We start from the raw sequence: 114,358 nt of genomic DNA, 5'->3' as shown, positions 1-114,358 counted from the left end.
GGTTCTTGTCGGATTTGCGCAAGGCGTCAAGAATGAAAGACATGAGCTGTCAACTCCCGGCCGCGCGCAGGCGCGGTTCGGCACTGCCCAGGGCATTACCGAGCTGAATCAGGGTCTTGCTGCCGACAATGCCGTCGGGTTGCAACCCCCGCGAAAGCTGGAAGCGGCGCACCTCCTGCACCAGTTGCGCATCGTAATCAGCTCTGGTGCGCGGCTCCCCGGGTCGCCCGTCGACCTCGGCGAGACGCTGAGAAAGCCACAGAACGAAGGGGTCGCGCGCTCCCGGGCGCAAATTGCCAGAATACCCCGGCGGTTCGCGGAACAACAGAGTAAATTCGCCAAGCCAGCGCGCCTCGATCTCGCTGCTTCGAACCTGGCGCATCTCGCCGCCCACCAAAATTGCCGCAGTGCTACCCTCCAGAGCGACCAACGCGACGGAATAGGGTCCCTCGCCATCGTGCAAGGTCAGCAGTGCCGGACGGTCGAGCATCTCAAGAGTGCGCAAGCTGCCGCGATCCCGCAGGCATTGCAACCCCAGGCCGTTAACGAAATCGCAGATATCGACTCCGGCGGGCAAAGGCTGAGTGAAATCCCATAATTCCAACAATCCTTGCAGCGCCAGCCCCTCGCCTTCTTCGCGAGACACTGCCGCCGGCCAGGACAGATCGTCGGCGGCCTCAAGATTGCTCTCGGTGCCGTGCGCAGGCTCATCCACGACCGCTGTGGAAGAAATCTGCGAAGCAAGAGCACGCACGCTCTCACTGGCGGGGTCACGAAAGAAATAACCCGCCGCGATACCCATGAGGACCACCAGTGCCAAGGTCGCCGCGACCCCAGCCCAACGCAGGCCAGGGCGCGCAACCGGGGCCTCGCCGAAAACCTCCTGGGCGGCTTGGCGCAGGATGGCGGGTGAAACGCGCCGCTGCTCCCCTGCAAAGACGCCGAGCAGGGCACGATCGCACAACAGATTGACCAGACGCGGCACCCCGCCGCTCAGTCGGTACAGGCGCCGCAGCACGGCGCGCGGAAACAGATCCTCACCGGCGGCGCGGGACAGACCGGCGACCTGAAGCCGATGGTAGACATAGGAATTCATCTCGTCGCGCGCCAGGGGGCGCAGATGATAGCGCGCGGTAATGCGCTGCGAAAATTGGCGCAGTTCCGGGCGCGCCAGCATATCGCGAAATTCGGGCTGGCCGAGGAGGATGATCTGCAGCAGTTTTTCCCGATTGGTTTCCAGATTGGTGAGCAAGCGCAGTTGCTCCAAAACCGAGGCGCCCAGATTCTGCGCCTCATCAATGATCACCACCGTACGCCGGCCGGCGGCATGGGCCTCCAAAAGATAGGCGTTGATGCGGTCGACAAAGACCTTGACGCTCTGATTGCCCTCAGGATAACCGATGCCCAGTTCATCACAGATGGTCGCCAGCAGTTCGCGGCTGGTGACCTTGGGATTGAGCACAAAGGCCACCTCGCAGTCGTCGGGCAGTTGTTCGAGCAAACAGCGACACACCGTGGTCTTGCCCGTGCCGACCTCACCGGTGAGCAGCACGAAACCACCCTCGCCGCGCAAGCCGTAGAGCAGATGCGCCAGCGCTTCGCGGTGATGTTCACTCATGAACAGATAGCGGGGATCGGGCGCGATGGAGAAGGGAGGTTCGTGCAGTCCGAAATAATCGTTGTACATGGGTCTCACTGAAAAAGCGATGGCGACTTGAAAGCTTAGACGAACATGTTAGGGGAGGCGACGAAACAAAGTCAAGAAAGGAACAGCGTCGCCACCCCTCCTCGGCCGGCAATAACCGGAATACGGTTATTTGACAGAGAAGCAACAGTGTTTTGACAAAATTCGAAAAAACACCGGCAAGGTGCTGCGAACTGCATAAAAAAAATTCCACCCGTTTCGGCTTAAATATCAACCAATTTTAAAAATACAAAAAAACTTATTTTAAAGATTTCAAACCATTGGCGCCACCCTTGCTTTGTATACGGAATCGTGTCGGCGCAAACCGGCAGAATCAGAGGGGATGCGAACGGATATCTGTAAACTTTTTTATTCGCCGCTCCGCGTCAAGATTCCATCACTCAGCTGCCAACCCATCATTCATACCCTGTAAACAGGAGGGTCCATTGGCCAAAATCGTTCTCGATCCCCTCACCCGCATTGAAGGACATCTGCGTATCGAAACACGTATTGCCGGCGGTCAGGTGGCCGAGGCCTGGAGTAAGGGCGAAATGTTTCGCGGCTTTGAAGCGCTCCTGCAAGGCCGCGACCCCTTGGATGCGCCGGTCATAACCCAGCGCATTTGCGGGGTGTGCCCCATCAGCCATGCCATTTCCTCCTGCAAAGCCATCGAGTCTGCCTGCGGTCTGAGGGTACCTGCCAACGGCCTTTACCTGCGCAACCTGATTCTCGGCGCCAATTACCTGCAAAGCCACATTCTGCACTTTTACCACCTCAGCGCCCTGGATTTCGTCAAGGTGGAGGCTCTGCTCGGCTACACGGGACGCGATCCGGTGCTTGTGGATCTGAAAAACTGGGCGGAAAGCGAAATCAGGACCAACCGAGTTCTGCCGGTAGCCCCGTTTCTGCCGAAACTTCCCGGCGACTACGCCGCAGACCCGCAGTGGAACCTCGGTGCTCTGGCCAACTATGTCGAAGCGCTGGAGATTCGCCAGGAAGCCCACCGCATGGCCGCGCTGCTCGGCGGGAAAATGCCGCACGCCGCAACTCTGGTGCCGGGAGGCGTCACCTGCGTTGCGGACGCGGCCGTGCTGGAGGATTTCCGCGCGCGCCTGCGCCGTGTGCGACGTTTTATTGAACGCTGCTACATCCCCGACGTTCTACAGGCTGCGCGTCTTTACCCAAGCTACGCCGACATCGGGCGGGGGCCGGCACGCTTTCTCTCCTACGGCGTCTTCGATGAAGGCGCCAGCACCTGGATGCCCGCCGGAACGGTCAACGGCAAGGGGCACGAGCCACTGAACCTCGCGCTTATTCACGAAGACACCACCAGCGGTTTTTATCGCGGCAATCATAAAAGCCATCCCAAGGACGCCGCCGCCCCTATTCCCCAACCCGACAAACCCCGCGCCTATTCCTGGCTCAAAGCGCCGCGCTACAACGGCCTGAGTTACGAAGTCGGCCCCCTGGCGCGCCTGGTGGTTGCCGCCGCTGCCGGCGAGCGCTCCATCAGCCAAAGCCTCTCCGCACTCCTTCGCGAGACGGGGCTGCGCGAAGAGCAGTTGCCCAGCACCCTGGGACGTCACGCGGCCAGGGCCCTGGAAGCCCAGCTCCTCGCCGCGCGCATGGAGCAGTGGCTGGACGCGATGCAACCAGGCGCCCCGGCCATCGTGCCGTACAAAAACCGCGACGCGGGCTCGGGCGTCGGACTGGTCGAGGCACCGCGCGGCGCCCTGGGCCATTGGATCACCCTGAAAGCAGGGCGCATCGGCAGTTACCAGTGCGTAGTCCCCAGCACCTGGAATTTTTCACCCCGCGACGCCGAGCAGAATCCGGGGCCGGTGGAGAGCGCCCTGGTCGGCACCCCGGTGAACGAGGCGTACCAAGGCCTGGAGGTGGCGCGGGTGGTGCGCGCGTTTGATCCCTGCATCGCCTGCGCGGTGCATTAAACCCGGAAGGACTCTTGTCATGAAGATCACGCGCAGAACCTTTCTCAAGGACGCCGGTCTGTTGGTGGCCGCCATGGGTCTGGAACCCACCTTGTTGCCCAAAATGGCCGATGCTCTGGAGGAGATGGCCTACGGGCGCGCGCCCATTCTCTGGTTGCAGGGCCTGTCGTGTTCCGGATGTTCGGTGAGCCTGCTGAATTCGGAAAGTCCGGGCCCGGCGGATCTCCTCACGCGCTACCTTTCCTTGTATTTTCACCAGACTCTTTCGGCAGCCACCGGACCTTCGGCGGTGGCTGCGGTGGAAAAAGCCATCGCCAAGGGCGGCTATATTCTCGTGGTCGAAGGCGCGGTTCCTCTCGGCATCAAAGAGGCCTGCAAATTCGCTGACGAAAATTTCGCCGACCAATTGGTGCGCGCGGCGCGTTCTGCTCAAGCCATCGTCTGCACCGGCACCTGCTCGGCCTACGGTGGCGTGCCCGCCGCTCCGCCCAATCTCACCGGCGCCACCGGGGTAAGTATCGCGCTGAACAAAGCCGGCTTGAGCCGCCCCCTGATCAACCTGCCGGGCTGCCCCGCACATCCTGCCTGGATCGTCGGTACGCTGATGCAGGTGCTCAAGGTCGGCCTGCCGGAATTGGACGCCCTGCAGCGACCTACGCATTTTTACGGCCATCTTCTGCATGAGCAATGTCCGCTCTTCGCCCTGTACCAGAAAAAGCATTTCGCCGAAAACCTGGGCGAGGACGGCTGTCTTTTCAAAATGGGCTGTCAGGGTGTCATCACCCAGGCGGACTGCTCGCTGCGCGGCTGGAACGGCGGGGTGAACTGGTGCATTCGCGGACGCAGCAACTGCATCGGGTGCGCGCGCCCGGAATTCGCCCTCGACCCCCAATTCCCCTTTTTCCGTCTCAACGAGGACAATCTTTTTTGACGCCGGACTGCTTTCGGGAGATTGAACCATGCGCATAAACATTCAGTGGAGGGTGGGCGGACTTCTGGCCCTGGTGCTGGTGATCGCTTTCGGCGCAAGCACATTCGTTGGCGGCGCGCAAATGCGAAACCTGCAGCAAACCATCTCGGATCAGGCCCTTGGCGCCCTGAACAAAGCAGGCCGGGACCGGGCCCGCAACGTCTTCGACAGCTTTGAGACCGGAGCGGCCGGATCCATCGAACGCGGCGAAATGGATATTTTTCGCGAGCTGATTCAGGATCTCGGCGCGATTAGCGGCGTCGAGGAGATCGGCTTGACCGACCCCCAGGGCCTCATTGTTTACACCAACCGCCCTGAAAACCTGCAGAGATCCTTAAGTCCCGAAGACTTTGCCGAAGCCGTCGCTTCCGGATACGAATTGCTGCAGAAAGAACAGGGGGACTCGCTTTTTCTCGCCCGCAGTCACTATCTCAGCGCCGACTGCCTGCGTTGTCACTTTGATGCAAAACTCAATGATTTATCCGGAGTGCTGTACCTGCGCTACAGTATGCAGGACATTCATAAAGCCGCCGCACTGATGGCCGCGACTGCCGATCAGGCGGCCACCGGCAGCATTCGCACGGGGCTGGCCACGGGCATAGGGGGACTGCTTACGGCACTGGTTTGCATTTATGTGCTGCTGGGCCGGTTGGTGAAAATCCCGGTCTTGCGCCTGCGCGAAATGATGCAGGCACTGGCCGAAGGCCGCCTGGTGCAGCGGCTCAACATGAAGCGCCAGGACGAGATCGGCGACACCGCCCGCGCCATGGACGCATTGGCGGACAGTTTGCGCAATGAGGTCGTAGATACTCTCGCGCGCCTTGCCGAAGGCGACCTGACGCGCAGCGTACAGCCACGGGACCAGGACGATATCGTGCGCGGCGCTTTACAGAAACTTTCCGAGGATCTGCGCGGCACGATCTCACAGATTCATCAATCCGCCGACCAGATCGCGTCGGGGGCCGGGCAGGTGGCCGCTTCCAGCCAACATCTCTCCAAGGGGGCGACGGATCAGGCGGCATCGCTGGAGGAAATTTCGGCATCCATGAACGAAATCGCCGGACAGACGCGCCAGGGGGCTGAACATGCTTCCGGGGCCAATGACCTGATTCGCGGAATTCAGGAATCCGCAGGTCAAGGGCAGAGGCGCATGGGGGAAATGAGCCAGGCTATGGTCAATATCAATCAGGCGGGTCACAATATCGAAAGAATCATCAAAACCATCGACGAGATCGCCTTCCAGACCAATCTCCTGGCGCTCAATGCGGCGGTGGAGGCAGCGCGCGCCGGTCAGCACGGACGCGGCTTCGCCGTGGTGGCCGAAGAAGTTCGCACCCTTGCCGGGCGCTGCTCCAAAGCAGCGCAGGAAACATCCAATCTCATCGCCGACGCCGTCGCTAAGGCCGAGGCGGGTGCCGAAATCGCGCGCAGCACCGAGGAATCCTTCTCCGCCATTGTCGGCGGCATCAAAAATATCACCAGCATGGTCAGCGAAATCGCTTCAGGCACGCGCGAACAGGCCGAGGGCATCGCCCAGGTCAACCTCGGGCTGGGTCAGGTCGATCAGGTGACGCAACAGAACACCGCCAATGCCGAACAGAGCGCGGCGGCCGCCGAGCAGTTGGCCGGTCAATCGCACAGACTGCGCGAACTCATGGCGCGATTCAAACTGGGTGCCAAAAGCGATTCAGGCAGATTTTTGCCTTAGCAAAGACAAAAAAAGAGGGTTAATCCAGCGGCACCACCAGCACCGGGCGCTTGGCGCGATGCAGAACTTTTTCCGCGACGCTACCGAGGAAGGTGTAGTGCAGGCGCCCCTTGCCGTGGCTGCCGAGCACGATGAGGTCGGCGTTGATCTCATCGGCTTCGGTAAGAATGCGCGCTACGGGATTGCCGTGACGCACGCGGATCTCGTCGATACGCGCCTTGTCCTCAGGATGATCGCCAAGCTCCTCGCGGGCGAAGGCCTCGATGCGCGCCTCAATCTCGGTGCGCACATCGTCTTTGTGACCTAACTCCAGATCGGCCAGGCGATCCTCACCCATGACCGTCGCCACGTAATTGAGCACCGCCGACTCAACCTCGGGCAACACATGCAGGATGCAGATCCGCGCGTCAAAGCTGCGCGCCAGCGCCGCCGCGTGACGAAACGCATGAGCGGCGTTGGGCGAGAGATCGCTGGCATAGAGGATGGTGCGATAACCAGGCAGCATGACGGATTTCCTCCATCTCAGGCCGCAGCCGGTTGCCTACGGGCACGCCATGTCTGCAGGGCGAAGATGCCCGCATACAGCGCCAGGCCGACCAGGTAGCTGAGGTAGTGATTTTCGACACCGACAAAGCCCGCGAAAAAGCCGGGACGAAACATGATGAGTGCGACTCCCAGCAGCAGAATGATCTCATACCAGCGCGTGCGCACGACAAACCATCTTTGCGTCGCCGAGACAAAGGCGAAGGTGCCCACGCAGGTCATGAAGAAGATGTAAAAGGGCAGAAAATAGCCCTCCACCCCGATCAGCAGCATATCCGTATTGAAAATGAACATAAAGGGCAGCACCGCCGTGCGGATGTCGTAGGAAAAGGCCTGAAAGCCCGTGGCAATAGGCTCGGAGCGAGCGATGGCGCTGGCCGCATAGGCCGCCAGACCCACCGGCGGCGTGTCGTCGGCCAGTATGCCGAAATAGAACACGAACAGGTGGGCGGCGATGAGCGGCACCTCAAAGCCCTGCCAGCCGGCGATGGTCACCAGCGCGGGCGCGGTGAGCGTCGCCATGACGATGTAATTGGCGGTGGTGGGCAGCCCCATGCCCAGAATCAGGCTGGCCATGGCGGTGATAAGCAGCATGAGATAGAGGTTGCCGCGACTCAGGGCGTTGATGACGTCGGTGATCAGCCCGCCCAGCCCCAGGGTCACCACCCCGACAATAATGCCCGCAGCCGCCGTGGCCACTGCCACCGCCACCATGTTGCGCCCCCCGGATATAAGCCCGTTAAGAATATCGAAGGCCCCCTGCTTGATGCCATGCAGCGGACTGCCGCCCCAGATGGCCGCTTTGACCGCATGCTGAAACAGCATGATCACCGCCAACACCAGAATGGCCCGAAAGGCGGCCAGGTCGGGGGAATGCCGGGGAATGATCAGCTCATAAAGCAGCACCAGAATCGGCACCAGAAAATAAAAGCCGCTGCGTAAAATATTGAAGAACACCGGCATTTCGGCCTTGGTCAGGCCGCGCATACCCAATTTCGACGCTTCCAGATGGGTGAGGAAAAACAGGGCGAAGTAGCTGGCGAAGGCGGGAATGGCCGCCGCCTTGACCACTTCGAGATAAGTGATGTTGACGTACTCGGCGATGATGAAGGCCGCCGCGCCCATGATGGGCGGCATGAGCTGGCCGTTGGTGGACACCGCCACCTCGATGGCGGCTGCCTTCTTCGCCGGATAGCCGACTTTTTTCATCAGCGGAATGGTGAAGGTGCCCGTGGTCACCACGTTGGCGATGGAGGAACCCGACACCATGCCCGTCATGCCGCTGGCCAGAACCGCCGCCTTGGCCGGACCGCCCTTGTAGCGCCCGAGCAGGCTCATGGCCAGATCGATGAAGAATTTGCCGGCGCCCGCCTTGTCGAGCAGCGCGCCGAAGAGCACGAAGAGAAATACGATACGCGCCGACACCCCCAGGGGAATGCCGAAAATGCCCTCCGTCGTCAGAGATATCTGACTGACATAGCGTGCCAGGCTCACCCCCTTGAACGCCACGAAATCCGGCATATACGGGCCGAAGAAGGCGTAGATGGTAAAAACTCCGGCAATGAAGGGCAACGCCGGGCCGATCACCCGGCGCGCGGCGTCAAGCAGCACCACCACCAGAAAGATCCCCACCGTCATGTCCAGGGTGCTGGGGCGCCCCACGCGACCGGCGATACCTTCGTAATCCAGCACGATATACAAAGCGGCCAAGGCGGCAAGTAGCGCCAGAATCATGTCGGGAATGGGGATTTTGTGCTTTTCCCCGAGCCAGCTCAGGCCGGGCAGACGCACATTGCCCTTGAGGGTGGGATAGGAGAGAAAAACGATGACCAGGGCAAAGGCCAGGTGAATGGCGCGAATGTAGGTGGTATCGAGGAGCAGCCAGCTGGCGATGGAGAGCTGAAACAAAGACCAACACAGGGCGATGAGCGGCACCAGATAGAGCTGCCAGCCCTGGGGACGTCGCAGACCGAGTTCCTCCTCTTCCTTGATCCGCTGCGCGGCTTTGGCGCCTTCGCCGCTCGGTGTCCCAGCATCCTTGGCCATCAATGACCCTCCGCAAACAGCAGCCCGCAACCGATGAAAAGCCGGGGGCGCCAAGCGACGCCCCCGATTCGGGCTCAAAGCTTAGAGCAGACCTTTTTCCTTAAAGTAACGCTCGGCACCCGGATGCAGGGGCGCGGACAGACCCTCGAGCATATTCTGCGGCGTCAGAACCGCCAGGGCGGGATGCAGATCCTTAAGGGCATCAAGGTTCTCAAACACCACGCGGGTGATGGTGTAGATGACATCCTCGGGCACATCGGCCGAGGTGCAGATGGTTGCCTTGACGCCAAAAGTTGGGACGGGTTCGGTGTTCACGACGCCGGGATAGGGCGCGATGGGGATTTGCGCCGGAGCATAGTAGGGCTGCTCGGCAACCAGCTTTTCGATCAGCTCGGCGTCGACGGGCACGAAGCGTACCTTGCGCGCACCGGCCACCGCCTCCTGCACCGAACCGTTGGGGTGACCGACGGTATAGAAAAATGCATCGATGCGCCCATCCTGCAGCATGCTCGCCGATTCGGCGGGGCGAATGCCCTCGGCGCGCAGATCGCGTGAGGGGTCCAGGCCGGCGGCGGCGAACAGATCCAGGGCGTTGACCCGCTGACCGGTGCCGGGCGCACCGATGTTGACAGTTTTGCCGGCCAGATCGGCGACGCGGTGGATGTTGGACGCCTCGGCAGAGAGAATGGTGACTGCCTCGGGATGCAGAGCGAACATGGAGCGCAGTTTTTCCTGGGGCCGCCCTTCCCACTCACCCTGGCCGCGATAGGCCTGGTGCTGGAGGTCGGACTGCACCACGCCCAGTTCGATATCACCGTTCATCAGGGCGTTGACATTGAACACCGAGCCACCCGTGGACTCCACCGTGGTGCGCAGATTGAACTCGGCACGCCGCTCGTTGATCAGCCGGCTGATGGCCCCGCCTACGGGATAGTAGACGCCGGTCACGCCGCCGGTGCCAATCGTGACAAAGCGCATGGCGCCCGGCCTTGTGGTTTCCGCGGTTTCATCCCCATCCTGCTTCTTCTCGCAGCCGACCAGCAGCGACAGGCAAAGCAGCGCAATCAGAACTTTTTTCATCGTCTCCATCCTCCTTGAGAGTCCACCCTGAGTTCCCACCGACACCGGCCCAAAAACACAGGTTTTCCGAGCGGGAACGGCAAAGACACCGTATACGCGACCGATTGGGTAAAGTTAGCAAAAGAGTAAGGACTGTCAAGCGAGCGGGCAAAAGGGAGAAAGCAAAAAAAGGGGGGGGGCCGCCCCAAGCACGGGGCGGCCGGGTGAATCAGAAACTGTTGATGCGACGGATGAAGGCCATGAGCAGGCCGAAATTGCGCCGGTTGAATTTCAGAATCAGGCGCGGAAGATCCAGCAGATCGGGCTGGTCGCGCTCCACGGGAAAGGCGCCGTCCTGTGTGATGTGCGTACCTTCAACCAGGATTTGGCGAAACTCGTTCTCGAGAATTTCAACCTGCTCGGGCAAAATCGGCCTGTTCAGGCGGATGACCAGAGTTTCCCCGACGAAGCGGCTCGAATGGTAGACCTGATAAAACTCATCGATCAACGCCACCGCCTCCTGGGGATCGCGGGTGATGGTAAACAGACCAAAATCCTCCCCACTGATGAGCCCTTTTTTGAGGAGGGTCTTCTTCATGAAATCAAACCAGATCTCCCAGTAACCCCCTTCGTCGTCATCGATGAGCACCAGGGGGATGGGCGGATTTTTGCCGGTCTGGATCAGCGTCAGCGTCTCCATGGCCTCATCGAGGGTGCCGAAACCGCCGGGAAACAGGGCAACGGCATGGGCCTCTTTGAGAAAGGCCACCTTGCGATTGAAGAAATATTTGTAGGTCAGGACTTTGTCGTCCTGGGACATGACAGGGTTGGTTTCCTGCTCGAAGGGCAGACGGATATTGACCGCGAAAGAATTATTCGCACCGGCGCCTTCGTTGCCGGCCTGCATGATACCGCCGCCGCCGCCGGTGATGGCCATGTAGCCGCGCTCGGCCAGCATTCGAGAGAAAGTCACGCACTTCTGGTAGATGGGGTCGGACGCCTCAGTGCGCGCCGAGCCGAAAATGGTCACTTTGCGCCGCTGGCGATAGGGTGCGAAAATCTTGGTCGTGTAGCGCATCTCCTTCATGGTGGTGCGCATGAGCTTGAGATCCGCGGGGTAATCGATGTCCTGGCCGGCTTTGAGCGCACTCAGAATCATCTCGCGCACCAGCGGGGGGTGATGGACGTCAACCCTGGCCATGAGTTCATCGATCAGATCGTCAATGGGGCCGTTGCTGCGGTTGAATCGCAATTCCATGATCAATTCTCCAAGAAGCTCTACGCATCCGCGCCACATCTGTCATTAAAACCTGGATCCGTGAGATCCAGGTAAAAGGATGGCCGAAGAAGGCCATAAGCCGGGTTCTGTTCCTCGCGGCGGTTACCCCCCGCGGGGTGATGATCATTCCTCTAGGACCGCCGTTGCCGACGGTCTCAAGCAGCCTGACCCGGGAGCCTCGGACGGACCGCCCTCAAACGCTCCTCTATTCGGCCTTGCTCCGGATGGGGTTTACCGAGCTGCCGATGTCGCCATCGGCACTGGTGAGCTCTTACCTCACCCTTTCACCCTTACCCGCCTTCGTCAAAGACTTCGGCGGGCGGTCTACTCTCTGTGGCACTTTCCCTGGGGTTGCCCCCGGTTCCCGTTAGGAACCATCCTGTCCTGCGGAGCCCGGACTTTCCTCCCGCTCGTCCTGATGACGAGCCGGCGACCACCTGTCCTTCTCCGACCATCCTCAAAAAAACTTTTCCTGCCGCAGCGGCGCGTGCTTATTCGCCGGCGAGAAATATCAGGCGATTGCAATGCGGGCAGGTCATGACTTCTTCCTGACGAAACAAGCTGTTGTACACCTGGGGCGGCAGTTGCATGTTGCAACCCTGGCAGGCTCCCTGGCGCGCCTCGACCACGGCCGTGCCGCCGCGCCGCTTCATCAGGAGCTGATAGCGCTTGCGCGTCGTCAAGGGGATTTGCGCGAGAAACTCGCTGCGCTCTTTCTCGCTGGTCGCCAGAGTATTGTCCATCTCGGCCAGGCTCGTCTCGATTTCACGGCGCCGCGCAGCCACTTGTTCTTCCTGTCCGGCGAGGTCTCGATCTTTTTCCTGTTTCTCCTGGTCAAGAGCGCCGATTTCCTCATCCTTGCCCTTGATGCGCTCTTCGATGTCCCGATTCATTTTCTTGGCCGTATCGACCTCTTTGAGAACCGCGACATATTCTTTCTGGGTTTTAATGGAGGGCAGGCGACTTTCCGCCCGCACGACGTTATCGCGCTCCTGACTCAGAGCCTGCTCCAGTTCCCGACGTTCGGCCCGCAGACCTTCCAGATTCTCCTGCAAACCGGAAACCATGGCGCCAATCCGCTCAACCTCCGCGTCAAGAGTGCCAAGCTCCTGCTGCATCTGCTGCCGATCATGGCTGATACTTGCAACCACTGAATCAATGTCCTGAAGCTGCTTGAGCAACCGCATCTGTTCCTGAACGTCCGTAGCTTCCATTCCTGTCCTTCCCGTGGTCTTGGGTTGAGCGATACCGCGGTGCTCCAGATGATCCGCGACATCACCGATAAATTTGGCAGAAAGCAAAGGGGGAAATCACAGCATCCGAAACGGATCGATTTCCCCCTTTGCCTGCATTACCTCAGTTGTCCACCCGCGTTCATCGAGTCGCTCCCGCAAACAATCGGCGAGACGCGGCACCACAATCCGCTCAGTGGGAAAATGCCCTGCATCAATCAGCGCGAGCCCCTGAGTCAGGGCACTTTGCGCCTCGTGATATTTGACGTCCCCGGTGACCAGTACGTCCACCCCCTGGCGCGCCGCCTCGCCGATGAGAGAAGCCCCGCTGCCAGAACAAACGGCCACCTTGCTTACCTGGCGCGCACCGTCGCCCACCACCCGCAAGGCTTGACAGCTAAGCGCCACGCGAACCTGCTCGGCAAACGCATCCAGTGCAAGCGGCTGATCCAGACGACCCAGACGGCCCAGCCCGATGTCGATACGACGATTGTGCAGGGCGATCAGATCGTAGGCGACCTCTTCATAGGGATGGGCTTTAATCATGCGCTGGATGGCGCGTTGCAGATATTCACGGGGCACCACCGTTTCCAGGCGCATTTCACGCACGGTTTCGCGCGCACCCCCAGCACTGCCGATAAACGGGTCACTCTGCGCACCGGGCCGAAAGGTACCGCGGCCGAGGGTGCGGAACGAACACTGGTCGTAGTCGCCGATATGCCCGGCCCCGCCCTCGAACAAAGCCGCGGCCACTGCTTCCTCGTAACCGCGGGGCACAAACACCACAAGTTTGAACAACTCGCCGGCGGAGCCCTGAAGCGCCGTCGTCTGCGAAAGACCGAGGGCTTCAGCCAACCAGTCGTTAAGCCCCGCACGGGCGCGATCGAGATTGGTATGGGCACAAAGAACAGCAATCTCGGTGCGGGCCGCAAGCAGCAGGGCACGTCCCACATCATCCGTCGGGGTAAGATTTTTAAGGGGTCGGAAAATCAGGGGATGATGACTGATGAGCAGTTGCGCGTCGGCGGCCGCGGCCTCCTGCATGACCGCATGGGACGGATCGAGAGCAACCAGAACGCGGCGGACCTCGGCGGCGGGGTCACCCACCTGCAAGCCGACGTTGTCCCATTCTTCCGCCAGTGACGGAGGGGCCAGGGCATGAATGAGACCAACAATGTCTTGAACGCGTGGAAATTTCTTTTTTTGCATCCGCTCAATGGCCATGAAAAAAAAAGAGTGCACCACCGCCTCGCGTGTTGCACTCTTCGCAAGCTCAGGCTTGCCCTATGTTTGGATGAGATATGTACTCATGTTTTTCCGGTGGTGGGCCCACCAGGATTCGAACCTGGGACTAACCGGTTATGAGCCGGTGGCTCTAACCGCTGAGCTATAGGCCCGTGAAAGACTCAAGCCTTTAGGCTAAAGGCTAAGACCTCAGGCTGTCAAGGCATTTCTCCACATCAATACTCTACAAAACTCTTGAGGCGCTTGGAGCGGCTCGGATGGCGCAACTTGCGCAGGGCCTTGGCTTCGATCTGCCGGATACGCTCGCGGGTGACGTTGAAATCCTGCCCAACCTCTTCCAGGGTATGGTCGGATTTTTCACCGATGCCGAAACGCATGCGCAAAACCTTTTCCTCCCGTGGGGTGAGGGTCGACAGCACCCGCGAGGTCTGGTCGGAAAGATTGCCCTTGATTACCGCCTCCACCGGAGAAACCACCGCCTTGTCTTCGATGAAATCGCCCAATGAGGAGTCTTCTTCCTCACCGATGGGTGTTTCAAGAGAAATAGGTTCTTTGGCGATTTTGAGCACCCGCCGCACTTTTTCCAGGGGCAGCTCCATGCGCTCAGCGATTTCTTCAGGAATCGGTTCGCGCCCCATTTCCTGCACCAACTGACGGCTGGTGCGAATGAGTTTGTTGATGGTTTCGATCATGTGCACTGGAATGCGGATGGTGCGTGCCTGATCGGCGATGGCACGGGTAATGGCCTGGCGAATCCACCAGGTGGCATAAGTGGAAAATTTGTAACCGCGCTGGTATTCGAATTTGTCAACCGCCTTCATCAGGCCGATGTTGCCTTCCTGAATCAAGTCGAGAAATTGCAGGCCGCGGTTGGTGTATTTTTTGGCGATGGACACCACCAGGCGCAGGTTGGCCTCGACCAGTTCGGTCTTGGCCAGCTTGGCGCGAAACTCGCCTTTCTGCACATCCTTGAGGGCCTCGAGCAATTCTTCGGGGGCAAAACCCGACTCTTCCTCGACTTTTTTGAATTTGCGTTGGGCGCCCTTAAGCCGCTTTTCCACGGCAAGCAGCGTGTCCATGGGTACGGCGAGTTCGCTGGAAACGGCCAAGGCATCCTCGTCGCTTTTGCGCATGCGGCGCAGCAACTTCTTGATGTCCTTGTGAGGTTTTTTGAGTTCCTGCTCGCAAGCAGCAACTTCGACCATGCCCTTTTTCACTTGCGCGGCCAAACCCTTGAGCCGATCGACAATTTTGGCGACCTGGTGGTCCTTGAGTCGGATCTGCCGCAGAAGTTCAAAGATTTCGTTTTTGACTTTGCGCGCCGCCTGTTCCAGTTCCTTTTTTTCTTCACGCGGCCCTTCGCCGGCGAGTTTTTCGCGGATTTCCATGAACTGCGTGTCCATCTCGCGAATCCGGGCAACAAGCTCGAGCACCCGATGAACCTGCTTTTCTTCCTGCTCGCTGCCCTCTTCCTCCTCATATTCCTTGGTTATTTCGGCCACGTTGATCTGGCCTTTTTCAAGGCGCTCGCCCAGAGTGATCACTTCCTTGAACGCAATCGGCGTACGCAGGATCACCTTGGTCACCAGGGCCTCACCCTCCTCGATGCGCTTGGCGATTTCCACCTCACCTTCCCGGGTCAACAAACTGACCTGGCCCATCTCCCTGAGATACATGCGCACCGGGTCGGAGGTCCGCCCCAGTTCGGCTTCCAGATCAGGCTCCTCCTCTTCGGCGCTTTCGCTGTCATCGTCTTCGAGACCGCGCTCCTTGGGCAAGGCGATTTTCTGATCGGCATCGACAATCTCAATGTCGAGTTCACCGAACATGCTCATCACATCGTCGATCTGATCCGAAGACACCATGTCGGCGGGCAGCAGATCGTTGACCTCGTCATAGGTCAGAAAGCCTTTTTCGCGGCCCAGGTCGATCAACTGCTGAACTTCATCCATTTTGGTCTTTTTGGACATTTGCTGACTGTCTCCCCTTACGTCCGTGGATTGCTTCTATGTTTAATTCTAACAGGCTGCCAGATGTTTTCTTCTTATTCCGTTTTTGCGTCTTGCAGGCGACGCAGGTCCTGCAGCTCGCGGGTAAAGCGCGCGACGTCCTCGCTCTCGCCGGCGGCCTGGGCTGCGTGAATGCGCTGCATAAGTTCTCGCCGGCGGCGGCGAACATCGCGACTCGCCACATCGGCGCGACACTCGGCAAACAAGCCATCGAGATCGTCACCGAAGAGCTCCGCGGCCGGCAGGCGGATGGACGCCAGCAGATCCGCCTCATCAGGGCCGAGAACCTCGGTCAACGCGGCGCGCGACACCGGCCCCTGGTCTGCGGACACGCTGAGAATCTTTTCCGCCAGCTGCCGCAGCAGCGGCTCGACCAGCAAAGCATCCAGGCCCTCGGCGCGGGCCCGCGCGCGCGCATCGGCGCGATCAAGTAGATAGCGGATCAGCGCCTGCGGCGCCGGCGCGGCCTGGCCGCCTTGGGGCGCGCGTTCACGCGAACGCCGCGCGGGCGCGACAATAAATCTGGACCCGGCCTGTGGCGGCGGCTCCGGCGGCGGAACGCGCTGTTCATCCTGGCCCGATGAGCGAGACGGCGGCCGGGTCTGGTCGGCGCGCCGTTTGAGCATGGCCGGGTCAAGCCCGGTTTGTTGCGCCAACGCTTGGCGATACAGGGTCCGTTCGATCTCCCCCGGGATCAGACTGAGCTTGGCGACCACGGCTTCCGCCCCACGGGCCCGCCCCTCCACCGTATCGCCGTGAGCCGCCAGTGTTTCCTCCAGAAACAGTTCAAACACCGGACGCGCGGCCTCCAACCGCTCACGCAGGGCCGCAGCACCACGCCGCGCTACAAAAGAATCCGGATCTTCCCCGGCCTCCAGGGTCGTGGCGGCCACCGGCAACCCTTCGGGCAGCAGCGCCTCCATGGCGCGAAAAGTGGCTTGACGACCGGCCTTGTCCTGGTCGAAAAGCAGCACCACGCGCTCAGCATAACGCTTGAGCAGGCGGGCATGCTCGGTGGTCAGAGCGGTACCGCAGGTTGCCACCGCCTGGGAAAAGCCGGCCCGATGCAAAGCCAGCACGTCGAAATATCCCTCAACAAGGATCGCCTCGCCACTGCGACGCATGCTTTCACGCGCCGGATAAAGGCCGTAGAGGGTCGCACTCTTGTGGTACACCGGCGACTCAGGCGAGTTGATGTATTTGGGCAGCGCCTGATCGAGAACCCGGCCGCCAAAGGCAGCAATTTCGCCGCGGGCTGAAAAAATGGGGAAAATCAGCCGCGCGCGAAACAAGTCGTAATCACCGCGGCCTTCCTTGCCCGGCCGGGTCAGGCCGACCTCGCGCACCAGTTCGGTGTCGAAACCTTTCTTTGCCAGGTGTGACGCCAGGGCTTCCCAGCCATCCGGGGCATAGCCCAGACGGAAACGCTCGGCACTCTCGCGCCCGTAGCCGCGCTCCTTGAGATAGGCGCGCGCGGCGCGACCGCGGTGATCCTCGGCATCCAGCAGGATCTCATGATAAAAATCGGCGGCCACTTCGTTGATGCGCAGCAACTGGGCGCGGCGTTGACGCGCCAACTCCTGCTCGGGGGTACGCTGCTCTTCAGCAATTTCGATGCCGTAACGTTCGGCCAGGCGCCGCACGGCCTCGGGAAAACTCAGGCCCTCTATGCGCTGCACGAAGGAGATGGCATCGCCGCCTACGCCACAGCCGAAGCAATGGTAGATCTGCCGGGGCGGGTTGACGTTAAAAGACGGAGTCTTTTCGGCATGAAACGGACACAGCCCGACATGGTTGGCTCCCGAACGCTTGAGCGCTACATAGGAGGAGACCACATCGAGAATCTCGGCGCGCTCTTGAACCTCGCGAATTTTGTCGTCCGAAATCCGACCGCTCATGCCCCCCGCAACAGCACAATGGTAACGTTGTCACCGCCGCGCGCAAGTTCCGCGGCGTGAAAAGACTCAACCTCAGCCTGGGCCGCGAGAAACTCGCGCACCGCCCGGCGCAGCGCGCCGCTGCCGGCGCCGTGCACCACCTCGACCTCGCGCATGCCCTGCAGCAGTGCATCATCGAGAAAGCGCTGCAAGCGCGCCAGAGCCTCGTCGACCCGCTCGCCCACCAACTTGAGCCGCGGTTGAAAGGAGGTGCGTTCCACCCGGCTGCGAACACTGCCGACCCCGGTCTTGCGCTTGGCGTAGCGCGGCGGCTGATGCTGCTCGACATCGCTCAAGGGCAGCCGCAGTTTTTTTCCCTGCAATGACAGTTCCACCCCCTCGGCCACCACCCGCACCACCTCGGCCTCGGCGCCCAGGGCCGGAATGCGCAACAGCTCGCCTGCGCGCACCTGGCGCGGCACCCGTTCGGGACGCGGCCTGGCTTCCGCGGCGCGGCCCAGATCTTCACGTACCTGACGCACCTCGCGCGTTAAGCGCGCGGCTTCGGCGGTGCTGCCGGATAAGGCCTGTGCTTCTTTCAGCAAACGCTTGACGCGGGTTTCGGCTTGCCGCACCACCTCGTCGCCACGCCGCAGGGCTTTCTCCAGAATCTCCCGCTTGCGCGCCTCGATCTCTTCCAACAGGCGCCTGCGCTTGTCACGCTCAAGTTGCGCCGCTTCACGCAAGCGCCGCGCCTCGCCGAGATCGGCTTCCAGGCTGTGCGAACGACGATTAAGTTCCTCCAGAACCGCCGACCCCTCGCGCTCTTCGCTCCCCAGATACTCTTGCGCACGCTGCAAAACCGCCTCGTCAAGGCCCAGAGTGCGGGCAATTGTAAAGGCGTTGCTTGCTCCCGGCGCCCCGTAATACAAGCGATAAGTGGGGCGCAGGGTCGCGTGGTCGAAAGTCACGGCGGCATTTTCCACTCCGGGGTTGAGCAGGGCATAGCCTTTCACCAGATTGAGATGAGTGGTGACGACCGTTCTGGCGCCGCGCCTACGCAGAGAATCGAGTACCGCCATGGCCAGCGCGCCCCCCTCGGCCGGGTCGGTGCCGGTGCCCAGTTCGTCGAGCAGCACCAGCGAGTCTCCGTCAGCCTGTTCAAGCACCGCACGAATGCGCAGCAAATGGCCGGAAAAGGTTGAAAGGCTCGCCTCAATGCTCTGTTCGTCGCCGATATCGGCAAAAATTTTGCCGAACAGGTGCAGACTGCTGTCGGGATGGCAGGGAATCGGCAAACCGCAGCGCACCATCAGGGTCAGCAGACCCAGGGTTTTGAGCGCCACCGTTTTACCCCCGGTGTTGGGTCCGCTGATGATCAGCGTATCGCCATCGCCGCCGAACAGAAGATCAACCGGCACCGTCTCCATCTCCCGCGGACGTCCGTCTGCACCGAGCAGCAACAGGGGATGCCGCGCCGCGCGCAGAGCGATGACCGGATTGGGCTCAAGGCGCGGTGCCACCGCCGCCGTGGCGATGGCAAAACGCGCCGCAGCGGCGCACAGATCGAACTGGGCCAGCAGGCGCTGATTGGCGCCCAGAACCTCGGCCAGAATCCGCACTTCTTCGGACAGACGGCGCAGAATGCGCTCTTCTTCGCGCTTTTCCTCACGCAGCAAGGCCTGCAACGCATTGTTGTCAGCGAGGGTCTGCGCCGGCTCGACATAGAGTGTCTGACCGCTGGCCGATTCGTCGTGGACAAATCCCTTGATCTGGCCGCGATGATCGGCCCGCACCGGCACCACGTAGCGACCGTTGCGCTCGGTGATGAGTCGCTCCTGAAAAGCACTCGACAGCCGCTCGTCATTGAGCAGGGCTTCAAGAGCGCGACGGATGCGCTCGCGCGTCAGGCGCACGTTGCGACGCACATCCGCCAGAGAGAAAGAGGCGCCATCGAGAATTTCGCCGCGCGGCCCGATGCTTTCGCGCAGTAACCGGCGCAGGGTTTCGGGCACCTCAAGGCGGCGCGATTTTTCAAAGAGCCGTGGAGCAAGTTCAGCAGCCGCTAGATAACGCCGGCAATCAGCCGCCGCGTCAATGCTCGACAACACATCCAACAATGCTTCCGGCGGGAGAAAAACGCCCTCCAGAGAAAGGCGCTTCAGGTAAGTGCCCAGTTCGCGGGTGCCCCCCAGGGGCGGGCGCCCGCGCTGCTCATGCAGAACCTGCATTTCCGCGGCTTCGGCCAGGCTGCGCGCCACCTCTTCGGTCTGGCCCAGAGGGGCCAGGGCCCGAGCCAGGGCGCTTCCAGGAAGCGTCTGGGTAAATCCGGCGATGAGGCTACGGATCTTCTCGAATTCAAGGATCCGCAGAGTTGCTTCATCCATCGTATCGCCACCTGCGCCGAGCCGCCTCAGCGGTCGGCAAGAAAATCACGTCCGCCGTGAAAGAGGCCCTCACCCAACTCGACGAAAGGCGGAGCAAGTTGCGAGCCGGACATCCCGTTTTCGAGAAATTCCGGCAGAGAGCCGAGACTCAGGGCGAACAGCACCACGGCCAGCAACACCACCGCCTGGCCGAAACCGAAAACGGCGCCCAGCAAACGGTTGAACCCGCCAAGAAATATCAGGTGCACAAATTTCGACAGCAAATACCCCAGGGCCGCAAAAAAAATAACCGACAGCAGAAACAGAGCCAGAAAGGCCGCCGCAACCGCCAACTGGGAAGGCAGGCCGGCGCTGTCGAGAAGCCACTGGGCAAAGGGCGCATGAAAACGAAAAGCCACCAGCGCTCCCACCAGAAGGCCGGCCAATGAACAGATTTCCTTGAGCAGCCCCCGCAGCAGCCCCTTGAGGGTGAAACCGGCAAGAATCACCAGAATGGCAATATCGAGATAATTCATAAACGCCCGCTACACCTTCACTCCAACCAAATTCCAGCTTGCTCAGGCGCCGAGCCGCGCCTTGACCAGCTCGCTGACCAGGCGCCCATCGGCGCGCCCCGTAGTCTCGATGGTGACCAGCTTCATCACCTTGCCCATGTCTCGGGGACTTGCAGCGCCGCTTTCGTTCACGGCCTTGTCGATGATCAGGCGAATTTCCTCTTCGCTCAGCTGTCGAGGAAGAAACTCCTGAATCACCGCCATCTCTTTTTCCTCTTTTTCGGCAAGATCCTCGCGCCCGCTCTGGCGGTAAGCCTCGATGGAATCGCGCCGCTGTTTGGCGAGAGTGGAAAGAACGGCAATCGTCGCCTGATCGTCCAGTTCGCGGCGCTCCTCGATCTCGCGGTTCTTGATGGCGGAACGAATCAGGCGGATAGCACTCAGGCGCAAACTGTCCTTGGCCTTCATCGCCTCTTTCATGGCAGTGTTCAGGTTTTCGCTAAGGCTCATGGCGCATATCCTCGAAACGGAAAAAACGGAAAAGGGGGCGGCCACATCGGCGGCGCCCCACGGAAAAACCCTAATTGTTCAGCATGCACCACACTGGGCGCATCGCTCACGATAAACCTATCTATTCTAGTGATGGCCACCGAAATAGCAAGAATCTGTTTGTGGGTCTACGCTGAGCGGCTCGCCTTTTCCTCGATTCCGGAAAGGCCGAAACGCCGCCGCAGTTCATCATAGACACGCTCCGGCGGCAGGTCGTAATAACCCAGCAGCACCAGGGTATGGAAAAGCAGGTCCGCCACCTCATACACCACCTGCTCGGGATCGCCACCCTTGCCCGCCACGGCCGTTTCTGTGGCCTCTTCGCCGATTTTGCCGAGTATCTTGTCCAGGCCCTTGCCGAACAAGGAGGCGACATAGGATTTTTCCGACGGATTCCGGCGGCGTTCCTGAATCACATCGTAGAGAGCATTCAGAATGTCGTGACGTGCATAGGCGGCCAGAGGATCGCTGGTCTTCTCCCCCCGCACCTGCGCACCGGATTCTTCCCAGCTTCGGTAGAAACATGAATGGTGACCGGTGTGACAGGCCGCGCCTTGCTGCTCCACGCTGATCAGCAGACAGTCGGCGTCGCAGTCGAAGCGGATTTCACGCACCAATTGAACATGGCCCGAGGTTTCGCCCTTCATCCATAGTTTGCGCCGCGAGCGGGAATAGTAGTGGACCTTGCCGATTTTCAGGGTTTTTTCCACAGCCTCGGCATTCATGAAGGCCAGCATCAGCACCTCGCCGTTTTCCACATCGCGGGTAATGGCGGGAATCAGGCCGTTGGCGTCGAATTTGAGTTGATCGATCAGGGACATGAAAATCTCCGTGGGGGCGGATTGCATCCGCCCAGGGCGCACATCGGTGCGCCCCTGCAAATTACAAACGCACCGGCACCCCATGCTCGTGCAGATATTGTTTGCATTCGTCGATGCTGTACTCGCGAAAATGAAAGATGCTGGCCGCCAGAGCCGCGCTTGCCCCACCTTCCACGAGCCCCTCGCGGATATGCTCCAGATTGCCGACGCCGCCCGAAGCGATCACCGGAATGCGTACCCGGTCGCTGACCGCGCGGGTCAGGGCGATATCATAACCGTCCTTGGTGCCGTCCTTGTCCATGGAGGTGAGCAGAATCTCTCCCGCGCCGTAGCCTTCCATGCGAGCGGCCCACTCCAGCACGTCGATGCCGGTGGGATTGCGGCCGCCGTGGGTATAGACTTCCCAGGCCAAAGGGTCGCTGCCCGGCACGCGGCGCGCATCGATAGCCACCACGATGCACTGGGAGCCGAAGCGCTCAGCGGCCTCCTTAACAAATTCCGGCCGATGCACCGCGGCCGTGTTGATGGAAACCTTGTCGGCACCGGCATTGAGCAGATTGCGGATGTCGGCGATCTCGCGCACCCCGCCGCCGACAGTGAGGGGCATGAACACGCACTCGGCGGTGCGCGCCACCACGTCAAGAATGATGGAGCGCTTATCGCTCGACGCGGTAATGTCGAGAAAAGTCAATTCGTCGGCACCCTGGGCGTCGTAGGCCTGCGCCGCTTCCACCGGATCGCCGGCATCGCGCAGTTCAAGAAACTGCACGCCCTTAACCACTCGGCCGTCCTTGACGTCAAGACAGGGAATAATGCGTTTCGTCAACATGATCGCCTCAAGTTAGTCACGCCCCAGCCGATGTGCAAGGGGCGCTGAAAATTCTTTTTTTCAGCGCACCTCACCACGCGCCACCGCAATCGCATCACGCAGATCCAGGGCACCCGTGTAGATGGCCTTGCCGGTAATAACACCCGCCACGCCCAGGGATTCAAGGGCCAGCAAGTTACGAATGTCCTGCACGCTCGACACGCCGCCCGAGGCAATGACCGGGATACTGATGGCGCGGGCCAGATCGCCGGTAGTCTGCAGATTGGGCCCCTGCATCATACCGTCACGGGCGATATCCGTGTAGATGATCGCCTCGACCCCGTAGCCTTCGAGCTCCCTGGCCAACTCACTGGCTTTTTTCTTCGTCACCTCGGCCCAGCCGCGCACGGCGACGAAGCCGTCGCGCGCGTCGATGCCGACCACGATGGCGCCGGGGAACAGCCGGCAAGCCTCCTTGACCAGAGCCGGATTCTCTTTGGCCACGGTACCGAGAATCACCCGCTTGATGCCCAATTGCAGATAGCCCTCGATGGTCTGCAGATCGCGGATGCCGCCGCCAATCTGCGCAGGGATCTCAAGAGCGGCAACGATGGCCTGAATCGCCGCGCGGTTTTTCGGCACGCCGGCAAAGGCCCCGTCAAGGTCGACGATGTGCAACAGTTCGGCGCCCTGCTCCTGCCAGATGCGCGCCTGGGCGCCAGGGTCGTCGTTATAAACCGTGTCCTTGTCCATGAGCCCCTGCTCCAAACGGACGCAACGGCCTTCCTTCAGATCAATCGCGGGGATAACGAGCATAAAATAAAATCCTTCCGTAGGGGCGGACGGTGTCCGTCCAGGGCGCATGCCATACGCATTTACATGTTTGCGAAGTTTTGCAGAATCCGCAGGCCCACCTGTTGGCTCTTCTCGGGATGAAACTGGGTGGCCATAACATTGTCGCGCCAGATACTGGAGCAGAAATTGATGCCGTAGTCGGTGGTGGTCGCCACCACGCCGGGATCCTCGGGCACCACGTAATAGGAGTGAACGAAGTAGACAAAAGCACCGTCTTCGACCTCGCGGCAGATCGGTGCCCGCCGCGCCAGGGTGATGCGGTTCCAGCCCATATGCGGCACCTTGAGATCCTCGCCCCCCCCCTGCATATCCGCGGGGAAGCGCACCACCCGCCCGGGAATGATGTCGAGGCCCTGATGACGGCCGAACTCCTCACTTTCACTGAACAGCACCTGCAGTCCCAGACAGATGCCGAGAAAGGGACGAGCGGCCTCCACATGGGCCTTGATGGGTTCAATAAAGCCGCCCTCGCGCAGATGCTCCATGCAATCCTTGAAGGCGCCGACCCCGGGCAGCACCAGATGGTCGGCCTGCGCCGCCACCCGCGGATCGTCCGTCACCCGGGCACTGAAGCCCAAACTCTCGAAGGCGTTGTGCACCGAGCGCAGATTGCCCATGCCGTAATCAATGATGGTAATGCGACTCACTCCAGTTTTCCCTTGCTCGACAGTACGCCCTCGATGCGCGGATCAATTTGGGTTGCTTCATCCAGCGCCCGCGCGAAGGCCTTGAACACAGCCTCGATGATGTGGTGCAAATTGTCGCCGTAGGCCAGATTGACGTGAATGTTGGCGCCGCTGTGATTGCAGAAAGCGGTGAAAAATTCCTCCACCAGCTCCACGTCGAAGTTACCCACCTGAGCCTTGGGCAGATCGACGTTGAACACGAGAAAGGGGCGTCCGGAAAAATCAAGGATCACGGAGACCAGAGCCTCGTGCATGGGCGCGGTACCACGCCCGTAGCGCCGGATTCCGGCTTTGTCGCCGAGGGCCTTCTTGAAGGCTTCGCCCAGGCAGATGCCGATGTCTTCCACGGTGTGATGTGCATCGATCTCGATGTCGCCCTGCGCGGCCACCTCCAGGTCGAAAAATCCGTGGCGGGCGATCTGGGTGAGCATGTGATCGAAAAAGGGCACCGGGCTCTGGATCTCGCTTGCGCCGCGGCCGTCGAGTTCGAGGCTGACGCGGATGTCGGTTTCCCTGGTTTTACGTTCGATGGTTGCCTTGCGTGCCATGACTGTCTCCAATGGACGGGTAGGGCAAGGCATGCCTTGCCCAGGGCGACGCATGCGTCGCCCCTACATGTCGTTTATTTTTCCAGCCGGATCGACACCGAACGCCCATGGGCCTCAAGGCCTTCCAGCTCGGCGATGTGGACAATTTCTTTGCCCAGGCGCTCCAGTCCGTTGCGCGAGAAGGACACAATACTCGACTTCTTGACGAAATCATTGGTCGACAGGGGCGAAAAAAAGCGCGCCGTGCCGCCCGTGGGCAGAGTATGGTTGGGTCCGGCCAGATAATCCCCTGCCGCTTCGGGAGTGTAATGCCCCAGGAAAATCGCCCCGGCATGACGAATGCGCGGCAGAATCTCGAAGGGGTTGTCCACCGCCAGTTCGAGATGCTCAGGCGCGATGCGGTTGGAAAAGGCGATGGCCTCATCGAGATCGCGCGCGATGAAAATCGCGCCGAACGCCTCGATGGCCTTGCGCGCAATGGTTTCGCGAGAGAGTTCCTTGAGCTGCTTCTCCACCTCTTTGGCCACCTTTTTCGCGATTTTATCGTCGGTGGTGATCAAAATCGACGAGGCCAGCTCATCATGCTCGGCCTGGCCGAGCAAATCGGCGGCCAGATGCGCCGGGTCACCGCTGCCGTCGTTGATGATGAGTATTTCGCTGGGTCCGGCGATCATGTCGATATCGACCTGGCCGAACACCTGCTGCTTGGCGGTCGCAACGTAGATGTTGCCCGGCCCGGTGATCTTGTCGACACGCGGCACACTCTGTGTGCCGAAGGCCAGCGCCGCCACGGCCTGGGCGCCACCCACCTTGAAGATGCGATCCACCCCGGCCAGGTGCGCCGCCGCGAGTACGTGGGGATTGACTTCACCACCGGGCATGGGCACCACCATAATGACCTCGGGCACACCCGCGACCTTGGCCGGCACCGCGTTCATCAACACCGAGGAAGGATAGGCAGCCTTGCCGCCGGGCACATAGATCCCCACGCGATCCAGGGGGCGCACCATCTGGCCGAGGAGCACGTCCTCCTCCTCGGTCGAGAGCCAGGTCTGCTCCTTCTGCTTGGCGTGAAAGGCGGCGATGCGTTCCGCCGCCAGGCGCAGGGCTGCCAGAGATTCCTCGCTCACCCCGGCCAGCGCCTGATCGATCTCCTCGGCACTGACCTCCAGAGTCTCCGCGGTCAGGCGCAGGCGGTCGTACTTCTCGGTGTGCTCGAAAAGAGCCGAATCGCCACGGCGACGCACGTCGTCGATGATTTCCTGCACCGTAAAGCAGACATCACCCTGTGCAGCGGCGCCGCGGTTGACGATTTTTTGCAGGGTTGGTTCAAAGGCATCATCATTGAAACGCAGAATCCGCATATTTTTCCTCAACCTGAAATACGTACCGTCTCACCCACCACCTGCTCCAGCCCCTCGATGATTTTGCGGATGCGCTGATGCTTGGTCTTGAGGCTGGCGCGATTGACAATGAGACGCGTTGTGATGTCGGCGATGGTATCCACTTCGACCATGCCGTTTTCGCGCAGCGTGGCGCCGGTGGAGACCAGATCGACGATGCGCTCGGCAAGCCCCACCAGGGGCGCCAGCTCAATGGAGCCGTAGAGCTTGATCAACTCCACCTGCACCCCGCGGGCAGCGAAATAACGCTCGGTGATATTGGGGTATTTGGTGGCGACGCGAATGTTCGACCAGTTGGCGGGATCGTCCATGCGCTGCAACTCTTTGGGTTCGGCCACCACCAGACGACAATAACCGAACTTGAGGTCCAGCGGCTCATAGAGATCCTTGCCCTGTTCGAGCAGGGTATCTTTGCCCACCACGCCGATGTCCGCGCAACCGTACTCCACATAAGTCGGCACGTCGGTAGCGCGCACCGCCATGAAGCGCAGGCGATCTTCGCGGTTTTCGAACACCAGCTTGCGGCTGTCGTCGCTCATTTCAGGACAAGTGATCCCGATGCGCGCGAACAGCTCCATGGAATCTTTCATGATGCGCCCCTTGGGCAGGGCGAAAGTGATGGTGTCGCTCATAAAGGCTGTCCTTTGTCCTTTGTCATTTGTCCCTGGCAAAAAACCTGAAAAAACCAATGACCAGGGACATGCCGCCCATGACAGGTTTATTCCTTGACTCGCTCGATATCCGCGCCCAATCCTTTGAGCTTTTCTTCGATGCGCTCGTAGCCGCGGTCGAGGTGATAGATGCGCGAAACTTCGGTGGTGTTTTCGGCGGCCAGGCCTGCCAGAATCAACGAGGCGCTGGCGCGCAGATCGGTGGCCATGACCGGGGCGCCGAGCAGCTTTTTGACCCCGCGCACCACGGCGGTGTGCCCGTCGATAGCGATGTCGGCGCCCATGCGCTGCAACTCGCATACATGCATAAAGCGATTTTCGAAGACGTTTTCATTGATGACGCTGGCACCGTCGGACAGGGCCATGAGCGCCATGAATTGAGCCTGCATGTCCGTCGGAAAACCCGGATAGGGAGAGGTGCGAATATCGACGGGGGTAATGCGCCGCGGTCCCTTGACCCGCAGCTCGTCTCCAGCGCCGCTGATCTCAACCCCCGCCTCGCGCAACTTGACGATCAGTGCCTCCTGATGGGCGGAACGCAGTCCCCGAACCCGCACGTCGCCGCGCGTCATGGCGCCGGCGACAAGAAAGGTGCCGGCTTCGATGCGATCGGGCATGACCGTGTGTTCAAAGGGCTGAAGTTCACGTACGCCTTCAATGGTCAGGGTGTCACTGCCGGCCCCCTTGATGCGCGCACCCATTTTCACCAGGGCTTCCGCCAGATCGACGATCTCGGGTTCACAGGCGGCGTTTTCGATGACTGTCGTGCCCTTGGCCAGAGTGGCCGCCATCATCAGGTTTTCCGTGCCGCCCACGGTGGGAATATCAAAACGCACCCGCCCACCCTGCAAACTGCGGGCGCGCGCCTCGACATAGCCATGATCGAGAGTTATTTTCGCACCCAGCGCCTCAAAGCCCTTGAGGTGCAGGTTGATGGGCCGCGCGCCGATGGCGCAACCGCCCGGCAGGCTCACCCGCGCATGGCCGCAGCGCGCCAGCAGGGGCCCCAGCACCAGGACCGAGGCGCGCATGGTGCGCACCAGATCATAGGGCGCCTCGACGCTCTCGATAGACGTGGCGTCTACGGCAAAGGTGCCGTTTTCGCGCTCCACCCGGGCGCCCAGAATACTCAGCAATTTTTCGGCGGTATCGATGTCGCGCAAATGCGGCACGTTGCTGACACGATGCACGCCGGGCGCCAACAGCGTGGCAAAGAGCAGGGGCAAGGCCGAATTCTTGGCACCGCTGACCTGAACCTCACCCTTGAGCCGCCTGCCGCCATGAATGATGATTTTATCCAAAAAAAGACTCCGTCATTGGTCCTTTGTCCCTGGTGATTCGTCCCTGGTTAAAATCAAAAGAAACCGTGAGGGACAAAAAACCAGCAACAAGCCTTAGATGCGTCCGCCCACCACGCGGATGATCCCGGCGTAGTCGGCACGGGTATGAATCTCCCCAAGTCCCGCCTGTTGAAAAAGCTCTGTCACCGCCACCTCTTGCCCCTGACCGATTTCGACGAGCAGCCAACCGCCGGGGCTCAGACGCGTCGGCGCCTGGGAAGCCAAAGCGCGGTAGGCAGCCAGCCCGTCGGCGCCGCCGTCCAGGGCCAGGTGCGGCTCGAAGTCCCGCACATCGGCCATGAGGCCGGACAGATCGTCGCTGGGGATATAGGGTGGGTTGGCAATGATCAGATCGAATTCCTCTTCCGGCAGGTGCGCCAGGTCGCCGAGCAGAAAACGTATGCGCTCCCGCACCCCGTGCCGAGCGGCATTGCCTGTGGCCACCTCCAGAGCGAGATTCGACACATCGAGGGCCGTCATCTGCCAGGCGGGCCGTTCCACGACCAGGGCCACGGCGAGAGCACCGCTCCCAGTCCCGACATCGAGAACCCGGGCTTCAGCGGGACCGCAAGCCAGAGCCTCTTCTACCAGCACCTCGGTGTCGGGGCGAGGGATCAACACCCCCGATGAAACCTTAAAGGACAAAGACCAGAACTCCGCCTCGCCAAGAATGTAAGCCAGGGGTTCACGGCGCGCGCGCCGCGCCACCAGAGCGCGAAAGCGACTCAGCTCCTGCGCCTGCAAAGGTTGGTCATAGCGCAAATACAAGCCGACCCGATCGACTTCAAGGGTTGCGGCCAGCAGCAGATCGGCGTCAAGCCGCGCCGATTCGATACCACGTTCGCGAAAATAACCGGCGGTCCACTCCAGAACCTTGAGAACCGTCCAACTTTCATTCACCGGCGCAGCGGACACTAAGCCTCCTGCCCGCTGAGAGCATCACTCTGGGAGTGGGTGGTGAGCGCATCGACGATCTCATCGAGGTCGCCCTGCATAATGGCTTCGAGCCGATACAAGGTCAGGCCGATGCGATGGTCGGTGCAGCGCCCCTGGGGAAAATTGTAGGTGCGGATACGCTCGCTGCGGTCGCCGCTGCCCACCTGACTCTTGCGATCAGCGGCCATTTTCGCATCCTGTTCGGCGCGCAGACTTTCAAGAATGCGTGAGCTGAGGATCTTCATGGCCTTGGCTTTATTCTTGTGCTGGGACTTCTCGTCCTGGCAGGCTACCGCAACGCCGGTGGGGATATGGGTGATGCGCACCGCCGAGTCGGTCTTGTTGACGTGCTGGCCGCCGGCCCCGGAAGAGCGATACACATCGATGCGCAAATCGCCGGGATCGATGTCGAGGTCCACCTCGTCAGCCTCGGGAAGCACCGCCACGGTGCAGGCCGAGGTATGGATGCGCCCCTGGGCTTCCGTGGCCGGAACCCGCTGCACGCGATGGGTACCGCTTTCAAACTTGAGGCGCGAATAAACGCGGTTGCCGCGGATCAGGGCGATGACCTCCTTGATCCCTCCGGCGTCGGCTTCGGAAAGGCTCATGATCTCAACTTTCCAGCCCTTGGCGTCGGCGTAACGCGAGTACATGCGGAAAAGGTCGGCGGCGAACAGGGCGGCTTCCTCGCCGCCGGTGCCGGCGCGGACTTCGAGAAGAATGTTCTTGTCGTCGTTGGGATCGCGGGGCAGAAGCAGGAAATGCAGATCCTTTTCGAGCTGCTCCTTGGCCCCTTCGAGTTCGGGCAATTCGGCCCGCGCCATCTCTTTGACCTCGGGATCCGGATCGCGTAGCAGTTCGCGGTTACCGGCGATGGCCTCGCAGACTTTCTTATAACGCTGAAAGACCTCGACGACCTCCGAGAGAGAGGAATGTTCTTTGGTCAACGCGCGGTATTTCTCCTGGTTGGAGACCACCGTCGGATCCGACAGCAGGCCCTCCACCTCGCGAAAACGATCGACCACTTCTTCAAGCTTGTTGAACATGCATTATCCTAATTGCGAAAATTCTTCACGCACCTGCGCCATTTCACCGCAGGTCATGGCCCCTTCGGGACAACGCCCCGCCAGACACCCCGGCCCGGCATCGGCAAACAGCAGAGAGGCTGCCTTGCGGCACAAACGCAGCATGTCCACCGCCATGGCACGAATTTCCCATTGTGCCCGACGACAGCAGCGCAACTCAAAGAAGTGACGCAGCTCGCGCGCATTCATGGTCATCACGAGCTTGGTGGCAGCGGCATTGGGCAGCACGAAACGCGCGTCCTCGGCAGCAATTCCCGCATTGAGAAAATCACGGTAGGTCTCGTGTATCTGATGCAGCAGCGTTTCGTAGCGTTGCAGCAGTTCGGGCTGAGCAGCAATGCTCGGCGGCGTCACGGCATCAAAGCGCTCGCGATGCGAGACATAACGCTGACTCTGTTGAGAGTAGGAAGCGATGCGGTGGCGCACCAACTGGTGGGAGCAGGCACGGCTGATGCCTTCGATGCCGAAGGTAAAACTGGCGTGTTCGAGCACGGAAAAATGGCCCAACGACAGGATCTTGCGCAGAAACGCAGCACGGTCGGACCCCGACCTGTCCATCAGTTCGCCGATGGAAGAATCCGAATAGCACAGTCGTGCCGCGGCGGCCACCGTCCGTTCCGGATCGGGAGTATGGGTGAGCAATGAAACGCGCATGGAAAACCACGGGCGAAATCCGGGCCGAACCCGGGGAGGAAAGAATAGCCCTGAAAAAACTGCACGCCTGTCTCCCGCAGGGAGACAGGCGCAGGGCTTCAGAAAGGCAAGAACATTTCGAAAACGAGCAGGCTACTTCTTCTCACCCTGACCATATTTGCGACGGAAGCGCTCTACGCGCCCGGCGGTATCGATCAGTTTTTGCTTGCCGGTATAAAAGGGATGACAGGCAGAGCAGATTTCCGTCATGAAATCGCTTTTGAGAGTCGAGCGGGTTTCGACAACATTGCCGCAACCACACTTGATCTGAACGTCCTGATACGCGGGATGGATATCTTTTTTCATTGTGTTTCTCCTTGGGGCCTGGCGGGTACAGGCTGTATTGTTCGTGCCACAAAGCACAAGAGGTGCCTTTTATCACTTTTCCCACAAAAAAGCAAGGCCCGCATCGCCTGCATCGGCAGACCGGGCGGGGATTACTGATTCATGGATTCCAGAAATTCCCGGTTACTCTTGGTTTCTCCGAGCTTTTCCAGAAGAAACTCCAGACTGTCCACCACATTCATGGTGGAGAGAACCTTACGCAGCAACCAGATGCGCTGCAAGGAGGTCTTGTCGACCAGCAATTCCTCGCGCCGGGTACCCGACTTGTTGATATCGACGGCCGGGAAGGTGCGCTTGTCCACCAGACGCCGGTCGAGGAGCAGTTCCATGTTGCCGGTGCCCTTGAATTCCTCAAAGATGACCTCATCCATCTTGCTGCCCGTATCGACCAGAGCGGTGGCGATGATAGTCAGACTGCCACCCTCCTCGATGTTGCGCGCCGCGCCGAAAAACCGTTTGGGCTTGTGCAGCGCGTTGGAATCGACACCGCCGGAGAGAATTTTCCCCGAAGGTGGCACCACCGTATTGTAAGCACGCGCCAGGCGGGTGATGGAATCAAGCAAAATCACCACATCGCGCTTGTGCTCAACCAGCCGCTTGGCTTTTTCAATGACCATTTCCGCCACCTGCACGTGACGCGTGGCGGGCTCGTCAAAGGTCGAAGAAATGACCTCGCCGTTGACGTTGCGCTGCATGTCGGTGACCTCTTCGGGACGTTCGTCGATGAGCAGCACGATCAGGTAGGCTTCGGGGTGGTTTGCGGTGATGGAATTGGCGATATTTTGCAGCAGCATGGTCTTGCCGGTACGCGGTGGGGCGACGATGAGGGCGCGCTGCCCCTTGCCCACCGGAGTCGCCAGATCGATAACGCGCATCGGCAGATTGTCCGGCGCCGTTTCCAGGACCAGACGCTCCTCGGGATAGAGCGGGGTAAGGTTGTCGAACAGAACTTTTTCCCTGGCCACCGAGGGATTCTCGAAATTGACCTCGGCCACTTTGAGCAGAGCAAAATAACGCTCACCCTCCTTGGGCGGACGGATCTGCCCGGCAACCGTATCGCCGGTGCGCAGATTGAAGCGGCGGATCTGCGAAGGCGACACATAGATATCGTCGGGACCGGGCAGATAGTTGGCGTCGGGGGCACGCAGAAAACCGAACCCGTCCGGCAGGATTTCCAGGACGCCTTCGCCGAAAATCGCGCCGTTTTTTTCCGAGGCGGCGTTGAGGATGGAGAAAATCAGGTCCTGCTTGCGCATCCCCGCGGCGCCCTCCACACCGAGATCCTTGCCGATTGCAGTCAGTTCCTGGATTTTTTTCTCTTTCAGCTCTTTCAGGTTCATGGGCCTCCTAAACGCTCCTCTTCAAAGCTTCTCCACCGGTCCATGCCGGCGCTCCGGACAACTCCACGCGCGAACATGGGCCGCGCACCGCAGCAGATGCGGTTACTGGAGAGTCGACAATACAAATTAATATCTGTGAAAAACAGGGATATGTTGGCGGGTCTTCCTCATGCACGGCTGCGCGACTCCATAATCCGGGAGCTAGCGAACAGCGCTGCGCAAAAGACTCTTCGGTAAAAACGAGATGCCTGTCTCGTCGAGTCGTTTTAATAAAGAGCTCTATTTATCGATATTCGGCAACCAAGATTTTCGGATTTTATTTATCGAGTCGATTGGAAAGGAATGTAATTCTAGCAGATTGCACTTTGAATGAGTGGGTGTCGTCTGCAACAACACGCCCAAATACATAATCGCTTTCAAACTGAATGTCAACCAATAATTTCCGCAAGCTCCCGGTTTTGCGTCCCTAAGCACTTCGCCTGTCGGCTTTCCAGCCGGCAGGCGAAACCGCGGCAAAACGTCCATGGAGAAGATATTGCCTATTCCTGAGGCCGGGCGGCCGGGCGCCAGGAGCGGATAACTCCCGGCTTCAGACTACGGCCAATGCGCTCAAAAACCTCTGCGTAGAGTTTGGGATAAGTGCTGCGCGCCAACAGCCCACCCCCAGGTTCCTCCAGCGTTCTTTCGACACCCTGCGGGGTCAGAAACTTCAGCCGAACCGCATCGGCCTTATTGTAAAAAGCCTCGTCGAAATCCGGATATTGCAGGGCCAGAAATTTCGCGCCGGCACCCTCGTCAAGGCGCCATAGAATCTGTCCGTCGCGATCGATGACCACGGCGGCGGCCAAGACATTGTTGTATGGGGCTTCCAGAAAATTGAGGCGGGTGCGGTCCCAGCGCCGCTCCACGACCTCACGGCCGTGCAGGGTCACCACCAGCAATGCATCCACTACCAGTTCATCGGCTATCTGGCGTGCCGTCGACGCGGAGAAATCGTAGGGCAGCCCGCCGTCGTCGGCTTCCCGCGCAACCAGCAGCCGCTGAGAAAGACGGCGCGGATCCTGATTGACATGGCGCACGTCAAAAAAACCACCGCCGTCACGCAGAATCTGAATCAAGCGCTCTTCGCGCGCCGCGCTGTGGCGCCGCAACAGAGCCAGCACTTCTTCGCCCTGGGGATGCTGAATACTTGAGTCTTCGTCAATCAAAATCGGCAGCACGCCGAGAGTGCGCACCTGCTGGGTGAATTCTTCACGGGGAATTTTGTAGGTGCCGCTTTGGCACCCCGCCAAAAAGAGTACCAGAACCAACAAACTCACAACCAAGCGACGCATGTCCCTGCTCCTCCCTTGCTAAACGATCTGTCGACAAATCATACCCGCTATCGCGACTGCGAGCGAGAAAAATCACTATCCATCCCTACGTTCCGGCGCAAAAAAACCAGGCGCGACAGGAATAAGGGCCGGATCGAAGTGGCGCACCGCCCATTCCAGAACCACCCCGGGACTTTCTTGCGCAAGATCCGGCGGCACCTGTTGTCCGAGGAACTCCAGAACCCGGCACAACAACGGCGCGGGCTTCTCGCCGCAGCCAATGGAAACCGGGCCATGACGCTTGCTGATTTTCTCGCCATCTTCGCCCAGCGCCAGGGGCAAGTGGTAATAGAGCGGGGGCGCATGTCCGAGACATTCATGCAGATATATCTGGCGCGGAGTCGAACCGAGAAGATCGGCACCCCGCACCACCTGATTGACGCCACAGGCATGATCGTCCACCACAACCGCCAACTGATAGGCGAACAGCCCATCGGCGCGTCGCAGAATGAAATCGCCCACTGCCGTGGAAAGGTGCTGCTCCTGGAGGCCGCTCACCCCGTCGTTAAAACACAGAGTGGTTGCCGGCACGCGCAGACGCAAAGCCCGCGGCCTCCTTCCCCGCGGCAAGCCCTCGCGGCAAGTGCCGGGATAGATACCCCCCTCCTCCCCGACATGGGGCGCGCTGGCCAAAATCTCCCGGCGCGAGCAAGCACAGTCAAACACCAGCCCCTTGGCTTTCAGGGCCTCAAGAGCCTCCTCATAGACCGCCGTGCGGCGGCTCTGCCAGAGAACCGCACCATCCCAGCACAGACCGAAAGCTTCCAAGGTCCGCAGGATATCTTCCGCGGCCCCGGGCACGACCCGCGGCGCATCGAGATCCTCCATGCGCACCAGCCAGCGCCCACCATCGCGCCGCGCCAAGCAGTAACTGCCCACCGCCGCCACCAGGGAGCCAATATGCAGAGGGCCGGTCGGACTCGGGGCAAAGCGGCCGACGACAAGTGTCTTTTCAGAAAATGTCATCTTCGCTCAAATCACTTCAACCTGGATCCGTGAGATCTGGGCGGGAAAAGAGTGCCAGTGCTTGGCTTGAATAAGTGTTTCAAAAAATCTGAGGTGCACCCATAGGTTCATCGGCGATTTTTTGAATGCTTAGGCAGGTCAATGACTTGCGCTCTTGCCCGTTCGGATCTCACGGATCCAGGNGGCCTGAATAAGTGTTTCAAAAAATCTGAGGTGCACCCATAGGTTCATCGGCGATTTTTTGAATGCTTAGGCAGGTCAATGACTTGCGCTCTTGCCCGTTCGGATCTCACGGATCCAGGTTCAATGCATTGACAATATCAGCATCTTGCCGCTGGACCGCTCCCCTGTCAAGCCCGGAAGGCCGGGCATAAACCTTGAAAAACTTGACAAATACGACAGGGCCGAGTATCCATAACCTAAGTGGTTAACAATCCAGGGAGGCAGCAACGTGCTCATTACGCGCGCAACCGAATATGCCATCCGGGCGGTGCTGTATCTGGCCAAGCAACCCGAAGGCGAAATTGTTCTGAAAAAGGACATCTGCCAGACGCAGAACATCACCCCGGCGTTTCTCACCAAGATTCTACAACCGTTGATCAAAGCGGGCATCGTCGGCTCGCAGCGCGGCGTCGGCGGCGGCTTTTACCTGGCTCGCTCCCCCGAACGCATTACGCTACTCGATGTGGTTGAGGCCGAGGAAGGTCCCATTTACATCAACCAGTGCCTGATGGGGGAAGGCTCCTGCGCACGCGACGTCTTCTGTCCCGTGCATGGCGCCTGGCGGCACATTCGCGACGAGATGACGCGGGTGCTCGCCGAATACACCTTTGCCCGCCTATCCTCCATGGAAGAAGAGAATATCGCCGCGCTACCTCACCTGCAAAACCTCAGCGCGCCGCCGGCGGTCTGACCCCCCCCTATCCATCTGATTGAAGTGGCCGAACCCCACACCGGGTTCGGCCATTTTTTTGTCCGCTGAAAAAAACCCCGGACACTAGGAGGGAAAGCTGTCCAGGGCAAAAGAAGGCCATAGGCGGCCTTCGCAAATCTTCTTTGTTTGTTTTTATTATACTCCAGCCGCGCTGGAGGTCAATTTTCCCTGCACTGAAATATCCACCTTCCGCATCTTCAACAAACCCGCCCCCAGTTACTACATAAATTTTATAAAGTTTACAACTCCAAATTACCCGACAATTTTGCACATTTTATTCTTGACAATTCCACAGCAGACAAATATGATTTACCGGTCAATCAACGAATCAAACAACCAAGCTTTCCCCAGGAGACTACTGTGACTCAGTCAGGTTCGCCGCTGCCCCACCTCACGGAAGAGCATTCCCCCCAGACGATTCTGCGCGCCGGCCTGCAAGCTGCGGGTGGCCCCGTCGCCCTGGCCTGCTCCTTCAGCGTCGAGGACGTGGTGATCATCGACCTGCTCCAGGAAGTGGATCGCTCCGTGCGCGTTTTCGCCCTCGACACCGGCCGCCTCAACGAAGAAACCTACGAGGTGGCCGAGGCCGTGCGCGAGCGCTACGGAATCAAGATCGACTGGTATTTTCCCAAGCGCGAAGCGGTGGAAACCCTGGAACGCAGCAAAGGTCTGTTCAGCTTTCGCGAAAGCCTCGAAAACCGCAAGGAATGCTGCCGCATCCGCAAAATCGAACCCCTGGGGCGCGCCCTGGAAGGCCTCTCTGGCTGGATCACCGGCCTGCGCCGCGAACAGAGCGTCACCCGCGACGCCATCGCCCCCCTGGAAAGCGACGCCGCCCACGGTGGCATCCTCAAAATCAACCCCCTGACGTTCTGGAGCAGCGCCCAGGTGTGGGAATATGCCGAAAGCCGGCGCATTCCCGTCAACCGCCTGCACCGCCAGGGCTATCCGTCCATCGGCTGCGCTCCCTGCACCCGCGCCGTACAACCCGGCGAGGACGAACGCGCCGGACGCTGGTGGTGGGAAAACCCCGAGCACAAGGAATGCGGCCTGCACCGCCGGTAGGGGCGAGGCGCTGCCTCGCCCTGGGCGACCCAGCGGGTCGCCCCTACAAAGCACCGATTTGGAGGATTCATGTTGACCCATCTGAAACAGCTCGAAGCCGAGAGCATTCACATCATGCGCGAAGTCGCCGCCGAGTTTGAGAATCCGGTGATGCTCTATTCCATCGGCAAGGATTCTGCGGTCATGCTGCATCTGGCGCGCAAGGCCTTTTTTCCTTCGCGCCCGCCCTTTCCCCTGCTGCACGTGGATACCACCTGGAAATTTCGCGAGATGATCGAATTTCGCGACCGCATGGCGCATGAGGGCGGCTTCGATCTGCTTGTGCATATCAATGAAGAAGGTGTGCGCCAGGGTGTCGGCCCCTTCAGCCACGGCTCGGCGGTGCACACCGACGTGATGAAAACCGAGGCTCTCAAGCAGGCCCTCGATAAATACAAATTCGACGCGGCCTTCGGCGGCGCGCGCCGCGACGAGGAGAAATCCCGCGCCAAGGAGCGCATCTTTTCCTTTCGCAGCGAAAGCCACCGCTGGGACCCCAAGAACCAGCGCCCCGAGCTGTGGAACATCTACAACGCCCGGGTGCGCCAGGGCGAGAGCATCCGCGCCTTTCCCCTGTCCAACTGGACGGAACTCGACATCTGGCAATACATCTATTTAGAGAACATTCCCATCGTACCCCTCTATTTCGCCAAGCAACGACCGGTGGTGGAGCGCGACGGCATGCTTATCCTGGTCGATGACGCGCGGCTCGAACTTAAACCCGGCGAGCAGGTACAGACCAAATCGGTGCGCTTTCGCACCCTGGGCTGCTATCCCCTGACCGCCGCGGTGGAATCAACCGCCGCCACCCTGCCCGAAATTATCCAGGAGATGCTGCTCACCCGCACCTCCGAACGCCAGGGACGGGTCATCGACCACGACTCGGCCGGCTCCATGGAAAAGAAGAAGCAGGAAGGATATTTCTGATGGCCCATCAATCCGATCTCATCGCCGACGACATTCACGCCTACCTCAAACAGCAGGAAGAAAAAGGCATGCTGCGCTTCATCACCTGCGGCAGCGTCGATGACGGCAAGAGCACTCTCATCGGCCGGCTGCTGTGGGACTCGAAAATGGTCTTCGAGGATCAGCTGGCCAGCCTGGAAGCCGACAGCCGCCGCGTGGGCACCCAGGGCGAAAACATCGATTACGCCCTGCTCCTCGACGGGCTGCAGGCCGAGCGCGAGCAGGGCATCACCATCGACGTGGCCTACCGCTTTTTCTCCACAGACAAGCGCAAATTCATCGTCGCCGACACGCCCGGACACGAGCAGTACACACGCAACATGGTCACCGGCGCCTCGACGGCCCAAGTCGCCATTATTCTCATCGATGCACGCAAGGGCGTGCTCACCCAGACCCGCCGCCACAGCTACCTGGCGTCGCTGGTGGGCATCCGCCACGTAGTGCTGGCCATCAACAAGATGGATCTGGTCGACTACAGCGAGGAGCGCTTCAACGAGATTCTGCGCGATTACCGCAATTTCTCCGCCTCCCTGGGATTCGAGGAAATCCGCCCGATCCCCATCTCCGCCCTCAACGGCGACAACGTCATCACGCCCAGCGCCGCCACTCCCTGGTACCAGGGGCCGCAGCTGCTGGAATATCTGGAAAACGTGCAGGTCGCCGACAACGCCCAGGGCAAGCCCTTTCGCATGCGCGTGCAGTGGGTCAATCGCCCCAACCTCGATTTCCGCGGTTTCTGCGGTACAATAGCAGCGGGCACCATCCATCCCGGCGACGAGGTGGTGGTGACCTCCTCGGGGCAGAAGAGCCGCGTGGCGCGCATCGTCACCTTCGACGGCGACCTGCCGCGCGCCGTGGCGGGCCAGGCGGTCACCCTGACGCTTGCCGACGAGATCGACATCAGCCGCGGCGACACCCTGTCCGCCGTTGCAGAGGCGCCCTACCATGCCGACCATTTCGAAGCCAAGCTGGTATGGCTGCACGAGGACGCGCTGGTGGCGGGGCGCAGTTATCTGCTCAAGGCGGGTTCCTCAACCACGCCGGCGCAGGTCGTCGATCTCAAATTCAAGGTCAACGTCAACACGCTGCAGCAGGAACCCGGCGGCAAACTCGGCCTCAACGAGATCGGCGTGTGCGGCCTGAGCACCGCCAAACCGATTTCCTTTGACTCATACCGGCAGAATCGCGCCACCGGCAGCTTCATTCTCATCGACCGGCTCAGCAACGCCACCGTCGGCGCGGGCATGATTCATCAGCCCCTGCTGCAATCGCGCAGCCACTGGCAGAGCATCGAAGTGAGCCGGGAGAGTCGGGCCGCCCTCAAGGGTCAGAAGCCGCAGGTCCTATGGTTCAGCGGAGGCAACGGCGCACACCTGAGCGCCCTGGTGGAAAAGAAACTCCACAGTCTCGGCCGGCACAGCATGCGCCTGGTCAACCAGGGGCAGGAACCGGCGGAGCTCGCCGCAACGGCCCGCATTCTGCTCGACGCCGGGTTGATCGTACTGGTCGACGGCAGCGACGCCGCTCAGGTACGGACCCGGTTTGGCGAAGGCGAATTTACCGAGATCTGCCTCGCCTCCCCGGATTTCCCGGCGACGGATCAGGCCGAGTTGGTCCTGGCTGACAATCAGGGCGCACCCGCGGATCTGACCGAAGGCATCGTGAAGAAATTGGATCTGTAGGGGCAAGGCATGCCTTGTCCGGGGCGACGCATGCGTCGCCCCGACGATCGAAACGCGCAGGGGCGCAGCAGACTGCGCCCCTACTCCACAACCACAGGATAATCACCCAAGGACGCGTGCATGATTTCCGCCCACCCCGCAAAACGCACCATTGATTTCCAGAAACTACGCCTCGACGGCGTCTACCGCATGAACGACGAGGACGAGTTGATGCTGCGCATCAAGGTCCCCGCCGGGGTACTCTCTGTCGAACAGGCCCTCAAGGCGGCCGAGTTGGCCGAGCGCTTCGCCGGCGCACGCCTGCATCTGACCACCCGCGGCAGCATCGAATTGCACCGCGTGTGCTACACCGATCTTGCCGCCATCGGCGCCGGTCTCGCGGCGGTCGGGCTGACCAGCCGCGGCGCCTGCGGCGGGGCGGTACGCGGCATTGCCTGCAGCACCAGCTTTTCGCCCAATTTCGCTCAGACCCAGGCGCTGGCCCGTCGCCTACACCGGCATTTCGCCGGCAACCCGCACTTTGAAGGCCTGCCGAAAAAATTCAAGATCGCCGTGGAAGACGGCTACACCGGCGCGCGCCATCTGATTCAGGACATCGGTCTGGTTCTGGTCGGCAACGAAAACGGTGAAGCGCGCTATGACGTATGGGTGGGCGGCGGCCTCGGCCGTGAGCCCCAGGCCGCCATACGGCTTGAAGAAGCCTACGCTGAAGACCGTCTGCTTGCGCTGGTTGAAGCGGTGGTGCGCGTTTACGCCCGGCACACGCCGCCGGGCAAGCGCCTCAAGCTCCTGTTGCGCCGGGTCGGCGAAAGCACCTTCCGGCGCTTGCTGGAAACCGAACTGGCCGTTCGCCCCCAACAACTTGCCCCCGGCGGTCTCGATGCCGCGCCCGCGCCACCCGGGGGGGGCTTGCCGGTGACTGCGGCAATCTTTGCCGGGGATCTGGAGGCAGCCCTGCTGCGCCGACTGGCAGAACTTGCGCGCAGTCATGCCGGGGGCTATCTGGCCATCACCGCCGATCAGAACCTGGCCTTTGCCCCCTTAAGTGACGACGACCGCGATGCACTGATCGAAAGTCTCGCAACTGCCGGTCTGCGCGGCGACTCCCGGGAGGAACAAACCACCTTGCGGGTGTGCGTAGGCAACCATGCCTGCCGCATGGGGCTGTCACCTACCCGCGATGTGGCGCGCGCGCTGCTCAAGTCCATGCCTGCGGACGCCCGCAAACTGAGCTGGGCCATCTCGGGGTGTCCCAACAGTTGCAGCCAGGCGCAGCTCGCCGATTTCGGCGTGGTCACCAGCAGCCTGGCCAAGGACGAGAACGGCGAGCGCCACCCGCGCTTTGATATTTATCGGCGAAAAGACGCTGGGCTCGGTCAAAAAATTCAGATAGGGTTGAGCCTGAATGAATTGCTGGAGGCGGTTTCGCACGCAGACTAATCCACCACAGAGATCGACCGATTCCACACAAGGAGAATACCCATGGCCAACATCTACAATGACAACTCCCTCAGCATCGGCCGCACGCCCATGGTGCGTCTCAACCACATCGCACCGGGCGGCGCCACCGTGCTCGGCAAGATCGAGGGACGCAACCCCGCCTATTCGGTCAAATGCCGCATCGGCGCCTCCATGATCTGGGACGCCGAACAAAAAGGGCTGCTCGGCCCGGGCAAGGAAATTGTCGAGCCGACCAGCGGCAACACCGGCATCGCTCTGGCGTTTGTCGCCGCCGCGCGCGGTATTCCCATCACCTTGACCATGCCCGAGACCATGAGCATCGAACGACGCAAGGTGCTCAAGGCCTTCGGCGCCAACCTGATTCTCACCCCCGGCGCCAAGGGCATGGGCGGCGCCATCGCGGCGGCCGAGGAACTGGCGGCCTCCGATCCCAACCGCTACGTGCTGTTGCACCAGTTCAAAAATCCCGCCAACCCGGAGATTCACGAGCAGACCACCGGCCCGGAAATCTGGGAGGACACCGACGGCGCCATCGACGTATTGGTGTCCGGCGTCGGCACCGGCGGCACCATCACCGGGGTATCGCGCTACATCAAAAACACCAAGGGCAAAAAGATCGTCTCAGTGGCGGTGGAACCCACGGACAGTCCGGTGATCAGCCAGAAACTGGCCGGGGAGGAAATCAAGCCCGGTCCCCACAAGATTCAGGGCATCGGCGCAGGCTTCATCCCCGACACCCTGGATTTGTCCGTGGTCGATCAGGTGGAGCAGGTCAGCAACGACGAAGCGATAGATTTTGCCCGCCGTCTGGCCAAGGAAGAAGGTATTCTCGCCGGCATCTCCTGCGGCGCGGCAGTGGCCGTAGCGGCGCGCCTGGCGGTCAAACCTGAGTATGCCGGCAAAACCATTGTCGTGGTGCTGCCCGACTCGGGCGAGCGCTATTTGACCAGCGTGCTGTTCGAAGGGCTGGTCTGATTGAAAAAAAACCGGCGGAGAGGTTGAGTCGTTCTCTCCGCCGGTCCCATCAGAGTTGATGTTTATTGGCTGTTCCCTTCATCTCCCGATCCCTCTTTGCGCCCCTCTGCCTCCTCTTCCTCTTGTTCAGATTCGCCTGCGCCGCCCAGGTCAGGCTCCCCGCAGTGACGTAGAATAAAGCGCCGCGCCGCCTTGCGTAGTTTCAGCGCCTGATCCCAGGCATCGCCATCTTCATCCTCGATTTGGATGGGCTCTCCCACCCTGATGCTGACAGCGCCGTGACGCGGAAACCAGGATCCTTCGCGCAGCACGAAGCGCGTGCCGCGAATGGCCACCGGCACCACCGGCAGCTTGGCCGCGGCGGCGGTGGTAAAGGCCCCCAGGCGAAAGGTACGCAGACCCGGAACCCGGGTGAAGGTGCCCTCGGCGAAAAACAGCAGATGGCCTCCTGCGGTTCGCACCCGCCCACTGATGCGGCCGGCATCGGCGGCGGCGCGGCGGGGATCAAAGCGCTCGACAAACTCGGTGCCGATGCGGCGCAACAAAAAGCCGAGAATTTTGCGCTCGTTCAATTCGGCCTTGGCGACAAAACTCAGGCGCATGGGCAGCGCCGCCACCAGCGCATAGGCATCGAGGTAGCTGGCGTGATTGGCCACCAGCACACAGGGTTCCGGCGGCAAATGCTCAAGCCCTTCGACCTTGAGGGACAGCCCGGAGAGGCGCTGCGCCAGCCGCACGAGGGCGCGCAGCGGTCGCCAGTTCCAGGCATGGCGCGGCAAAGCCAGGACCACCAGGGTGGCCAGGGCCGCGGCCAGATAAAACAGCGCCCACAGGTAACCCGCATAGAGCAGACTCAGGGCCGCGGTGACGCTCCTGCGCCCGCCCGCGGCAAACGTCGAGAGGGCCAAGCGCAGGTTCTGCCGCCAGAGTTTCTCTCGTTTGCCCAGCTCACCGCGCTCGTAAAGCTCACGACAGGCCGAGCGGCGAATCTTGCCGCTGGAAGTCTTGAGCACCGAATGAGGCGGCACCAGCAGCAGATCATCAGGCGGGGTTTCGAGCAGATCCACCGCCAGATTCTTGATTTTACCGCGCAGTTTGTCCAGAACCTGCGGGTCGGATTCGCGCGTTTCAGCCACGACGACCAGCCGTTCGCTGCCCGTAGCGGGATCGGGGCTGCCGAAGACCACCACGTTGCCCTTGCGGATGCCGGTCAAACCACCCACCGCTTCTTCGAGTTCCTGGGGATAGATGTTGCGCCCGCCGATGATGATCAGATCCTTGCTGCGCCCGGTGAGATAGATATCGCCGTCGGCAAGATAGCCGAGATCCCCGGTATTGAGCCAGTCGCCGTCGAACAGGCGACGGGTCTCCTCGGGATTGCGGTAGTAGCCGCTCGTGGCAGAGGGGCCGCGAAACTGCACCCGCCCTTCGCGCCGATCCGGCAACTCCCGTCCGCTGCCGTCGACGATGCGGATTTCATGGCCCTCCAGAGGACGGCCGCAGGCCGCGATCAGCAGCGCATGCTCATCCTCCTTTTTGGCCGGGATCGCCTTCCCCGAGCGCGTCAGAGCCTCGCGCTCCACCCGGTCGACGAGGGGGCCGCGCCCGAGGGGCGGAAAGGCCAGCCCCACGGTATTTTCCGCCAGGCCGTAAACCGGCGCCACCGCCTCCCTGCGCAGGCCGTAGTCGGCGAAACGCTCGCAGAAGCGCTCCAGGGTCAGGGCGCTGACCGGTTCGGCGCCGTTGAAGGCACCGCGCCAGGAACTCAGATCCAAACCCGCGAGATCCTCATCCTTGAGTTTGGTCAGGCAGATTTCATAGGCAAAATTGGGCGCCGGCGAGAGAGTTCCCTGATAACGATGGATGGACCACAGCCAGCGCTTGGGGCGACCGAGAAAATCCAGGGGCGAGAGCAGCACCACGGGAACGGCGAAATAGAGGCCGGCCAGCCAGGTGCCGATGAGGCCCATGTCGTGGTAGAGAGGCAGCCAACTGACGATCACGTCGCCGGGACCCACCTCGACCGCCTTGCCCAGGGCGCGGATGTTGGCCAGCAGGTTGGCGTGGGAGAGCACTACGCCCTTGGGGTTGCCGGTACTGCCCGAGGTGTATTGCAAAAACGCCGTATCGTCGGACGCTATGGCGGGGCGGGAATAATCGCCGCCGCGCTCGGCGAGTTCCCCCACCGTGACCAGACTCTTGAGCGACGAAAGTTGCGCCTTGAGCAGCCGGGCGAAGGGCAGAGCTTCAGGCAGAGTGATCAGCGTCACCGCCGCGCAGTTGCTCAGAATCGCCTGCTGGCGCCGCAAATGGCTTTCCAGTTGCGTGCGCCGCACCGGCGGATAAAGGGGCACGGGAATCCCACCGGCCAGCAGGATGCCGAGAAAGGCAAACAGATAATCGGCGCTGGTGGGCAGCATGATCGCCACCGGCGAGCCGGCCTGGAGGCCGCGCCATTGCAACCCCGCGGCCACGGCCCGGGCACCTTCCCACAAGCGCTTGTAGGAGAGCACCTGCCCTTCGCCTTCATCGGCGTAGAAGCGCACCTGGGCATGATCGGGGTGGCGCTCGAGATGCCACTCGAAGGCTTCGACCAGGGTGCGCGCCTGCTTGGGCACCTCCGCCGGGGTGCCGGTTCCGCCGACCGCGATGCGCTCCGGGGAGGCGTCCTCAGCGACCTGCGCGCCGCCCAGCAGCGCCTCGAGCAGATCGCGGGGGGTTTCCGCCTCGGCGACGACCTCTTCCTCCAGCCGCACCGAAAAATGCTTCTCCAGCCGACTGAGCAGTTCCATGCGCGCCATGCTGTCCAGGCCGAGATCGCGGTCGAGGGAGCTGTCGAATTCCACTTTGGGGGTCTGCGCCGGATGCAGCTCGGCCACCACGTCCTGCAAGACCTTGATCAGGTCTCGCGCTGCCTGTTGGGGGTTGTCCCTGATCGCTTGATCAACCATCTCTCACCCTTGGCAAAATAACGATTCAGCCGAGGGATCCGGAGCGGTCGTGCCAAGGTGTCCGGCGCCTGGTCGGCGTCAGTCAAGCCTTCGATAAGAATTCATGCGGCTCTTGTCGCGAACGCTCCGGGACGCTCGGCAGATAACCCTGAATCGGTGCCGGAAATCTTTTCTCACCCCGATTATACCAGACCTGCGGCAGCGTCTGCCGCAGGGCATAGATTTATGTGCCGGGTCAGCATGCCCCGCCGCCTGCCGCGGCACTGTTGCGCTGATGTTGTCCAGGCTGGAAAAAACGCAGGGGCGCGAGCAGCACCAGCACCGCGACCAGCACCGGGCCAAAGGGCTGGTCGAGGAGAATCGCCGCGACAAAGGCGACCAAATAGGCGCCGAGGGCAAGCAAGCCGCTCAGCCAGAGGGTGGCGCGCCAACTCGGCGCAAGACGAAATGCGATCCAGGAGGGAATGAACACCAGGGCAAAGGTCGCCATGACTCCCACCGCGGTGGTGGTCACGGCCAAAACCGTCACCACCAGCAGATCAAAGATCAGGTGGTAGCGCCTGCCAGGCAGATCGTTGGCCGTGAAGTGGTCGGGGAACAAACGCCCCAGCAGCAGGCGCGGCGACAGCCACGGCAGAACAACCAGAAGCGCCACGGCCAGCAACAGGGCCGAGACGCCATGGCTCCAGCCGGTGAAATAGAGCTGTCCGTCCATCAACGCCTTGCCCAGCATTTCGCCATGGGGGCTGTTGGCGGCGATGAGCAGAGCAACGCTCCAACCGAGCAGAATCAAAATGGCGTAATTGTCATTGCCCGCCCTTTGCAGCAGCCCCTTGCCGATGCCGGCCAGAATCGCGGTAATAACCGCGGCCAGGAGCATCGGCACATGGAAAAGCACAGAGAGAATACCGCCGGCCGCAGCCACCTGCGCAAAGGCCAGAGATGCCAGCCACTCTTCGCGCAGACGCAGATAGGCACCGAGCAGTGCTGCCAGGGGCACCAGCAGCAGCCCGTTGAGAAAAGGCAGATGAAACAGGGGATCGAATATCAGGGCAAGATTGCTCATGGAGTCAACCGGATCACGCGGTCGCAGGCCGCGTTGAGAAATTCGCCTTCATGACTGACCAGCAGCACCGCGCGCCGCGCGGCATCACGCTTGAGCATGGCGGCCAGGGCCTGCATGGCGGCGGGATCGAGATTGTTGGTCGGCTCATCGAGCAACACCAGGCCGGCCTGACTGCCGAGGCAGGACCAGGTCTGCATCAATTGCAACTGACCGCCGCTGAGCCGATCGAGACGCACCGGCAGTAGACTTTGCAGAAAACCGGGCGCCTGCGCCGCGGGAGCGCCGGTGAGGCGCAGCAGTTCACTGCCGCTCAGAGGCAATTCGCCCATGCGCACGGGGCGCTGACGGTGGTGAGCGACACGCACATCAGGACGGCGTCGTACTTCCCCCGAAAAGATACGGGTAGCGCCGGTGATGGCGCCAAGCAGGGTCGATTTTCCCGCCCCGTTGCAGCCGTATAGTCCGACCACCTCGCCGGCCCACAGGGAAAATGACACGGGGCCGATGACCGGCCCCGCGTAACCTGCAACCAGATCCCGGCATTCCAGCAGCGGGAGCTGATCCTGCGTCATTGATTCTTACCCCGTGCGATGGCCTCGACCCATTGATCGATGAGGGCCAGATACTGCCCCGCGTCGGCATCCAGGGGCGGATCCAGAGGAAGGGCTTGCACCGGCCAGCCCAGAGTGCGTGCCACGAACTGTGGTCCCTGTGCAGGTTGGTGGTTGATGTACAACACCACCCCGCGACGCTCGCGCATTTCGCTCACCAGGGATTCCAGGTGACGCGCCGTCGGCGGAATGCCGGGCAGCGGCTCGATGTAGCCCAGCACCGGCACCTCAAGCAACTCCATCAGATAGTTGGCATCCTTGTGGAACAGCACCACGCCGGGCGCCCCCTGAACGTTCGCCTGCCAGTGCGGCAATCGCTCCTGAACCTGACGGGCGAAGGCCTCGGCGTTGCTCTGAAAGGTAGCGGCAGCCGCCGGCTGCATCTGGCCCAAACGGCCGGCGAGGGCGCGCGCCACCTCGGCCATGCGCACCGGATCCATGTTGACGTGGGGGTTGCCAGCCGGGTGCACGTCGCCCAGGGCGCGGTCAGCGGCTGCGCCGACTTCGATGAGCGGCACCTGCGCCGCCGCCTCAAAGTAACCGGAACGACCGGGCAGAACACGCGGATTGGCCGCGCCCTGCAAAGCCGGCGGCAGCCAGCCCACTTCGAGCTCGGCGCCCACGGCGACCACCAGATCGGCGCGCCGCAGGGCCACCATCATACTCGGGCGGGCCTGAAGGTAATGAGCGTCGCGGTCGGGCGGCGCCAACACGGTGACGCGCACGGCCTCACCGCCTACGGTGCGCGCCAGCATGCCCATGGCCGAGGTGGTCGCGACGACCTCGGTTTTTGCCAGGGCGGTGCCGGCGCTCAGCAGAAGCAACGCCACCGACATCAGGAAAAGGCCGAAAATGCGGGATTTTGACCTCATAGACTTTCTCCCCGTTTAAAATTTATGCGCGCCGTGCACGCCCAGAGCGATCTGGTATTGCACGAAGAACTGGTTGTAGTTTTCGCGCCCGCCGCCTTCCTGAGCGATGTCGCCGTGATTGAACTGCATGCGCAGGCGTGAAAATTCCGTGGGATTGAAGGTCAGATTGGCGCTGTAGCGACGCGAGTCGTCAAATTTATCGGTGCGCGCGTCCTTTTCGATACGGTTGTAAAGACCAACCATATCGAGACGCGCCGCCGCCGTCCAGCGCGGCGCGAAACCGTATTTCGCCTGAACGTAGAAACCGTCCTGCTTAAACTTCTCCTTGTCGCCGATCTCATCGAAGTCATCGGCGGCGGCGACGCGCAGATCCTTGACGCGGTAAATATACTCGCCCTGCAAGGTCAGATTGCCATGGCCGTAGCTGCGTCCCGCATCATACTTGTAAACAGCATCCACGCCGGCAAACCAGCTGTCGCCTTCGAGATACTCGCGTTCGTCATCATCGGAATGGTCCTCCTGATGCAGGCGCGCGCCACCGCCGAACAGCCCGAGTTGCAGGGCATGATCGAAGCCGAGGTCAGGCGCCACCTTGACGAAACCGGTAAACAGACGCGGCCCGGAGCGCTCGCGCAGACCGCCGAAGTCCGCAGCGCCATGATCGATGGTGTTGGCGATGCCCTCGTTGCGCCCTTGCAAGGTCTCGACACCGAACAAGGTATAGACAGGCAGCTTGGGCAGCCAGGTGAGTTGCAGACCGATATCGTTGATGCCGTGGTCCCCGAACATCAGCTCGTAGACCAGGGTCTGATCGGCGAAATCCCAGTCGTGGGGATGCTGCTGGTTAATGTAGCCGATACCGCTGAGAAACTTGCCGAACTTGAGGGTCAAACCGGCGGGCAGGCGGCGGGTGACACCGAAGACCTCTTCCACCTCGATGCCGTCTTCGTCCACCGCCAAGTTGAGCATGGCGTCGAAATAATTGTCCACCGTGGCAGAAAAAACGATCTCTGTCTCATCAAGGTTGAAGCCGCGCGAAAGTTCGCCATGGCCATGATCATGGTCGCCATGATGGCCGTCGAAGCCGGCGGCATGTTCGAGAATTTCACCGGCTTCGCCGCGGCGGTTGTCGGTGTAATATTTGCCGTCAAGAATGACCGAGATGGCGGGATTGAAGGCGGTTCCCGAGGTGATCTGGCGGGAGCTGCCGAACAGAGGAAAGGGCTGCAGACCCTCGGGCTGAACAGGACCCGTCGGCTGAGCAAAAACGGGGGTCACAGAGGTAAGACACAGCGCCGCCAGGGCGCCGGTGAAAAATTTAGCGGAACGCATTGCGCATATCTCCTTACAAGCAGCGGTGCAAATACACCACGCCTGCTTTTCCTAAAATTAAATCAGGCAGTAGATCTGGAGCCGCCAAAAGCGCCACCAGGACAATTCAAGGGGATACTAACCGAGGCAAACAGGAGGCGCGCGCAGGCGCGGCAAAAGGTAGGAAACTGAGGTGGCATATCGAAGGCGCGCTGGAGCCGCCAGGGCGGCAGTGGGCAGCACAACTGGCGCCGCAAGAGCGACGGCCGGCAGCACGACCACCGGCAGATGTCCGGCCACATGACACTGCGGACACGCAGAGGTAGGATCCTGGGAGGCCTGGCCGCCGGAACAGGGTTGATCGGCGCAGGCCTGGTGTTCGCCGTGATCGTGGGGAACGGCGGCCAGAGAATAAAGTCCGAGAAAACAGCAGACCGTCAGCAGTGAGAGCCAGCGCACCACCCAGTGTCGCGCCTTGGGCGACGGATGCCGAGCCACACCCCGAAATTTATTCGGAGGTGGATGCACTGATGAGTTGGAGCTGACGGACATAGAGATAAACCTGAAATGAAAAAGGGAAATTGATAGGCCCTATCAATAGGAGAGACAGCGGCGACTGTCAAGACATATTATGTAATAACATTACGCGAAATGTGTTTCAGCTCCCCGTAGCTCCTTCGCTCTGCGCCAGATAAGTCAGCCAGTTATCCGCCTGCCGCCGCACCCCGGAATACTCGCGGGCCCGGGTGAAGGCGGCCCGCGCGTCCGCGGGTCGGCCATCCTGGTAAGCTGCCATGCCGAGCAACAGCAGAGCCTCGCCCCCAATCCTGCCCTCTTCCGTCCCTGCGGCTTGCTGCAGATGCTCGCGCGCCTCGGCCCATTGTTCCTCCTGCACCAGCAGGCGTCCGAGCTTGAGACTTACGACAGGTCCGCCACCGGCCGCCAGCGCCCGCTCCAAAGCGGCGACGGCGGCGGAATTCTCCCTGGCTTGCAGCCAACTGTCGGCCAGAAGTTCAAAATTGGCGGCGGAGGCGGAAATTTTTTGCGATCGCAGGGCGTCCTGCAAGGTACGCGCAGCCTTGTGGGGAACACCGGCATAAAGGTAGAGCCGCGCCATGTGCAGCAGATCCTGCCCCTCGGTCAACAGGCCGTTGTGATAGGCCGCCGAGAGCGTCGCCACGGCGCGCCGATCCTCCTGCAAATGCAGATACACCGAAGAGAGCAGTTGCCAGTAGCTCTTGTTGTGGGGATAGGCTTCGATGACCACCGGCAGCCACTTTTTCAGCGCGGCCTGGTCCTGGGCATTCTGGTAAATGGCCAGCAGCATCTGATACCAGGACTCGGCCGGCTGCGGCGCGGCCTCGATGGCCTGCTCCAGGTGGCCGGCGGCGGTGGCGTAGGCCTGGGCGCCAAAATAAATCCAGGCGGCCTGCACCCGTTGCTCGGGTTTGATGTTCTCGGCGGCGGCCACCCAGGCGTCGATACGCTGAATGGCTTCGGCGTAGCGGTCCAGGCTCATCAGCAGTTGGGCACTGTTGTAGCGCACCTGCTGCGTCATGACCGGGTCGCGTACCTCAAGTTCGAGAACCCGATCATAGGCACGCAGTGCCTCTTGCGGTCGGTCCTTTTCACTGTAGAGATAACCGCGCATTTGCCAGGCCGCAGCCAAGGCATAGGGCTCATCGGCGAACCTTTCGATGACAGCAGCCAGGGCCCGCTCGGCGTCCTGCCATTGCTCCTCCTGCAGCAGGTGCTGGGCTTCGCTCAACGCCTCGTGGGCGCGGGCCGACACCGAGGGCTCGGCGGGGACTGCCGGAACCGCGCCCGCCAGGCACAGCAGCGCCGCAACCAGTAAAGCGCCGAGGGGCCGCAACATCATGTGTAAAAACCGCGATAAAGCCGCCATGCTTAATTTTCCAGATTGAAATTGATGGTGATGCTCGCATAGGCCGGCACCGGCTGACCCTCGACGGTCTGCGGCTTAAAGCGCCAGCGGCTCAGAGCGCGCACCGCTTCATGGTCGAAGACGCCGCGCCGCGGGCTGGCCTCGACGACCTCGATTTCCCCGACAGAACCATCGGCATTGATAACGAAGTTCAGGCGCACCCAGCCAGAAAGACCCTGCATCAGGGCGCGGCGCGGATACACCGGCGGCACCTGGGAAACGGGGGTGAGGGGCTGGGAATAGGCCACCGGGGCGGTGGGAGCGCTGGGGCCAGCGGGAGCCGCCGTCGGTACGCCGCTCAGCGCCAGATCGGGGCGGAACTGTGGCAGAGGCACATCGACTTGCGGGGCCTGGGGTGAAGGACTCTGCGGGGTCGGCACGGCCGGCATCTGCGGCGCGGGCTTGAGTTCCTCGGGCGGCTTGGGTCGCTCGCGCCGGCGTTGTTCGACGGGACGGGGCGTGTCATCCATGCGAATGAAATTCATCAGCGGCTGCTGCCGCGCGCGGTCGAACTCTGTGCCGTCTACGCTGATCAGGCTGGTCATCAGCCAGAACAACCCGAGCGCCACCCCCGAGGCCATCCCCAAGGAAGCGAGATAGCGCAGTTGCGCGGTCATGGCCGGGTCGCCGCGATGGACACGTTCATGACCCCCGCCAGGCGCACCTGATCCATGACCTGGACCAGGACACCGGTGCGCGAAGCCTCATCGGCCTGAATGACCACTGCCCCTTCGGGATTCTCGGCGCGCAGGCGCTCGACATTGGCGCGCACCGCGCGCAGATCCACCTGGCGCTGATCGATCCAGATGGCGCCCGTGTCCGAGACGGCAATCATGATGTTGCCGCGCTCCTGGCGCTCGGCGCTCGCCGCCGTGGGCCGATTGATCTCAATCCCCGCCTCTTTGACGAAGGAGGTGGTGACGATGAAGAAAATCAGCATGATGAACACCACGTCCATCATGGACGTCATGTCGATTTCCGCTGTTTCCCGTTCACTGCGATGACGTCTGCGTCTCATTTCTTTTCCGCCTTGACAAGATATTGCGAGAGCACATCGGCGGCCACGCGCGTCTTGGCGGTTCCGCGGCGTTGCAGGTCGATGCTGAAATACAACCCGGAGAGCGCCACCACCAACCCCGACATGGTGGGGATGGTGGCCATGGAGACCCCGGAGGCCATGGCGCGCGGGTTGCCCGTGCCGTGAAAGCCGAGCACGTCGAACACCTGGATCATGCCCGTCACCGTGCCGAGCAGACCCAGCAGCGGACACAGGGTGATGAAGGTGCGGATGAGAAATACCGACCCAAGCAGTTGATGACGTAAGTGTGAGATCTCCTGCTCTTGGATCTTGCGCGCCTGCCAGGGATCGCAATCCGTTCGCCCCTCCCAACGCTTCCGCAGTTGGCCGAACTCCTGCGGGTAGATGCGCCAATGGTACCAGTAGCGTTCAATGATCAACGTCCACAGGGCGATGGAGACGAACAGAATCGCCCACATCACCTGGCCGCCGGCATCGAAGAATTGGCGTATGGCGTAAATCTGCTCAAACATGCTCGGGGTCGGCTCTCATCTTTTCCATGTGGCGCGCCAACAGCCCCGCGCCCTGCTCTTCCATGACATTGACCAGGTAGCGGCTTTTGGCCGAAGCGACGTTGTGCAGGAACAGCAGGGGTATCGCCACCGTCAAACCCAAAGCCGTGGTAACCAGGGCCTGGGAAATGCCCCCGGCCATGAGCTGGGGATCGCCGGTGCCGAACAGGGTAATGGACTGAAAAGTTTCGATCATGCCGACCACGGTGCCCAACAATCCAAGCAAGGGCGCGACTGCGGCGAGGATCTTGATGGTGGTCAGGCCCCATTCAAGGCGCGGGATTTCGCGCATCACCGCCTCATCGAGCTTGACTTCCAGGGTCTCCGGCGCCAGCTGGTGATCTTCATCATACAGGGCGAGAATCCGTCCCAGGGGATTGTCCTGCGCGGGCTCACCGCTGCGCAACTGCGCCTTGACACGGTGATTGACCAGGTGCAGATAGGTGTAGCGCGCGGCGAACAGGCCGATGCCGAAAACGCCGAGCGCCAGAATGATCATGCCGATTTCACGCCCCTGGCGCACCCGCTCCAGCAGCGAGGGCGACTGTACGAGCTGGGAGAGGATCGCGCCGCGCGAGGGATCCAGAGCAAAGGGACGCACCTCGCCGGCGGGCGCATCCTGAAGGTCGCGGGCAAAACCCAGATAGCGCCCCGCAGGCTGGCGCGGCAGTTCGAGAAACTGGTTGCGCCCCTCCACATGGGCCAGATAGGAGCCGTCGGCGACGGCATTGAAGGCCCCCACCCGCACAATGCTTTTGGTCTGTTTATGGCCGTCAGGACTGACCACCTCGCCCGAAAATTTCGCCACCTCGCCCGCATTCACCATATCCTCGAGCACCACCAACCACAGACGCTCCAGCTCCTCGATGCCGGGCAGGGTGCGCGCGCCGCTGAGCTCGGCGAGAAATTCCAGGGCCTCGGGGCGGTCCGCCATGGCCAGAGAACCCATCAACTGCGCATGAAAATCACCGGCGCTCTGACGCACCACGCCGAAAACTTCGCCCAGCCCGCCCTGCTGTTCGCGCAACTCCGCCTCAAGCTTGGTCAGATCCGCCTCGTTGGCGTCAAAGGAGGCCGCCAAGTTGCTCTGGCGCTGTTGCTCCTGACGCAGGCGCTGCTGCGCTTCGCGCACTTGGTCGCGGGCGGCTTCGAGGTCCGCGCCAAATTCACGCTCGCGCTCCGCGTTGATCTGACGCTCGGTGCCGGCCTGGCGCTGAACTTCCTTGAGAAAATCCTGAAGACTGCCCGCGGCCATGACGCTCGGGGCGGCATAAAGCACCACAAAAAACACGCAAAATACCGTCAACCCCCGCTTCATCGCGTCACCTCCGAGAGCACCACCGGCACCCGGATGAGATCTGGCGCAACCTGACGGTTGGCAATGCGGATTCCCTGGCGAATGGCGCCGTGGTAACTCTTATCCAGAGGTTCCCAGGCACGTTTATGCGGATGCCAATAGCCGCTTTCGCGCCGATCCAGGGTCTGATATACCAGGGCCAGACGCCCGATGCGCAGAAACTCGACGCTGCGCACCTCACCGCCGAGGGTCAACTCACCCTGATAGGTCTCGATGGTGCGGCCATAGTCGGCCTCACTCTGGTAAGACTCCATGATCTGGCGGAACTTCTCCGATACGGCAACATCGGCGCGATCCATCAGAGCGTGCAGCCCCTCGATGCGTGCCTTGCGCTCCGGGTAGATAAAAGGTACGTCGCGATCGACAAAACCGTCCAGAGCAGCGAGCATGCGCAGCATGAAGGGCACGATCTCGCGCTGAGTCACCTGGATGTTTTCAATCTGCCGTTGCAGCGAGGCTTTCTCCTTCTCCTGCGAGCTGATCATCTTTTCCAGATTGTCGTTGTAAACCGCCAGACTCTCGCGCTGCCGCTGCACCTCCTGATACTGGCGCAGCAACTTGGCGGCCTCGTCGGCCATGGCATCGACGCGCCCCTGGGCGGCCTGCCCCTGCTGCAGTGTCGACTCTTCCACCTTGATGACCTGCTCGGCGGCAAAAGACGGTTGGGCCATGAAAGCCATCAGCCCCAGGGCGAGACCCAGGGAGCGTAAACGACAGAAACTGCGACGGTCAGGCCGCCGCAGCCTTTTTTCTGGTCCGGTTGGTAAAAATATCACAAAAGCTCCTTTTTGCTTTTTCAGCGACGCCGGCGGGCCAAACCAACCGCCCACCGCAACTCTCCAGGAGGGCAATCCAAAGAAAAAGAAAGAAATGCGGTAGGACTCTTTTACCCGACGAGAGCGTCAAAGTTGTATAAAGATACGGTAGCATTTTTTTTTAATTCGTATCCACCCAAAAAAAGATAGGTGGTAACTCCGCCTGGCATCTTTAGAAAAATTCCGGCATGATCGCGCCAACGCCAAACTGAAGTTGAAAACGAATTTCAACTTATAAAGGAAAGTCAACGCCTGTCAAGAAAAAATCGCAGAAAACTTTCTTGTTGACAACGGTTTTCAATTTCAGCAAAATCCCACAACGCAGAACCTTAGGCCTCGCCCATCCCACGGCTGAAAATGAAAATCATTTCTGCAAATAATTTGCGGCTGAATTATCACACCGCTCAGCATTGCATTTTTCACTCAAGGAGAAATCTTATGAGCATCGCCGTTGTCGGAGGAATGAAACGACTGGAGGGACGCTACCGCGAGGAAGCCGAAAAACTAGGGTTAAAACTCAAGGTATTCAATGACCAGGCCCTCGACATGGAGCGCAAGCTGCGCCGCTTCGATGCAGTGGTGCTGTTTACCAACCGCGTCTCGCACAACGCCCGACGCGATGCGGTGCAGGCCGCGCGCAACAGCAACATCCCCCTGCTCCAGGTCCATTCCTGCGGGCTCTGCTCGCTGCGGGACTGCTTGCAGTGCTTGCTGGAACAAAAGCCCCAATGACCCAAGCCCGGCTCTGCAGGAGCCATTGTCCGGAGAGGCCCAGACAGCCGCTTCTCTTATCCGTAATTTCGGCCGACAACCAGGTATCGGCCCCTGCCTCCGGCAGGTTTTTTCCATTCAGGAGGAAGATGTTGTGAGATTCACCCGCACCCGAAAAGCCCTGATTATGCCCATGTTGCTCGGCACCAGCCTGCTGGCGGGCGCCGGCTCCGCAGCGGGCGAGGAAACCATCGCCAAGCTGCCAACCATCGAGGTCATTGGCACCACGGCCGAGGCCCTCGACACCGTCCCCGGTTCCACCATCGTCATTACCGCTGAAAAACTCGAAGCCACCCGACCGCTCAGCACCCAGGATGCGCTGCGGCGTGAACCCGGCGTACATGCGGTGGAAACCGAAGGTTACGGATTTTTCCCGCGCATCGGCATTCGCGGCCTCAATCCCGACATGAGCAAGAAGGTCATGTTGCTGGAAGACGGGGCGCCCATCGCCCTGGGGCCTTATACCGACCCTGCGGCCTATTACCATCCGCCCATCGAGCGCATGGAGCGCATCGACGTACTCAAGGGCAGCGGCTCGCTGCGCTACGGCCCCTCGACCATTGGCGGCGCCATCAACTATGTCACCAAGAATCCCCCTTATGAGCCGGGCGGCTCCCTGACCCTCACCAGCGGCAACCAGGACTTCCGCTCGCTGCTGTTTGACTACGGCGGAACCTGGGACAATGCCACCGCCGGCATCAGTTACCTGAAGAAAACCGGCGACGGCACCCGCCGCAACAGTGATTTCGACGTCGATGATCTGGTGCTCAAAACCGGGTTCGGCATCGGCCCCAACCAGTTTGTCGGCGTCAAGCTGACCTATTACAACCAGGACAGCCAATCGACCTATCTCGGACTCACCCAGCGCGAATTCGCGGAAGATCCGCGACAGAACAAAGCCGCCCACGACCGCATCGAGGTCGAACGCTACTCGGTCGATCTCAACCACGAACTCCAGATCACGCCCGACCTGGCCTGGCGCACCCTGATTTATGCCAATAATGCCACGCGCGACTGGTGGCGTGAGGATTTCGACTTCAATGCCGGCACCGGCCTCAACGAAATGCGCGGCACCAACGGCGGACGCCTGCGTGAGTTCACCGTCGCCGGCGTCGACACGCGCCTGGAACTCAACCACCTGGCGTTGGGCATTCACAACGAAACCGAATTCGGCGTGCGTCTGCACACCGAGGAAATGAATAACCAGCGCGTCAACGGCGCCACCGCCGACGCCCGCTCCGGCGTCATCCGCGAGGACGATCGGCGTGAAGCCGATGCCCTCGCCGCTTTTCTGCAGAACCGCGTCCATTTCACCGATCGTCTGGCGGTGACGCCGGGACTGCGCGTGGAACACTACCGCCAGGAACGTACCATCCACCGCTGGGACAATCAGGACGTCAACCTCACCAACAAGGGCCGTAACACCGAATGGGTGCCGGGCATCGGTGCTACCTACAGGGCCGCGGACGCCCTGGTGCTGTTCGGCGGCGTCCATCGCGGTTTCGCGCCGCCGCGCGTTGCCGATGCCATCGCCAGCGACGGTGTAGCCATCGACCTTAAGGCCGAACGCAGCAACAATTATGAATTCGGCGTGCGTGGCAGCCTGCCCCGACTGAGTTATGAAATCGCCGCTTTTCGCTACGACTTCAGCAACCAGATCATCCAGGCCAGCCAAGCCGGCGGCGCCACCTCGGAGCTGACCAATGCCGGCGAAACTCTCAACCAGGGCTTTGAAGTTGGCATTGGCGCCGATCTCGGCTGGGGCTTCGGCCTCGACGCCAACTGGACCCACGTGGCCACCGCCAAGCTCGACAGTACCCGCATCATCGGCGGCATTGACCGCAAGGGCAACCGCCTGCCCTACGCGCCGGAAAACCTGGTCAACGCGACCCTGTCCTATCGCCAGGACAACTGGGGCGCGGGCCTAAGTTACCAGTTCGTCGACGAGCAGTTTGCCGATTTCGCAAACACCCGCGAAGGCTCGGCCAACGGCATGACCGGGCTGATCCCCAGCTACAGTCTGTGGCATCTCAACGGCGACTACCAGTTGACGGAGCGCGTCAAGATGTTTGCTTCGGTCAAAAACCTCTTTGACAAGAAATATATGGCCTCCCGTGCACCTCAAGGAATTTTCCCCGGTCTGGAGCGCTTGATCACTGCCGGCGTCAAGATGGATTTTTAATTCGACGAAGCCCGGAGACAGACGACGGGCACCTGGACAACTTCCCCCAGGTGCCCGTCACCTTTCCGCCTCCACCCAAAAATCCAGTCCAAGGAGCCAACTTCTCACCTTGCCCAGCGAAGCTTGAAGTAGACGCAGCAAAACAGGCTATGATATAACGTCATGACACGAAAGATCGTCGGATCAAATTTTGCCCGATGCCCTATCCAATCTCTTATCCCCAGGCCTTGCAGCCCTTTTCCCCTGAACGAAAGGAGAGCATGCGCATGCTCCGACTGCTGATCAGCCTTCTTGCCTTCACCCTTGTTTTGCCTGCCACCGCTCTGGCCCACTCGTCCCACGGTGTCCACGAGCATGGAGCGGCCGATCTGCGCATCGCCGTTGATGGCCCGATTCTGCTGATCCAGATTGAAAGCCCACTGGACAATCTGGTGGGCTTTGAGCATCGGCCGCGCACGGACGCGGAGCGCGCCGCCCTGGCGGACATGGAGGAGATGCTGGCGCAGTTTGACCGCTTGTTCCTGCTTCCGGAAGCGGCCACCTGCACACTTCGGGACCGACATCTGCAATCTCCCTGGCCGCAGAATGTCTCTGAACATTCCCACGACCACAAACACGACGACAAACATGATCTCGGCCATTCCCACGCCGACATCACCCTGACTTATGAGCTGGAATGCGCCAATCCCCAGGCCCTCACCGCGGTGGAAGTGCGCTGGTTCGAGGTCTTTCCGCGCACCGAGCGCATCCGTGCGGAAACCGCTACACCCCGCGGACAGGGTTCCTCGACTCTGCGCAAGGGCAATCCCCGGCTGCCTCTATGACCAATGCAGCACCCGCCATCGACCTGCGCCAGGTCAGTTTTCACTGGCCGGGCGCTCGGGAATGGCATCTTGACATCGACCATTTCGAGCAGGCCGCCGGCGAGGGGGTCTTTCTGAATGGCCCCAGCGGCAGCGGCAAGAGCACACTGCTCGCCCTCGTCGGCGGGGTTCTCGCGCCGCAGCGCGGCCAGGTGGCGGTGCACGGCCATGCCCTGACAGGCCTCAGGGCAGGCGCCCGCGACCGCTTCCGCGCCGATCACATCGGTTTTATTTTCCAGATGTTCAACCTGATCCCCTATTTATGCGCCCTGGACAACATTCTTCTGCCTTGCCGGTTTTCGCCGGCGCGCGCCAAGCGCCTGCAAGAGGCCGGCACGACTCCTGCGGCAGAGGCCCGGCGGCTGGCGGCCCGTCTCGACCTTGAGACAGGTTTGCTCAAGCGGCCGGCCGCGGAACTCTCGGTGGGTCAGCAGCAACGCGTGGCGGCGGCGCGCGCACTCATCGGTCGGCCGGCCCTGGTGATTGCCGATGAACCAACCTCGGCCCTGGACGCCGGTCGTCAGCAAGCCTTTCTCGACCTGCTGCTGGCTGAATGCGAGGCGGCCGGGGCGGCACTGCTGTTTGTCAGCCACGACGCACGCCTGAGCCGGCGCTTTTCACGCCGGGTCGCTCTCGAGGATCTCAAACGCCAACCGACGGAGGCTTCGGCATGATCCCGGCCTGGCATCTGAGTTGGCGCAGCATTCTCAACCGGCGGCTGACGGTCGCCCTGACGGTTGTTTCCGTGGCTCTCTCGGTTTCGCTGTTGCTGGGAGTCGAGCGACTGCGCAATGATGCCCGCGCCGGTTTCGCCCAGACCATCGCCGGCACCGATCTGGTGGTGGGCGCGCGCAGCGGGCCGGTGCAACTGCTGCTCTATACGGTGTTTCACATCGGCAATCCGACCAACAACATCTCCTGGGACAGTGTCGAGCAGATTGCCGCTCACCCCCAGGTGGACTGGCTGGTGCCCATTTCCCTGGGCGATTCCCATCGCGGCTTTCGCGTCGTGGGCACCAGCAGCGGCTACTTCGAGCATTACCGCTACGGCCGCAACCGCTCCCTCAACTTCGCCGAAGGCGAGCCCTTTGCCCGGGTCTTCGATGCCGTGCTCGGCGCGGAAGTCGCGGCACGCTTCGGTTACGCAGTCGGGCAGGAAATCATCCTCAGCCACGGCGCCGGGGCGGGCGTAAGCTTTGCCGCCCACGACGACAAACCCTTTACCATCGTCGGCGTACTCGCCCGCACCGGCACCCCGGTGGACCGCTCAGTGCTGGTGAGCCTGGAAGGCATCGAGGCGATCCATCTCGGCTGGCAGGGAGGCGCGCCCATTCCCGGTCTGCGCATCGCCCCGGAACAGGTTCATCGCTTCGACCTTGCGCCTAAATCCGTGACCGCCGCACTGGTGGGGCTTAAATCGCGCACCGCAATTTTTCAGGTACAGCGCCACGTCAACACTTTCCGCGACGAACCACTGCTTGCGGTGCTGCCCGGCGCGACTTTGCAGGAACTCTGGGGATTGATCGGCATGGCAGAAAAGGCCCTGCTGGCCGTTTCCGCCCTGGTGGTGCTGGTGGGCCTGGCGGGGCTGGTCGCGGTGGTCACCGCCAGCCTCGGCGAGCGGCGCCGCGAACTGGCGATTTTGCGCTCTCTCGGTGCCGGTCCACGCCAGATTTTTTTGCTTCTGGCCTTGGAAAGCCTGGTGCTGAGTCTGCTCGGCTGCCTGGGCGGCCTGGCGCTGCTCTACGGCACGGCCGCGGCGATCGGTCCCTGGCTTGAAGCGCACTACGGTCTGCTCATCAGTTTGGGGTGGCCGGCACCTTCGGAATGGCGTTTACTGGGCGCGGTGGTTGGCGCCGCCCTCCTGGCCAGCCTGGTGCCTGCGCTGCGCGCCTACCGCTACTCCCTGGCCGACGGCATGACTCTAAGGATTTAATCGATGAAAAACCTCTTCTTACTGGCGTTCAGCCTCCTTCTCGGGACGGCCTTTCTTTGCAATCCGGTTGGGGCGCAACAGCCCCCCACAACCCCAGGGGATTATCAGATCGGCGAGCGCCTTCAGCCGGTACAGCCCGGCAAATCCGGCGATTATCAAAAAATCGATTGGGATGATCTGGTCCCGGCCGACTGGTTGTCGCAGGAATGGCTCGACAGCCTCAACGTCGACGACTTCGAAGACGACGACCCCCGTGCCATGGAATTGTTGAACACCATCCTGGAAAAATGGAATGAGGCGCCGGTGCTGGAAGAATTCGATGGCCGACGCGTGCGCATTGCCGGTTTCGTCGTGCCCCTGGAGGGCGACGACCGCAACATCCACGAATTTCTGCTGGTCCCATATTTCGGTGCCTGCATCCATGTCCCCCCGCCCCCGGCCAATCAGATCATCCATGTGCTGCCCGCCAAGCCCATCCCTTCACAATGGCTCATGATGCCGGTGTGGGTACAGGGGAAGATGGAGGTCGAACGCCTTGATTCGGACATGGGCAGTGCCGGCTATCGGATACAGGCGAGCCGGGTTGAAGAATTTACGGACGCGTCCACGTATTGAAACCTCAAGGACCACTCTCAGCAAGCCAGAGGGCGTGAATCTCGCCCTTCGTACCGTGCGACCGCGCGCGACTTTCGCTCACTCTGAACCCTGCCTTGCGCAAACGCTGCGTGAATCTGCGATCCGCATCGGCCGACCACACGGCCAGAACGCCTCCAGGCCGCAGAGCGGCATAGGCGGCCGTCAATCCCTCCAGCGTGTACAACCAGTCGTTGCCCTTGCGGGTCAGACCCTCCGGGCCATTATCAACATCGAGCAGAATCGCATCGTAAGCCCGGCGCTCGGCCTTGAGAATCCTGGCGACATCGCCCTCGCGCACCCTGGTCCGGGCATCGCGCAGCGGATGTCCCGCAACCTCGCCCAGAATGCCGCGATTCCACGCCACCACGGCCGGCACCAGTTCGGCCACGACCACCGTCGCATCGGCAGCCAGATGTTGCAGTGCGGCAGCCAGCGTAAAGCCCATCCCCAGACCACCGATCAACACACAGGGCTGCGGCCGTCCGGCGATTTTCCGACAGGCAAGCTCTCCCAGGGCATCCTCCGAGCCATGGGCCCGCGAACTCATGAGCACGCCCCCGCCGCGAATGCAGATCGAATATTCCGTATTGCGCCGGTAGAGCTGCAGCTCACCGCCGCTACCCGGTATCTGTGCCGTTTCGAGCAGTTCCCAGGGAATCATTGCATGAGCCTTTCCAGGTAAAATTGACAGCCACCGACAGGTCTTCGCGCGCCCCTTTTTTTTGCCATAGTCTGCCAGGGATGAGTGGCGGTGCCCGGGCATTCAAACGCTAAAGTATTTCACATCACATCCTAACAACACCATATTAAATAATGATTCTATTCTTGCCGTGAATATCAAGGCGACATGAAAAATGAGGCGCCGATCCGAAAATGATTTCCCCCGCAAAGAAAGCTGACGTCCATGCCCGCAATCGAAAAAATCGCTGACGGAAATTCCTGCGAAGAAACGACCGACTTCGCACGCGGCCGCGTACTGGTGGTCGATGACGAGCCTGAGCTGGCTGAGCTTCTTGCCTACTCGCTGCACCAACAGGGCTTCGCGACGATCACGGCCGCAGATGGTTTCAATGCCTGCCGGATGATCGAAAGCGAGCGCCCGGATTTGATCGTGCTCGACATTATGATGCCCGATCTGGATGGCTGGGAGGTCTGCCGATTGTTGCGCAGTGTGCCCGATGAGGACGTGGCGACGATTCCGGTGATCATGTTGACCGCCCTCAGTGATCTGGAGGATCGCCTGCGCGGCCTGGAATTGGGCGCCGATGCCTATGTGTCCAAACCCTATTCGCCGCGCGAGGTGCTGGCCCTGGTGGACAACCTGGTGACACGCCGCCGCCGCGAACAGAGCCAGCGCCGGGAACTGACGCGGGTGCGCTCCCGGGAGAGGCTTTCGGCAGATATCCAGAGTCTGCTGTTTCATGAGTTGCGCAACCAGTTGGTCGTGATCGGCGGCTTTTCCGGTCTGCTGTCACGCGGCGGATATGAAAAGGTCCCGGCAAAAGCCCACACCTACCTGAAAGCCATCCAACGCAGCTCCGACTATCTCAGCCTGATAGCCGAAGAATTTCATATGATTGGTCAGATCGAAAACGAGGGCATTTCATTGCCCATGGAGGAGGTCGATCTCCATGAAATTGTTCAGGAAGTCGTAGCGCTGTTCGGTCCCCTTGCCGAGTGTCGCGGCGTCAATTTAAAGCTGTGCGAGGATTCTCAGGTCAACTATGTGCCCGTGCAGGGCAATCGCGCCGCCCTCAAGGTAATTATTTCGAACCTGGTGGATAACGCCATCAAATTCAGCGCTATCGGCAAGGAGGTTTGCCTTCGCTTGCTGCCGACCCAGAACCGCTTGGCCGGGGTCGAGGTCAGCGATCATGGCCCCGGCATTTCCCGCCAGGAGCAGGAACTGGTGTTCCGCAAGTTCTGCCGTGGCCGCACCGGCAGCGAACAGGTCAAGGGCAGCGGTCTCGGTCTTTATGTGGTGCGCACTCTGGTGCAGGCCATGGACGGCGGCATTCTTCTCGACAGCGAACCCGGACGGGGCTGTTGCTTTCAGGTGCGCTTTGCCGCGCGGGACGCCTGATCGCGAACCCCGGAACTGAACCTCTACCTTTTCTCCTCGCCACTCTCGAAATCCCGCACAACATCCATGAGGCTTGTGCCAAAATCCGCCGAGCACTCAGCCACTGGCTTGCTCGACAACTCTATCAGATTCAGGGGCGCTCCCGGCGGGCCGCTGCGCCCCTGGTAGCGCAAAAAAACCTCGGCGTCTTCATCAAACCAGTAATCCCCGCGCCAGACCCAAGAGGGGATACCAACGGCCGTGATGCGAATATGGCGCGCCTGTCGTTTGCCGTCCTCGGTCTCAATGTCTTCCAGGGCGCGTCGTACGGCCCGCATTCGGCGAACGTCGAGAGTGTCGGGGCGCACCATCCAGAATTCCAGAGTCGCAGTTTGGCTTTGCAGAAGATTGCGCAGACCCACGGACAAGGCCTGGTACCAGGGCGCATCGTCAATGGTGACAACGCGTTCCAGATGTCGGCCGAAAAACAGACCCGTCAACTGCAGGCTACGGCCGTTGCGCCGGATGCTGAGATCGGTTTTTTCCCGCTCGTTGGTGAGATGCCAGACCCGCGAAGCCTTCTGAGGATCGAGGACATTGAAATGCTGCTCCACCCCGTCGCCGGCGTTGAGCAGCAGCGGATCTTCGCCTTCCAGAATCCAGGAAAAATAGCGGATGTCGCTCCCACGGGTTTCCCGGTAGCAATAATTCTCCAGAGGTTGCGCAGAGATGGCCAGGCTCGACGTGACAAGAACAATTCCAACTGCGCACAGAAAAAAAAGGCCTTTGCCCATCTCAGCGCGCAGCCACCTGTTTGAGGCGCCGCGTTTCACGGTGCACCTCGAAAATGACGCTGCACAAAAACCTTAAACTCAACAGCGTACCCACAGGTCCGAGGACAACCATAATCAGCAACCACAGCTTGATCCATTCGCTCAAACTGAACTTGCCGTCAAACCAGAACGACACCGCCGCATATAACAGCACCGTGATCAGGGCCGATACGGGCCAGAGCCAAAGCAGGGTCAGCATATCGCACTCCTTTGAGACATAAATTAAAAGCCTTCCGCCAAATCCCGGTGCTCATGAAGCGCTAAAAATTCAGCCGCGCCCGCACGTCCGCAATAACGCTCAAGTGTTTTTCTGTCCGTTTGACGCAGATCGACCAGAACCAGTCCGTCGAGGACATCACTGAAGTCTTCATCTACATTGAAAGCCAGATAGCGACCGCCGAGACTCAGATACTGGCGCAACAAAACCGGCACACCTTTGCCGTCGGCTTCCAGGTCCGCCACCACCAACTCCATCTCGTCAAAGTCCGAAGTCATTTTGTTGATCTCTTTGCACCCGAAGCGGTTTTCTTTCAACCGCAGCGGGCGCCGCGCCTTGACCATGCGGGCAAGCTCGGGGATGGAGTAGGCGTCAACGAGGGTGCTCACCATCCATTTCCGGGAAGCGGGCTGGTATTCGCGGCTGATGCTGACGGGACCGAAAAGCTTGGCATACTGCGGATTTTTCGCCACAAAGCGACCGATGCCCTTCCACAGCAGCATCAGGGGGTTGTAACTTTTCTGGTATTTGGGCTGGACGAAGGAGCGACCCAGTTCCAGGGCCGGGCCTAGTTCGTTGAAAAATTCGGGACGGTAACGAAACAGCGTGTTGGTATAAAGACCCTGGGGGCCCGCGGCGGCAAGGATTTCATCGCTGCGCCCAAGACGGTATGCGCCGATAATTTCGCGGGTTTCACGCTGCCAAGCGAACAGGTGGGTGTAATAGGCATCAAAGGGGTCGAGATCCAAAGCCCGCCCGGTCCCCTCACCCACCCCACGAAAGGTCAACTCGCGCAACCGGCCAATTTCGAGCAACACCTGAGGAATTTGACCGGACGCCGCGCAAAAAACCTGATAGGAGCCACTTTCGAACAGGCACTGCGCGGGTGGAATTGCCAGGACTTCCTTTTCCAGCAGCTCGGCGGAGATGGGCGGACGAATGCTTTCGCCAGGGCGCGCTTGCGTTCTGGCGGCGACAGGTTGGCCGCGCTGCCGCAGTAGATAGGTTTTGCTGCGCAGATAGTCGGTCATGTCCGCGTTGCTCATTGTGTGCAGGCGACGAAAGGCGATCGGGAATCCGATGCGCACTTCAAGGCTTCGCATTCTCTTGTTGAGCAATTCGTGGGGGAGCATAGCGGTGCGCAAGACCGGATGAATCAATCCCATCACCTGAAATACCAGACTGTTACGCCCAGGGAAGTAGACCGGCAGCACCGGTGCCGAAGAAGCCCGCACAAGACGGGCCAGGCTCTGGGACCAGGGCGGATCATCGATGGCCGCTCGGCTCAGATTGAGATGGGACACCTCACCGGCTGGAAAGATAACCAGTACCCCGCCCTGCGCGAGTTGGCGGAGACCTTTGCGCAAACCACCGACGTTTTTGTGCTTGCCGTCAAAGCCGCCGAAGAGGTCTACGGCAATCATGGAAAGGCGCAGCTCCGGAATCCGGTGGAGCAGGGAATTGGCCAGGACACATATATCCGGCCGCACCTGCTGCAGCAGGCTGAGCAGCGCCAGCCCCTCGACGGCCCCAAAGGGATGGTTGGCCACCACAATGAGGGGCCCCCGGACCGGAATGCGCGCCAGATCGCCGGGGCTTACCCGGAGTTTAACGTGTAAGGCGTCAAGAGCCCGTGCACAAAAGTTTTCGGGAGGGCCCTCGGGCAGATGCGCATACATGCGCCGGCATTTGTCCAGAGCCAACAGATATTCGGTACCGCGTTGCAGCGGAAAAAGCGCCCTTTGCGCCAAGGGTTTTTGTTTGAACCGGAAACGAAAAATGTCAGCAGCGGCTGCGTTTCGAGACATCGACAAGGCTCCTGAAAAATGAGCGCCGCCCTCGGGAGGCGCTTTTCCTGGGTCGCCCGTCAATATCCTTAGATTTTGTTAAAGGCAATCGAGATTCAGGTTAATTTCTGATTATCAGGGTAGCGCTCCGGGCTTTTTCCTTAGCGCCCGCGCGCTTTCGACGCCATTTGATGAATACGCCTCATCTTAAGAAAATATTTCCGCGCTATGACACGACTCCTTAGCGGTTCATAGAGACATCTCACGACAAGGAGAAAAAAATGACAAATGATTCAAAGCGCGCCTGGGTTTCAAGGTTTTTCCTGTGTGTATGTTTGGCGACAACCTGCATTTTCGCAAGCGGTTGCAGTCAGCCACGACCGACAACCTTTGATCCACGCGAATGTCTGGAAATTATTCCCAAGCGGGTCGAAGGACTCAAAGTCATTCAAGGGCCACGCACGGAGTTGAGTCTCATCGCCGACATGCGCTCCGCCGTGTGTAATGGGCAGGTATTGTTTAATCTGCTGCGCGCCCAAGGTGAGCCCTTGCATGCCGGCCTGATTCTGGTGCGGGTCAGGGTGGAATACACAGGCGAGCCGATTGCCGTCGAGGTACTTGAAACGACTGTATCTTCGGAGACATTGGCTGACAGAGTTTCGGACTTCATCATGGATTCCGATTTTATTCCCTGGGCGAGACACGAAAAAGATACGATTTTTGATTATCCAATTTATTTCGAGGTGTATTGAGACAGACGCTTGCTCATCCATTGGAAAAAAGCCCCGCGCTCCAAGGAGTGCGGGGCTTTTTATGTTACAGCGGCAGAGAAAGCTTAGGAAATCAGCGAACCACCATTGCCGGGAACACGCCGCGCTGTCCCCGTTTCTTGTTCAGGTCAAGCTCTTTTATTGCCTGCCGGGAGACATAGACCTTGCCAGTCACCGGCGCATAAACCGTGAGACCGGGCAGTTGGATGATCTCGTTGTTCTTGATCATGTAATCCTTGCTCACGGGCAGAGCGGCGCCGCCGACCATAACCACCGGATTGGCGGGATCGCGGGTGTCGATGGTGTAGTTACTGGTCACCTCGTCCAGATCGACGAACAACTCCTGGGTGGTCCGGTCGAGATCCACACCGATGGCATTGGCGGCGATATAGGCCAGTTCGGTGTTGTCGATGACGCGACTGGGGGCCGGGGTGCCGACCATCCACAGAGGAACGGTTTCGCCGGTGTGGCCGTGGGTGGTCCAACCGATGACCGTATGATTCTTGCTGACGGTGCGCGCCAGGGCATAGCTGAGGCCGACGGAGGGTTGCAACGCGCGGATTTCGGCGATGTCCTCATCGCTCAACTCGATGGACCAGTTGTCGCGCACGCTTTGCGCCAGAGCGAAATCGGACCCATCGTACATTCTGGCGATGACGCCGTTAGCGGTCGTTGTCATCCCTTTGAGGGGGTCGATCAGATCCTCGACTTTGGTCGCCGTGTAGCCAACGGCCGTGGTGTAATGGCCGATGGTCATGCCGCCGGTGTTGTGATCGGGATAAGCCATGACCAGGGTTTTGCGATCGTTTTTGGCAAATTCCTTGGCAACGCCTACGGCTTCGTCGAAGGCGAGGAAATCGGTGACCATGTAGATGGGGTCGTTGTTGTGACCGGCCCAATCGACCTGCGAACCTTCCACCATCAGCACAAAGCCCTTGGGGTTTTGGGACAGGATCTCAATGGCCTTGGCCGTCATCTCTGCCAGCGAGGGTTCGGTGGGCGCGAAATATTCACGGTCGATGTCGGGCTGCATATGGCTGGCGTTGAACAGGCCCCAGACTTTGCCCGAAGAGATGCTCCACAGGTCATCCTTGTTGTCGACGAATTGATAACCGCGCTCCAGAAGCTCATCCATAAGATTTTCGCCATCGGCGCGGGAACCCGCCCATTCAGCGCCGAAAGCCGTGGTGTACAATTCGCCCTGGGGCAGAAGATGCCGGGCGCCGCCGCCGAGAACGACGTCGAAGTTATTGTAAACCAGGTGTTCCATGATTTCATTGTCCCATCCGCGATTATGGATATGGACGCCAAACGCGGCGGGCGTCGCATGGGTGATGCGCGAAGTTGCGACCAACCCCACCGATTTGCCCTCACGCTGGGCGGCTTCCATGATGTTGGCGATGGGTGCGTAAGGGGCCGCGGTGGGTTCAAGAGCGGTGAGCAGGTCGTTTTCGCGCGGACCGACGCCGAGAAAGCGCACGGTGGTTTTGTGACCGGTGGCAACAGACGTCCCCGCCGCGGCCGAACCGGCGATCACCGAATTGGCCATGTGTGTTTTTACGGTACCCGGTTGCATCAGATCGACATGCAGGGAGTCGCCCTTGTACCAACGGGCCAGGGTCTGGATGGCTTCATTGCAGCCATCGGGGATCATGATGATGGCATTTTTGAGGTTGCCGGAACGGGCGTTATTGCGCGGGTGGTCATAATCCCAACCGGCAAAAGCACTGGTGGCCACCAGGGTCAAACAGGTACTGACCGCAACAGCCGTTGCATTTTTGCGCATTCTTTCGAACATGACTTCTCCTCCTTCGGGGGTTTGGGAAATACCTGACATCTGCCGCCTGCGAAGGAATTATCCAAAAGAATTGTTTTGGCCCCGTTATGGGACCATCAATATTTCGATAAATTTCAATGAGCGTCGACGGGTTGAAATTCCGGCCGAAGTTTCAGCACCACATCCGCAAAAATAATCAAACCTTGACAGGGACATAACCCGAGCAAAACATTCGGGCCCTATGCTTCGGGAAATTTTGGAAGCGAGGGAAAAGTGAAAGAGGCAGGGAAAGATAAAAGCAGAAACACCACAGGGGCGGGGTGCGTGGGCATGCCGCCTTTTTTCATTCGCTCCTGGAGCTGAGCATGCGTCCTATCATTGTTATTGCCAATCCAATCGCCGGGCGGCGCTGCCCGCAACGGATCGAGCAGTCGGTCGCCGCCCTGCGTCGCAGAGGGGCGAAGGTTGATGTGTGGTACACGCAGCGCAGGGGCGACGGGCTCATGCTCTGTCAGCAAGCCATGGCACAGAATCCCAGAGCCGTGGTTGCCGCCGGTGGGGACGGCACCATCAATGAAATCATCAATGGATTGGCTGGGACCGCTATCCCTCTCGGGATTCTGCCGCTTGGCACGGCGAATGTCTTTGCCCGTGAAATCGGGCTAAGCAGCAACCTTGAAGAAGCCATCGCGGCAATTTGTGACGGCCGCGCCCAGCGTGTTCACCTTGGCGTTGCCGGAAACCGGCATTTTTTGCTGATGGCGGGGGTCGGCTTTGATGCGCAGGTCGTTTACAAACTTGATTTGGGTCTCAAAAAAATGCTCGGCAAATTGGCCTATGTGCTCACCGGATTGCGCGTCCTGCTCGCTCCACCGAGCCAGCAGTTGGAAATCGAGGTGGACGGAGAGATTCTCACTGGTTACGGCGTGATCATCGGAAAATCTCGCCACTACGGCGGCGACTTTAAGGCAACACCCCTGGCCGGACTTGAATTGCCCGAACTCGACCTGTGCATTTTCCGCCGCCACGGACTCCTGCCGCTGACCCGCTACATTGCCGGCATCGCGCGCGGCCGACACCTGGAACTGCCCGATGTTCTGTACCGCAAGGCGACTCAGGCCTATGTGCGCTGCGCTCTGCCCCTGCCGGTTCAGGCCGACGGCGACATCATCGGCCGCCTGCCTATGGAGTTCACCGTCGCGCGAGAATCCCTGACCATATTGAGGCCCGCATGAAAAAACCGTTGAAAATCGCCCTTGTCACCGAAACCTATCTTCCGCAGATCAATGGCGTCTCTAAAACCCTGGATCGCCTGGTCACGCATCTGCAGTCCCAAGGTGACAGCGTCCACCTGCTCATTCCGCGCTACCGCGACAATCCACCGCAAGCCAAACCCGGACTTGAGGTCACCGCCTTCGGCGCCCTGAGCCTGCCCAACTACCCGGAAATACTGTTGCCCTTTACCCGACCCGGACGCGTCAGGCGCATTCTGCGCGACATCGCGCCGGACGTGATCCACATCGCCACCGAAGGCCCTCTGGGCTGGGCCGCGCTGCTGGCGGCCAGAAAACTCGGCGTGCCGATGATCAGCTCCTACCACACCAATTTCTCCCAGTACATGGTTTCCTATCGGCTCGGATTCATCGAGACTTCGGTCTGGCGCTACCTGCGCTGGTTTCACAACCAAACGGCGCGGACCTTTTGTCCGACCCCTTCTATCCGCGACATACTCCACACCGAGGGATTTGAGCGGGTCGGCACCTGGGGCCGGGGTGTCGATTGCGAGCGATTTGATCCGGTCAAGCGCGATGCGCGGCAGCGCAGGGAACTCGGTTTTGCTCCAGAGGATGTGGTCTTTGTTTACTGCGGCCGCCTGGCTGCGGAGAAAAACCTCCCGATGCTCATGAACGCCTTTCGCGACCTGGCTGATCCGCGCGCACGCCTAATGCTTATCGGCGACGGTCCTCTACGCACCAAGCTCGCTGCCGAAGCCGATCAGCGGGTGGTCTTTACCGGCTACCAGCAGGGCGAAGAACTTGCGCGTCTCTATGCCGCCGCCGACATCATGGCCTTTCCGTCTCTCACGGAAACCTTCGGCAACGTCATGCTCGAAGCCATGGCCTCAGGCCTGCCGGTGATCGGCTTCAAAGTCCCTGGCCCGCAAGACATTGTCTGCCATGGGACGACCGGACACCTGGTCACGGAAATTTCAGCTCCGGCCTTCACGCGCGCCATGGCGCGTTTTCTGGCCGACGGGGAGGCGATACGGCGCACGGGCGCCAACGCGCGCGCCTTTGCACAGCGCCAGAATTGGCACCAGATCAACGAAGTGGTGCGCCAGGCTTATCTTCAGGCCCGCGCGGGCGCGCAGATCTCGACAACGGCCCAGGACAGGGCCCCGCAATCATCCGCGAGCCTGAAAGCCCGCGATTCTCAGGGAGACCCATCATGCTGACCCCGAAAAAAGCCAAGGCCCACGGCGGCCTGGTCGATTATTACGCACGCCACATAACGCCGGTTGAAGCCCGCATGATGCAGAGGGTTTGCGACCTGCGCCGCTTTCAACCCGTCACCACCCTCATGCGCGCGGCCAGCCGTCTGGGCGACGGCCCCTTGTGGTATCTGACCGCTGTGGTCCTGCTCACCTGCGGCGGCGCCGTCGAGCGCTGGGCGGCGCTGGCGGCGGGCATATCCATCGCCCTGTGCGTCGCCTTGTTCACCCTGGTCAAAAACCGCATCGGGCGACCGCGCCCTTTTGAAATATGGGCCGATCTGCCCTGCCAGATGTTGCCGCCGGACAGGTTTTCCTTTCCCTCCGGCCACACCATGACGGCCTTTGCGGTCTGCGGCGCCCTGGCCGTGCTGCTGCCGGGTTCCCTGGGAATTTTTCTACCCATGGCGATCCTCATCGGGTTTTCACGCATCTTCCTCGGTCTGCACTACCCCACCGACGTCCTTGTCGGTGCCCTGCTCGGTTCCACCATCGGTCTTGCAGTGGGCCGCCTGATCCTCATGTACATGGTTGTTTGAAGAAAGGGCCGTTTTTTCCCTCGCCTCCTTTTCCCTCTTTGCGACCCTGTCTCCCTAAAACCGCCCAGATGGCACAAAAATATACCTGCAATTGTCACCGGGACGACAGTTCTTCTTGCCGGCGCCACCTGGGAACAATGGAAGCGACATCACCCAGACACCGTCGTGCTGTCTCTCGAAACCGGGCATGTGCGCGATTACAGCCGCGATCCCTACGAAAACTATTACCGCAGCCGCAGCGGGCTGTTCGGCTTTTTCCGCGAGCTGGTTTCCGATTTTCCCGGCAAAGAGGTGGTGGCCGGGGTGGTTCTCGACGGCACGGCCAAGGCCTATCCCCTGGAAGAATTACGCAAAAGTGGTAAACTCAAAGATCGGTTGGCGGCCAATACTCTCTCCTTTTCCTTTGACGAGGTGACGGGCGAACTGCGCATCACCGATCAGGATGGGGAGCGGGTACCCTACATCAGCGCCTACTGGTTCGTGTGGAGGGAAATCCACCCCGACAGCGAACTGTTTCGATCTGAATAAAAAAGGAACCATACCCATGCGCAACACCGAGACAACCCTCGCCGCCGTCAAAGACTACTACGGCCAGGTGCTCAAAAACAGCAAGGATCTCAAAACCAGCGCCTGTTGCAGCATCGAGGCGGTACCGGCGCACCATCGCTCCATTCTGGCTCAGATCGACAGCGAAATCATCGAGCGCTTTTACGGCTGCGGTTCGCCCATCCCCGCGGCCCTGGAAGGCTGCACGGTGCTCGATCTGGGCTGCGGCACCGGGCGCGACGCCTATCTGCTCTCCAAACTGGTGGGCGAACAGGGCCGGGTCATTGGTCTCGACATGACGCATGAGCAGCTTGAGGTGGCACGCCGCCATCTGGAGGGACAGACCGCGCGCTTCGGTTATGCAAAACCCAACCTCGATTTCCGGCAGGGCTATATCGAGGATTTGCTGGGGGCGGGGATCGCCGATGATTCCATCGACCTGGTGGTGTCCAATTGTGTGATCAATCTTTCTCCGGATAAGCGTCGGGTGTTCTCAGAAATCTTTCGCGTGCTCAAGCCCGGCGGCGAGCTTTATTTTTCCGATGTCTTCGCGGGGCGGCGCATTCCGGACGCCTTGCGCACCGACCCGGTGCTGCACGGCGAATGTCTGGCCGGGGCGCTGTATGTCGAGGATTTCCGCCGCCTGCTGCGCGAGTTGGGATGTCTGGACTACCGCATGATGTCAAGTCGCCGCATCGAACTTGGCAATGAGGAGGTGGAAGCCAAGGCGGGCATGATCGATTTTCACTCCATCACGGTGCGCGCCTTCAAACTGCCCCTGGAAGATATCTGCGAAGATTACGGCCAGGTCGCGGTCTATCTCGGCACCATTCCCGAATGTCCTCACCATTTTGCTCTCGACGACCATCATCTGTTTGAAACGGGCCGCCCCCTGCGGGTGTGCGGCAACACCGCCGGCATGGTTTCGCAAACCCGCTTCGCCAGACATTTCCGGGTCGCGGGTGATAAATCAGTGCATTTCGGCCCCTTCCCCTGCGACCCGGCAACGCCCTCGACGGGGGACAGCACGCCGAAGGCGTGCTGCTGAAGGGCGGGAAAGTGTACCCCTCAATGAATGAGCATCGTCCCCACCAGGCCCAGCAGAAATCCTGAGACGGCTCCGACCGCGGGAAAATCATTGTGTTTCAGATGGGCGCGAGGGGCGATGTCGTCGAAAATCAGATAGAGAATTCCACCGCTGCAAAACAACATGAGGATGCCCAGAATCTGCTGGTCCGCCGCCAGCCAGGCGAATCCCAGCCAGGCGCACAGCGTCCCCACCAGGGGAATGGCCAGGAAAATCAGCCATAATCGCGAGGCTGATTTTTCATTCTGCGACATCTCGGTGTATGCGGCAAACCCTTCAGGCATTTTCTGCAAAACGATCAAAATCACCAGCGGGGATGGAAAGCCCCGCGATCAGCGCTATGAACAAGGTCGTGGTCAAGGACATGATTGGCGACTCCGCCCGTTGACAGGCTCTTGTTCAATCCTACCACGGGAGTTACCCGCCCTAACGCTCGGGAAAAAATACGAATTGCTGTTATGCTTGCAAGCATAAAGGAGAACAACATGACCCTGCAAAGCACACTGAAAGAAATCAAATCGGGTTTTCAGGAGAAAGCCGACGCCGAATCGCAGAAAATCATGGGCCGGGCGGCACGCGCCTTGGCTGAATCCGGCATCGTCGAGCGAGCCCTCAGGGAAGGCGATGCCGTTCCCGAATTCACTCTGAATGCGGCCGACGGCAGACGCTTCGACTCTCAGAAGCTTCTCGCTGAGGGGCCCCTGGTCATGAATTTTTTCCGAGGAGCCTGGTGACCGTTCTGCAACGCGGAGCTGGATGCTCTGCAAACCGTGCACGCCGACATCGAAAAAAGCAGCGCCCGATTGGTCGCCATTTCGCCCATGGTCCCCGAATTCGCCCTGCGGTTGGCCGAAAAACATCAGTTGAGCTATCCGCTGCTGTGTGACCCCGGCAACGCATTAGCCAAAAAATTCGGCATCGTCCATGTGCTTCCCCCCGCCTTACGCGAAGTTTATCTCAAATTCGGTCTAGATCTGCCGAAGCATAACGGTGACGAGAGTTGGAGCCTGCCCCTGGCGGCGCGCTACATCGTGCGCCCCGACGGCATCATCCATCACGCCCATGTCGATACCGATCACACGCGACGCCCTGAACCGTCGAACATTCTAGAAATCTTGCTTACCCTGCCCAATCTGCGCCACCGTTAACGAAAGGGAGATTGCGAGATGCCCGTATATCCGATGATGAACGGCATGCCTATGATGGGGCCGCTGATGTGGATTTTCATGATAGTCCTGTGGGGATTCGCCATCTTCGGGGTGATCATGGTCGTGCGCCTGTTGGTCTTTCGTACAGATCAGAGCCAAGAGCCGCCCCGCGCGGAAACAGCCTTGGGAATTTTAGAGAAGCGCTACGCCAAGGGAGATATTTCCCGCGAGGAGTTCCAACGTATGAAAAAGGATTTGCAGGGTTGACACAATGTGATGCACCTATGACTGATCAGCGTTGCGCCAGCGCTCTCAGGTTTATGACCGCCAGTTTTCCACCCTCAGGCAATTCAACGGTTCCGCGACGATTGCACCGCCATTGCCTGAACGGTCATCGGTTCTGGTGACAGTCTTAATTCCTTCCAAACGCAGCGAAAAAAAAGCGGCCCAACTGTAATCACCGCGATAGTTTTTATTTGAGCCCCTCATTAACATTAAGTCCATAGACACCGTAGCATGGTTGACATCCATGATTTCCGCGATACAGTAGAAACAAGAATAAACCGAACGGTATGTTTTTTATTGAGGAATTCATATGGGAATCAAAGGCCAAAAAACCCGACAGAAAATCCTCGACGATGCTGCCCGCCTGTTTCGCACCAAAGGCTTTGGCGCCACCAGCATCAACGATCTGCTGCAAGCAACGGGTGTCACCAAGGGCAGCCTGTATTTTCATTTTCCCGGCAAGGACGACCTGGCCCTTGCCTATCTGCGCCAGGCCGGTGATCACTTCATGAACTTTATCGATGAAGGCCTTGAGGGCGAGAGCGCGGCCGAAAAACTGGAGAGCTTTCTGCACCAGGCACTTGCCTACCATCGCGGCAGGGGTTTTGTCGGCGGCTGCCTGTTCGGCAATACGGCCCTGGAAACCAGCGATACCGTCCCCGCGTTCGCGCACCTGACTGCCGAGGTCTTTCTTCAGTGGAAGCAGAAACTGGCCGCTATCATCGCCCAGGCTCAGGACGAGGGGTCGATTCATGCCGAACGCAGTGCCGAGGATCTTTCCGAGTATGTCATCGCGGTACTGGAAGGCGGCATCATGCAATCGCGCCTGCACAAAACGGAAAAACCGATGAAGAATTGCATCGAGACTTTGCGTCTGATGCTTTTCACAAACAATCCGGGTTCGGACCAGCGCCGATCCCATTGACCGTACGGAGAGCCATCATGACCCGCATCCCCTCCCTCGATCCGCAATCCGCACAAGCCCGCACGGCCGAAATTTTTGTCGAAATCAAACAGGCCTTCGGTATGGTGCCCAATCTGTTTCGCGCCTACGCCAACCACCCACCCTTGCTGGAAGCCAACTGGTTCAAAGTGAAAAAGGTGATGATGGAAGGTGTTCTGGCGCGCAAGGCGAAAGAAGCCATCGCCGTGCTGGTCTCCAAAGACAACGGCTGCGACTACTGCGTAGCGGCCCACGAGGCGGCGCTGCGCTCCATCGGTGTGTCCGGCGAAGAGATCAAGGCGATTGAAAACGATCTGCAGCAGGCGGAATTCAGCCGCAAGGAGCGCGCGCTCATCGCCTTTGCGCGCAAGGCCAACATCGCACCGCTGCGCATTGAGGATTCCGAGGTCAAGGCTCTGCGCGATCTCGGAGCCGATGCTGCCGAAATCGTCGAGGCGCTGGGCGTCATGGAGCTTTTTGCCGGATTCAACAAATTTCTCGATGCCCTGCAGGTGGAAATCGATTTCTAGCCTTGGTAGGGAAAGGATCCGATTATGGAACCTCGGCTCTGGTACATCAGGAATGCGGATATGTTTTCCTGGTTGCGCGAAGAAGAACAGATGGAACTGGCGCGATGCAGCGAAATGTTGGACTGCAAGCGCAACACGCGGCTGGACAGTTGAGCCTGAAAACGTTTGCGTTAATGTTTAACTCTCAGCCGAAGAAAGTCGACAGACAATAACGTCACTTTGCAATGGAGAAATTCATGAAGACATATTACGACCCCGATGATCTGGGCCTGTTTGAAACCATCGGCAAGGATGCGCCGGAATTGGCCCGCAAATTCTTTGACTACTACGGCGCGGTGTTCGCCGAGGGGGCGCTGAGTGCGCGTGAAAAGGCCTTGATCGCCCTGGCCGTCGCCCACAGCGTGCAGTGTCCCTATTGCATTGATGCCTACACCCGCGCCAGCCTGGAGCAGGGCTGCGATCTGGAGGAAATGACCGAGGCCCTTCACGTGGCGGGCGCCATTCGCGGCGGGGCCTCTCTGGTGCATGGCGTCCAGATGCGCAAAATCGCCGAGAAGCTCTCGCTGTAAAAGGACTCAATGTATGGGAATTCCACGGAAAACGTCTGCTCAGGTTCCGGCACCGGATTTCGAGCATTTCAGCTGCACCCTGAAACAGCAGGGATTGACCCTGGCGCGCAAGCGTTGTCGTATCCTGCAGATCAATGTCGGTCTGCTGTGCGATCTCGCCTGCCGGCATTGCCATCTGGAGGCCGGACCTCATCAGCGTGAAAAAGTCATGAGCGCACAGACCATGAAGGAGGTCGTCGCCTTTGCGCGCCGCAGCCGCTTCGAACTGGTCGATATCACCGGCGGCGCCCCGGAACTGGTGCCCGGCATCGAGGGCTTTCTTGCCGATTTGGCAGAGGTCACGCCGAAGCTCATGCTGCGCTCCAACCTGACGGCGCTGAACGGGCCTGAGCGAGAACAACTGCTGCACGCCTGCATTAAGCATCGCGTGGCCCTGGTGGTTTCCTTTCCGGCCCTGCGCGAAGCCCAGATCGAGGCGCAGAGAGGCTCAGGGGTCTGGGAAAAAAGCCTGGCGATGCTGCACCGCCTCAATGACTTGGGCTATGGGTGCGAAGGCTCAGGGCTGGAACTTCACCTGGCCGTCAACCCCGGCGGCGCCTTCCTGCCCGCCAATCAGGGGGCGACGGAAAAACGCTACCGGCGCGAGCTGCACAAACGCTGGGGCCTGGTTTTCAACAACCTGTTCACGCTGACCAACACGCCCTTGGGACGTTTCCAGGACTGGCTGGAAAACTCAGGCAACTATGAAGGCTACATGCGCAAACTGGCCCAGGCCTTCAACCCGGAAACGATCCCCGCACTCATGTGCCGTGAGCAGATTAGTATCTCCTGGGATGGTTATGTCTTCGATTGCGATTTTCATCTGGCCGCCGGCATCTGCCGGGGTGAAAAACGCACCCATGTGCGCGACCTACCTGCCCCGCCCGCCGAGGGTACTCTCATCGCCACCGCCGATCACTGCTATGCCTGCACCGCCGGTGCAGGCTTTACCTGAGGGGGCGAGATTGCGACCTAGTTGAGGTCACAAAAAACACTATCTGGAGATTAAGAGATGACAGGCAACGGCAAAAAAATCCTCATCCTCCTGGCCATTGCCATATTGGTCACGCTGTTCTTTGTTTTCGATCTGCAGCGCTACCTGACTCTTACCGAACTCAAAGCCCGCCAGGAGGCGTTTCAGCAATTCTACGCCGCCAATCGTTTCCTGACGCTTGGCGCTTATTTTCTCTTCTATATTCTGGTCACCGCCCTGTCACTGCCGGGCGCCGCCGTCATGACCCTGGCCGGCGGCGCGCTGTTTGGTTTTTTACCCGCACTCATCGTTGTGTCTTTCGCCAGCACCATCGGTGCGACCCTGGCCTTTCTGGTCAGCCGCTTTCTGCTGCGCGACTGGGTGCAGAGCAAATTCGGCAAACGTCTCAAGGCGCTCAACGCGGGCATTGAAAAAGACGGCGGGTTTTACCTGTTCACCCTGCGTCTGGTGCCGATCTTCCCCTTTTTCGTCATCAACCTGGCGATGGGACTCACCCCCATGCGTACCCTGACCTATTACTGGGTCAGCCAGCTCGGCATGCTTCCAGGGACTGCGGTCTACGTCAACGCCGGCACCCAACTCGGTCAGATCGAGACGCTCGGCGGCATCCTTTCGCCGCAGCTGCTGCTTTCCTTTGCCCTGCTCGGCATCTTTCCTCTCATCGCCCGCAAGGGGGTCGATTTCATGCAAAAACGCCGAACACTCAAAGATTTTCCCAAACCAAAAAAATTCGATTACAACATCGTCGTCCTCGGAGCCGGTTCGGCCGGCCTGGTCAGCGCCTATATCGCGGCCGCCGTCAAGGCCAAGGTGGCCCTGATCGAAAAGGACAAGATGGGCGGCGATTGTCTCAATACCGGCTGCGTTCCGAGCAAGGCGCTGATCCGCTCGGCGAAAATGCTCGCCTATGGCCGCCGTGCGGCAGAATTCGGTCTGCAGAAATCGCAAACCCATTTTGATTTCGCCGAGGTGATGGAGCGGGTGCAGCGGGTGGTAAAAAAAGTCGAACCGCACGATTCGGTGGAACGCTACACCGAACTTGGCGTGGAATGCATCAAGGGCGAGGCGCGCATCACATCACCCTACACCGTGCAGGTCGGCGAGCGAACTTTGACCACGCGCAACATCATCGTCGCCACCGGCGCCGAGCCGTTCGTGCCGCCCATCCCGGGGCTGGATCAGGTGGATTATCTGACCTCGGACAATCTCTGGCAACTGCGCGAATTGCCCAAACGCCTGGTGGTTCTGGGCGGCGGCCCCATCGGCTGCGAGATGACCCAAGCCTTTGCGCGCTTCGGCGCGCAAGTGACACAGGTGGAAATGGCTGCGCAGCTCATGAGCCGCGAGGACGCCGATGTCGCAGCCTTCGTACGCGAGCGTTTCGAGGCCGAAGGCGTACGGGTGCTGACCGAACACGCCGCCAAGGAAGTTCAGGTCAAGGCCCAGGAGAAAATCCTGGTGTGCGAACATCAGGGACAAAAAGTCGAGGTGCCTTTCGACGCCATCCTGGTCGCCGTGGGCCGCCGCGCCCGCACGACGGGATTCGGCCTGGAGGAGCTGGGCGTGCGCCTGAGCGAGCGCGGCACCATCGACACCGATCCCTTCTTGCGCACCAACTTCCCGAACATCCTCTGCGCGGGCGATGTGGCAGGCCCCTACCAATTCACTCACACCGCCGCCCATCAGGCCTGGTACGCGGCAGTCAACGCCCTGTTCGGCGAATTCAAGAAGTTTCGCGCCGATTACAGCGTCATCCCCTGGTGCACCTTCACCGACCCGGAAGTGGCGCGCGTCGGCCTCAACGAAGCCGAAGCGCGAGACCAGAACATCGAACACGAGGTGACGGTTTTTGAGCTGGCCGAGTTGGATCGGGCCATCGCCGAGAGCGAGGATCACGGCTGGATCAAGATCATCACCCCGCCCGGCAAGGACAAGATCCTCGGCGTAACCATTGTCGGCACCCACGCGGGCGATCTGCTCGCCGAGTACATCCTGGCCATGAAGCACGGCCTGGGTCTCAACAAGATTCTCGGCACCATCCACCCCTACCCCACCCTGGCCGAAGCCAACAAAATGGCCGCAGGCGAATGGAAAAAAGCCCATGTCCCTGAGAAACTACTGACCTGGGTGGAAAAATTCCATGCCTGGCGGCGGGGCTAGAAAGGACAGTCCGTCATGAAATCCGCTATCAACATGCTGTTGGCCCTATTATTGGTCACCGCCCTTCCCGCGCAAGTTGCTGCCGGCCCCAAGGTCGAACTCTGGCCGCTGTCCGCCCATCAACTTCTATACGGCCGAGGATCTGGATAATCAGCTTGAAATTGCCGCAAAAGGCTTCATCAACGGCGCGGAAGTGAATATTGTCCCGGAAAAAAATCTGCTGGAACTCTCTCCCATCTTCCGCTGGTATAAGCCGGATTTCGGCGGCGATCGTCAAGGCATCCTGCAAACGCTGCTGCGCTATCTCGACCCGGGGGATGCCCGCGAATTCGTCAAGTACAAGGACAGAGGTGCGCGCATCGTATGGAAAGACTACGATTGGCGCTTGAATCGCTGATGTAAAAACCGACTCTCAGCCTCTCTCGGTGCCGCCTCGTCCCCGATCGCGAATTTCACCCACGAAATGGGTCATGGAACGCGCCAGGTTGTCGAGCACTTCTGCCCATTCCTCCAGGTGCCTGGCGCCGGAGGAGGTCAGTTGATAATGACGCCGCGCAGGTCCCGCGCCGGTGGTTTCCCAATTGGACACGACATGGCCATTGTCTTCCAAGGCGCGCAAGGTGCGGTAAAGCGCGCCTTTTTCAATGCGTGTGTCGGTCAGGGCGTGCGCCTGCAACTCTCCGACAAGCTCATAGCCATAAGACCCTTGTTTTTCCCGCAGCAAAAACAGCACCACCGGCTCAATGAAGCGATAGAGATTACCCATGGCGCAGGTGCAGGGCTGCTTGGGCCCGTGGCGATGACAGGAACCGCGCGGCATTTGTTGTCCTTTCTTTCTCCGAGAGACCTTCCGCAGGCTAGCTATTCTGGTCCTGGCGACCCTTGAGGCCGGTTAGGATTTTTCCCAGGCGCGCGATTTCATTCCGAAGGCCAGCTCCTTCAACGCCACGACGACAATTCAGCCTCCGACCCTGGCCCAAGCCCCTGCCCAGGAAGCGATTCCCTCCGGATCGCCAAGCCTCGGTTTCCGCCTCACGTCCGCTGCAAACTCCCCAGCCTCTACCGCTTGCCGACCCCTGACCCAAGGGTCCCGTTCCGTTTCTCCCTGGCATGTGCATTTCCTTTCCGTTTAGGGTTAATAGGTGCAACTTGCACCTACACTACCAAGGAAATTTTCCCTGTCAAGATTCCCCAAAAAAAATGCGGAAATTGCATATTGACTTTTGAATGAAACAGCCTATATTGTGCTTATGCACAAAACAACTAAGGAGGAACACCATGAAACTCTGCTTTCCCGTAGAACACAATGCAGGCCTGGACAGCCCCGTGTACGGTCATTTCGGCTCGGCGCCCCTGTTCGTTCTGGTCGACAGCGAAACTCAGGAAGTGCGTGAACTCGCCAACCGTGACCTGCACCACCAGCACGGCGCGTGTAGCCCGCTCAAGGCCCTGGGGGGCGAGACCGTCGAGGCCATCGTGGTCGGCGGCATCGGTGCTGGAGCCTTGAGCGGCCTGCGCCAGGCGGGTCTTAAGGTTTATCAGGCCCAGGGCGCTACCGTCGCCGACAATCTGGATCTGTACAATGAGGCAAGTCTTCTAGAACTGACTCCGGGGCAGGTATGCGGGGGCCACGGTCATGGCCATGGCTGTAGCCACTGAAAAAGAGGCCGGCAGAGACACCATGTGGAAAATTCTCGCCAAACTCAATCAGAACCTGATTCTGGCCATCCCCGCCATGATGCTCGTCGGGTTTGTTTTCGGTGTCATTGTGGACGCCGCCTTTCTCAAAAGTCTGATCCTGCCGTTTACCTTTCTCATGGTCTACCCCATGATGGTGACCCTCAAAATCCGCCAGGTTCTTGAGGGTGGCGACGCCAAGGCGCAGGTTTTGACACAGGCCATCAACTTCGCCGTTATCCCCTTTGTCGCCTTTGGTTTGGGCAAGATCTTCTTTGCCGACCGACCCTTCATGGCGCTGGGTCTGCTGCTGGCGGCTCTGGTGCCGACCAGCGGCATGACCATCTCCTGGACGGGTTTTGCCAAAGGCAATCTGGCGGCGGCGGTAAAAATGACCGTCATCGGTCTGATTCTCGGCTCACTGGCCACGCCTTTTTACGTGCAGGTATTGATGGGGGCGGCGGTGGACGTCGATCTGCTGAGCGTTTTTCAGCAGATCGTCCTCATCGTCTTTTTGCCCATGGTCGCGGGCTACGCCACCCAGCGCATCCTGGTGCGGCGCTTTGGTTTGCCGGAGTTTCAGCAACACCTGGCGCCGCGCTTTCCCGGGATTTCCACCATCGGGGTACTGGGCATCGTATTCATCGCCATCGCTCTCAAGGCCGAAGCCATCGCCGCGCGCCCCGAGCAGTTGCTGGTGATTTTCGTGCCGTTGCTCATTCTTTATGCCTTTAACTACCTGCTCAGCACCCTGGTGGGCAAAAGCCTGCTGCCGCGCGGCGACGCCATCGCTCTGGTCTACGGCACGGTGATGCGCAATCTCTCCATCGCCCTGGCGGTAGCCATCAACGCTTTTGGGCCGGCAGGTTCCGAAGCCGCGCTGGTGATCGCCCTGGCCTACATCATCCAAGTGCAATCGGCTGCCTGGTACGTCAAATTCACTCCGCGGGTGTTCGGCGCCGCGCCGCCCGAGCGTCAATCAGCCTGAGGAGAACAGCATGTCGCCACGTCCCAGAAAGCCACGCAACTGCGCCTGTCCCCATCACCCGCCCGATGGCTCGGTCTTCAAGCCCGCGGGAACCCCTATGCGGGATTTGGAGAAAATCTATCTGGATCATGATGAATTCGACGCTCTGCATCTGTGCGACGGCGAGGGGATGACCCAGGAGCAGGCTGGTGAGCGCCTGGGGGTTTCGCGCGGCACCGTGCAGCGCTTGACGGCAAGCGGCCGCAAAAAGATCATCGAGGCTCTTGCTGAGGGACGCGCCCTGATCATCGCTGCCGACGGCGAAGAGGATTGATTTTTCTGAAGAGGAGCGGTCTATGTATTCCCCAAAAGTCATGGATCATTTCGCCAACCCCCGCAATGTCGGGGTAATCGACGATGCCAACGTTGTGGTCCAGGCGGGCGATCCCGGTTGCGGTGACGGTCTGCTGATTTTCCTCAAGATCGAGGAGGATCGCATCCGCGACATCAAATACAAGATCTACGGCTGCGGCGCGGCCATCGCCACCTCGTCGGTCGCCAGCGAAATGGCCATGGGCAAAACCCTCGACGAGGTGCTGATGCTGATCACGGAAAAAAGCATTGCCGCGGCTCTCGATGGGCTGCCGCCGGAGAAAATGCACTGCTCCAATCTGGCGGCCGGTGCGCTGCGGGCGGCGGTCAAGCAGTACCGAAAAATGGGGGCCGAAGCAAAAAGCGCGGAAAGCTGAAATAATCATTTTCGCTTGCTTGCTTGCCGTCTCCCAATTTGATGCTTGAATGAAACTTGTGGGTTTTTTCACGCACCGGGCAGGGAGATGGGCAAGCAACCAGGAGAGAAGGTTATTTCTGAGACAAGAATTCAGCCGCCCCAGATGGGGTCTTTGCCGAACTGATGACGGAACCACTCGTCGGGATCCTGGCGGAGAAATTCTTCACGGGAGAAGGAGAATTGATAATTTCCGCAATAGGCAGTCAGCACTCGGTAGGCTTCATTGACCTCGCGGATACGTTCCGCATCGGCCGCGCCGGCATCGGGATGGCAGCGCTTGACCAAGGCGCGGTGGCGCGCCTTGATCTCCTTGAGGGTGGCCCGCTCGGACAGGCAGAAGACGTCCAGGGCTCGTTGCAGATCTTGATATTTCATGCATTGCCCCCCCTTTCCCCTCCTACTCCACCGTCACACTCTTGGCCAGATTGCGCGGCTGATCCACATCGGTGCCCTTGAGCACCGCGATGTGGTAGGCAAGCAGTTGCATGGGCACCGACAGCATCACCGGCATCAGGTCATCGCAGATGCTCGGGAAAAGCAGCACCTGATCGGCGTTGTCGCGCACCAGGGGATCGTCACGGTCGGTGACGGCAATCACTTTTCCGGCGCGGGCGCGCACCTCCTGCATGTTGGAGATGACTTTTTCGCGGGTGTCGTTGTTGGGAATCAGCACCACCACCGGCAGATTCTCGTCAATGAGGGCGATGGGGCCGTGCTTCATTTCGCCGGCCGGATAGCCTTCGGCGTGGATATAAGAGATTTCCTTGAGCTTGAGTGCCCCTTCGAGGGCAATGGGATACTGATTGCCGCGCCCCAGGTAGAGAAAATCGCTCGCATTCATGTAGAGTCGCGCCACCTCTTCGATGGCCTCGTCCTGCTCCAGGGCTTCCTCGATCTTGCGCGGCAGCTTAACCAACTCGTCGGTCAGGGCACGGCAACCGTCGGCATCCAGAAAACCGCGCACCCGGCCGAGCTTGAGGGCCAAGAGCACCAGGGCCACCAGCTGAGTGGTGAAGGCCTTGGTCGAGGCGACGCCGATTTCCGGGCCGGCATGGGTGTAGATGACGCCGTGGCTTTCGCGGGCGATGGAGGAATCAAGCACGTTGCAGACGGCCACCACCTTGCCGCCCTTGCCCTTGGCCTCGCGCAGACCCGCCAGGGTATCGGCTGTCTCGCCGCTCTGGCTGATGAGCAGGGTCAGGGTATCGGGAGTGATGATGGGATCGCGGTAACGGAATTCGCTGGCGATATCGACCTCGACGGGCAGGCGCGCGTGTTTTTCGATGAGAAATTTTCCGACCAGCGCCGCGTGCCAGGAGGTTCCGCAAGCAACGATGTTGAGCTTGCTGACGGCGCGCAATTGCGCATCGCTCAGGGCCAGATCTTCCAGATAGATATCCCCCTGCTCCTCGCGGATGCGTCCAGCCAAAGTATCGGCAAGAGCGCGGGGCTGCTCGTAGATTTCCTTGAGCATGAAGTGGCGGTAGCCGCCTTTTTCCGCCATGAGCGGCGTCCAGGTAATGGTTTTGGGCGTTTTTTCCAGGGGATTTCCGACCAGATCGGTAAAATGCAGACCGGCGCCGTCGACGATCACCATCTCGCCGTCTTCGAGGAAAATCATCTCGCGGGTGTGGGACAGCATGGCCGGAATGTCCGAGGCGACGAAATTCTCGCCCTGTCCCTGGCCGACCACCAGGGGTGAGCCGAGCTTGGCGGCAACCAGCTTGTCGGGCTCCTGCTCACAGATGATAGCCACCGCATAGGCGCCGCGCACTTCCTTGAGGGCGGCGCGCACCGCCGTGACCAGATCGCCGTTGATCTTGTAGTGCTCTTCCACCAGATGGGAGATGATCTCTGTGTCGGTTTCGGACTTGAAGCTGTGGCCGCGCTCGCGCAGGCTGTCCTTGAGATCGAGATAGTTCTCGATGATGCCGTTGTGAACGACGACGATGCCGCCGGCCTTGTGCGGATGGGCGTTGATTTCCGAGGGACGGCCGTGGGTAGCCCAGCGCGTGTGGCCGATACCGAGGCTGCCCACCACCGGGCGCTCGCGCAGCTGGTTTTCCAGATTGATCAGCTTGCCCTGGGCACGGCGAATCTCGATGCGCCCGCCGTTGAGGGTGGCGATGCCCGCCGAATCGTAGCCGCGGTACTCAAGGCGGCGCAAGCCTTCGACAATGATGGGAGAGGCCTGCTGGTGGCCGAGGTAACCGACGATTCCGCACATGATCTGATCCTTTTGTGGTGCCGAAAATCAGGGCGCACAGCGGTGCGTCCCTACGATGTCAATTCGGTTTTCCGTAGGGGCGCACCGCTGTGCGCCCTCGCCGGGGATAGCTGATTATTTCTTCTTGCGTTTGCGATCCGCCCAGCCCTCGATGGTCTTCTGCTCGGCGCGCGAGAGAGCCAGGGCGCCCGGAGGCACGTCCTTGGTGATGGTGGAGCCGGCACCGATGAGACTGCCGCGGCCGATGCGCACCGGAGCGACGAACTGGGTGTCGGAGCCGACGAAGACATCGTCCTCGATGATGGTCTTGTGCTTGTTGACACCGTCGTAGTTACAGGTAATGGTGCCGCAACCGATGTTGACGTTCCTGCCGACCTCGGCATCACCGAGGTAGGTGAGGTGGCTGGCCTGGGCTTTCTCGTCGAGCACGGCCTTCTTGGTTTCGACGAAGTTGCCCAGCTTGTTGCCACCCTTGAGTACCGTGCCGGGACGCAGGTGGGCCATGGGGCCGAGGGTGCAGGCATCGCCGATGTGCGCTTCACTCATCACCGTACCGGCTTTCACGTGTACGCCCTCACCCAGGATGCAATCGCTGATGACCGCGCCCGGTTCGATTTCACAGCCGGTGCCGATGCGCGTGGCACCACGCAGGTGGACGTTGGGGTGGATGAGGGTGTCGGGGGCGATATCGACGCCGGCATCGATATAGGTATTCTGCGGATCGACCAGGCTCACCCCGGCAAGCATGTGCTCCAGGTTGATGCGCTCGCGCATGATGCGCGCCGCCTCGGCCAGTTGCGCACGATCATTGATGCCCATGGCTTCGGCCGGATCGCTGACGCTGAGCGCACGCACCTTTTTCCCGGCGGCGCGCGCCGCGGCCAGAACGTCGGTGAGATAGTATTCGTTTTGCGCGTTGTCGCGCCCCACCCCGCGCAGAGCCTCAAAGACAAAGGGCGCGGCGAACACGTAGAGGCCGGTGTTGATCTCGCGAATGAGCTTTTCCTTCTGCGAAGCATCCTTTTCCTCGACGATGCGCAGCACTTCGGCGCCATCGCGCACGATGCGCCCGTAACCCTTCGGGTTTGCAAGCTCGGCGGTAAGGACGGTGACCGCCGCCTGCTCGGCGGCGTGATAGGCGAGCAGGCGCTCCAGAGTTTCGCGGCGGATCAGGGGCACGTCGCCGCACAAGAGCAGCAGATCACCGCGGAATCCCTCCAACGCGGATGCGGCACAGAGCAAGGCATGGCCGGTGCCGAGTTGTTCTTCCTGCAAAGCAAAACCCAGACCTTCTCCGGCCAGGGCTTGCTCAACCTCTTCGGCCTGATGGCCGACCACCAGCACGGCGGGATCACAGCCCAAGGCACGGGAGATACGAGCAGGATAAGCCGCCAGAGGCAAGCCCGCCAAAGGGTGTAGAACCTTGGCCCGATCGGATTTCATGCGGGTCCCCTTGCCCGCCGCCAGGATCACTGCCGCCCGTTTCTGCTCGCTCATACACCCTCCTTTGGTAAAACGCCAAAAAGATTTTCATTATCATGCAAAGTCCCGCATGCGTCAAGGCCGGCAGCGGCCTTTGGCAGAGTGTAACTGTTCAGCATGCACCGCGCAGGTCGCGGCGGTATCGCTTGCGGTGAAAACTCGCCGGCGGCTCAAACATTCACCGCGGCACACAACCGCCACGGCCTGAGGCGCGACCGGGGATTGCAGCTGAATAGTTACGGCAGAGTTTCAATCACTTGATAAAACTTCAATTATTTTGCATTCCCGAAGGCGCTCCATTATATTTGAAGCACGGAGGGCCGATGAGCGAACGCAAAAACATTGCCATGGAACTGGTCTCCATCGAAAAGGAGTTGAAAGACCTGCAAATTCTCTATGAGCGCTACTTTGCCGGTGTTGAAAAACGCGAACCGATCAAACAACGGGAAAAACTGGCGCGCAGCCTGCGCCATTTCGCAAATCGGCGCATCGTGCAGACGGATTTGCGCTTTCTGTACCAGAATCTTGCCACCCGCTTTCACAGCTACGCCGGCTACTGGGATCGCATCCTGCGGCTGATGGATGAGGGGCGTTTCGTTCGCGGCGGCACAATCCCGCCCAAAACCGCGCCGGAGTCGCAAACCCTGCGGTCCCCCGCCGACGACGAGGTGGAAAACCTGCTTCAGCAACTGCGAGCAACCGGCAACAGTGAAGGCTTCGAACGCGAAAAAGTTGCCCGTTTCCTTAGTGAGCAGCGCGAAAAAATCCGCGCCACCTTCGGGCAAAAGGAAGTGGAATTTCGGGTTGTTGTTGAGAACGGCAAACCCCGCATCAAAGTTCGCGCAAAAAAATAAGGGAGGCTCATGGCCCGTGCGCGCTCAAAAACCGCTCTGATTCTCGCCGGCGGCGGGATTATGGGAGCTTCCTACGAAATCGGCTGCCTCACTGCGCTGGAGCGTCTCTTCGCCCCGGGCTTTTCGGTGCGGCGCTTCGATACCTATATCGGCGTCAGCGCGGGGTCGGTCATCGCCACCCTGATCGCCAGCCGCATAGCGCCTGCCGCGCTGTTTGAGTCCATTGCCCGCAATGAGCGCCAAGTCTTCAATTTTCAACGCTCGGATATCTACCGTGTGGAGTATCGCCGCCTGCTCGGCGCCTGGTGGAATCTCACCCGCGACCTGCTTTCCATTTTCCGCAGTTATCGGCGCCGCCGTCAGCGCTTTTTCTCTTCCGAGCTGATTCACATTCTCCAAGAACAGTTTCCCTCCGGCCTCTTCTCCCTCGAACCCATGCAACAATACCTGTGCGAAGCCTTTCGCCAGGAGCAAGTTCGCGACCAGTTCCGCTTGATTCGGCCGGAACTTTTCATCCCGGCGATTGATGTCGATTCCGGCGAACGCGTGGTTTTCGGAGAAGAAAATTGGCGCGACCTGCATGTGTGCCAGGCCATTACCGCATCCTGCGCCATTCCGGCATTCTTCCGCCCCTACAAGATCGGCGAGCGCTTTTTCATCGACGGATCGGTGGGACAGGTGGCTCACGTCGATATCGCCATCGCCCACGGCGCGCAACTGGTCGTGATTATCAACCCCCTGGTGCCGATGCTCAACGATCGCTCCCATGGCTGCCTGCCCTCCCTCTCCTACGGGCGTTGTTCGAGCATCGCCGAACTGGGGATCAGCTACGTCTGGGATCAGGCCCAGCGTATCGACGATCGGCTCAAACTGTCCATGAGCCTCGATTTGCTGCGGCGCAATTATCCCGATGTCGACATCCTGCTGATTGAACCCGATCCCAAGGAATCGCTGTTTTTCCTGCAAAACCCCATGAGCTTTGAAGCACGCTGCCAGGTCATGACCCACGGCTACCACCTGACCCTGGCTCATCTGATGCACAAATTCCACGAAACCCAGGCCATTTTTGACCGGCACGGTATCGCCTGCACCGCCGAACACCTCAAAAGGTCGCCGCCAGGCAAACCCGCCCCGGCGACCTGAGCACGAAGGGACACACGGATGCGAATCGTCATTGCCTCACTTCATGTTCGCCGCTCAGCACAGGCAGTCGCCTTGGCCGCCGGCTGTCTCGCGGCGGCCCTGCCCGAAGACCTGCGTCGCCAAACGCACCTGGTGGATTTGTTTCCCGAAATGACCACCGAAGAAATGGCCGGGCGGATATTGGCAAGCGACCCGACCCTGGTTGCCGTGCCTCTCTACGTATGGAACCTTGAGACCGCAGCGGCGCTGGTCGCGCTGTTACGCGAACAGCGCCCGCAGCTCAAACTCGTCGCCGGGGGGCCTGAAGCCGGAGTGGCGCCCCGGGCGCTGCTTTCCGATCTCGGCTTCGACGCCGCGGTCCAGGGCGAGGGTGAACAGATTCTGCCGCAGCTAGTGCAAGAGTTTCTCAACGACAGTGATTCAGCGCCGGCAGGCGTACACCGCCGCACTCAAGCAGGCATTGTCGCAGGCCCGCCGGCTCCCCTGCCCGACCTGAACACGCTTGTCTCTCCCTGGCTCAGCGGGGTGCTGACGCCCTCTCCAGGCGGCGGTGTACTCTGGGAAATTGCCCGCGGCTGTCCCTTCGCCTGCGATTTCTGTTTTGACAGTCGCGGCAGCAATCGCATCCGTACCTTGCCCTGGGTGCGTCTTGAAGCAGAACTCGAACTATTCGTGCGCAGCCGCGTCGAGCAGATCTGGATTCTCGATTCGACCTTCAACTATCCTCCCGAACGCGGCAAAAAACTTCTGCGCCTGTTGAGCGCCAAGGCCCCCCACATTCACTTTCACCTGGAGGCCAAAGCCGATTTTCTCGATCGTGAGAGCGCCCGCCTGCTCAGCGGGTTGTCCTGTTCGGTACAGATCGGTCTGCAATCGGCCCACCCCCAGGTGCTAAAGAACATTCATCGCTCCCTTGACCCTGAAGATTTCAGAAACAAAATAAACCTTCTGGCCGCCGAAGGAGTGACCTTCGGCCTTGATCTGATCTACGGTCTTCCCGGCGACAACCTCGACGGGTTCGGCGAAAGCCTTGATTTCGCCTTGAATCTGCGCCCCAACCACCTCGACATCTTTCCCCTTGCGGTTCTGCCCGGAACGGTTCTGCACCGCGAACGCGAACGCCTCGGCCTGCGTGCCCAGCAAGCTCCTCCCTATGAAGTTATGGAAACTCCGGACTTTGCCCCAGCGGATCTGCTGAAAGCCCGCCTGCTGGCCGCCGCCGCAGACATTTTCTACAACCGCGGGCGTGCCGTGGGCTTTTACGCACCCTTGCATCGCGGTGCCCAAATCAGCGCGCTGAAGATGCTCGAAAAATTTCTGGCATGGCTGCAAAACGAGAAAAAACTTGCCACGGAGCAGATTCTCGACACCGAGCAGTGGCAGCCGCGCGCCATTCGTGATTTACACATGGAATTCACCGCCTACCTGCTCAACGAGGTCGGACGCAGCCATCTGCTGCCGGCGGCGCGCGACCTCATCCGTTACCACTACAGCTTCGCCGAAACCCTGCTCGGCCCTGAAACTCTGCCCGTTGAAAACGAGGAATTGCGCGGTCTCGATCTGTGGACCACTCCCTGGCGGCTCAATCCCGCCGCGCGGTTGGTGCGCTTTCGTTATGAAATCATTGACCTGTTGCAAGTCGAAGAGATGGATCTTGATCAGTTTATCAATCTGTTTCGGCCGGTCGGCTCCGCCGCGCTGTTCGCGCGCCGCGGAGCCGAGGTTTATTGCGAATCGCTGGAAGAGGATTTTGCCAAACTTCTGCAAGGCAGCGACGGTAAGAGCTCGCCGCGCGAGATTTTTGCCGGCAGCATCAACCGGCGCGAAGGTGAGGAATTTGTCGAATTTGCGGTTTCAGAGGGGATTCTGCTACCACCCGGAGAATAAAGCCTGGATTCAGGTGGAAAAAAAAAGACCCCCGTTTCCGGAGGTCTCGGTGCATTAAAAATAGAAGAAACTTAGTCGCTCAGCTGAGAGGCCCAACCGCGCCGCAGCGGCCTGCGGTGCATGCTGAACAGCTACTGAACTGCTTTCTCAGGCGACAGCCTGCATTCGTTTCTGGTAGCGGGGCCGCTCACGTAACAACCGCTCGATCTCTTCAACCGTCGGCACCCGACCGGCCACCCGCACGGTATCGTCGATAAGCAGCGCCGGAGAAACGTACACACGATTGTCGATCATCTTGCGCTGATCGCGGTAGAGGTGCACCTCAGCCTCAAGACTCAGATTGTCCAACGCCTGACGAACACGAGACAAAGTGCGTTCGCAGCGCTTGTCGCCATCGGGCTTGCAAAGGACATCAATGCGCATCAACTCCTCCTTTCAGGTCATTGGTGACCTTATTGGTTATATTATACCGCGTGCGTTTTTCCGGGCAAGCAAAATCGCCACTTGCCCTCCCTTTTTTCCCTTGGCGTTTCAATCGCTTAAGCGTTCACCGCGGAGGCGGGTCGCCCTCGCCGTAGGTCATTTTCAGGGCACGACGCGTGCGTGCGGCCAGGCGCACCGGATTGATCGGCTTGCCGATAAAGTCAAAATAGCCCATATCAAGCACTGCGGCCTCTTCTTCCGGCGAGGATTTGGAGGACATGGCAATAACCGGAATATTTGCGGTAGCAGGATTGCCTTTGAGTGCCCGAAATAACTCATAGCCGTCCATGCGCGGCATGACGGTGTCGGTGACAATCAGGTGCGGCTTGTGCTGATGCGCCTCTTTGAGACCTACCGCGCCGTTTTCAGCCTGCAATACCGTATAACCTTGCTTACGCAAGGCGGCGGCGACGGCGGCACGGGTCAGTTCCTGATCTTCGACAATGAGAATGGTCCACCAGTCCGAGGCCTCTTCCTGCTTGTCGACAAGGTAAAATTTATTTGCAGCCGCCTGGATTTCGGTGGGGGTTGTGACACAGGGAACAATTTTGAGACCCGTGCGAAAGGTCAGGTTGTCGATGGTTTCCATATCCAGGGGATTGACCATGGCCAGAAACAGACTCTTATCCTGCTTCTTAAGAGGAAAAATCAACTTTTCCAGGACCTGGGAACCACTGACCAGTTCCAGCACTTCGGGCGTGAAACTGTATCTTTCAAGACCGCCCACGGTTTTGAAGCCAAACTGCCGCGACAAAGTGACCGCGATGTCTTTTTCCGAAACCACGCCCAACTCTTCCAGCACGCGGCCCAGTCGCCGTCCAGACCCTTTCTGTTGATCCAGGGCCTGCCGCAGGCTGGCTTCGCTGATAATGCCTGCCTCGACCAGAATTTCTCCAAAGCGTTTGCGCTGCGCCATCGCTTGACTTCTCCTGTATTGCGCCCGAACAATTTGCGGAACTTAATTATATTTTGCTTTACGTTTGATTGCAATCCTTTCTTTGCTCTTTTCGGTGGAGTAAAGCAAAAAAATTAGGCGCCACCCCAAGGCGGCGCCCCTGGTCTCAGTGTTATTCAGCAGGATTGAGGTGCGTCACGTCCAAGCCCTCGGCGCCCAGCTCAACCCGAATTGTTGCTCCATCGCGAATGTCTCCGGAGATCAGCGCTCTCCCGATGCGCGTTTCCAGCTGATGCTGGAGATAGCGTTTGAGGGGGCGCGCGCCGTACACCGGATCATAGGCAGCTTCTGCGATAAAGCTGCGGGCGGCGTCAGTCATTTCCAGCTGCAGCCGTCTCACGGCCAGGCGCTTTCGCAGATCCTCGGTCTGCAGATCGACGATGCGCTTGATCTCCTCCAGGGTCAGGGGCTTGAACAGCACCAGATCGTCGACACGGTTGAGAAATTCCGGACGAAAATGGGCACGCAGCTCCTTCATCACCAGGGTGCGCGCGCCCTCCTTGATGCCGCCCTGGGCGTCGACGCCTTCGAGGAGATGGTGTGAACCGATGTTGCTGGTCATGATAATCACCGTGTTTTTGAAGTCGACTGTGCGTCCCTGGGCATCGGTGACACGCCCGTCGTCGAGAATCTGCAAGAGAACATTGAACACGTCCTGATGAGCCTTTTCGATCTCATCGAAGAGGATCACCGCATAGGGTTTGCGCCGCACCGCTTCGGTAAGCTGACCGCCCTCCTCGTAGCCTACATAGCCAGGCGGTGCACCAATCAGTCGGCTTACGGCGTGCTTCTCCATGTACTCGGACATGTCGATGCGCACCATGTTGTCCTCGCTGTCGAAGAGGGTTTCGGCCAGGGCGCGCGCCAGCTCGGTTTTACCCACCCCGGTGGGTCCGAGAAAAATAAACGAACCGATGGGACGACGCGGATCCTTGATACCGGCACGGGCGCGAATCACGGCATCCGCGACCAGACTCACCGCTTCGTCCTGGCCGATAACGCGCTGGTGCAGTACCTCATCGAGCTTGAGTAGTTTGTCGCGCTCACCTTCCACCAGGCGGGTGACGGGAATTCCCGTCCAGCGCGCGACGATTTCGGCGATTTCTTCTTCGGTGACCTCCTCGCGCAGCAGGCGCGGCCCGGCCTGCTCGCCGGTGAGCTGCGCCTCGTGCTCGTGGAGTTCCTTTTCGAGCTGCGGCAGCCGGCCATGGCGCAGTTCCGCTGCACGGTTAAGATCATAGTCACGCTCGGCCACGCCGATCTGCTGCCGCACCTTCTCGATTTCCTCGCGCAGGCCCTGCACCTTGCGAATGGCGCCCTTCTCCTGTTCCCACTGGGCGCGCAGCACGTCGTTCTGGTGACGCAGCTCAGCCAGGTCGCGACTCAGGGCTTCAAGCCGCGCGCGACTGGCGGCATCTTTTTCTTTTCTGAGGGCCGCCTCCTCGATCTCCAGTTGCATGACGCGGCGCGTCACCTCGTCGAGTTCCTGGGGCAGGGAGTCGATCTCGGTGCGAATGGTGGCACAGGCCTCATCCACCAGGTCGATGGCCTTGTCGGGCAAAAAGCGGTCACTGATGTAGCGGTGCGAAAGGGTCGCCGCCGCCACCAGGGCGTTGTCATGAATGGCAACTCCGTGATGCACCTCGAAGCGCTCCTTGAGCCCGCGCAGGATACTCACCGTATCTTCCACCGTAGGCTGCTCGACCAGTACCGGCTGAAAACGGCGCTCGAGGGCGGCATCCTTTTCGATATGCTTGCGGTACTCATCCAGAGTGGTGGCGCCGATGCAGTGCAGTTCTCCGCGCGCCAGCATGGGTTTGAGCATGTTGCCGGCATCCATGGAGCCTTCAGCCTTGCCGGCGCCGACGATGGTGTGCAGCTCGTCGATGAACAGTAGAATGCGCCCTTCGCTCTCACGGATTTCAGTCAGCACGGCCTTGAGACGCTCCTCGAACTCGCCGCGATACTTGGCCCCGGCCACCAGTGCGCCCATGTCCAGCGCGAAGATGGTTTTCTTCTTGAGTCCCTCGGGCACGTCGCCGCGCACGATGCGGTGGGCCAGGCCCTCGACGATGGCGGTCTTGCCGACGCCGGGCTCGCCGATAAGGACGGGATTGTTCTTGGTTTTGCGCGAAAGGATGCGGATAACGCGGCGGATTTCGCCGTCACGGCCAATGACCGGGTCGAGCTTGCCCTTCTGCACCTCCTTGACCAGATCGCGCCCATATTTCTCCAGAGCTTCGTAAGTGCCCTCGGGATCGGCACTGGTGACGCGCTGATGACCGCGAATGGCGGTGAGCGTCTGCAAAATGCGGTCGCGGGTCAGGTTGAACTTCTGGAACAGCCGCCCCGCCGCGGTCGCCCCGCCTTCTTCAGCCAGCACCAGCAAAATGTGCTCAACGCTCACATAGTCATCGCGCAAGCGCTTGGCCTCTTCCTCGGCCTTGATCAGCAGGCGGTTGAAACGCTGAGTGACGTAAACTTTTCCGGCTTCCACGCCCGGACCTGAAACGCTGGTGCGACGCTCCAGTTCGCGGCGCAGTTCAGCGGCAAAGGCATCGGGGGCCACATCCATTTTCTGCAGCAGGCGCGGCACCAGTCCGCCGCTTTGCTCGACCAGCGCGGCCAACAGATGCTCGCCGTCGACTTCCACGTGACCGAGCTTAAGGGCCTGATTCTGCGCTGCCTGCAGGGCTTCCTGAGTTTTTACTGTCAGTTTGTTGATATCCATGATGCTCCTCGTGTGATGGTCGAAACGTTCAGGCTCCAGTCATCCCTGCAATCAAACTTCATGCCCTTTTCTTCAAGAACAGTTTTTTTGAACAATAGCAAAGACTTGAACAAAAGCTCTTTTTTCTTCTTTGAGCTTGCGACGCCGCAGTTCCGGGAACGGCTGCGTCCTGCGACGTCGCAGGTGACGCCTCAAGTCGTCTCCCCGCTGCCGAGATCCTCGCGCTCCAGGCGGAGCTTGCGCAGATAACGATACAGTGTTGCCCGGTGCACTCCGAGAAGGCGCGCAGCCTCGGCAAGATTGCCGTCCGCAGCCTGGTAGGCCTGACGGATTTTATCGGCGTCGAGTTGCGCCGGACGCGTCGAGCGATCCGACTGGCCCAGCCCCTCCGAAGCCACAATTTCCGCGTCAAAGACCCCTGCGCCGCCTGCCGGCAGTGAGCGAGGCAAGCGCTGCGACTGAAAGGGAGTAAAAATCGGAGACTGGTTGCGGCTACGTTCCATGCCGGCCTCCACATCCCAGCCGCCGGGGGCAAAACTCTGGCGCTCGCGAATCCACTCGCCAAAGGCTCGGGCGCCGATAACCTCGGCCTGGGTTTCGACATAGACACGCTCCAGCACGTTGCGCAATTCGCGCACGTTGCCCGGCCACACATAGGACTGAAGGATCTGCAGGGCCTCGGGAGTAAGGCGATGTATGACGCGGCCGTATTTGCGGTTGAACAGATGAAGAAAGTGCTGGACGAGTTGCGGAATGTCTTCGCCGCGACTGCGCAGGGGGGGCAGATGGATGCGCAGCACGGCGAGACGATGGTAGAGGTCGGTGCGGAAACGCCCTTCGTTTACGGCGCGCTCCAAGGGGACATTGGTGGCACAGAGAACCCGCACATCCACTTGCTGTTCATGCTCGCCGCCGACGCGCTCAAGACGCCCTGCCTCAAGAACGCGCAGCAACTTCGCCTGGGTATGCAGGGGCATGTCACCGAGTTCATCGAGAAACAGACTGCCGCCGTGGGCTCGCTCGAAACGGCCGCGATGGGTGCGAACCGCCCCGGTAAAGGCACCCTTTTCATGGCCGAACAGCTCGGACTCGAGAAGATCCTCGGCAATCGCCGCACAGTTCATCACCACGTAGGGGCCCTGACGGCGGGGACTTTCAAGGTGCAGGGCGCGCGCCACCAGCTCTTTGCCGGTCCCAGTTTCACCGCTGATCACCACTGAAGCGTCAGAGGCCGCGTACAGACCGATCTTTCGTACCACTTCGGCGATGGCCGGACTGCCACCGACAATGCCGTGAAACTCCTGCACAGCCTCCGCCGTTTGCGCAGCGGCAGGCTGAAATCGAAACAGCACACGCTGACCGCGATAATCCTCCGTAAGCCCGCCGGGATGAATTTGAGCCGTCAGCGCCACGCTGCCGCCGTTTCTCGACAGTCGTACCGGTACGCCCTCAAGAGGCTCGCCGCGGCTTGCCGCCTCATGCGCCAGATCAACCAGCGACGGTACGCAATCCGCGAAAACCACGCCTAGCTTGCGTCCTTCAACAGGCCCGTGGACCGTGCCCAAAAGTTGCGCCAAAGCGGGGGAAATCCGCTCGATACGCCACTGGTTCGCGCTGCTGCAAACCACAAGATCCGGAGCAGGGACAGGGAGATGGGAAGACGGTGAATTTGCGGCAGACATCGCCATGGGAACTCCAGTTCAGGATTTTTCCTAATTTAACCATCCCCATCTCCGTTCGCAACCCTACAGCCCGCCCAGACACTTGAAATCAGCCAAACCCTCTACTTACTTCCAATCTCCTGGATTTTCATGATTTTTCAATGATCCAGCGGCAAAGTCAAACCCCGCCGCAGCCCGTTGCGGTTGAGTGCCCCGGCGAATATTCGAGCAGCAGGCGAGCCTTCACCGCAAGCGATGTCCCCCTCGGCTGCTGCGCAGGCCGGCCAATTGCTTCCCATCAACAAAAAAGCGCCCCGATATCAGGGCGCTTTTTTGCTGAGCAAGCCTCGCGTCAATGGCGCACCGCATTGGTCTCTTGAACACCGCGGGCCGCAAGAGCGGCACGGCACATGGCCTCTTCCGAGGTGGTGCCGCAGCCTGAGGCGACAACTCGGCCATCCGCCAAATCAAGCACCAGGAACTCCACCCGCCCATCCGGAGTGCGCCCGCCAAAACGATACGGCGCCCCCAACCGCGCCAGAACACTCCAGGCGCAATTCATATCTTGCGCCGGATTACGCCTGTCTCCCTCGTCCCACAGATTCATTCTGATCAGCCTCTCTCTCATATTCTCCTCCGCGCGACCCCTCGCTGTCCCAGATAGAACATAGGAAACCACAAATGGGCTACTCCAGAAGAGATTTTTTACCTCTTCTGGTCCTCCATTATACGTCAACACGGGGAATTTCCAAGGGCGGAAAAAAAATTATCCGGGTGCGCGGGCACCTAGAACCAAACTGCGGTCGAAAATCAGGGAGCGGCGAGGAGATCGGCGAGCGTACCCACGCTCACGGCGAAGACATTGGAACGATTCCAGCGTAAAAGGACGCGAAAATTGTCATATACCAGGTAGGCGGGGCCATCAACCCCTTCGGGAATAATCAGCGAGGCTTGCAGATCGCGGGTCGGCAGGGCCCTGCCATCGAGGCGGCGCACGCCGAGTTGCTGCCACTGACTCAGCCGCGCACGCTTGTCCAGGCCGGCGAGATCGGCATCGAATCCCCGCGGCAGACGCACCGGCCGGCCCCAGGTCTGATCGTCCTGCCAGCCATGGCGGGAAAGATAGTTGGCCGCCGAGGCGAACACGTCGGGAATGGAGTGCCAGATGTCGATGCGGCCGTCGCCGTCGCCGTCGACGGCAAAGTTGCTGAACGTGGAAGGCATGAACTGAGCCTGGCCCATGGCTCCGGCCCAGGATCCGGTCATGCGGGCGAGGGGAATATGCCCGGCGTCGACGATCTTGAGAGCATGCAGAAGTTCATTGCGGAAAAAAGCGCCGCGCCGCCCTTCATAAGCCAGGGTCGCCAAGGACTGGATCACGGAAAAACTTCCCGTATGTCGCCCGTAATTGCTTTCGAGGCCCCAGAGAGCGACAATAAAGCGCGGCTGTACACCGTATTGCTCAGCAACACGATTGAGCGACGCGGCATGGCGCGCCATCATTTCGCGCCCCTCGGCCACCCGGGCGTCGGTTACCCGGCGCTCCAGATACTCATGAAACGGCTGGACGAACTCGGGCTGGCGCCGGTCAAGCTCAATGACTCGTTCCAGGGGCTCGAGATCCGCAAAGGCTTCTTCAAGAAGATCCGCAGAGATGCCGGCTGCGCTGGCTTCGTCGCGAAACCCCTGGAGCCAGGCCGAGAACTCATCGGCGGAGGCAATCTGAGAAAATCCCAGCAGCATAAAACAGATAAATGCGACAACCATCGTCTTGATTCCGTAACTCATAATCGCTTTATTCCTTCAGGGTGTCACGGGTTTCAGAATGCGCGCCCGCACCATGAGATAAATGAATTTAAAAATCTCAAAATCGAGCATGGTTGCTTCGCGACAAATATCCTTGAGACTGCGCTGACCGTCAACCAGGGACAGGATCATCTGCTGGTGAGGAGTCATGCGAGCGCTCGCCAGCTTCTCCCGTCCCTGCTCGTCGTAATCGATGACCGTGTCGAGGGAAGGCAGGTCGGCGCGAAAACCGCTCCACTCATCTTCCTTCCGCACAGCTTCTCTGAGCAGGTCCGGTACGGGAATCGCCAAATCGTCGTCGAGAGAAAAGTCCAGGGTTTCGCCGATCAGTTCAAAGTCCCCTTCGGGAAAAAGGAACAGGGAGTAAATCACCCCTTCGGCCTGGGTGCGCAATGCCCGTTTGAGATCAGCGGGCGAAAGCGCATCACTTTGCACCAGTACTTCACCCAGACGCATGCCTGGATTCTGTGTGCAGAACTCCAAAGCGCGATCTCGCTCTTGCTCTGAAATCAAACCCATGCGGATTAACAGGTAGCCGAGCTTGTTCATCAGAAAGCCGGCCTGAGCGCGATTGGCGCGATTAATGGAAAACGCCGCTGAAATGGTTCCCTTGCGGAAATGAATGCGCTTTTCGTCGTGAGGACTGACAACCACCAGGGTGCCTGGTCGCGGATAATTCTCCAGAGTCCGCAAGAGAGAGAAAACCCGGTCCGCATCGAGTCGGCCCTTGAGTTCCACCGACGCCGATTTCGCCGCGGGCGGCGGACCTGCTGCCCGCGCTCCCATGGCGGGCCGAGACTCAGGTAGGGGGCAAAAGGGGCCTGCCCCGGACATCTGCGGATCGGCAACATGCAGAAAACCTTCTGCATCACGTGAATCCCGACTTTTTGATTTCCCTACCATTTTCTCAGGTTGCCGTGCGGCCCGGCGGCGCCTGAAGAACCACAAAGTACCACCGACGGCCCCAAGGAGGATGGCGGCATCAAGAACTTTGCGCCACCCGGGAATGACCCGCTCCCTGGGCCCAGGTGCGGGCGCAGTTTCAGGCAGGGGTGCCACGGGGGGTGAGGGGGCAGGCGCAACCGGTCCATCGTCGAGCCAGATTCGCGGCCCCTCTGCCGGCGCGGGAATTTCAGGCGACACGGCGGGTTCTTCGCGGGGAGTTTCGCCCGGCAATTGCGGTTCCACTGCCGGCTGCAGTTCAGGAGGAGCGCTCGCCTCTGGGGCGGGAAGACTTGGAGCCTCAAGCGCCGGAGGAGGCACAGGGGTCGGACCCTCAGTCGGGCGCAGGGCCCTAGGGCCAGGCGCGTCGGCAGGCTCCGGTGCCTGAACGGGCGCAGGCGCAGGCGCAGGCGCAGGCGCAGGCGCAGGCGCAGGTGCAGGCTGTGGGCGGAGAGATGCGGGGGCCGGCGCTTGCCGGGCGATGGACGCAGGCGGAATTTCGGTCTCTCTGGCAAGCCCGCTACCCGGGGGGACGAAACGCGCGATTCCCAAGGCATCCAGCACCTGTTGGCCGGCGGCGGTCTGCTCCATGTCCAACAGCACCTGGCGCAGGCGCGATACCTGCGCAGGGCTCAGACCCTGGCGTACAACAACCACCTGCCGCGCCAATTCCGGGCGGCCACGGCGTTGAAAATCGACGACGGGCAACGCTTCTCCGGCCGGCACTCCGCGAAGAATCTCCTGATCGAGCAGCGCCACATCCACCTCGCGGAAACGGCTCATCCATTGAAGCAGGGTTTGCGACTCGTGAAACAGCCTCAGGGGCACTTCTTCGCCGAGGTTCTGTTCGAGATATTGCGCGAGTTGCTGCAGGGAAGCTTCCTGAGAGAGCGCCAAATCCTGTCGCTCCACCGCTCCCAGGGTCAAGCGCGCCTGGGCCGCGGGAGTCACGGCGAGAAAAACGATAATCCAGAGAAAAATCTGATAAACCCTTAAACGCATATCCAGCCATCCCGGCTTTCATCGCCGCAAGCAGGCGAATCTGAAATGATTTCTCATGTATCCAAGCGGAAACTCAGCAGAGAGACCGGCTAAGGCTGCAAAGTTTCCCGCGGCGCCATGCCTTCGATGACGGCGATCACCCGGCGCGCATAGAGCGCACGTTTTTCGGGGCTGACGGCATTGTAGCAGCCTATCCCCTCCCAGGTATACCCGAGGCGTGTGATGCAGTCGGCAAGCAGTCGCGCGCCGATGCGCACGTTGGTACACGGATCGTCGAGAGTGACGGGGCTGACATCCGGCCAGCGGCCGATCCATGTGGAATTGATCTGCATCACCCCGTGATCCGTACTGCCGTTGGCATTGTACTGCACCGCCAACGGATCGAAATTCGATTCAACCTTGGCAATCGCCCACAGTAGTCCGGCGGGGACGCCGTATTCCTCACCCGCTTCCTCGAAGCAGAAGGCATGAGCGGTCGCAGCGCAGAGACACAGCCCCACTGCCCCCAAAAGAATTCGAGAGATGTTCTTACCCCGCACCTGCACCTCCGATCAGCGAAAATTCCGCACATTATAGCGCACAAGAGGGGCATAAAAAAGGCCGTTCCACAAGGAAACGGCCTAGAAGCGAATTTTTTCCGGCGCACCGCCATCGCGCCTACAAGCAATGGCGCACGATATCCCCCTCGACGATATAGATTACCTCTTCGGCAATATTGGTCGACAGATCGGCGATGCGCTCCACATGCCGGGAAACCGTGACATATTGCAGCAGCGCATCGATATGCTCGGGGTGGCGCCGGATTTTATCCTTGACCAACTGAAAGTTATTGCTGTGCAGCAGATCCACCTCGTCATCGAGGCAGATGACCCGACGCGCCATGTCGGCGTCGAGATTGACCAGGGCGTCGAGACTTTTCTTGAGCATGCCTTGCGCCTTGCGCGCCATCTCGGAAAAGTTGAAAGGCGCCGGGACATCGACAATATCGGCCAGGGCCACTGTCCGCTCGGCGATGTTAGCGGCCAGATCGGCGATACGCTCCAGATCGTTGTTAAACTTTATGACCGCCACGATGAAGCGCAGGTCAACGGCCACCGGTTGATAGAGGGCGATGAGCTTGAAACACTCCTCGTCCAGGGCGACCTCGGCTGCGTCGATGTCGTCATCGCCTGCGATCACTTCGCGCGCCAGTTCGACATTCATCTGTTCAACCGACTGTATCGCCTTGGCCACGCTTTCTTCGACCATGGCGCACAATTCCAGCAGTTCTTTTTTTACTTTGTCCAGTTCGCGCAACATGAGCAGGGTCATAGTTTTTTCCTCGATCAGCCGAATCGGCCGGTAATGTAGTCTTCGGTCTGCTTGTGCTTGGGTTTCTTGAAAATCTGACTTGTTTCGCCGAACTCAACCAGATCGCCGAGAAACATGTAGGCGGTGTAGTCGGCGACGCGCGCCGCCTGCTGCATGTTATGGGTGACGATGACGATGGTGTACTGCTGCTTGAGTTCACCGATCAGGTCCTCGATCTTCGCCGTTGCGATGGGATCGAGAGCACTGCAGGGCTCATCGAGCAGGATGACCTCGGGCTCGATGGCGATGGCGCGGGCGATGACCAGGCGCTGCTGCTGGCCGCCGGAAAGACCGAAAGCGTTGTCGTTAAGCCGGTCCTTGACCTCCTCCCACAGGGCGGCGCCCCGCAGGGAGTGTTCCACCGCCTCGTCGAGCACCTGTCGACTCCTTACCCCTTGCAGGCGCAGGCCGTAGGCGACATTCTCGTAGATGGTCTTGGGAAAAGGGTTGGGTTTCTGGAAAACCATCCCCACCCGCCGCCGCAAATCGGCCACGTCAACCGAGCGGCGGTTGATATCTTCGCCGTCGAGAAGAATCTCGCCCTCGATGCGACAGATGTCGATGAGGTCGTTCATGCGATTGAAACAGCGCAGCAAGGTTGACTTGCCACAACCGCTGGGACCGATGAAGGCGGTGACGCGATTGGTCGGAATACGGATATTGATTCCACGCAGGGCCTGCTGGTTGCCGTAGTAGAGATTAAGGTTGCGCGCTTCGAGGCAGAAACTTTCCTTATCCAGGGAGACCTTGCCGGCCGGCCGGGGACGGCTCGGCCTTTCATTCTCGGAAGTGCGGGATGCAACCACCGATCTGGCCATCAATTGTTCATTCAGCATCATTTTTTGTCCAAGCCTTTCAGTCCGATTCGCTGCGGTATTTTTCCCGCAGATGATTGCGGATCGCCACCGCAGACATATTCAGGGCGACGATGATGATCACCAGGGTCAGGGCGGTCGCATAGACCAGGGGGCGAGCCGCCTCGACGTTGGGACTCTGGAAGCCGACATCGTAGATGTGAAATCCCAAGTGCATGATCTTGCGTTCCAGATGGATAAACGGAAAATGCCCATCGATGGGCAGGGTCGGCGCCAGCTTGACCACCCCCACCAGCATCAGCGGCGCCACCTCGCCGGCCGCCCGCGCAATGGCCAGAATCAAGCCGGTCATCATGGCTGGAGTCGCCTGGGGCACGACGATGCGCCACAGGGTTTCGGCCTTGGTGGCGCCCAGGGCGAGACTGCCCTCGCGCACCGTGCGCGGAATGCGCGCCAGACCCTCCTCGGTGGCGACGATGACCACCGGCAGGGTGAGCAAAGCCAGGGTCAGCGACACCCAGAACAGGCCCGGCGTGCCGAAGGTCGGTGCAGGCAAAGATTCGGGATAGAACAGCCGATCAATGCCGCCGCCGATGAAGTAGACAAAAAACCCGAGACCGAATACACCGAAGACAATGGATGGCACCCCGGCGAGATTGTAGACCGAGACGCGAATGAGACGCAGCAGCGGCCCCTGCTTGGCGTATTCGCGCAAATAGATGGCAGCCAGGATGCCAAAGGGTGTAACCATGATGGACATGACGAATACCATGGTCACCGTACCGAAAATAGCGGGAAAAATTCCACCCTCGGTGTTGGCCTCACGCGGATAACCGGCGATGAATTCCCACAGACGCTCGCCGTAATAGGCCAGCTTGCTCGGCAACCCCATGGCGTTGGGCTGGGAAGCGCGCACGATGTTGGCCAGGGAAACCTCCACCTGGCGACCGTCCATGATTTCCGCCACCAGGGTATCCCGTCGCATATCGAGATAAAGCTGGTCAAGTTTGCCCTGAAGCACCAGATATTCGGCGTCGAGCCGCGCGCGCGTCTGTTCGAACTCCGCCTTTTGCGCCTGAACCTCCGCAGCGGGAACATCGTCGCGAAGTTCCAGGCGCCGCTCGGCAAGACGGATGCGCTCCAGACGCATGTTGATATCGCCGATATCCTTGCGCTCAATGCGCCGAATCTGCTCGAAAAGATCGTTGCTGCGTTTGACGCGGGCGGCCAGCTCGCGGGGCAGATCCGCGCCACGCGCGATGACCGCGTCGCCCTCGCGCAATTCGACGGGATAGCCGTAGAAATTGCCCCACTCGCGCCGCTCAAGCATCAGCGCATCTTGCGGATAATGCCAGGCGCCCATGTAATCGGCGAGATACCAGACAAAATCGCGCCCGAGCTGATCGCGGGTACCCTGTTTGAGCAGATGGCGGGTGACGAAAAGCTGATCCTCGGCGACCTCGACGCCCGATTCACGAATCTGCGCCGCCGTCAGAGTCTCACTGCGCGACAGTTCGCCGAGCAGGCGCATGGGCTCGGCGCCGGGCGCGGTATAGGTGGTCTCGACGATAGCCGCGGGCCAGAAGTGGCTGAAGCCGCGTACGCCGATGAGCAGCAGCAGACCAATCACCATGACCATGCACAGGGTCATGGCGCCACCGGTGAGCCATATCCAGGGAGTGCCGCTTTTAAACCAGGTCTTCATCAGTCAACAAACCTTTACAGTGAACTGTAGCGTTTTCTCAAGCGCTGGCGCACCACTTCAGCGACGGTATTGAGGACAAATGTGATCACGAACAGAACCAGGGCCGAAAGAAACAGAACCCGGAAGTGGGTGCTGGCCACCGCCGTTTCCGGCAGCTCCACCGCAATATTGGCCGACAGGGTGCGCATCCCCTCGAAGATGTTGAAGTTGGTGATGGGGCTGTTGCCCGTGGCCATGAGCACGATCATGGTTTCTCCCACCGCGCGGCCGAAACCGATCATCACCGCAGAAAAAATACCGGGGCTGGCGGTGGGAATCACCACACCCAGAACCGTCTGCCAGGGCGTGGCGCCCAGGGCCATGGATCCCTGGGTGAGATGCTTGGGCACGTTGAACACCGCATCCTCGGTAATGGAAAAGATCGTCGGAATCACGGCGAAACCCATGGCAATGCCGACCACCAGGGCATTGCGCTGGTCGTAGGTAATGCCCACGTCGGTCAGCCACTGGCGCATGCTGCCGTCGAAGAACCACACCTCGACCAGCGGACTCATGGATACGCACAGCCATCCGACCAGCAACACTACCGGCACCAGCAGAGCGCCCTCCCAGCCCGGCGAGATCCGCGCGCGAAAAGCCGCCGGCAGGCTCGACCAGAGAAAAGACGCCGCGATCATGGCCAGGGGGATAAACAGAAATATGGCGAACACGGCGGGCAGATTCTTCTCAATGAAAGGCGCCAGCCACAACCCGGCAAGAAAGCCGAGGATGACCGTGGGCAGAGCCTCCATGACTTCGATGGTGGGCTTGACCACGCCGCGCAGAGCGCGCGTCATGAAATAAGCCGAATAGACCGCGGCCATGATCGCCAGGGGCACGGCAAAGAGCATGGCGAAGAAAGCGGCCTTAAGGGTGCCGAGAGTCAGGGGCACCAGGCTGAACTTGGATTCGAAATCATCGCTGCCCGAGGATGACTGCCAGACATAGGTAGGCCCCTCGCGACCCTCGTACCAGACCTTACCCCAGAGTGCCGAGAGAGACACCTGGGGATGACGGTTATCCAGGTCGAAATTCCGCACCGACCCATCCGCATTCAGGGTAAGGAGCGCCGTATTCACAGGCGAAAGGCCCAGATGATGCAGCGGCTTATCGCTGACCGGCTCCATCAGCAGGGTTCGATGGGAGGTGGCATAGTGAATGCCGATACTTCCCGAGGCATCGCCGGCGACGAACCCCTTGCGGTTGTATTCCGGCGCCAGAGAGGTAATGGCACCGGCATGGCGCAAAAAGTCGCGAATCCGCGTCAGTTGCTGCACATTGTCGTCGCCGCGCACCAGAAACCACTGGCTCAGGGTGCCGTCGGAGCCGCCGACAATGAGCGACACAGAACCCTTAAGAAACTCCAGGGCAGTGACGGTTTCGCCCGCGGCGACCGCCGCAACGCTGTGCACCAGGTGCGCCGCAGCCGGATCGCTGATGTCGTAATAATGGATGGCGCCGATGGCATCGGCCACGAACAGGTTGCGCCCGGCGCCGTCGATGAGCAGCTTTTCGCCCTGCTGCGGCGGACTCGGCAGCACGTACTCCCGGTGGCGCAGGCTGACTTCGCCGGTAAACAGCGAGGTCGTCGCCGTGTACACCGCCAGCAGCAAGCGTCCGTCTTCGGTGGCGGCAGCCACGCTAAATCCGTTGCCGGTTTCCTGCACCGCGACCCTGCGCAGAGCCGCTCCCTGGGGATCGACTCTTACCGCGTCGGCACCGAGGGGATATTTGATCTGCGGCTCGATGTGGCGGCGATCCTGAGGATAACTCAAGCGGTAATCAGTTCTCGCGATCAGCGCCCGGCCATCCTCGAGACCGTAGATAAACAATCCTTCGCTCGGATCACCGGTGGCAAAGGAACTCACCGCGGCGTCTTCGGGCAGAGCCACGAGCAATTCTTTGCGCAAACGGCCGTCGGCCGCCTCAAGGAAAAGCAGCCGGCCGTCGCGGGTATGGACCGCGGCCAGTTCGTTATAACGCTCCAGGGCGAAATGCGCGATGTCCTCGTCCTGCAACACGTAGGAAGACACCGGCGCGATTTCCGCCGAACGCAGCAGCGGGAAGACCTCGTAGAACAAATAGATAAAGATCAGCGCCAGAGCGAAAACCACGCCCAGGCCACCGGCCGATACGCCGTAGGTGGAGATGCGATCCTTGGTGCGGCGCCATTTTTTCAAGCGGGCACGGCGCGCCTCCTCAGGCAACCGGCTTTGGTTTTTTTCTACTTGGCCGGCATTTTTGGAACTCGAGTCACTCATGTTCATCCAAATTGATGGCGGTTGCGGAAGCTTCTGGTGCCCTGTTTGCCATGCAGCCCACCCTGCCGGGAATCGACAGAGTGGGCTACGCTTTTTGTCTTCAAGAATCAATACCTACTTGATACCGAGTTCATTCAGGGTTTTCTTGGCGATGCTCGCCGGCAGGGGAATGTAGCCGTCGCGCACCACCACTTCCTGGCCTTCCTGGGAAAGCACCAGCTTCACGAATTCACGCTCCAGGGGCGAGAGGTCGCGGTTGGGGTGTTTGTTGATGTAGACATAGAGCAGACGAGCCAGGGGGTAGTCACCGCTGGCGGCATTCTCTGAATTAGGCTCGAAGAACTTGCCTTCTTCCTTGCCCAGCGGAATGGCGCGCACACCTGAGGTGATGTAGCCGATGCCCGAATAGCCGATGCCGTTGATGGACTCGGTGACACCCTGCACCACCGACGCCGAACCGGGCTGCTCATTGATGGAGGGCTTGAAGTCGCCGCCGCACAGGGCGTTGTCCTTGAAGAAGCCGTAGGTGCCGGACACGGCGTTGCGGCTGTAGAGAGTGAAGTCACGGTTGGCCCAGGCGCCGGTCAGGCCCAACTGGCCCCAGCGGGTAATGTCGGCGGGAGAACCGCAGCGGCGGCCCACAGAGAAGACGGCGTCGACCTGCGCGAGGCTCATGCCTTCGATGGGATTGTCCTTGTTCACGTACACGGCGATGGTGTCGACGGCCACCGGCACGGCATAAGGCTTGTAACCATGGCGATTCTCAAAGTTCTGGATTTCCGAATCGCGCATGGGGCGGCTCATGGGACCGAAGCTGGCGGTGCCTTCGATGAGGGCCGCCGGTGCGGTGGAGGAGCCGGCGCCTTGGATCTGCACACGCACGTTGGGATAAAATTTGGCGAATTCCTCGGCCCACAGGGTCATGAGGTTGTTCAGGGTGTCCGAACCGATACTGGAAAGATTGCCCGAGACCCCGGAGGCGCGGCTGTACTTGGGCAGGTCGGGATCCACACCGGCCGCGAAGGAACTGGGCACCACCGCCAGGGCGGTACACAGGGTCAGCCCCCAAATCATGAAACGTTTTGTTGCCTTCATCTGTTTCTCCTTTTCTCTACGTCTGAAAGTGTTTTTCTATCCTCCCGGTTGCCCGGGAACGCGATGACGCAGAGAATGACGATCTTTTGTTAGGCGCGCGTTACCTGCGGATAAGAAGACTGTGTGCGCAAACATTCTTGTAAGCGCTGTTTGTCAGGGTTTGTATAGAATTGTGTTAGGTTTTGGTTAGCGAAGAGCGGGGGAATCCGGCGGCGTCCGACAGTGCCGCAGGGTGTGGCGGGTGAGTGCTGAACAGTTACAAATTGCCCACTTTTCAGGGAAGAGGAAGATGGATGGAGAAGGTGCTGCCCTGGCCGGGCGTGCTATGCACGATGACCTCTCCGCCGTGGACCTGCACGATATGCTTGGTGATGGCCAAGCCCAGGCCGGTGCCGCCCTGCTTGCGGCTGCGCGCCTTGTCGACCCGGTAGAAACGTTCAAAGAGCCGCGGCAGATGCTCCTTGGCGATACCACACCCCCAGTCCTGCACGCGGATGGTGACCTTGCCCTGAAGCTGCGCCGCCTCGATGGCCACTTTGCCGTCGCGCGGGCTGTATTTAATGGCGTTGGTGAGCAGATTGACCACAGCCTGTTCCAGCAACGGCGCCTTGATGCGCGCCGTCAACTCCGGAGAACAGAACAGATTGAGACGCACGTTCTTTTCGGCGGCAGGCAAGGCGCAAGCCTGGAGCGCGGCTTCAAGGACTGGGAGCAGGGGCTCTTTTTCCAGAGGCAGACCGCTCTGTTCCTCGCCCTGCTCGACGCGCGAAAGAGTGAGCAGATCATCAATTATGGCGTTGAGGCGGTCGGCCTGGCGGGTGATTATTTCCAAAAACCGCTGCGCATCGTCAGGATCCTGCATGGCGCCGTCAAGCAGAGTCTCGACAAATCCCTTGATCGCGGTGATGGGCGTTTTAAGTTCGTGGGAGACATTGGAGACGAAATCGCGGCGCATGGTTTCCAGGCGGCGCAGGCGGGTAACATCGTTGAGCACGATAAGAGCACCGATCTGCCCCTGGGCATCGTGCAGAGCGGTGCCGTGCGCCTGCAGAAAACGCTCGCCTTCCTCGCGCAGCAGAATGTCATCCTCCACCGGTTCGGCGGTCGCCAGGGCGCGGGCCACGAAGCGCTGCAGGTCAGCCTTGCGGATCACCTCCTGAATGCGTCGCCCTTTGACATCTTCGCGCACGCCTAGTAGTCGCAACGCCGCCTGATTGATGCGGATGATACGAGCCTCGAGGTCCACCGCCAGAACCCCTTCCACCATACTCGACAAAACCGCTTCCTGCTCGTTGCGATGACGCAGAACGGTGCGGATACGTTCGTCGAGTTCGCCCGCCATCTGGTTCATGGCCTCGCCCAGCGCCTGAATTTCCTCAGAGCCACCGACGGCAAGGCGCTCCGAGAGATCACCCGCGGCAAAACGCTTGACCCCATGCTTCATTTCTTCCAGGGGCCGGCTGATGCGCCGGGAGACAATCAAGCTAAGCAACGCCGCAAGCAATGCAATTGCCACCGCGCCTGCAAAAGCCCGAAGGTAGAGCGCGCGCAAAGTCTGCTCTACTGCGGTGACCGCAACGGCGACACGAATCGCTCCGTCCAGGTCTCCCTTGTCGTTAAAAACCGGAACCGCCGCATACATCATGGATTCGCGGGCCGTGGCGCTGTAGCGCGTAGCAATGCCCGTGCTTCCGCCAAAAGCCTGCACGATCTCCGGCCGTGCGGCATGATTATCCATGAGACGGGGATCCTGCAAGGAATCGGCGAGCACCTCACCCGAAGGCAGCACCAGGGTGATGCGCACCCCGGCGCGGTGGCCGAGATCCTTAGCCAGAGCATCGAGGGCGGCGGCTTCATCGGCGTTGAATCGCGGAGCAATCTGAGGCTCGATCAGCCGCGCCTGCGCCGTCAGATCCGCGGCTAACTGGTTGAGGTAGAAAGTCTTCAGGGTCGTTGAAAAATACCAGCCGGCGGCGATGAGGACCATCACCGTGAGAAGCAGGTAGGAAGGAAAAAGCTGCCAGAACAGGCGTGTCCGCCGCATGAGTATCAGTCCTTGAAGCGGTAGCCGACCCCGCGCACAGTTTCAATGTATTTGCCGCAGGTGCCGAGCTTTTTGCGCAGGCCCACGATCTGTACATCCACGGCGCGGTCGGTCACCGCATAATCGTCGCCGCGCACGGCGTTGACGATCTGGTAACGGGTAAAAACCCAGCCGGGGCGGCTTGCCAGAAAATGCAGGACGCGAAATTCGGTAAAAGTCAGATCCACCGGATCGCCATCGACCAGCACTTCGTTGCGACCCGGATTGATGGTGATGCCGTGAATGCTCAGGGAATCGTCCTTGCCGGATGCTTGTGCCCCGTGCGCATGGCGGCGCAACACGTTTTTGATGCGCGCCAGAAGCACCTTGTTGGAAAAAGGTTTGGTCACGTAATCCTCGGCTCCCAGTTCCAGACCGGCCACCACGTCGGCCTCCTCGCCCTTGGCGGTCACCATGATGATGGGCACGGCGGCCGTTTCAGGATTTTTCTTGAGGCGCCGACAGATCTCCAACCCGTCGATGCCAGGCAGCATCAGGTCGAGCAAGATCAAATCCGGCACCTGGCCGGCGGCCGCATTGAGACCATCTTCGCCGCTGGTGACGGGGGTCACCACATAGCCTTCTTTAGCCAGGTTGTAATGCACCAGGGCGAGAATGTCTTCCTCGTCCTCGATGACCAGAATGTTTTCCTTACTCATGATGTCGTTCCTTCCGCCTTGTCCCGACGCCGCACACCTCGGCGAATTTGGCGCATCATAACCATCAAGTGTTAGATTTCAATGAGTGTGAGCAAGAGGTTAAACATAAATCATTTTGCGCGTCATACCGCCGTCGATGACCAGGTTTTCCCCGGTGATAAAATCGTTGGCCGGGTCGGCCAGAAACAAAACGGCGCGGGCAATGTCCTGCGGGGTGCCGACGCGCCCCGCAGGGTGCTGGGCATGGTCGGCGGCGCTCAAGGGTTCCTGCCCGGCGCTGACGTCGATCCAGCCGGGGCTGATGCCGTTGACGCGAATCTCGGGACCAAGACTCAGGGCCAGGGCGTGGGTCAGGGCGAGCAGGCCGCCCTTGGAGGCGCTGTAGGCTTCGGTGTGCAGCTCGGACATGAGGGCGCGGGTCGAGGCGATGTTGATGATGGCGCCACACCTTGCGCGCAAATGAGGCGCGGCGGCCCGGGCGCAGAGAAAGGGGCCGGTCAAATTGACCGCCAGCACTCGCTGCCATTCCTCGAAGGAGAGTTCCTCGAGAGGCTTGCGGATCATGATTCCGGCGTTATTGACCAAAACGTCGATTCCGCCGAAAAGAGCGGCGGTGCTGGTCACCAGACGCTCCACCTCTCCTGGTTGGGACACATCCGTCGCCACAAATTCCACCCGGCCGATCTCGGCGAGCTGCGCCGCGACGCGGTGTCCGCCCTCCTCGTCAAGATCCGCCAGCATCACCTGGTAGCCGGCGCGCAGAAATTCCTCGGCGACCGCCCGCCCGATGCCGCGCGCCGCTCCGGTGATGATTGCCGCCGCAACTGCCTTATTCATATCGACCTCCCTCATCACCAATCATAACCGGCACTTGCCTTTGTGCAGCAAATGAAAACGCCGGGCAGGAAAAAAATCCCACCCGGCGCAACCACCGTCCCCTACGCGCTATTCGCTACTCACTGCTCAATAGCGCCCGAACTCCTCATCATCCAGGGCGATGAAGGACTGGGCGGGCGCGGCCTTGCCGGCCGTGGCCTTGGGCGCGGACCCTGACGACGGGCTCGGCCCGCCCCAATTGGCCGACACCGCCGGGCCCGGGGCCGGAGCAACACGAAAACCCGAAGTCGGTTGCGCGCCGCCCTTGAGCTTGAAGCGTTGCAGCATCGTGCGCAGATCGCGCACCTGCCCGGAAAGTTCCTCGGCGGCCGCCGCCGATTCCTCGGCGTTGGCGGTGTTCTGCTGGGTCACCTGATCGATCTGCCCCAGGCCTTGATTGATCTGACCGATACCCTCGGCCTGCTCGTTGGCCGCCGCCGAAATTTCGCCGATCAAATCAGACACCTTGGTGATGCCGCCGACGATCTCATCGAGCGCCGTGGCGGTCTGATCGGCGATTTCGCCACCGTTTTTTGCCTTGCCCACCGACACCTCGATGAGTTCGGCGGTTTCCTTGGCGGCCTTGGCGCTGCGCGCGGCCAGATTGCGCACCTCTTCGGCCACCACCGCGAAGCCCTTGCCGTGCTGCCCGGCGCGCGCCGCTTCCACTGCCGCATTCAAGGCCAACAAGTTGGTCTGGAAGGCGATCTCGTCAATCACCTTAATGATTTTAGAGATATCTCCTCCGGCGCGGTTGATTTCGCCCATGGCCTGCACCATGGCCTGCATCTGCTGCTGGCCGCGCGCGGCCGACTGGCTGGCCTGGCGCGACAGGCCGTCGGCCTGCACGGCATGATCGGCGCTGGTCTTGATCTGCGCGGCCATCTCGTTGATGGAGGCCGAGATTTCCTGCAACGAACTGGCCTGCTCCGTGGCACCCTGGGAGAGGGATTGACTGGTTTCGGCCACCTGATCGGCCCCGCGCGCGATCTGATCGCCCGAACCCTGCACCTCGCCCATCACATTGTTGAGGTCTTCGCTGACCTTGCGCAGTGAATTGCGGATCTCGTCCTGGGCATCGCAGGGGACCACGGTAAAGTCCAGGTCACCGGCGGCGAGCTTTTTCATGTTGGCGACCATGTCGTTCTGCAAGGTATCGGCAAAACTGTCGATGGCCTTGGCCATCTGCCCGATTTCGTCGCCCTTCTCAATATTGAGGCGCTGACTGAGGTGACCGCGGCCAAGTTCTTCCACCATACCCACCAGTTGCAACAGGGGCTTGCGCACCATCCGGCCGAGGAGAACAACCACCGCCAGGGCGGCCACCAGCAAGCCACCGCCACCGGTCAACAGGCCGGTGGAGATGCTCTTGGCGCGCGCCTCGGCAAAAGCCGCCGTCATGGAGCTTTCGATGCTGCGCAGGCCTTCCAGGCTCAAGCGCGCAAACAGTATCCCTGCGACATCACCGACCTTGGCGTCGAAATGACAATCCAGACATGCCTTCTCCATGATGCTCAGGCGCGATAGGGTCAGAATGTCTCCCGCCTCACTGAAGACCAGGGGCTGTTGATCCGCTTGAACCTTGTTCGACATGGGAAAGGCGCCGCCCACAGAGGCGCGCACGTTGGAATAATCAATGCGGCCCTTGGGATCCGTCAGGCCCACTTCGATGACCCCCGGCACCCGCCCCAGATCATCGATCAGCTCTTGAAAAACATCCATTTCGCCTTCCGCCACCGAATTGTCGGTGCCGATCTCCAGGCTGTAGAACACGCTGCGCGCCTGATCCTCCGTCGACGTGCGCAATGCCGACAACGCCTCCTGGCCGTTTTTTTCAAGCAGGGCGGCGCTCTGCAAGGTGTTGATGGCGGTGCTGAGACCGAAGGCCAGCACCAGAATCAGTGCGAGCAGACCTCCGACTTTAGCCTGAATGCTGTTGAGCTTCGATGCCATGTGCCCTTCTCCCTTGGTTTTCGGTCGCTCCGCTGGCTGTTGCCCGTATGTCGGCGCAACCAAGTTATTCACTCAAGAACGATTAGCCAAAACTAAGCTAGCATGCTTTTCGGCCAATTTCAAAAGAAAATTTAATTTAAATAATTTTTTGATCAAAAAAAGGACGCACATACGTGCGTCCTTGAATAAAACCTGCCCTGTGAACTGCAACGGCCCATAATGGAACCGCGCATTGATTCCGCCATGACGCTCATGGCGAAGGTAAGGAGATACCCAACAGCACTTAGTACCGACCGAACTCCTCGTCGTCCAGGGCGATGGCAGCGGCCGCGCCCTTTGGCGCAGCGGAGGTTTTGCTTCCCCCCCAGACAGCACCAGCATCAGCGGCGGCAAGGGAGCGCTGCGAGGCGGCAGCAGCGGCCGGGGCCGAGAAACCGCCCTGCCCCTTAAGCCGGAAGCGCTGCAAGAGTTGACGCAACTGCGCCGCCTGGCCCGAGAGTTCCTGCGCGGCGGCTGCCGATTCCTCGGCNCCGCCCTGCCCCTTAAGCCGGAAGCGCTGCAAGAGTTGACGCAACTGCGCCGCCTGGCCCGAGAGTTCCTGCGCGGCGGCTGCCGATTCCTCGGCGCTGGCGGTGTTCTGCTGGGTGACCTGGTCGATCTGCGTCAGGCCCGTGTTGACCTGGCCGATGCCTTCGGCCTGCTCGTTGGCGGCTGCGGCGATTTCACTCACCAGATCGGAGACCTTGGTGATGTTGGAGGCGATTTCATCGAGGGCCGCCGCCGTTTCCCCCGCGATGCCCTCGCCTTGACGGGTCTTGTTCANCTCACCAGATCGGAGACCTTGGTGATGTTGGAGGCGATTTCATCGAGGGCCGCCGCCGTTTCCCCCGCGATGCCCTCGCCTTGACGGGTCTTGTTCACGGAGGATTCGATGAGCTCGGCGGTTTCCTTGGCGGCCTTGGCGCTGCGCGCGGCCAGGTTGCGCACCTCCTCGGCCACCACCGCAAACCCCTTGCCGTGCTGCCCGGCGCGCGCCGCCTCGACGGCGGCGTTCAAGGCGAGCAGATTGGTCTGGAAGGCGATTTCATCGATGGTCTTGATGATCTTGCTGATGTCGTTGCTCGACGCGCTGATCTCGCCCATGGCCTGCACCATGGCCTGCATGCGGCCGCGACCCTGCTCGGCCGACTGCTTGGCCTCGGCCGACAG

Annotated in this window: 107 protein-coding genes, 1 tRNA gene, 1 other RNA gene and 2 pseudogenes (1 of these 111 cut by a window edge); 40 read left to right on the top strand and 71 right to left on the bottom strand. The window is 60.3% G+C overall.

Going from position 1 to position 114,358, the window contains the following annotated elements:
• Both GFER_RS17890 and GFER_RS13725 read right to left on the bottom strand, forming a co-directional pair.
• Positions 1-43: the 5' end (the start) of a general secretion pathway protein GspB gene (locus tag GFER_RS17890; RefSeq protein WP_052446423.1), read on the bottom strand. It extends 635 nt beyond the left edge of the window; 43 of the gene's 678 nt are visible here — the first part of the coding sequence; it begins with the start codon at positions 41-43; the stop codon falls past the left edge of the window.
• Positions 44-49: 6 nt separating this feature from the next.
• Positions 50-1,687: an ExeA family protein gene (locus GFER_RS13725; RefSeq protein ID WP_040100312.1), complete on the bottom strand. Its 1,638-nt coding sequence runs from the start codon at positions 1,685-1,687 to the stop codon at positions 50-52.
• Between the two features lie 443 nt (positions 1,688-2,130).
• On the opposite strand from GFER_RS13725, the gene GFER_RS13720 reads away from it, so the two are divergent.
• The 3 genes from GFER_RS13720 to GFER_RS13710 are packed head-to-tail and all read left to right on the top strand — an operon-like array spanning position 2,131 to position 6,311.
• Positions 2,131-3,633, top strand: a complete 1,503-nt coding sequence (locus GFER_RS13720) for a nickel-dependent hydrogenase large subunit (RefSeq protein ID WP_040100309.1) — start codon at positions 2,131-2,133, stop codon at positions 3,631-3,633.
• A 19-nt stretch (positions 3,634-3,652) separates the two neighbouring features.
• Entirely contained in the window at positions 3,653-4,564 is a 912-nt protein-coding gene (locus GFER_RS13715) for a hydrogenase small subunit (protein WP_040100305.1), read from the top strand.
• A gap of 28 nt (positions 4,565-4,592) precedes the next feature.
• Positions 4,593-6,311: a methyl-accepting chemotaxis protein gene (locus tag GFER_RS13710; RefSeq protein ID WP_052446422.1), complete on the top strand. Its 1,719-nt coding sequence runs from the start codon at positions 4,593-4,595 to the stop codon at positions 6,309-6,311.
• Between the two features lie 19 nt (positions 6,312-6,330).
• On the opposite strand, the gene GFER_RS13705 is transcribed toward GFER_RS13710, so the two are convergent.
• From GFER_RS13705 to gluQRS, 28 genes are all read right to left on the bottom strand, one after another.
• Positions 6,331-6,816 (bottom strand): universal stress protein, encoded by a 486-nt coding sequence (locus GFER_RS13705; RefSeq protein ID WP_040100304.1) that lies wholly within the window; start codon positions 6,814-6,816, stop codon positions 6,331-6,333.
• A 17-nt stretch (positions 6,817-6,833) separates the two neighbouring features.
• Positions 6,834-8,900, bottom strand: coding sequence for a TRAP transporter permease (locus GFER_RS13700; RefSeq protein WP_040100301.1), 2,067 nt, complete (start codon positions 8,898-8,900; stop codon positions 6,834-6,836).
• A gap of 81 nt (positions 8,901-8,981) precedes the next feature.
• Positions 8,982-9,980, bottom strand: coding sequence for a TAXI family TRAP transporter solute-binding subunit (locus GFER_RS13695; protein WP_040100299.1), 999 nt, complete (start codon positions 9,978-9,980; stop codon positions 8,982-8,984).
• Between the two features lie 208 nt (positions 9,981-10,188).
• Positions 10,189-11,217, bottom strand: coding sequence for an LOG family protein (locus GFER_RS13690; protein WP_040100297.1), 1,029 nt, complete (start codon positions 11,215-11,217; stop codon positions 10,189-10,191).
• Between the two features lie 81 nt (positions 11,218-11,298).
• Positions 11,299-11,687, bottom strand: an RNA gene (rnpB, locus tag GFER_RS17905) — RNase P RNA component class A.
• Between the two features lie 42 nt (positions 11,688-11,729).
• The gene (locus tag GFER_RS13685; RefSeq protein ID WP_040100296.1) at positions 11,730-12,452 is read right to left on the bottom strand and encodes a zinc ribbon domain-containing protein; all 723 of its coding nucleotides are present in this window, start codon (positions 12,450-12,452) and stop codon (positions 11,730-11,732) included.
• A 96-nt stretch (positions 12,453-12,548) separates the two neighbouring features.
• Positions 12,549-13,679: a Nif3-like dinuclear metal center hexameric protein gene (locus GFER_RS13680; RefSeq protein ID WP_040100432.1), complete on the bottom strand. Its 1,131-nt coding sequence runs from the start codon at positions 13,677-13,679 to the stop codon at positions 12,549-12,551.
• Between the two features lie 112 nt (positions 13,680-13,791).
• A tRNA-Ile gene (locus GFER_RS13675) sits at positions 13,792-13,867 on the bottom strand.
• A 63-nt stretch (positions 13,868-13,930) separates the two neighbouring features.
• Positions 13,931-15,685, bottom strand: coding sequence for an RNA polymerase sigma factor RpoD (gene rpoD / locus GFER_RS13670; RefSeq protein WP_040100294.1), 1,755 nt, complete (start codon positions 15,683-15,685; stop codon positions 13,931-13,933).
• A 74-nt stretch (positions 15,686-15,759) separates the two neighbouring features.
• Positions 15,760-17,622, bottom strand: coding sequence for a DNA primase (gene dnaG, locus GFER_RS13665; protein ID WP_040100292.1), 1,863 nt, complete (start codon positions 17,620-17,622; stop codon positions 15,760-15,762).
• Entirely contained in the window at positions 17,619-19,988 is a 2,370-nt protein-coding gene (locus GFER_RS13660) for an endonuclease MutS2 (protein ID WP_040100289.1), read from the bottom strand. Before GFER_RS13660 ends, dnaG begins: the two co-directional genes overlap by 4 nt.
• Positions 19,989-20,014: 26 nt before the next feature.
• A complete protein-coding gene (locus GFER_RS13655; RefSeq protein WP_040100288.1) occupies positions 20,015-20,503 on the bottom strand; it encodes a CvpA family protein in 489 nt (162 codons plus the stop codon).
• A 42-nt stretch (positions 20,504-20,545) separates the two neighbouring features.
• Entirely contained in the window at positions 20,546-20,992 is a 447-nt protein-coding gene (locus tag GFER_RS13650; RefSeq protein WP_040100287.1) for a GatB/YqeY domain-containing protein, read from the bottom strand.
• Between the two features lie 167 nt (positions 20,993-21,159).
• Positions 21,160-21,852 carry a bifunctional phosphoribosyl-AMP cyclohydrolase/phosphoribosyl-ATP diphosphatase HisIE gene (gene hisIE / locus GFER_RS13645; RefSeq protein ID WP_040100286.1) on the bottom strand — a complete coding sequence of 231 codons (693 nt, stop codon included), beginning with the start codon at positions 21,850-21,852 and terminating at the stop codon, positions 21,160-21,162.
• A gap of 61 nt (positions 21,853-21,913) precedes the next feature.
• On the bottom strand, positions 21,914-22,681 hold the full coding sequence (gene hisF / locus GFER_RS13640; RefSeq protein ID WP_040100285.1) for an imidazole glycerol phosphate synthase subunit HisF: 768 nt from the start codon (positions 22,679-22,681) through the stop codon (positions 21,914-21,916).
• A gap of 60 nt (positions 22,682-22,741) precedes the next feature.
• Positions 22,742-23,476, bottom strand: a complete 735-nt coding sequence (gene hisA / locus GFER_RS13635; RefSeq protein WP_040100283.1) for a 1-(5-phosphoribosyl)-5-[(5-phosphoribosylamino)methylideneamino]imidazole-4-carboxamide isomerase — start codon at positions 23,474-23,476, stop codon at positions 22,742-22,744.
• A 59-nt stretch (positions 23,477-23,535) separates the two neighbouring features.
• Complete coding sequence (hisH, locus tag GFER_RS13630) at positions 23,536-24,162, bottom strand: imidazole glycerol phosphate synthase subunit HisH (RefSeq protein WP_040100280.1); 627 nt, start codon at positions 24,160-24,162, stop codon at positions 23,536-23,538.
• Positions 24,159-24,749, bottom strand: a complete 591-nt coding sequence (hisB, locus tag GFER_RS13625; protein ID WP_040100278.1) for an imidazoleglycerol-phosphate dehydratase HisB — start codon at positions 24,747-24,749, stop codon at positions 24,159-24,161. Before hisB ends, hisH begins: the two co-directional genes overlap by 4 nt.
• A gap of 74 nt (positions 24,750-24,823) precedes the next feature.
• The gene (gene hisD / locus GFER_RS13620) at positions 24,824-26,113 is read right to left on the bottom strand and encodes a histidinol dehydrogenase (RefSeq protein ID WP_040100276.1); all 1,290 of its coding nucleotides are present in this window, start codon (positions 26,111-26,113) and stop codon (positions 24,824-24,826) included.
• An 8-nt stretch (positions 26,114-26,121) separates the two neighbouring features.
• Positions 26,122-26,784 carry an ATP phosphoribosyltransferase gene (gene hisG, locus GFER_RS13615; RefSeq protein WP_040100273.1) on the bottom strand — a complete coding sequence of 221 codons (663 nt, stop codon included), beginning with the start codon at positions 26,782-26,784 and terminating at the stop codon, positions 26,122-26,124.
• A gap of 86 nt (positions 26,785-26,870) precedes the next feature.
• Entirely contained in the window at positions 26,871-28,124 is a 1,254-nt protein-coding gene (gene murA, locus GFER_RS13610; protein WP_040100272.1) for a UDP-N-acetylglucosamine 1-carboxyvinyltransferase, read from the bottom strand.
• A gap of 93 nt (positions 28,125-28,217) precedes the next feature.
• Positions 28,218-29,078 (bottom strand): peptide chain release factor N(5)-glutamine methyltransferase, encoded by an 861-nt coding sequence (gene prmC / locus GFER_RS13605; RefSeq protein WP_040100271.1) that lies wholly within the window; start codon positions 29,076-29,078, stop codon positions 28,218-28,220.
• A complete protein-coding gene (gene prfA, locus GFER_RS13600; RefSeq protein ID WP_040100270.1) occupies positions 29,078-30,145 on the bottom strand; it encodes a peptide chain release factor 1 in 1,068 nt (355 codons plus the stop codon). Before prfA ends, prmC begins: the two co-directional genes overlap by 1 nt.
• A gap of 3 nt (positions 30,146-30,148) precedes the next feature.
• Positions 30,149-30,838 (bottom strand): FAD-dependent thymidylate synthase, encoded by a 690-nt coding sequence (gene thyX / locus GFER_RS13595; protein WP_040100269.1) that lies wholly within the window; start codon positions 30,836-30,838, stop codon positions 30,149-30,151.
• A 132-nt stretch (positions 30,839-30,970) separates the two neighbouring features.
• On the bottom strand, positions 30,971-31,183 hold the full coding sequence (rpmE, locus tag GFER_RS13590; RefSeq protein ID WP_040100268.1) for a 50S ribosomal protein L31: 213 nt from the start codon (positions 31,181-31,183) through the stop codon (positions 30,971-30,973).
• A gap of 131 nt (positions 31,184-31,314) precedes the next feature.
• The gene (gene rho / locus GFER_RS13585; protein ID WP_040100267.1) at positions 31,315-32,562 is read right to left on the bottom strand and encodes a transcription termination factor Rho; all 1,248 of its coding nucleotides are present in this window, start codon (positions 32,560-32,562) and stop codon (positions 31,315-31,317) included.
• Positions 32,563-33,101: 539 nt separating this feature from the next.
• Positions 33,102-33,896 carry a hypothetical protein gene (locus GFER_RS13580; protein ID WP_040100266.1) on the bottom strand — a complete coding sequence of 265 codons (795 nt, stop codon included), beginning with the start codon at positions 33,894-33,896 and terminating at the stop codon, positions 33,102-33,104.
• 75 nt (positions 33,897-33,971) lie between these two features.
• Complete coding sequence (gluQRS, locus tag GFER_RS13575) at positions 33,972-34,901, bottom strand: tRNA glutamyl-Q(34) synthetase GluQRS (protein WP_040100265.1); 930 nt, start codon at positions 34,899-34,901, stop codon at positions 33,972-33,974.
• A 451-nt stretch (positions 34,902-35,352) separates the two neighbouring features.
• Between gluQRS and GFER_RS13570 the strand changes: the two genes are divergently transcribed.
• The 6 genes from GFER_RS13570 (at position 35,353) to cysK (ending at position 42,023) form a co-directional block, all read left to right on the top strand.
• Positions 35,353-35,814, top strand: coding sequence for an RrF2 family transcriptional regulator (locus tag GFER_RS13570; RefSeq protein WP_052446421.1), 462 nt, complete (start codon positions 35,353-35,355; stop codon positions 35,812-35,814).
• A 381-nt stretch (positions 35,815-36,195) separates the two neighbouring features.
• Positions 36,196-36,900, top strand: coding sequence for a phosphoadenylyl-sulfate reductase (locus tag GFER_RS13565; protein ID WP_052446420.1), 705 nt, complete (start codon positions 36,196-36,198; stop codon positions 36,898-36,900).
• A gap of 69 nt (positions 36,901-36,969) precedes the next feature.
• The gene (cysD, locus tag GFER_RS13560) at positions 36,970-37,866 is read left to right on the top strand and encodes a sulfate adenylyltransferase subunit CysD (RefSeq protein WP_040100264.1); all 897 of its coding nucleotides are present in this window, start codon (positions 36,970-36,972) and stop codon (positions 37,864-37,866) included.
• A complete protein-coding gene (gene cysN / locus GFER_RS13555; RefSeq protein ID WP_040100263.1) occupies positions 37,866-39,587 on the top strand; it encodes a sulfate adenylyltransferase subunit CysN in 1,722 nt (573 codons plus the stop codon). Before cysD ends, cysN begins: the two co-directional genes overlap by 1 nt.
• A gap of 120 nt (positions 39,588-39,707) precedes the next feature.
• Positions 39,708-41,027 carry a nitrite/sulfite reductase gene (locus GFER_RS13550; protein WP_040100262.1) on the top strand — a complete coding sequence of 440 codons (1,320 nt, stop codon included), beginning with the start codon at positions 39,708-39,710 and terminating at the stop codon, positions 41,025-41,027.
• A 42-nt stretch (positions 41,028-41,069) separates the two neighbouring features.
• Complete coding sequence (gene cysK / locus GFER_RS13545; RefSeq protein ID WP_040100261.1) at positions 41,070-42,023, top strand: cysteine synthase A; 954 nt, start codon at positions 41,070-41,072, stop codon at positions 42,021-42,023.
• A gap of 62 nt (positions 42,024-42,085) precedes the next feature.
• On the opposite strand, the gene GFER_RS13540 is transcribed toward cysK, so the two are convergent.
• From GFER_RS13540 to GFER_RS13485, 12 genes are all read right to left on the bottom strand, one after another.
• Positions 42,086-44,974: an AMP-binding protein gene (locus tag GFER_RS13540; RefSeq protein ID WP_074669576.1), complete on the bottom strand. Its 2,889-nt coding sequence runs from the start codon at positions 44,972-44,974 to the stop codon at positions 42,086-42,088.
• A gap of 235 nt (positions 44,975-45,209) precedes the next feature.
• Positions 45,210-46,040 (bottom strand): metal ABC transporter permease, encoded by an 831-nt coding sequence (locus GFER_RS13535; protein WP_040100260.1) that lies wholly within the window; start codon positions 46,038-46,040, stop codon positions 45,210-45,212.
• The gene (locus GFER_RS13530) at positions 46,037-46,612 is read right to left on the bottom strand and encodes an ATP-binding cassette domain-containing protein (RefSeq protein ID WP_040100259.1); all 576 of its coding nucleotides are present in this window, start codon (positions 46,610-46,612) and stop codon (positions 46,037-46,039) included. Before GFER_RS13530 ends, GFER_RS13535 begins: the two co-directional genes overlap by 4 nt.
• A complete protein-coding gene (locus GFER_RS13525; protein WP_040100258.1) occupies positions 46,609-47,523 on the bottom strand; it encodes a metal ABC transporter substrate-binding protein in 915 nt (304 codons plus the stop codon). The genes GFER_RS13530 and GFER_RS13525 overlap by 4 nt, the downstream gene beginning before the upstream one ends.
• A 15-nt stretch (positions 47,524-47,538) precedes the next feature.
• Positions 47,539-48,855, bottom strand: coding sequence for a hypothetical protein (locus tag GFER_RS13520; RefSeq protein ID WP_040100256.1), 1,317 nt, complete (start codon positions 48,853-48,855; stop codon positions 47,539-47,541).
• 117 nt (positions 48,856-48,972) lie between these two features.
• The gene (locus GFER_RS13515; protein WP_040100254.1) at positions 48,973-49,296 is read right to left on the bottom strand and encodes a hypothetical protein; all 324 of its coding nucleotides are present in this window, start codon (positions 49,294-49,296) and stop codon (positions 48,973-48,975) included.
• Between the two features lie 196 nt (positions 49,297-49,492).
• Positions 49,493-50,713, bottom strand: a complete 1,221-nt coding sequence (locus tag GFER_RS13510; protein ID WP_074669582.1) for a tetratricopeptide repeat protein — start codon at positions 50,711-50,713, stop codon at positions 49,493-49,495.
• A 29-nt stretch (positions 50,714-50,742) separates the two neighbouring features.
• Positions 50,743-51,396, bottom strand: coding sequence for an energy transducer TonB (locus GFER_RS17885; RefSeq protein ID WP_052446419.1), 654 nt, complete (start codon positions 51,394-51,396; stop codon positions 50,743-50,745).
• A complete protein-coding gene (locus GFER_RS13500) occupies positions 51,393-51,797 on the bottom strand; it encodes an ExbD/TolR family protein (RefSeq protein WP_040100251.1) in 405 nt (134 codons plus the stop codon). Before GFER_RS13500 ends, GFER_RS17885 begins: the two co-directional genes overlap by 4 nt.
• Positions 51,794-52,330 carry a MotA/TolQ/ExbB proton channel family protein gene (locus GFER_RS13495; RefSeq protein WP_040100250.1) on the bottom strand — a complete coding sequence of 179 codons (537 nt, stop codon included), beginning with the start codon at positions 52,328-52,330 and terminating at the stop codon, positions 51,794-51,796. The genes GFER_RS13500 and GFER_RS13495 overlap by 4 nt, the downstream gene beginning before the upstream one ends.
• Positions 52,323-53,687 (bottom strand): MotA/TolQ/ExbB proton channel family protein, encoded by a 1,365-nt coding sequence (locus GFER_RS19380; protein WP_040100248.1) that lies wholly within the window; start codon positions 53,685-53,687, stop codon positions 52,323-52,325. The genes GFER_RS13495 and GFER_RS19380 overlap by 8 nt, the downstream gene beginning before the upstream one ends.
• Positions 53,684-54,502 (bottom strand): DUF3450 domain-containing protein, encoded by an 819-nt coding sequence (locus tag GFER_RS13485; protein ID WP_200889325.1) that lies wholly within the window; start codon positions 54,500-54,502, stop codon positions 53,684-53,686. Before GFER_RS13485 ends, GFER_RS19380 begins: the two co-directional genes overlap by 4 nt.
• Before the next feature lie 477 nt (positions 54,503-54,979).
• Between GFER_RS13485 and GFER_RS13480 the strand changes: the two genes are divergently transcribed.
• The 6 genes from GFER_RS13480 (at position 54,980) to GFER_RS13455 (ending at position 60,908) form a co-directional block, all read left to right on the top strand.
• Complete coding sequence (locus GFER_RS13480; RefSeq protein WP_040100247.1) at positions 54,980-55,273, top strand: DUF2325 domain-containing protein; 294 nt, start codon at positions 54,980-54,982, stop codon at positions 55,271-55,273.
• A 133-nt stretch (positions 55,274-55,406) separates the two neighbouring features.
• Positions 55,407-57,494: a TonB-dependent receptor family protein gene (locus GFER_RS13475; RefSeq protein ID WP_161807411.1), complete on the top strand. Its 2,088-nt coding sequence runs from the start codon at positions 55,407-55,409 to the stop codon at positions 57,492-57,494.
• A gap of 266 nt (positions 57,495-57,760) precedes the next feature.
• On the top strand, positions 57,761-58,318 hold the full coding sequence (locus GFER_RS13470; RefSeq protein ID WP_040100245.1) for a DUF2796 domain-containing protein: 558 nt from the start codon (positions 57,761-57,763) through the stop codon (positions 58,316-58,318).
• Entirely contained in the window at positions 58,315-59,031 is a 717-nt protein-coding gene (locus GFER_RS13465; RefSeq protein WP_040100243.1) for an ATP-binding cassette domain-containing protein, read from the top strand. The genes GFER_RS13470 and GFER_RS13465 overlap by 4 nt, the downstream gene beginning before the upstream one ends.
• The gene (locus tag GFER_RS13460; RefSeq protein WP_040100240.1) at positions 59,028-60,293 is read left to right on the top strand and encodes an ABC transporter permease; all 1,266 of its coding nucleotides are present in this window, start codon (positions 59,028-59,030) and stop codon (positions 60,291-60,293) included. The genes GFER_RS13465 and GFER_RS13460 overlap by 4 nt, the downstream gene beginning before the upstream one ends.
• A 3-nt stretch (positions 60,294-60,296) precedes the next feature.
• Entirely contained in the window at positions 60,297-60,908 is a 612-nt protein-coding gene (locus tag GFER_RS13455; protein ID WP_040100238.1) for a DUF3299 domain-containing protein, read from the top strand.
• Between the two features lie 4 nt (positions 60,909-60,912).
• Here the strand turns inward: GFER_RS13455 and GFER_RS13450 are convergent, their stop codons facing one another.
• A complete protein-coding gene (locus GFER_RS13450) occupies positions 60,913-61,590 on the bottom strand; it encodes a spermine/spermidine synthase domain-containing protein (protein WP_040100236.1) in 678 nt (225 codons plus the stop codon).
• Positions 61,591-61,833: 243 nt separating this feature from the next.
• Between GFER_RS13450 and GFER_RS13445 the strand changes: the two genes are divergently transcribed.
• Positions 61,834-63,012, top strand: coding sequence for an ATP-binding response regulator (locus GFER_RS13445; protein ID WP_040100234.1), 1,179 nt, complete (start codon positions 61,834-61,836; stop codon positions 63,010-63,012).
• 23 nt (positions 63,013-63,035) lie between these two features.
• On the opposite strand, the gene GFER_RS13440 is transcribed toward GFER_RS13445, so the two are convergent.
• The 3 genes from GFER_RS13440 to GFER_RS13430 are packed head-to-tail and all read right to left on the bottom strand — an operon-like array spanning position 63,036 to position 65,849.
• Positions 63,036-63,785: a hypothetical protein gene (locus GFER_RS13440; RefSeq protein WP_040100232.1), complete on the bottom strand. Its 750-nt coding sequence runs from the start codon at positions 63,783-63,785 to the stop codon at positions 63,036-63,038.
• A gap of 1 nt (position 63,786) precedes the next feature.
• Complete coding sequence (locus tag GFER_RS13435) at positions 63,787-64,023, bottom strand: hypothetical protein (RefSeq protein WP_040100231.1); 237 nt, start codon at positions 64,021-64,023, stop codon at positions 63,787-63,789.
• Between the two features lie 23 nt (positions 64,024-64,046).
• Positions 64,047-65,849: a lysophospholipid acyltransferase family protein gene (locus tag GFER_RS13430; protein ID WP_052446417.1), complete on the bottom strand. Its 1,803-nt coding sequence runs from the start codon at positions 65,847-65,849 to the stop codon at positions 64,047-64,049.
• Between the two features lie 260 nt (positions 65,850-66,109).
• Between GFER_RS13430 and GFER_RS13425 the strand changes: the two genes are divergently transcribed.
• Positions 66,110-66,580 (top strand): hypothetical protein, encoded by a 471-nt coding sequence (locus GFER_RS13425; protein ID WP_040100229.1) that lies wholly within the window; start codon positions 66,110-66,112, stop codon positions 66,578-66,580.
• Positions 66,581-66,671: 91 nt separating this feature from the next.
• Here GFER_RS13425 and GFER_RS13420 read toward each other — a convergent pair whose 3' ends face one another.
• Positions 66,672-68,396 (bottom strand): alkaline phosphatase, encoded by a 1,725-nt coding sequence (locus GFER_RS13420; RefSeq protein WP_052446416.1) that lies wholly within the window; start codon positions 68,394-68,396, stop codon positions 66,672-66,674.
• 344 nt (positions 68,397-68,740) lie between these two features.
• Between GFER_RS13420 and GFER_RS13415 the strand changes: the two genes are divergently transcribed.
• The 5 genes from GFER_RS13415 to GFER_RS13395 all read left to right on the top strand — a co-directional run bounded on the left by GFER_RS13415 (position 68,741) and on the right by GFER_RS13395 (position 72,999).
• On the top strand, positions 68,741-69,610 hold the full coding sequence (locus tag GFER_RS13415; RefSeq protein ID WP_040100227.1) for a diacylglycerol/lipid kinase family protein: 870 nt from the start codon (positions 68,741-68,743) through the stop codon (positions 69,608-69,610).
• On the top strand, positions 69,607-70,830 hold the full coding sequence (locus tag GFER_RS13410) for a glycosyltransferase family 4 protein (protein WP_052446415.1): 1,224 nt from the start codon (positions 69,607-69,609) through the stop codon (positions 70,828-70,830). The genes GFER_RS13415 and GFER_RS13410 overlap by 4 nt, the downstream gene beginning before the upstream one ends.
• Positions 70,824-71,405 carry a phosphatase PAP2 family protein gene (locus tag GFER_RS13405; protein WP_052446414.1) on the top strand — a complete coding sequence of 194 codons (582 nt, stop codon included), beginning with the start codon at positions 70,824-70,826 and terminating at the stop codon, positions 71,403-71,405. Before GFER_RS13410 ends, GFER_RS13405 begins: the two co-directional genes overlap by 7 nt.
• A gap of 81 nt (positions 71,406-71,486) precedes the next feature.
• Entirely contained in the window at positions 71,487-71,933 is a 447-nt protein-coding gene (locus GFER_RS13400; protein ID WP_082048085.1) for a DUF3179 domain-containing (seleno)protein, read from the top strand.
• A gap of 16 nt (positions 71,934-71,949) precedes the next feature.
• Positions 71,950-72,999: a methyltransferase domain-containing protein gene (locus GFER_RS13395; RefSeq protein ID WP_040100226.1), complete on the top strand. Its 1,050-nt coding sequence runs from the start codon at positions 71,950-71,952 to the stop codon at positions 72,997-72,999.
• A 20-nt stretch (positions 73,000-73,019) separates the two neighbouring features.
• Here GFER_RS13395 and GFER_RS13390 read toward each other — a convergent pair whose 3' ends face one another.
• Complete coding sequence (locus tag GFER_RS13390; protein ID WP_052446412.1) at positions 73,020-73,346, bottom strand: ZIP family metal transporter; 327 nt, start codon at positions 73,344-73,346, stop codon at positions 73,020-73,022.
• 177 nt (positions 73,347-73,523) lie between these two features.
• Here GFER_RS13390 and GFER_RS17880 point away from each other — a divergent pair, with 177 nt between their 5' ends.
• The 11 genes and pseudogenes from GFER_RS17880 (at position 73,524) to GFER_RS18740 (ending at position 80,103) form a co-directional block, all read left to right on the top strand.
• Positions 73,524-73,772, top strand: coding sequence for a thioredoxin domain-containing protein (locus tag GFER_RS17880; RefSeq protein ID WP_052446411.1), 249 nt, complete (start codon positions 73,524-73,526; stop codon positions 73,770-73,772).
• A gap of 12 nt (positions 73,773-73,784) precedes the next feature.
• Positions 73,785-74,186 (top strand): annotated as a pseudogene (locus GFER_RS17875) (redoxin domain-containing protein); the annotation flags it as partial.
• An 18-nt stretch (positions 74,187-74,204) separates the two neighbouring features.
• The gene (locus GFER_RS13380; RefSeq protein WP_052446409.1) at positions 74,205-74,453 is read left to right on the top strand and encodes an SHOCT domain-containing protein; all 249 of its coding nucleotides are present in this window, start codon (positions 74,205-74,207) and stop codon (positions 74,451-74,453) included.
• Positions 74,454-74,781: 328 nt separating this feature from the next.
• Positions 74,782-75,396 carry a TetR/AcrR family transcriptional regulator gene (locus GFER_RS13375; protein ID WP_052446408.1) on the top strand — a complete coding sequence of 205 codons (615 nt, stop codon included), beginning with the start codon at positions 74,782-74,784 and terminating at the stop codon, positions 75,394-75,396.
• A 17-nt stretch (positions 75,397-75,413) separates the two neighbouring features.
• On the top strand, positions 75,414-75,944 hold the full coding sequence (locus tag GFER_RS13370; RefSeq protein WP_040100225.1) for a carboxymuconolactone decarboxylase family protein: 531 nt from the start codon (positions 75,414-75,416) through the stop codon (positions 75,942-75,944).
• Positions 75,945-75,968: 24 nt separating this feature from the next.
• Complete coding sequence (locus GFER_RS19540; RefSeq protein WP_268746212.1) at positions 75,969-76,097, top strand: hypothetical protein; 129 nt, start codon at positions 75,969-75,971, stop codon at positions 76,095-76,097.
• Positions 76,098-76,180: 83 nt separating this feature from the next.
• Positions 76,181-76,513 carry an arsenosugar biosynthesis-associated peroxidase-like protein gene (locus tag GFER_RS13365; RefSeq protein WP_040100224.1) on the top strand — a complete coding sequence of 111 codons (333 nt, stop codon included), beginning with the start codon at positions 76,181-76,183 and terminating at the stop codon, positions 76,511-76,513.
• Positions 76,514-76,526: 13 nt separating this feature from the next.
• Positions 76,527-77,507 (top strand): arsenosugar biosynthesis radical SAM (seleno)protein ArsS, encoded by a 981-nt coding sequence (gene arsS / locus GFER_RS13360; RefSeq protein ID WP_040100223.1) that lies wholly within the window; start codon positions 76,527-76,529, stop codon positions 77,505-77,507.
• 57 nt (positions 77,508-77,564) lie between these two features.
• On the top strand, positions 77,565-79,706 hold the full coding sequence (locus GFER_RS13355; protein WP_040100222.1) for an FAD-dependent oxidoreductase: 2,142 nt from the start codon (positions 77,565-77,567) through the stop codon (positions 79,704-79,706).
• A 15-nt stretch (positions 79,707-79,721) separates the two neighbouring features.
• Positions 79,722-79,856: a hypothetical protein gene (locus GFER_RS19535; RefSeq protein WP_268746214.1), complete on the top strand. Its 135-nt coding sequence runs from the start codon at positions 79,722-79,724 to the stop codon at positions 79,854-79,856.
• Positions 79,857-79,899: 43 nt separating this feature from the next.
• Positions 79,900-80,103 carry a hypothetical protein gene (locus GFER_RS18740; protein ID WP_139172172.1) on the top strand — a complete coding sequence of 68 codons (204 nt, stop codon included), beginning with the start codon at positions 79,900-79,902 and terminating at the stop codon, positions 80,101-80,103.
• A 15-nt stretch (positions 80,104-80,118) separates the two neighbouring features.
• On the opposite strand, the gene GFER_RS13345 is transcribed toward GFER_RS18740, so the two are convergent.
• Both GFER_RS13345 and GFER_RS19800 read right to left on the bottom strand, forming a co-directional pair.
• Positions 80,119-80,526 (bottom strand): PadR family transcriptional regulator, encoded by a 408-nt coding sequence (locus tag GFER_RS13345; RefSeq protein ID WP_052446406.1) that lies wholly within the window; start codon positions 80,524-80,526, stop codon positions 80,119-80,121.
• Positions 80,527-80,563: 37 nt separating this feature from the next.
• Positions 80,564-80,818, bottom strand: a complete 255-nt coding sequence (locus GFER_RS19800) for a DUF5320 domain-containing protein (protein ID WP_161807410.1) — start codon at positions 80,816-80,818, stop codon at positions 80,564-80,566.
• A gap of 166 nt (positions 80,819-80,984) precedes the next feature.
• On the opposite strand from GFER_RS19800, the gene GFER_RS13340 reads away from it, so the two are divergent.
• From GFER_RS13340 to GFER_RS13325, 4 genes are read left to right on the top strand one after another with little or no spacing between them, the layout of a single operon-like run.
• Positions 80,985-81,365 carry a NifB/NifX family molybdenum-iron cluster-binding protein gene (locus GFER_RS13340; RefSeq protein ID WP_040100221.1) on the top strand — a complete coding sequence of 127 codons (381 nt, stop codon included), beginning with the start codon at positions 80,985-80,987 and terminating at the stop codon, positions 81,363-81,365.
• The gene (locus tag GFER_RS13335) at positions 81,343-82,371 is read left to right on the top strand and encodes an arsenic resistance protein (protein ID WP_235264096.1); all 1,029 of its coding nucleotides are present in this window, start codon (positions 81,343-81,345) and stop codon (positions 82,369-82,371) included. The genes GFER_RS13340 and GFER_RS13335 overlap by 23 nt, the downstream gene beginning before the upstream one ends.
• 10 nt (positions 82,372-82,381) lie before the next feature.
• Positions 82,382-82,684, top strand: coding sequence for a DUF134 domain-containing protein (locus tag GFER_RS13330; RefSeq protein WP_040100220.1), 303 nt, complete (start codon positions 82,382-82,384; stop codon positions 82,682-82,684).
• Positions 82,685-82,706: 22 nt separating this feature from the next.
• Positions 82,707-83,099, top strand: coding sequence for an iron-sulfur cluster assembly scaffold protein (locus GFER_RS13325; RefSeq protein ID WP_040100219.1), 393 nt, complete (start codon positions 82,707-82,709; stop codon positions 83,097-83,099).
• Between the two features lie 131 nt (positions 83,100-83,230).
• Here the strand turns inward: GFER_RS13325 and GFER_RS13320 are convergent, their stop codons facing one another.
• The 3 genes from GFER_RS13320 to glmU all read right to left on the bottom strand — a co-directional run bounded on the left by GFER_RS13320 (position 83,231) and on the right by glmU (position 86,864).
• Positions 83,231-83,515, bottom strand: coding sequence for a J domain-containing protein (locus GFER_RS13320; protein ID WP_040100217.1), 285 nt, complete (start codon positions 83,513-83,515; stop codon positions 83,231-83,233).
• A gap of 22 nt (positions 83,516-83,537) precedes the next feature.
• Positions 83,538-85,367 (bottom strand): glutamine--fructose-6-phosphate transaminase (isomerizing), encoded by a 1,830-nt coding sequence (glmS, locus tag GFER_RS13315; protein ID WP_040100214.1) that lies wholly within the window; start codon positions 85,365-85,367, stop codon positions 83,538-83,540.
• Positions 85,368-85,481: 114 nt separating this feature from the next.
• A complete protein-coding gene (gene glmU, locus GFER_RS13310; protein WP_040100212.1) occupies positions 85,482-86,864 on the bottom strand; it encodes a bifunctional UDP-N-acetylglucosamine diphosphorylase/glucosamine-1-phosphate N-acetyltransferase GlmU in 1,383 nt (460 codons plus the stop codon).
• A gap of 308 nt (positions 86,865-87,172) precedes the next feature.
• Between glmU and GFER_RS13305 the strand changes: the two genes are divergently transcribed.
• From GFER_RS13305 to GFER_RS13295, 3 genes are read left to right on the top strand one after another with little or no spacing between them, the layout of a single operon-like run.
• Complete coding sequence (locus tag GFER_RS13305; RefSeq protein WP_052446405.1) at positions 87,173-87,703, top strand: MXAN_5187 C-terminal domain-containing protein; 531 nt, start codon at positions 87,173-87,175, stop codon at positions 87,701-87,703.
• Positions 87,704-87,712: 9 nt separating this feature from the next.
• Positions 87,713-88,846 carry a patatin-like phospholipase family protein gene (locus tag GFER_RS13300; protein ID WP_040100211.1) on the top strand — a complete coding sequence of 378 codons (1,134 nt, stop codon included), beginning with the start codon at positions 87,713-87,715 and terminating at the stop codon, positions 88,844-88,846.
• A gap of 18 nt (positions 88,847-88,864) precedes the next feature.
• Positions 88,865-90,733: a B12-binding domain-containing radical SAM protein gene (locus tag GFER_RS13295; protein ID WP_040100208.1), complete on the top strand. Its 1,869-nt coding sequence runs from the start codon at positions 88,865-88,867 to the stop codon at positions 90,731-90,733.
• A gap of 147 nt (positions 90,734-90,880) precedes the next feature.
• Here the strand turns inward: GFER_RS13295 and GFER_RS13290 are convergent, their stop codons facing one another.
• The 18 genes and pseudogenes from GFER_RS13290 to GFER_RS19375 form a co-directional block, all read right to left on the bottom strand.
• On the bottom strand, positions 90,881-91,156 hold the full coding sequence (locus tag GFER_RS13290; protein WP_040100206.1) for a thioredoxin family protein: 276 nt from the start codon (positions 91,154-91,156) through the stop codon (positions 90,881-90,883).
• Positions 91,157-91,280: 124 nt separating this feature from the next.
• Positions 91,281-92,132 (bottom strand): response regulator, encoded by an 852-nt coding sequence (locus GFER_RS13285; protein ID WP_040100200.1) that lies wholly within the window; start codon positions 92,130-92,132, stop codon positions 91,281-91,283.
• A gap of 151 nt (positions 92,133-92,283) precedes the next feature.
• Positions 92,284-94,902, bottom strand: a complete 2,619-nt coding sequence (clpB, locus tag GFER_RS13280; protein WP_040100198.1) for an ATP-dependent chaperone ClpB — start codon at positions 94,900-94,902, stop codon at positions 92,284-92,286.
• A gap of 191 nt (positions 94,903-95,093) precedes the next feature.
• Positions 95,094-96,590, bottom strand: a complete 1,497-nt coding sequence (locus GFER_RS13275; protein WP_235264095.1) for a sigma-54 interaction domain-containing protein — start codon at positions 96,588-96,590, stop codon at positions 95,094-95,096.
• A gap of 325 nt (positions 96,591-96,915) precedes the next feature.
• Complete coding sequence (locus tag GFER_RS13270) at positions 96,916-97,191, bottom strand: hypothetical protein (RefSeq protein WP_139172171.1); 276 nt, start codon at positions 97,189-97,191, stop codon at positions 96,916-96,918.
• A 182-nt stretch (positions 97,192-97,373) separates the two neighbouring features.
• The gene (locus tag GFER_RS13265; protein WP_040100195.1) at positions 97,374-98,351 is read right to left on the bottom strand and encodes a lytic murein transglycosylase; all 978 of its coding nucleotides are present in this window, start codon (positions 98,349-98,351) and stop codon (positions 97,374-97,376) included.
• A 15-nt stretch (positions 98,352-98,366) separates the two neighbouring features.
• Positions 98,367-100,313 (bottom strand): DUF4388 domain-containing protein, encoded by a 1,947-nt coding sequence (locus tag GFER_RS18735; protein WP_040100193.1) that lies wholly within the window; start codon positions 100,311-100,313, stop codon positions 98,367-98,369.
• Between the two features lie 89 nt (positions 100,314-100,402).
• On the bottom strand, positions 100,403-100,852 hold the full coding sequence (locus GFER_RS13255) for a lytic transglycosylase domain-containing protein (protein WP_040100191.1): 450 nt from the start codon (positions 100,850-100,852) through the stop codon (positions 100,403-100,405).
• A gap of 118 nt (positions 100,853-100,970) precedes the next feature.
• Complete coding sequence (gene phoU, locus GFER_RS13250) at positions 100,971-101,624, bottom strand: phosphate signaling complex protein PhoU (RefSeq protein WP_040100189.1); 654 nt, start codon at positions 101,622-101,624, stop codon at positions 100,971-100,973.
• Between the two features lie 14 nt (positions 101,625-101,638).
• Positions 101,639-102,502 carry a phosphate ABC transporter ATP-binding protein PstB gene (gene pstB / locus GFER_RS13245; RefSeq protein ID WP_082048081.1) on the bottom strand — a complete coding sequence of 288 codons (864 nt, stop codon included), beginning with the start codon at positions 102,500-102,502 and terminating at the stop codon, positions 101,639-101,641.
• A gap of 16 nt (positions 102,503-102,518) precedes the next feature.
• Positions 102,519-104,183, bottom strand: a complete 1,665-nt coding sequence (gene pstA, locus GFER_RS13240; protein ID WP_040100183.1) for a phosphate ABC transporter permease PstA — start codon at positions 104,181-104,183, stop codon at positions 102,519-102,521.
• 14 nt (positions 104,184-104,197) lie between these two features.
• A complete protein-coding gene (locus GFER_RS13235; protein WP_200889324.1) occupies positions 104,198-106,402 on the bottom strand; it encodes an ABC transporter permease subunit in 2,205 nt (734 codons plus the stop codon).
• Between the two features lie 195 nt (positions 106,403-106,597).
• Positions 106,598-107,557 carry a PstS family phosphate ABC transporter substrate-binding protein gene (locus GFER_RS13230; protein ID WP_040100401.1) on the bottom strand — a complete coding sequence of 320 codons (960 nt, stop codon included), beginning with the start codon at positions 107,555-107,557 and terminating at the stop codon, positions 106,598-106,600.
• 295 nt (positions 107,558-107,852) lie between these two features.
• Positions 107,853-109,622, bottom strand: a complete 1,770-nt coding sequence (pnpS, locus tag GFER_RS13225) for a two-component system histidine kinase PnpS (RefSeq protein ID WP_040100181.1) — start codon at positions 109,620-109,622, stop codon at positions 107,853-107,855.
• A gap of 5 nt (positions 109,623-109,627) precedes the next feature.
• Positions 109,628-110,320 carry a response regulator gene (locus tag GFER_RS13220; RefSeq protein ID WP_040100180.1) on the bottom strand — a complete coding sequence of 231 codons (693 nt, stop codon included), beginning with the start codon at positions 110,318-110,320 and terminating at the stop codon, positions 109,628-109,630.
• Between the two features lie 99 nt (positions 110,321-110,419).
• Positions 110,420-111,157, bottom strand: coding sequence for an SDR family oxidoreductase (locus tag GFER_RS13215; RefSeq protein ID WP_040100179.1), 738 nt, complete (start codon positions 111,155-111,157; stop codon positions 110,420-110,422).
• 126 nt (positions 111,158-111,283) lie between these two features.
• On the bottom strand, positions 111,284-113,149 hold the full coding sequence (locus GFER_RS13210; protein WP_052446404.1) for a methyl-accepting chemotaxis protein: 1,866 nt from the start codon (positions 113,147-113,149) through the stop codon (positions 111,284-111,286).
• Positions 113,150-113,687: 538 nt separating this feature from the next.
• Positions 113,688-114,358, bottom strand: a pseudogene (locus GFER_RS19375) (methyl-accepting chemotaxis protein); the annotation flags it as partial.

Origin of the sequence: Geoalkalibacter ferrihydriticus DSM 17813, from assembly GCF_000820505.1 — a bacterium.
Lineage (GTDB): Bacteria > Desulfobacterota > Desulfuromonadia > Desulfuromonadales > Geoalkalibacteraceae > Geoalkalibacter > Geoalkalibacter ferrihydriticus.
This window is presented reverse-complemented; position numbering and strand designations above follow the sequence as displayed.

Excerpts from the sequence above, each read along its gene's own strand:
- GFER_RS13725 (WP_040100312.1), bottom strand. The coding sequence starts at position 1,687 with ATGTACAACGATTATTTCGGACTGCACGAACCTCCCTTCTCCATCGCG.
- GFER_RS13715 (WP_040100305.1), top strand. The coding sequence starts at position 3,653 with ATGAAGATCACGCGCAGAACCTTTCTCAAGGACGCCGGTCTGTTGGTG.
- GFER_RS13710 (WP_052446422.1), top strand. The coding sequence starts at position 4,593 with ATGCGCATAAACATTCAGTGGAGGGTGGGCGGACTTCTGGCCCTGGTG.
- GFER_RS13705 (WP_040100304.1), bottom strand. The coding sequence starts at position 6,816 with ATGCTGCCTGGTTATCGCACCATCCTCTATGCCAGCGATCTCTCGCCC.
- GFER_RS13700 (WP_040100301.1), bottom strand. The coding sequence starts at position 8,900 with ATGGCCAAGGATGCTGGGACACCGAGCGGCGAAGGCGCCAAAGCCGCG.
- GFER_RS13695 (WP_040100299.1), bottom strand. The coding sequence starts at position 9,980 with ATGAAAAAAGTTCTGATTGCGCTGCTTTGCCTGTCGCTGCTGGTCGGC.
- GFER_RS13690 (WP_040100297.1), bottom strand. The coding sequence starts at position 11,217 with ATGGAATTGCGATTCAACCGCAGCAACGGCCCCATTGACGATCTGATC.
- GFER_RS13685 (WP_040100296.1), bottom strand. The coding sequence starts at position 12,452 with ATGGAAGCTACGGACGTTCAGGAACAGATGCGGTTGCTCAAGCAGCTT.
- GFER_RS13680 (WP_040100432.1), bottom strand. The coding sequence starts at position 13,679 with ATGCAAAAAAAGAAATTTCCACGCGTTCAAGACATTGTTGGTCTCATT.
- rpoD (WP_040100294.1), bottom strand. The coding sequence starts at position 15,685 with ATGTCCAAAAAGACCAAAATGGATGAAGTTCAGCAGTTGATCGACCTG.
- dnaG (WP_040100292.1), bottom strand. The coding sequence starts at position 17,622 with ATGAGCGGTCGGATTTCGGACGACAAAATTCGCGAGGTTCAAGAGCGC.
- GFER_RS13660 (WP_040100289.1), bottom strand. The coding sequence starts at position 19,988 with ATGGATGAAGCAACTCTGCGGATCCTTGAATTCGAGAAGATCCGTAGC.
- GFER_RS13655 (WP_040100288.1), bottom strand. The coding sequence starts at position 20,503 with ATGAATTATCTCGATATTGCCATTCTGGTGATTCTTGCCGGTTTCACC.
- GFER_RS13650 (WP_040100287.1), bottom strand. The coding sequence starts at position 20,992 with ATGAGCCTTAGCGAAAACCTGAACACTGCCATGAAAGAGGCGATGAAG.
- hisIE (WP_040100286.1), bottom strand. The coding sequence starts at position 21,852 with ATGTCCCTGATCGATCAACTCAAATTCGACGCCAACGGCCTGATTCCC.
- hisF (WP_040100285.1), bottom strand. The coding sequence starts at position 22,681 with ATGTTGACGAAACGCATTATTCCCTGTCTTGACGTCAAGGACGGCCGA.
- hisA (WP_040100283.1), bottom strand. The coding sequence starts at position 23,476 with ATGCTCGTTATCCCCGCGATTGATCTGAAGGAAGGCCGTTGCGTCCGT.
- hisB (WP_040100278.1), bottom strand. The coding sequence starts at position 24,749 with ATGGCACGCAAGGCAACCATCGAACGTAAAACCAGGGAAACCGACATC.
- hisD (WP_040100276.1), bottom strand. The coding sequence starts at position 26,113 with ATGCGGATTCTGCGTTTCAATGATGATGCCTTTGAACCAACCCTGCAA.
- hisG (WP_040100273.1), bottom strand. The coding sequence starts at position 26,784 with ATGAGCGACACCATCACTTTCGCCCTGCCCAAGGGGCGCATCATGAAA.
- prfA (WP_040100270.1), bottom strand. The coding sequence starts at position 30,145 with ATGTTCAACAAGCTTGAAGAAGTGGTCGATCGTTTTCGCGAGGTGGAG.
- thyX (WP_040100269.1), bottom strand. The coding sequence starts at position 30,838 with ATGCGCGTTTCATTGCTCACCCATACTCCCGATCCGGAACGGACGGTG.
- rpmE (WP_040100268.1), bottom strand. The coding sequence starts at position 31,183 with ATGAAAAAAGATATCCATCCCGCGTATCAGGACGTTCAGATCAAGTGT.
- rho (WP_040100267.1), bottom strand. The coding sequence starts at position 32,562 with ATGAACCTGAAAGAGCTGAAAGAGAAAAAAATCCAGGAACTGACTGCA.
- GFER_RS13580 (WP_040100266.1), bottom strand. The coding sequence starts at position 33,896 with ATGCGTCGCTTGGTTGTGAGTTTGTTGGTTCTGGTACTCTTTTTGGCG.
- gluQRS (WP_040100265.1), bottom strand. The coding sequence starts at position 34,901 with ATGACATTTTCTGAAAAGACACTTGTCGTCGGCCGCTTTGCCCCGAGT.
- cysD (WP_040100264.1), top strand. The coding sequence starts at position 36,970 with ATGTTGACCCATCTGAAACAGCTCGAAGCCGAGAGCATTCACATCATG.
- cysN (WP_040100263.1), top strand. The coding sequence starts at position 37,866 with ATGGCCCATCAATCCGATCTCATCGCCGACGACATTCACGCCTACCTC.
- GFER_RS13550 (WP_040100262.1), top strand. The coding sequence starts at position 39,708 with ATGATTTCCGCCCACCCCGCAAAACGCACCATTGATTTCCAGAAACTA.
- cysK (WP_040100261.1), top strand. The coding sequence starts at position 41,070 with ATGGCCAACATCTACAATGACAACTCCCTCAGCATCGGCCGCACGCCC.
- GFER_RS13540 (WP_074669576.1), bottom strand. The coding sequence starts at position 44,974 with ATGGTTGATCAAGCGATCAGGGACAACCCCCAACAGGCAGCGCGAGAC.
- GFER_RS13535 (WP_040100260.1), bottom strand. The coding sequence starts at position 46,040 with ATGAGCAATCTTGCCCTGATATTCGATCCCCTGTTTCATCTGCCTTTT.
- GFER_RS13530 (WP_040100259.1), bottom strand. The coding sequence starts at position 46,612 with ATGACGCAGGATCAGCTCCCGCTGCTGGAATGCCGGGATCTGGTTGCA.
- GFER_RS13525 (WP_040100258.1), bottom strand. The coding sequence starts at position 47,523 with ATGAGGTCAAAATCCCGCATTTTCGGCCTTTTCCTGATGTCGGTGGCG.
- GFER_RS13520 (WP_040100256.1), bottom strand. The coding sequence starts at position 48,855 with ATGCGTTCCGCTAAATTTTTCACCGGCGCCCTGGCGGCGCTGTGTCTT.
- GFER_RS13510 (WP_074669582.1), bottom strand. The coding sequence starts at position 50,713 with ATGATGTTGCGGCCCCTCGGCGCTTTACTGGTTGCGGCGCTGCTGTGC.
- GFER_RS17885 (WP_052446419.1), bottom strand. The coding sequence starts at position 51,396 with ATGACCGCGCAACTGCGCTATCTCGCTTCCTTGGGGATGGCCTCGGGG.
- GFER_RS13500 (WP_040100251.1), bottom strand. The coding sequence starts at position 51,797 with ATGAGACGCAGACGTCATCGCAGTGAACGGGAAACAGCGGAAATCGAC.
- GFER_RS13495 (WP_040100250.1), bottom strand. The coding sequence starts at position 52,330 with ATGTTTGAGCAGATTTACGCCATACGCCAATTCTTCGATGCCGGCGGC.
- GFER_RS19380 (WP_040100248.1), bottom strand. The coding sequence starts at position 53,687 with ATGAAGCGGGGGTTGACGGTATTTTGCGTGTTTTTTGTGGTGCTTTAT.
- GFER_RS13480 (WP_040100247.1), top strand. The coding sequence starts at position 54,980 with ATGAGCATCGCCGTTGTCGGAGGAATGAAACGACTGGAGGGACGCTAC.
- GFER_RS13470 (WP_040100245.1), top strand. The coding sequence starts at position 57,761 with ATGCTCCGACTGCTGATCAGCCTTCTTGCCTTCACCCTTGTTTTGCCT.
- GFER_RS13465 (WP_040100243.1), top strand. The coding sequence starts at position 58,315 with ATGACCAATGCAGCACCCGCCATCGACCTGCGCCAGGTCAGTTTTCAC.
- GFER_RS13460 (WP_040100240.1), top strand. The coding sequence starts at position 59,028 with ATGATCCCGGCCTGGCATCTGAGTTGGCGCAGCATTCTCAACCGGCGG.
- GFER_RS13455 (WP_040100238.1), top strand. The coding sequence starts at position 60,297 with ATGAAAAACCTCTTCTTACTGGCGTTCAGCCTCCTTCTCGGGACGGCC.
- GFER_RS13450 (WP_040100236.1), bottom strand. The coding sequence starts at position 61,590 with ATGATTCCCTGGGAACTGCTCGAAACGGCACAGATACCGGGTAGCGGC.
- GFER_RS13445 (WP_040100234.1), top strand. The coding sequence starts at position 61,834 with ATGCCCGCAATCGAAAAAATCGCTGACGGAAATTCCTGCGAAGAAACG.
- GFER_RS13440 (WP_040100232.1), bottom strand. The coding sequence starts at position 63,785 with ATGGGCAAAGGCCTTTTTTTTCTGTGCGCAGTTGGAATTGTTCTTGTC.
- GFER_RS13435 (WP_040100231.1), bottom strand. The coding sequence starts at position 64,023 with ATGCTGACCCTGCTTTGGCTCTGGCCCGTATCGGCCCTGATCACGGTG.
- GFER_RS13430 (WP_052446417.1), bottom strand. The coding sequence starts at position 65,849 with ATGTCTCGAAACGCAGCCGCTGCTGACATTTTTCGTTTCCGGTTCAAA.
- GFER_RS13425 (WP_040100229.1), top strand. The coding sequence starts at position 66,110 with ATGACAAATGATTCAAAGCGCGCCTGGGTTTCAAGGTTTTTCCTGTGT.
- GFER_RS13420 (WP_052446416.1), bottom strand. The coding sequence starts at position 68,396 with ATGTTCGAAAGAATGCGCAAAAATGCAACGGCTGTTGCGGTCAGTACC.
- GFER_RS13415 (WP_040100227.1), top strand. The coding sequence starts at position 68,741 with ATGCGTCCTATCATTGTTATTGCCAATCCAATCGCCGGGCGGCGCTGC.
- GFER_RS13410 (WP_052446415.1), top strand. The coding sequence starts at position 69,607 with ATGAAAAAACCGTTGAAAATCGCCCTTGTCACCGAAACCTATCTTCCG.
- GFER_RS13405 (WP_052446414.1), top strand. The coding sequence starts at position 70,824 with ATGCTGACCCCGAAAAAAGCCAAGGCCCACGGCGGCCTGGTCGATTAT.
- GFER_RS13395 (WP_040100226.1), top strand. The coding sequence starts at position 71,950 with ATGCGCAACACCGAGACAACCCTCGCCGCCGTCAAAGACTACTACGGC.
- GFER_RS17880 (WP_052446411.1), top strand. The coding sequence starts at position 73,524 with ATGACCCTGCAAAGCACACTGAAAGAAATCAAATCGGGTTTTCAGGAG.
- GFER_RS13380 (WP_052446409.1), top strand. The coding sequence starts at position 74,205 with ATGCCCGTATATCCGATGATGAACGGCATGCCTATGATGGGGCCGCTG.
- GFER_RS13375 (WP_052446408.1), top strand. The coding sequence starts at position 74,782 with ATGGGAATCAAAGGCCAAAAAACCCGACAGAAAATCCTCGACGATGCT.
- GFER_RS13370 (WP_040100225.1), top strand. The coding sequence starts at position 75,414 with ATGACCCGCATCCCCTCCCTCGATCCGCAATCCGCACAAGCCCGCACG.
- GFER_RS19540 (WP_268746212.1), top strand. The coding sequence starts at position 75,969 with ATGGAACCTCGGCTCTGGTACATCAGGAATGCGGATATGTTTTCCTGG.
- GFER_RS13365 (WP_040100224.1), top strand. The coding sequence starts at position 76,181 with ATGAAGACATATTACGACCCCGATGATCTGGGCCTGTTTGAAACCATC.
- arsS (WP_040100223.1), top strand. The coding sequence starts at position 76,527 with ATGGGAATTCCACGGAAAACGTCTGCTCAGGTTCCGGCACCGGATTTC.
- GFER_RS13355 (WP_040100222.1), top strand. The coding sequence starts at position 77,565 with ATGACAGGCAACGGCAAAAAAATCCTCATCCTCCTGGCCATTGCCATA.
- GFER_RS19535 (WP_268746214.1), top strand. The coding sequence starts at position 79,722 with ATGAAATCCGCTATCAACATGCTGTTGGCCCTATTATTGGTCACCGCC.
- GFER_RS13345 (WP_052446406.1), bottom strand. The coding sequence starts at position 80,526 with ATGCCGCGCGGTTCCTGTCATCGCCACGGGCCCAAGCAGCCCTGCACC.
- GFER_RS19800 (WP_161807410.1), bottom strand. The coding sequence starts at position 80,818 with ATGCCAGGGAGAAACGGAACGGGACCCTTGGGTCAGGGGTCGGCAAGC.
- GFER_RS13340 (WP_040100221.1), top strand. The coding sequence starts at position 80,985 with ATGAAACTCTGCTTTCCCGTAGAACACAATGCAGGCCTGGACAGCCCC.
- GFER_RS13335 (WP_235264096.1), top strand. The coding sequence starts at position 81,343 with ATGGCCATGGCTGTAGCCACTGAAAAAGAGGCCGGCAGAGACACCATG.
- GFER_RS13330 (WP_040100220.1), top strand. The coding sequence starts at position 82,382 with ATGTCGCCACGTCCCAGAAAGCCACGCAACTGCGCCTGTCCCCATCAC.
- GFER_RS13325 (WP_040100219.1), top strand. The coding sequence starts at position 82,707 with ATGTATTCCCCAAAAGTCATGGATCATTTCGCCAACCCCCGCAATGTC.
- GFER_RS13320 (WP_040100217.1), bottom strand. The coding sequence starts at position 83,515 with ATGAAATATCAAGATCTGCAACGAGCCCTGGACGTCTTCTGCCTGTCC.
- glmS (WP_040100214.1), bottom strand. The coding sequence starts at position 85,367 with ATGTGCGGAATCGTCGGTTACCTCGGCCACCAGCAGGCCTCTCCCATC.
- glmU (WP_040100212.1), bottom strand. The coding sequence starts at position 86,864 with ATGAGCGAGCAGAAACGGGCGGCAGTGATCCTGGCGGCGGGCAAGGGG.
- GFER_RS13305 (WP_052446405.1), top strand. The coding sequence starts at position 87,173 with ATGAGCGAACGCAAAAACATTGCCATGGAACTGGTCTCCATCGAAAAG.
- GFER_RS13300 (WP_040100211.1), top strand. The coding sequence starts at position 87,713 with ATGGCCCGTGCGCGCTCAAAAACCGCTCTGATTCTCGCCGGCGGCGGG.
- GFER_RS13295 (WP_040100208.1), top strand. The coding sequence starts at position 88,865 with ATGCGAATCGTCATTGCCTCACTTCATGTTCGCCGCTCAGCACAGGCA.
- GFER_RS13290 (WP_040100206.1), bottom strand. The coding sequence starts at position 91,156 with ATGCGCATTGATGTCCTTTGCAAGCCCGATGGCGACAAGCGCTGCGAA.
- GFER_RS13285 (WP_040100200.1), bottom strand. The coding sequence starts at position 92,132 with ATGGCGCAGCGCAAACGCTTTGGAGAAATTCTGGTCGAGGCAGGCATT.
- clpB (WP_040100198.1), bottom strand. The coding sequence starts at position 94,902 with ATGGATATCAACAAACTGACAGTAAAAACTCAGGAAGCCCTGCAGGCA.
- GFER_RS13275 (WP_235264095.1), bottom strand. The coding sequence starts at position 96,590 with ATGGCGATGTCTGCCGCAAATTCACCGTCTTCCCATCTCCCTGTCCCT.
- GFER_RS13270 (WP_139172171.1), bottom strand. The coding sequence starts at position 97,191 with ATGAGAGAGAGGCTGATCAGAATGAATCTGTGGGACGAGGGAGACAGG.
- GFER_RS13265 (WP_040100195.1), bottom strand. The coding sequence starts at position 98,351 with ATGAGTTACGGAATCAAGACGATGGTTGTCGCATTTATCTGTTTTATG.
- GFER_RS18735 (WP_040100193.1), bottom strand. The coding sequence starts at position 100,313 with ATGCGTTTAAGGGTTTATCAGATTTTTCTCTGGATTATCGTTTTTCTC.
- phoU (WP_040100189.1), bottom strand. The coding sequence starts at position 101,624 with ATGACCCTGCTCATGTTGCGCGAACTGGACAAAGTAAAAAAAGAACTG.
- pstB (WP_082048081.1), bottom strand. The coding sequence starts at position 102,502 with ATGATGCTGAATGAACAATTGATGGCCAGATCGGTGGTTGCATCCCGC.
- pstA (WP_040100183.1), bottom strand. The coding sequence starts at position 104,183 with ATGAAGACCTGGTTTAAAAGCGGCACTCCCTGGATATGGCTCACCGGT.
- GFER_RS13230 (WP_040100401.1), bottom strand. The coding sequence starts at position 107,557 with ATGATTTGGGGGCTGACCCTGTGTACCGCCCTGGCGGTGGTGCCCAGT.
- pnpS (WP_040100181.1), bottom strand. The coding sequence starts at position 109,622 with ATGCGGCGGACACGCCTGTTCTGGCAGCTTTTTCCTTCCTACCTGCTT.
- GFER_RS13220 (WP_040100180.1), bottom strand. The coding sequence starts at position 110,320 with ATGAGTAAGGAAAACATTCTGGTCATCGAGGACGAGGAAGACATTCTC.
- GFER_RS13215 (WP_040100179.1), bottom strand. The coding sequence starts at position 111,157 with ATGAATAAGGCAGTTGCGGCGGCAATCATCACCGGAGCGGCGCGCGGC.
- GFER_RS13210 (WP_052446404.1), bottom strand. The coding sequence starts at position 113,149 with ATGGCATCGAAGCTCAACAGCATTCAGGCTAAAGTCGGAGGTCTGCTC.